86 protein-coding genes are annotated in these 115343 nt (G+C 68.7%); 57 read left to right on the forward strand and 29 right to left on the reverse strand.

Annotated features, from left to right (window positions below; all coding sequences use genetic code 11):
* From AC1DMQ_RS21335 to AC1DMQ_RS21345, 3 genes are all read right to left on the reverse strand, one after another.
* A partial coding sequence (locus AC1DMQ_RS21335; RefSeq protein ID WP_477035543.1) for a dihydroxy-acid dehydratase domain-containing protein occupies positions 1-539 on the reverse strand: 539 nt, incomplete at its 3' end.
* A 76-nt stretch (positions 540-615) separates the two neighbouring features.
* The gene (locus tag AC1DMQ_RS21340; protein ID WP_477035632.1) at positions 616-2514 is read right to left on the reverse strand and encodes an NPCBM/NEW2 domain-containing protein; all 1899 of its coding nucleotides are present in this window, start codon (positions 2512-2514) and stop codon (positions 616-618) included.
* A 32-nt stretch (positions 2515-2546) separates the two neighbouring features.
* Entirely contained in the window at positions 2547-3653 is a 1107-nt protein-coding gene (locus tag AC1DMQ_RS21345) for an alpha/beta hydrolase (protein WP_477035544.1), read from the reverse strand.
* Between the two features lie 260 nt (positions 3654-3913).
* Here AC1DMQ_RS21345 and AC1DMQ_RS21350 point away from each other — a divergent pair, with 260 nt between their 5' ends.
* Positions 3914-5989 carry an alpha-L-arabinofuranosidase C-terminal domain-containing protein gene (locus AC1DMQ_RS21350; protein ID WP_477035545.1) on the forward strand — a complete coding sequence of 692 codons (2076 nt, stop codon included), beginning with the start codon at positions 3914-3916 and terminating at the stop codon, positions 5987-5989.
* A gap of 34 nt (positions 5990-6023) precedes the next feature.
* On the opposite strand, the gene AC1DMQ_RS21355 is transcribed toward AC1DMQ_RS21350, so the two are convergent.
* Positions 6024-7052 (reverse strand): cupin-like domain-containing protein, encoded by a 1029-nt coding sequence (locus tag AC1DMQ_RS21355; RefSeq protein WP_477035546.1) that lies wholly within the window; start codon positions 7050-7052, stop codon positions 6024-6026.
* Positions 7049-7735: a SapC family protein gene (locus tag AC1DMQ_RS21360; RefSeq protein ID WP_477035547.1), complete on the reverse strand. Its 687-nt coding sequence runs from the start codon at positions 7733-7735 to the stop codon at positions 7049-7051. The genes AC1DMQ_RS21355 and AC1DMQ_RS21360 overlap by 4 nt, the downstream gene beginning before the upstream one ends.
* A gap of 453 nt (positions 7736-8188) precedes the next feature.
* Here AC1DMQ_RS21360 and AC1DMQ_RS21365 point away from each other — a divergent pair, with 453 nt between their 5' ends.
* The 7 genes from AC1DMQ_RS21365 to AC1DMQ_RS21395 all read left to right on the forward strand — a co-directional run bounded on the left by AC1DMQ_RS21365 (position 8189) and on the right by AC1DMQ_RS21395 (position 19127).
* Positions 8189-11014, forward strand: a complete 2826-nt coding sequence (locus AC1DMQ_RS21365; protein WP_477035548.1) for a TonB-dependent receptor — start codon at positions 8189-8191, stop codon at positions 11012-11014.
* Positions 11015-11076: 62 nt separating this feature from the next.
* The gene (locus AC1DMQ_RS21370) at positions 11077-12621 is read left to right on the forward strand and encodes a tryptophan halogenase family protein (RefSeq protein WP_477035549.1); all 1545 of its coding nucleotides are present in this window, start codon (positions 11077-11079) and stop codon (positions 12619-12621) included.
* Positions 12618-13007, forward strand: a complete 390-nt coding sequence (locus AC1DMQ_RS21375; RefSeq protein ID WP_477035550.1) for a hypothetical protein — start codon at positions 12618-12620, stop codon at positions 13005-13007. Before AC1DMQ_RS21370 ends, AC1DMQ_RS21375 begins: the two co-directional genes overlap by 4 nt.
* Positions 13008-13052: 45 nt before the next feature.
* Positions 13053-15758 (forward strand): glycoside hydrolase family 3 C-terminal domain-containing protein, encoded by a 2706-nt coding sequence (locus AC1DMQ_RS21380; RefSeq protein ID WP_477035551.1) that lies wholly within the window; start codon positions 13053-13055, stop codon positions 15756-15758.
* A 20-nt stretch (positions 15759-15778) separates the two neighbouring features.
* Positions 15779-17713, forward strand: coding sequence for a sialate O-acetylesterase (locus AC1DMQ_RS21385; RefSeq protein ID WP_477035552.1), 1935 nt, complete (start codon positions 15779-15781; stop codon positions 17711-17713).
* Positions 17714-17784: 71 nt separating this feature from the next.
* On the forward strand, positions 17785-18720 hold the full coding sequence (locus tag AC1DMQ_RS21390; protein WP_477035553.1) for an alpha/beta hydrolase: 936 nt from the start codon (positions 17785-17787) through the stop codon (positions 18718-18720).
* 146 nt (positions 18721-18866) lie between these two features.
* Entirely contained in the window at positions 18867-19127 is a 261-nt protein-coding gene (locus tag AC1DMQ_RS21395) for a helix-turn-helix domain-containing protein (protein WP_477035554.1), read from the forward strand.
* 157 nt (positions 19128-19284) lie between these two features.
* Here the strand turns inward: AC1DMQ_RS21395 and AC1DMQ_RS21400 are convergent, their stop codons facing one another.
* Positions 19285-20835, reverse strand: coding sequence for an arylsulfatase (locus AC1DMQ_RS21400; RefSeq protein ID WP_477035555.1), 1551 nt, complete (start codon positions 20833-20835; stop codon positions 19285-19287).
* A gap of 259 nt (positions 20836-21094) precedes the next feature.
* On the opposite strand from AC1DMQ_RS21400, the gene AC1DMQ_RS21405 reads away from it, so the two are divergent.
* From AC1DMQ_RS21405 to AC1DMQ_RS21420, 4 genes are all read left to right on the forward strand, one after another.
* Positions 21095-21577, forward strand: coding sequence for an RNA polymerase sigma factor (locus AC1DMQ_RS21405; protein WP_477035556.1), 483 nt, complete (start codon positions 21095-21097; stop codon positions 21575-21577).
* Positions 21574-22497, forward strand: a complete 924-nt coding sequence (locus AC1DMQ_RS21410) for a FecR family protein (RefSeq protein WP_477035557.1) — start codon at positions 21574-21576, stop codon at positions 22495-22497. The genes AC1DMQ_RS21405 and AC1DMQ_RS21410 overlap by 4 nt, the downstream gene beginning before the upstream one ends.
* 91 nt (positions 22498-22588) lie before the next feature.
* Positions 22589-25480 (forward strand): TonB-dependent receptor, encoded by a 2892-nt coding sequence (locus tag AC1DMQ_RS21415; protein ID WP_477035558.1) that lies wholly within the window; start codon positions 22589-22591, stop codon positions 25478-25480.
* Between the two features lie 86 nt (positions 25481-25566).
* On the forward strand, positions 25567-26730 hold the full coding sequence (locus tag AC1DMQ_RS21420; RefSeq protein WP_477035559.1) for a CehA/McbA family metallohydrolase: 1164 nt from the start codon (positions 25567-25569) through the stop codon (positions 26728-26730).
* A gap of 17 nt (positions 26731-26747) precedes the next feature.
* On the opposite strand, the gene AC1DMQ_RS21425 is transcribed toward AC1DMQ_RS21420, so the two are convergent.
* On the reverse strand, positions 26748-27071 hold the full coding sequence (locus tag AC1DMQ_RS21425) for an antitoxin YezG family protein (RefSeq protein ID WP_477035560.1): 324 nt from the start codon (positions 27069-27071) through the stop codon (positions 26748-26750).
* Positions 27072-27103: 32 nt separating this feature from the next.
* On the reverse strand, positions 27104-28243 hold the full coding sequence (locus tag AC1DMQ_RS21430; protein WP_477035561.1) for a DNA/RNA non-specific endonuclease: 1140 nt from the start codon (positions 28241-28243) through the stop codon (positions 27104-27106).
* Positions 28244-28399: 156 nt separating this feature from the next.
* Here AC1DMQ_RS21430 and AC1DMQ_RS21435 point away from each other — a divergent pair, with 156 nt between their 5' ends.
* The 3 genes from AC1DMQ_RS21435 to AC1DMQ_RS21445 all read left to right on the forward strand — a co-directional run bounded on the left by AC1DMQ_RS21435 (position 28400) and on the right by AC1DMQ_RS21445 (position 31441).
* Entirely contained in the window at positions 28400-30133 is a 1734-nt protein-coding gene (locus AC1DMQ_RS21435; RefSeq protein WP_477035562.1) for a LysM peptidoglycan-binding domain-containing protein, read from the forward strand.
* A 196-nt stretch (positions 30134-30329) separates the two neighbouring features.
* Positions 30330-30929 carry a hypothetical protein gene (locus AC1DMQ_RS21440; RefSeq protein WP_477035563.1) on the forward strand — a complete coding sequence of 200 codons (600 nt, stop codon included), beginning with the start codon at positions 30330-30332 and terminating at the stop codon, positions 30927-30929.
* Entirely contained in the window at positions 30926-31441 is a 516-nt protein-coding gene (locus AC1DMQ_RS21445) for a hypothetical protein (RefSeq protein ID WP_477035564.1), read from the forward strand. The genes AC1DMQ_RS21440 and AC1DMQ_RS21445 overlap by 4 nt, the downstream gene beginning before the upstream one ends.
* Positions 31442-31468: 27 nt before the next feature.
* Here AC1DMQ_RS21445 and AC1DMQ_RS21450 read toward each other — a convergent pair whose 3' ends face one another.
* From AC1DMQ_RS21450 to sctU, 6 genes are all read right to left on the reverse strand, one after another.
* Entirely contained in the window at positions 31469-32224 is a 756-nt protein-coding gene (locus tag AC1DMQ_RS21450) for a DUF6683 family protein (RefSeq protein ID WP_477035565.1), read from the reverse strand.
* Positions 32221-32685 carry a hypothetical protein gene (locus AC1DMQ_RS21455; RefSeq protein ID WP_477035566.1) on the reverse strand — a complete coding sequence of 155 codons (465 nt, stop codon included), beginning with the start codon at positions 32683-32685 and terminating at the stop codon, positions 32221-32223. Before AC1DMQ_RS21455 ends, AC1DMQ_RS21450 begins: the two co-directional genes overlap by 4 nt.
* A 21-nt stretch (positions 32686-32706) precedes the next feature.
* Positions 32707-33483: a DUF6683 family protein gene (locus tag AC1DMQ_RS21460; RefSeq protein ID WP_477035567.1), complete on the reverse strand. Its 777-nt coding sequence runs from the start codon at positions 33481-33483 to the stop codon at positions 32707-32709.
* Between the two features lie 91 nt (positions 33484-33574).
* Positions 33575-34258: a hypothetical protein gene (locus tag AC1DMQ_RS21465; RefSeq protein ID WP_477035568.1), complete on the reverse strand. Its 684-nt coding sequence runs from the start codon at positions 34256-34258 to the stop codon at positions 33575-33577.
* A gap of 91 nt (positions 34259-34349) precedes the next feature.
* Positions 34350-34730 (reverse strand): flagellar biosynthetic protein FliO, encoded by a 381-nt coding sequence (fliO, locus tag AC1DMQ_RS21470; protein ID WP_477035569.1) that lies wholly within the window; start codon positions 34728-34730, stop codon positions 34350-34352.
* Entirely contained in the window at positions 34727-35899 is a 1173-nt protein-coding gene (gene sctU, locus AC1DMQ_RS21475) for a type III secretion system export apparatus subunit SctU (protein WP_477035570.1), read from the reverse strand. The genes fliO and sctU overlap by 4 nt, the downstream gene beginning before the upstream one ends.
* 501 nt (positions 35900-36400) lie before the next feature.
* Between sctU and AC1DMQ_RS21480 the strand changes: the two genes are divergently transcribed.
* The 12 genes from AC1DMQ_RS21480 to AC1DMQ_RS21535 are packed head-to-tail and all read left to right on the forward strand — an operon-like array spanning position 36401 to position 47090.
* A complete protein-coding gene (locus AC1DMQ_RS21480) occupies positions 36401-36862 on the forward strand; it encodes a lytic transglycosylase domain-containing protein (protein WP_477035571.1) in 462 nt (153 codons plus the stop codon).
* Positions 36863-36884: 22 nt separating this feature from the next.
* Positions 36885-38894, forward strand: a complete 2010-nt coding sequence (locus tag AC1DMQ_RS21485; protein ID WP_477035572.1) for an FHIPEP family type III secretion protein — start codon at positions 36885-36887, stop codon at positions 38892-38894.
* A 13-nt stretch (positions 38895-38907) separates the two neighbouring features.
* Positions 38908-40815: a type III secretion system outer membrane ring subunit SctC gene (gene sctC / locus AC1DMQ_RS21490; RefSeq protein ID WP_477035573.1), complete on the forward strand. Its 1908-nt coding sequence runs from the start codon at positions 38908-38910 to the stop codon at positions 40813-40815.
* 5 nt (positions 40816-40820) lie between these two features.
* Positions 40821-41963: a SctD/MshK family protein gene (locus AC1DMQ_RS21495; RefSeq protein ID WP_477035574.1), complete on the forward strand. Its 1143-nt coding sequence runs from the start codon at positions 40821-40823 to the stop codon at positions 41961-41963.
* A 30-nt stretch (positions 41964-41993) separates the two neighbouring features.
* The gene (locus tag AC1DMQ_RS21500; protein WP_035071105.1) at positions 41994-42299 is read left to right on the forward strand and encodes a hypothetical protein; all 306 of its coding nucleotides are present in this window, start codon (positions 41994-41996) and stop codon (positions 42297-42299) included.
* 25 nt (positions 42300-42324) lie between these two features.
* Positions 42325-42720: a hypothetical protein gene (locus AC1DMQ_RS21505; RefSeq protein WP_477035575.1), complete on the forward strand. Its 396-nt coding sequence runs from the start codon at positions 42325-42327 to the stop codon at positions 42718-42720.
* Between the two features lie 10 nt (positions 42721-42730).
* Positions 42731-43471 carry a type III secretion system inner membrane ring lipoprotein SctJ gene (gene sctJ / locus AC1DMQ_RS21510; protein WP_477035576.1) on the forward strand — a complete coding sequence of 247 codons (741 nt, stop codon included), beginning with the start codon at positions 42731-42733 and terminating at the stop codon, positions 43469-43471.
* The gene (locus AC1DMQ_RS21515; protein ID WP_477035577.1) at positions 43468-44037 is read left to right on the forward strand and encodes a hypothetical protein; all 570 of its coding nucleotides are present in this window, start codon (positions 43468-43470) and stop codon (positions 44035-44037) included. Before sctJ ends, AC1DMQ_RS21515 begins: the two co-directional genes overlap by 4 nt.
* Positions 44034-44630, forward strand: a complete 597-nt coding sequence (locus AC1DMQ_RS21520) for a FliH/SctL family protein (RefSeq protein WP_477035578.1) — start codon at positions 44034-44036, stop codon at positions 44628-44630. The genes AC1DMQ_RS21515 and AC1DMQ_RS21520 overlap by 4 nt, the downstream gene beginning before the upstream one ends.
* A complete protein-coding gene (locus tag AC1DMQ_RS21525) occupies positions 44627-45937 on the forward strand; it encodes a FliI/YscN family ATPase (protein ID WP_477035579.1) in 1311 nt (436 codons plus the stop codon). Before AC1DMQ_RS21520 ends, AC1DMQ_RS21525 begins: the two co-directional genes overlap by 4 nt.
* On the forward strand, positions 45934-46431 hold the full coding sequence (locus AC1DMQ_RS21530) for a hypothetical protein (protein WP_477035580.1): 498 nt from the start codon (positions 45934-45936) through the stop codon (positions 46429-46431). Before AC1DMQ_RS21525 ends, AC1DMQ_RS21530 begins: the two co-directional genes overlap by 4 nt.
* The gene (locus AC1DMQ_RS21535) at positions 46428-47090 is read left to right on the forward strand and encodes a hypothetical protein (protein WP_477035581.1); all 663 of its coding nucleotides are present in this window, start codon (positions 46428-46430) and stop codon (positions 47088-47090) included. The genes AC1DMQ_RS21530 and AC1DMQ_RS21535 overlap by 4 nt, the downstream gene beginning before the upstream one ends.
* A 14-nt stretch (positions 47091-47104) precedes the next feature.
* Here the strand turns inward: AC1DMQ_RS21535 and AC1DMQ_RS21540 are convergent, their stop codons facing one another.
* Both AC1DMQ_RS21540 and AC1DMQ_RS21545 read right to left on the reverse strand, forming a co-directional pair.
* Positions 47105-47767 (reverse strand): hypothetical protein, encoded by a 663-nt coding sequence (locus AC1DMQ_RS21540; RefSeq protein ID WP_477035582.1) that lies wholly within the window; start codon positions 47765-47767, stop codon positions 47105-47107.
* A gap of 18 nt (positions 47768-47785) precedes the next feature.
* The gene (locus AC1DMQ_RS21545; RefSeq protein WP_477035583.1) at positions 47786-48016 is read right to left on the reverse strand and encodes a hypothetical protein; all 231 of its coding nucleotides are present in this window, start codon (positions 48014-48016) and stop codon (positions 47786-47788) included.
* An 83-nt stretch (positions 48017-48099) separates the two neighbouring features.
* Here AC1DMQ_RS21545 and AC1DMQ_RS21550 point away from each other — a divergent pair, with 83 nt between their 5' ends.
* The 7 genes from AC1DMQ_RS21550 (at position 48100) to AC1DMQ_RS21580 (ending at position 53530) form a co-directional block, all read left to right on the forward strand.
* Positions 48100-49194 (forward strand): sensor histidine kinase, encoded by a 1095-nt coding sequence (locus tag AC1DMQ_RS21550; RefSeq protein WP_477035584.1) that lies wholly within the window; start codon positions 48100-48102, stop codon positions 49192-49194.
* Positions 49191-49844 carry a response regulator transcription factor gene (locus AC1DMQ_RS21555; protein WP_477035585.1) on the forward strand — a complete coding sequence of 218 codons (654 nt, stop codon included), beginning with the start codon at positions 49191-49193 and terminating at the stop codon, positions 49842-49844. The genes AC1DMQ_RS21550 and AC1DMQ_RS21555 overlap by 4 nt, the downstream gene beginning before the upstream one ends.
* Positions 49841-50836 carry a FliM/FliN family flagellar motor switch protein gene (locus AC1DMQ_RS21560; protein WP_477035586.1) on the forward strand — a complete coding sequence of 332 codons (996 nt, stop codon included), beginning with the start codon at positions 49841-49843 and terminating at the stop codon, positions 50834-50836. The genes AC1DMQ_RS21555 and AC1DMQ_RS21560 overlap by 4 nt, the downstream gene beginning before the upstream one ends.
* A gap of 6 nt (positions 50837-50842) precedes the next feature.
* Positions 50843-51505: a type III secretion system export apparatus subunit SctR gene (sctR, locus tag AC1DMQ_RS21565; protein WP_477035587.1), complete on the forward strand. Its 663-nt coding sequence runs from the start codon at positions 50843-50845 to the stop codon at positions 51503-51505.
* A 10-nt stretch (positions 51506-51515) separates the two neighbouring features.
* Positions 51516-51788, forward strand: a complete 273-nt coding sequence (gene sctS, locus AC1DMQ_RS21570) for a type III secretion system export apparatus subunit SctS (protein WP_477035588.1) — start codon at positions 51516-51518, stop codon at positions 51786-51788.
* Positions 51788-52597, forward strand: coding sequence for a type III secretion system export apparatus subunit SctT (gene sctT, locus AC1DMQ_RS21575; RefSeq protein ID WP_477035589.1), 810 nt, complete (start codon positions 51788-51790; stop codon positions 52595-52597). The genes sctS and sctT overlap by 1 nt, the downstream gene beginning before the upstream one ends.
* Positions 52598-52714: 117 nt before the next feature.
* Positions 52715-53530 carry a DUF1521 domain-containing protein gene (locus AC1DMQ_RS21580; RefSeq protein ID WP_477035590.1) on the forward strand — a complete coding sequence of 272 codons (816 nt, stop codon included), beginning with the start codon at positions 52715-52717 and terminating at the stop codon, positions 53528-53530.
* A gap of 72 nt (positions 53531-53602) precedes the next feature.
* Here the strand turns inward: AC1DMQ_RS21580 and AC1DMQ_RS21585 are convergent, their stop codons facing one another.
* Together AC1DMQ_RS21585 and AC1DMQ_RS21590 are read right to left on the reverse strand one after the other, a co-directional pair.
* Positions 53603-54082 carry a hypothetical protein gene (locus AC1DMQ_RS21585; protein WP_477035591.1) on the reverse strand — a complete coding sequence of 160 codons (480 nt, stop codon included), beginning with the start codon at positions 54080-54082 and terminating at the stop codon, positions 53603-53605.
* Positions 54083-54111: 29 nt separating this feature from the next.
* On the reverse strand, positions 54112-55662 hold the full coding sequence (locus AC1DMQ_RS21590; protein WP_477035592.1) for a hypothetical protein: 1551 nt from the start codon (positions 55660-55662) through the stop codon (positions 54112-54114).
* Positions 55663-55956: 294 nt separating this feature from the next.
* Here AC1DMQ_RS21590 and AC1DMQ_RS21595 point away from each other — a divergent pair, with 294 nt between their 5' ends.
* The 5 genes from AC1DMQ_RS21595 (at position 55957) to AC1DMQ_RS21615 (ending at position 67286) form a co-directional block, all read left to right on the forward strand.
* Positions 55957-61875, forward strand: a complete 5919-nt coding sequence (locus AC1DMQ_RS21595; protein WP_477035593.1) for an autotransporter outer membrane beta-barrel domain-containing protein — start codon at positions 55957-55959, stop codon at positions 61873-61875.
* A 22-nt stretch (positions 61876-61897) separates the two neighbouring features.
* Positions 61898-63529, forward strand: a complete 1632-nt coding sequence (locus AC1DMQ_RS21600) for a DUF6065 family protein (protein WP_477035594.1) — start codon at positions 61898-61900, stop codon at positions 63527-63529.
* Positions 63530-63694: 165 nt separating this feature from the next.
* Positions 63695-64639, forward strand: coding sequence for a 5-dehydro-4-deoxyglucarate dehydratase (gene kdgD / locus AC1DMQ_RS21605; RefSeq protein WP_477035595.1), 945 nt, complete (start codon positions 63695-63697; stop codon positions 64637-64639).
* A 118-nt stretch (positions 64640-64757) separates the two neighbouring features.
* Positions 64758-65666: a LysR substrate-binding domain-containing protein gene (locus AC1DMQ_RS21610; RefSeq protein ID WP_477035596.1), complete on the forward strand. Its 909-nt coding sequence runs from the start codon at positions 64758-64760 to the stop codon at positions 65664-65666.
* 51 nt (positions 65667-65717) lie between these two features.
* On the forward strand, positions 65718-67286 hold the full coding sequence (locus AC1DMQ_RS21615; protein ID WP_477035597.1) for a carboxylesterase/lipase family protein: 1569 nt from the start codon (positions 65718-65720) through the stop codon (positions 67284-67286).
* Positions 67287-67965: 679 nt separating this feature from the next.
* Here AC1DMQ_RS21615 and AC1DMQ_RS21620 read toward each other — a convergent pair.
* Positions 67966-69819 carry a DUF8034 domain-containing protein gene (locus AC1DMQ_RS21620; RefSeq protein WP_477035598.1) on the reverse strand — a complete coding sequence of 618 codons (1854 nt, stop codon included), beginning with the start codon at positions 69817-69819 and terminating at the stop codon, positions 67966-67968.
* An 11-nt stretch (positions 69820-69830) separates the two neighbouring features.
* Complete coding sequence (locus tag AC1DMQ_RS21625) at positions 69831-71165, reverse strand: MFS transporter (protein WP_477035599.1); 1335 nt, start codon at positions 71163-71165, stop codon at positions 69831-69833.
* A gap of 395 nt (positions 71166-71560) precedes the next feature.
* On the opposite strand from AC1DMQ_RS21625, the gene AC1DMQ_RS21630 reads away from it, so the two are divergent.
* The 6 genes from AC1DMQ_RS21630 (at position 71561) to paoC (ending at position 79867) form a co-directional block, all read left to right on the forward strand.
* A complete protein-coding gene (locus tag AC1DMQ_RS21630; RefSeq protein ID WP_477035600.1) occupies positions 71561-74371 on the forward strand; it encodes a TonB-dependent receptor in 2811 nt (936 codons plus the stop codon).
* 132 nt (positions 74372-74503) lie between these two features.
* Positions 74504-75409 (forward strand): LysR family transcriptional regulator, encoded by a 906-nt coding sequence (locus AC1DMQ_RS21635; protein ID WP_477035601.1) that lies wholly within the window; start codon positions 74504-74506, stop codon positions 75407-75409.
* Between the two features lie 219 nt (positions 75410-75628).
* The gene (locus AC1DMQ_RS21640) at positions 75629-76045 is read left to right on the forward strand and encodes a (R)-mandelonitrile lyase (RefSeq protein ID WP_477035602.1); all 417 of its coding nucleotides are present in this window, start codon (positions 75629-75631) and stop codon (positions 76043-76045) included.
* 42 nt (positions 76046-76087) lie between these two features.
* Positions 76088-76720: an aldehyde dehydrogenase iron-sulfur subunit PaoA gene (gene paoA, locus AC1DMQ_RS21645; RefSeq protein WP_477035603.1), complete on the forward strand. Its 633-nt coding sequence runs from the start codon at positions 76088-76090 to the stop codon at positions 76718-76720.
* A complete protein-coding gene (locus AC1DMQ_RS21650; RefSeq protein ID WP_477035604.1) occupies positions 76717-77667 on the forward strand; it encodes an FAD binding domain-containing protein in 951 nt (316 codons plus the stop codon). The genes paoA and AC1DMQ_RS21650 overlap by 4 nt, the downstream gene beginning before the upstream one ends.
* Before the next feature lie 4 nt (positions 77668-77671).
* Positions 77672-79867: an aldehyde oxidoreductase molybdenum-binding subunit PaoC gene (paoC, locus tag AC1DMQ_RS21655; protein ID WP_477035605.1), complete on the forward strand. Its 2196-nt coding sequence runs from the start codon at positions 77672-77674 to the stop codon at positions 79865-79867.
* A gap of 114 nt (positions 79868-79981) precedes the next feature.
* On the opposite strand, the gene AC1DMQ_RS21660 is transcribed toward paoC, so the two are convergent.
* Positions 79982-81070 (reverse strand): tyrosine-protein phosphatase, encoded by a 1089-nt coding sequence (locus tag AC1DMQ_RS21660; protein ID WP_477035606.1) that lies wholly within the window; start codon positions 81068-81070, stop codon positions 79982-79984.
* A gap of 64 nt (positions 81071-81134) precedes the next feature.
* Positions 81135-83426: a TonB-dependent receptor gene (locus AC1DMQ_RS21665; RefSeq protein WP_477035607.1), complete on the reverse strand. Its 2292-nt coding sequence runs from the start codon at positions 83424-83426 to the stop codon at positions 81135-81137.
* Between the two features lie 245 nt (positions 83427-83671).
* Between AC1DMQ_RS21665 and AC1DMQ_RS21670 the strand changes: the two genes are divergently transcribed.
* The 6 genes from AC1DMQ_RS21670 (at position 83672) to AC1DMQ_RS21695 (ending at position 94366) form a co-directional block, all read left to right on the forward strand.
* Entirely contained in the window at positions 83672-84871 is a 1200-nt protein-coding gene (locus AC1DMQ_RS21670) for a TetR/AcrR family transcriptional regulator (RefSeq protein WP_477035608.1), read from the forward strand.
* 75 nt (positions 84872-84946) lie between these two features.
* Entirely contained in the window at positions 84947-86719 is a 1773-nt protein-coding gene (locus AC1DMQ_RS21675) for a Ca2+-dependent phosphoinositide-specific phospholipase C (protein WP_477035609.1), read from the forward strand.
* Positions 86720-86868: 149 nt separating this feature from the next.
* Positions 86869-89646 carry a TonB-dependent receptor gene (locus AC1DMQ_RS21680; RefSeq protein WP_477035610.1) on the forward strand — a complete coding sequence of 926 codons (2778 nt, stop codon included), beginning with the start codon at positions 86869-86871 and terminating at the stop codon, positions 89644-89646.
* Between the two features lie 82 nt (positions 89647-89728).
* Positions 89729-90244 (forward strand): RNA polymerase sigma factor, encoded by a 516-nt coding sequence (locus tag AC1DMQ_RS21685; protein WP_477035611.1) that lies wholly within the window; start codon positions 89729-89731, stop codon positions 90242-90244.
* Positions 90245-90300: 56 nt separating this feature from the next.
* Entirely contained in the window at positions 90301-91296 is a 996-nt protein-coding gene (locus AC1DMQ_RS21690) for a FecR family protein (RefSeq protein WP_477035612.1), read from the forward strand.
* 88 nt (positions 91297-91384) lie between these two features.
* Positions 91385-94366, forward strand: a complete 2982-nt coding sequence (locus AC1DMQ_RS21695) for a TonB-dependent receptor (protein WP_477035613.1) — start codon at positions 91385-91387, stop codon at positions 94364-94366.
* A gap of 12 nt (positions 94367-94378) precedes the next feature.
* On the opposite strand, the gene AC1DMQ_RS21700 is transcribed toward AC1DMQ_RS21695, so the two are convergent.
* Entirely contained in the window at positions 94379-94945 is a 567-nt protein-coding gene (locus AC1DMQ_RS21700) for a hypothetical protein (RefSeq protein ID WP_477035614.1), read from the reverse strand.
* A gap of 188 nt (positions 94946-95133) precedes the next feature.
* Between AC1DMQ_RS21700 and AC1DMQ_RS21705 the strand changes: the two genes are divergently transcribed.
* The 5 genes from AC1DMQ_RS21705 to AC1DMQ_RS21725 all read left to right on the forward strand — a co-directional run bounded on the left by AC1DMQ_RS21705 (position 95134) and on the right by AC1DMQ_RS21725 (position 103449).
* On the forward strand, positions 95134-97842 hold the full coding sequence (locus tag AC1DMQ_RS21705) for a TonB-dependent receptor (RefSeq protein WP_477035615.1): 2709 nt from the start codon (positions 95134-95136) through the stop codon (positions 97840-97842).
* 81 nt (positions 97843-97923) lie between these two features.
* The gene (locus AC1DMQ_RS21710; protein ID WP_477035616.1) at positions 97924-98817 is read left to right on the forward strand and encodes a metallophosphoesterase; all 894 of its coding nucleotides are present in this window, start codon (positions 97924-97926) and stop codon (positions 98815-98817) included.
* A 119-nt stretch (positions 98818-98936) separates the two neighbouring features.
* Positions 98937-101858, forward strand: coding sequence for a TonB-dependent receptor (locus tag AC1DMQ_RS21715; protein WP_477035617.1), 2922 nt, complete (start codon positions 98937-98939; stop codon positions 101856-101858).
* Positions 101859-101933: 75 nt separating this feature from the next.
* A complete protein-coding gene (locus AC1DMQ_RS21720; RefSeq protein WP_477035618.1) occupies positions 101934-102455 on the forward strand; it encodes an RNA polymerase sigma factor in 522 nt (173 codons plus the stop codon).
* The gene (locus AC1DMQ_RS21725) at positions 102445-103449 is read left to right on the forward strand and encodes a FecR family protein (RefSeq protein WP_477035619.1); all 1005 of its coding nucleotides are present in this window, start codon (positions 102445-102447) and stop codon (positions 103447-103449) included. Before AC1DMQ_RS21720 ends, AC1DMQ_RS21725 begins: the two co-directional genes overlap by 11 nt.
* A 179-nt stretch (positions 103450-103628) precedes the next feature.
* On the opposite strand, the gene AC1DMQ_RS21730 is transcribed toward AC1DMQ_RS21725, so the two are convergent.
* The 5 genes from AC1DMQ_RS21730 to AC1DMQ_RS21750 form a co-directional block, all read right to left on the reverse strand.
* Complete coding sequence (locus AC1DMQ_RS21730; protein ID WP_477035620.1) at positions 103629-104144, reverse strand: hypothetical protein; 516 nt, start codon at positions 104142-104144, stop codon at positions 103629-103631.
* Positions 104141-105712: a TolC family outer membrane protein gene (locus AC1DMQ_RS21735; RefSeq protein ID WP_477035621.1), complete on the reverse strand. Its 1572-nt coding sequence runs from the start codon at positions 105710-105712 to the stop codon at positions 104141-104143. Before AC1DMQ_RS21735 ends, AC1DMQ_RS21730 begins: the two co-directional genes overlap by 4 nt.
* Entirely contained in the window at positions 105709-106293 is a 585-nt protein-coding gene (locus tag AC1DMQ_RS21740; RefSeq protein WP_477035622.1) for a hypothetical protein, read from the reverse strand. The genes AC1DMQ_RS21735 and AC1DMQ_RS21740 overlap by 4 nt, the downstream gene beginning before the upstream one ends.
* A gap of 10 nt (positions 106294-106303) precedes the next feature.
* Positions 106304-106756 carry a toxin-activating lysine-acyltransferase gene (locus tag AC1DMQ_RS21745; RefSeq protein WP_477035623.1) on the reverse strand — a complete coding sequence of 151 codons (453 nt, stop codon included), beginning with the start codon at positions 106754-106756 and terminating at the stop codon, positions 106304-106306.
* A 100-nt stretch (positions 106757-106856) separates the two neighbouring features.
* Positions 106857-113462 (reverse strand): FG-GAP-like repeat-containing protein, encoded by a 6606-nt coding sequence (locus AC1DMQ_RS21750; RefSeq protein ID WP_477035624.1) that lies wholly within the window; start codon positions 113460-113462, stop codon positions 106857-106859.
* Positions 113463-113858: 396 nt separating this feature from the next.
* Here AC1DMQ_RS21750 and AC1DMQ_RS21755 point away from each other — a divergent pair, with 396 nt between their 5' ends.
* Positions 113859-113999 (forward strand): hypothetical protein, encoded by a 141-nt coding sequence (locus AC1DMQ_RS21755; RefSeq protein ID WP_477035625.1) that lies wholly within the window; start codon positions 113859-113861, stop codon positions 113997-113999.
* Between the two features lie 898 nt (positions 114000-114897).
* On the opposite strand, the gene AC1DMQ_RS21760 is transcribed toward AC1DMQ_RS21755, so the two are convergent.
* Positions 114898-115245 (reverse strand): hypothetical protein, encoded by a 348-nt coding sequence (locus AC1DMQ_RS21760; RefSeq protein ID WP_477035626.1) that lies wholly within the window; start codon positions 115243-115245, stop codon positions 114898-114900.
* Positions 115246-115343: the final 98 nt, after the last annotated feature.

Here is a 115343-nt window from a genome sequence, read left to right on the forward strand (position 1 = left end):
GCCAGCAGCTCGCGGGCCTTCCACACGATGGTGCCCGAACCGGTGCGCTGGCCCTTGTGCCAGCCGTTCAGCATCGGGCCGACCGACAGGGCGATGGCCGGGATGTTGACCGTCGCGGCGGCCATCAGGCAGGCCGGGGTGGTCTTGTCGCAGCCGATGGTCAGCACCACGCCGTCGATCGGATAGCCGTACAGGGTCTCCACCAGGCCCAGATAGGACAGGTTGCGGTCCAGGCCCGCGGTCGGGCGCTTGCCGGTCTCCTGGATCGGGTGGACCGGGAACTCCAGGGCGATGCCGCCGGCCGTGCGGATGCCTTCGCGGATGCGCTCGGCCAGCACCAGATGGTGGCGGTTGCAGGGCGACAGGTCGCTGCCGGTCTGGGCGATGCCTATGATCGGCTTGCCCGACTGCAGCTCGTCCAGCGACAGGCCGAAGTTCAGGTAGCGCTCCAGATAGAGCGCCGTCATGTCCGCGTTGTCCGGATTGTCGAACCAGGCGCGCGAACGAAGGGCGCGGGGCGGAACGGCGGCAGAGCTCATGGCGTCAAACGTCCAATTTTATTCAGGTCTTCAATCCGCACTTCATTCTCCTCGCGGCTCGATCGCCGCTTGCGCGCTATCGATGCAGCGCCGCGTCGCCCCAGGTGACGGGATCGGGATGTCGCGAGCCGCCAGGCGCGCGCGCGACCAGTTCGAGCACCTTGATCCCCGAAACCTCGACGCCGAGATCCTGCGGCGGCTGGCCGAATTTCAACGGCCGCGACTTCGCCAGAAGCTTGCCGTCGCCATAGACCAGAAAGGTCACGGGCTGCGAGCGATCCTGGGCGGAATCATCGACGCCGACACTGGCGGTGAAGCGGCGGAAGCCGGCGTTGCGCATTTCAAAGCGTGAATTGGCTAGAACGCCGAGACCCGTCTCAAACCGCCGTCCGGCGATCGCCAGTTCCTGGTCGTAGGGCGTGCGGTCGGCCTGGGCCCCGCCCCACCCGCCGTAGCGTGGCGGCTCGCCAAAGCCGCGCGTGCCGCGCCAGGGCAGGATGGCGCGGTGGACCAGAGGGTCGGCCTGCGGGGTCACGACCCCATCAACAGCCGGATTCACCGCTCCAGGCTGCTCGGAAAGAAAGACGCCGTCGGCGAGCTTGCGCGCCCCGTTGGCCTGGAACACCAGAGTCTGGCGCGGCGCCAGTTGGAACTTCTGGTCGGCGCGGAAGCGGCTCGCCGCGCCGGTCCACAGATCCGTGAGCTCGATGTCCGCCGTGGCCAGGAACTTCAGGTGGTCCGCGGTGAGTACGGCCTCGGCCGGCGCGGCCGTGCGGTTCAGGATCGCCACGGCCTTGTCGCCGCTGGCCAGCGTCTTGACGAAGATGGAGATGTCGTCGGAATCGAAGGCCAGCACGGCCTGGTTGCCCGCCGCGTCCTGGTTCAGCGCGATGATCTCGCGCGCGCCCAGCACGTCCAGCAGCGCCGGCGCGGCCGTCCTCAGGTCGTAGCCGATGATCAGGGGCGCATTGACCATCGCCCAAAGCGCGAAATGCGACCGCGCCTCGACCAGGTGCGCCGCGTCGAAGTCGCCCTTGCCCACGTACAGCATGTCCGGATCGTTCCAAGAGCCAGGATGCGCGTAGAGAGCCCGCCGAGAGACGCTGTCGAGATTGTGCAGCATGCGGCTCCAGGTCGGCGAGATGTCCTCGCTGGTGCGGGACATGGCGCCGACGTCCTTGCCCCAGGCGCGCACGTCGGCGGCGCCCCACAGGCAGATCGAATAGACGAAGTCGCCGTCGGGGTTGCTGCGGTCCAGGGCCGCGCCGACGGCCTGATACAGGGACCGGACCGCCGGAATATTCGTCCGTCCCAAGGAGTCCACGTCGACCAGCGGTTCGAGCGCGCGATACTGCCCGGCCTTGACCCGCGCGTCGGTGGCGGGCAGCCCGCGCACGCCGCAACCGTCGACCTTGATCAGGTCGAAGCCCCAATCCTCGAAATAGAGGGCGATGTCCTGGTCGACGTGGCCATAGAGGCCCACTTCCCGTTCGCGCACATCGCCTTCGGGCTGGTTGGGGAAGGTCGAGGTGAAGACCTGGCCACAGCTGTTGCGGCCGATGTCGGAATAGATGCCGGCCTTCAGGCCCATGGCGTGGAGGCGGTCGGTCAGGGGCCGAAAGCTCGTGCCGCCGTCCGGCGTCGCGGCCGACGGGAAGCGGGCCGTGCGGATCAGCATGCGGCCGTCGCCGGCGCGGCGCTTGAGCCACCAGCCGTCATCGATGTTCACATAACGATAGCCCTTGTCCGCCAGGCCGGCGTCGACCAGGACCTGGGCCGAGGCCATGACCTTTTCCTCGTCGATGTCGCTGGTGAAGGCGTTCCAGCCGTTCCATCCCATCGGCGGCGTGCGCGCGGCCGACCGCTCGTAGGCGGTCCAGCGGCCGGTCGCCGCGAGCGGATCGGCGTTCGCGGCGGCGGCGAAGCCGGCGAACACGACGGCGAGGACCGCGGCGACCGAGCGGGCGAAGATCATGGGCGTCCTGGGCAAGGGCTCGGTCCGTCGGTCTAGCGCGCCGTGAAGGCCAGGTTGGCGCCGAAGAACGGCAGCACGTGATCCTGAAACCGCCGCGCCACGTCGCTGGTGTGGTCGCCGGGATAGATCTCGAAGCTGTTGGCGACGCCGTAGCGGTCCATGGACTCGTGCAGCTTGGCCGCGTCGGCCTTCAGGCCGTCGCGGTCGCCGACGTCCATGGCGATCGCCTTGTAGCGGCGCAGTTGCCCCACATACTGGTCGAAGAAAGCCAAGGGCGCGTTGGCCGCCCATTTGGCCAACACCTCGGGCTGGACCTGGCCGTTCTCCACCGGAAGGTCCAGATAGAGCGGCGGCTTCCTGGGGTTCGGCGACCATGCCGCCGCCGTCGCCAGCTGGGCCCGCATGGCCCAGGGCAGCTTTTGGGCGTCTTCCAGGGTCTTCACCTGGGCCAGGGCGGTCGCGGCCTCGGCGTTGAACTGGCCGGGGTCGCGCGGCGAGAGGCAGCACGGGCTCATCATGTACAGCGCGCCGAACATGTCGGCATGTCGCATGCCGATACGGCTGGCCCCGTATCCGCCCATCGAATGGCCCACCAGGCCCCGGCTCTCGCGCCTGGGCAGGGTGCGGTAGTGAGCGTCGATGTAGCCGACCAGGTCCTTGGCGACGAAGGTCTCGAAATCGCCCGTCGTCTGCGAGCTGGAATACATCGATCCGTTGTGGACCGTCTTGCTGTCGGGCAGCACGACGATCATCTCGGCCGCGCCGCGCGCGAAGGCGCCTTCGATGGTCTGGGGAACGTGGATCTCGCCGATCCACTGCTCCGCCCCGATCGAATAGCCGTGCAGGGCGTAGACGACTGGATAGCGCCGGTCAGGATGGCTCTTGTAGCCTGGCGGCAGGACCACGATCACGTCGCGGTCGGCGCTTTCGCCCTCAAGATTGCCTTCGATGGCGGCGGAATGGACCTTGATCCGCTCGATCGTCACGGGCTTGGCGCCGGCGACCGGAGCCGGCGCGTTGGTCGCCACCTGGGCCCCCGCCCCCATTGGTACGGCCAGCCCGAGCGCGACGATCACAGCGAGGCGAGCATAGGACCAAAGACCGCGGGCGCGGCTGCCCCGGGTGTCACGAGCGATCATTCAATCCTCCCAGTCGCACATCTTGACATTGCAGGGCGCGACTTGTTAGCGCTACCATTTGTCCGGCTAAATATGATCGTGTCAAGGGATGCCGAGGAGGCCTGAGCCGCTCTTCGGAGACGAACTCCGCCAGAACAAACGCCGCCACCGCCAACGCTGAAGCGAAACCTATCGAATTTGCGCGGACGAGGGACAAAGCACCGCTGCCTCATCTCAAGAGGCGGAAAGATAAAATGACTGAGTAATTAGGGAGAAACGTCATGCGTTATGGATGGATGCTGGCCACCTGCCTGGGGCTGACGATGGCCGCGTCGACACGGGTCGACGCCGAGCCGGTCAAGGTGACGATCGACGGCGCGCGGCGCGCCGCCCCGGTCACCAAGTACGAGTACGGCATGTTCATCGAGCCCATCGGCGGCCTGGTGGCGCGCACGCTGTGGGCGGAAATGCTGGACGACCGCAAGTTCTACTATCCGGTCGTGCCGGCGGCCCAGGACGCGCCGCCGCCCCTGAACGCCGAGGGACGTCCCGGCGTCAGCTATCGTAAGTGGCGGCCCATCGGCGGCGGCGAAGCCGTGATCATGGATTCCAAGGCGGCCTATGTCGGCGCCCAGAGCCCTCGCGTCGCCGTCGACGGGACGATCCGCAAGGGGCTTTCGCAATCGGGCATCGGGCTGGCCAAGGGCAAGCGCTACGACGGCTATGCGCTGCTGTCGGGCGACGCGTCCGCCCAGGTCGAGGTCGCGCTGGTCTGGGGCCCTGGCCCGGACGACCGACAGACCATCGCCCTTCCCTCTCCCGGCGCCGATTGGAAGCGCGCCACGTTCAGCTTCACCCCGGCCGCGGACGCCGCCGATGCGCGCCTGGAGATCACCGGCCTGGGCTCCGGCTCGTTCCGCGTCGGCGCGATGTCCTTGATGCCTTCCGACAATGTTCGCGGCTGGCGCGCCGACAGCACGGCGATCGCCCGCTCGCTCAATTCGGGCATGTGGCGCCTGCCGGGCGGCAACTTCCTGTCCAACTGGGACTGGCACGGCGCGCTCGGTCCGCGAGACCAGCGCGCCCCGATGTTCGATCACGCATGGAGCGCGATGCAGCCCAATGACATCGGCATGGACGAATGGATGGACCTGACCAAGATCCTCGGCGTCGAGCCCTATGTCACCGTCGACGCCGGGCTCGGCGACGCCAATTCGGCGGCCGAGGAGGTCGAATACCTCAACGGGCCGGCGACCAGCCCCTGGGGCGCGCGCCGGGCGGCCAACGGCCACCCCGAGCCGTACGGCGTCAAGTTCTGGAACATCGGCAACGAGCCCTATGGCTGGTGGCAGATCGGCAAGACCTCGCTCGACTACTTCATGATCAAGCACAACGCCTTCGCCGCCGCGATGCGCGCGGTCGATCCGACGATCACCCTGATCGGGTCCGGCGCCATGCCCGACCAGTTGCATCCGCGCGACGTCAAGGAGAACGCCTCGCTCGAGAGCATCGCGCCCAAGTTCGGCACCGAACAGGACTGGACGGGCGGTCTCCTGGCCCAGGCCTGGGGCAATTTCGACGGCATTTCCGAGCACTGGTACGATCGGCCCGAGAAGCGTCCGAACGCGCCGGCCGACGCCGAGCTGATCGAATATGTCCGCGCCCCTTCCAACCATGTGCGGATGAAGGCCGAGGAATGGAAGATCTACGAGCAGCGCTTCCCGGCCATCAAGGACAAGAAGATCTTCCTGTCGATCGACGAGTACGCCTATTTCGGCGACGTGAATCTGAAGTCGGCCCTGGCCTACGCCACGGTCCTGCAGGAGATGTTGCGCCACACCGATTTCCTGACCATGGCGGCCTTCACCACCGGCGCCTCTACCATGGACATCACGCCGACCGACGCGACGCTCAACTCCACCGGCGTGGTCTTCAAGTTCTATGGCGAGCACTTCGGCGCGGGCGTCGTACCGATCGCCATCTCGGGCGCCTCCCCGCAGCCCGCGCCGCGATACCCGGTCGGTTTCGCCCACCCCCAGGTGCGGGCCGGCAGCCCGACCTATCCGCTCGACGTGATCGCGGGCCTGAGCCCCGACGGCAAGACTTTGCGGATCGGCGTCGTCAACGCCACCTTCACCGAGCAGCCTCTGAACCTCGACCTGAAGTCGCTGGCGGTTCGCGGCGCGGGTCGGCGCTGGGTCCTGACAGGGGCGTCGCTTGAGGCGGCCAACAAGGTCGGCGCGCCCGCCGGCGTGACGGTCACCGCAAGCTCGGCTTCTCGCCCCGGCTCGCGCCTGCTGGTTCCTCCAATCTCGGCGACCGTGTTCGAGTTTCCGGTCACGGCCGGCGATCGATAGCGCATCGAGGCGTCGACCTAGGCGGTCGACGCCGTCAACCGCCTCGCAGCATCCGCATCACGCCGGCGCGGATCTTTCCGTAGTTGCCGTCCGCCAGGGCCCCGAGAATCCCGTGACGCTCGGGCGGAAGATGGCTCAGCGGATGGCCGTCCGGACGGAAGACATAGTGGTCGAAGAACGCACGCCAGGCCTGGCGCTCGGCCTGCGGACGCTCGGCGATGGCGATCATCGCCAGCATCATCGTGGCGAACGGTGCGTCCGGTCCGGCTGAAAATCCATCCCACCAATAGTTGACGAGCAGGTTCCTGGGCTCCAGCGCCTCCACCTGATGCCACCACAGCTTGGGCAGATAGAGCGCGTCGCCGGGCGCGAGCTCGACCACGGCGGCGCGATCCCGCGCCTGCTCAAAACGCGGATAGCGCGGATTACCCGGCTCCGCGCCGACCGCGAGCCCCACGGGTTGACCCGCCAGGGTGTGATCTATGGGCCCGACATAGAGGTCGCCGACGGCGTCAGGCGGATAGAGCGTGAAGCGCCGCCGGCCGGCGACCACGCAAGCCAGATTGTCGAAGGTGTCGTAGTGGCAAGCCACCCGACTGGCGTTGCCGAGCCAGACCCGCGGCCGCGCGGTTCGCGGCAGGAAGGCGACCTGGTGCTCGAGGTCGAAGCCGGGCAGATAGTCCTCGGTCGGGAGCGATCCCATGTACACGGTGGCGCGGCCGGCGGCGGCGGCGGCCTGGCCGATACGCTCCAAGGTCTGGCGCAGGGTCAGCGACTCGCGATCGAAATTGAAGCCGCCTGGACCTTCGCCGTAGTGGTATCGCCCGGCGATGGCGGGCGCGCCGATGAAGGCCTGGCCGGTCAACCCGGAGTCGAAGGCCAGGAGATAGTCCGCCAGATCCCGCCAGGACCGGGCGGCCGCCCGGGTGGACGGCCAGTTCCGGCACAGGCCGCGCAGCACCACGGGCTCGCAGGCCTGGGCCACGTCGCGCGCGAAGCCCGCCGCGTCCCACTCCAGCGTGGGCTCCAGCTCGACAACCTCGACCGGTCGCCCCGGGATCATGCCGCCAGCCGCTCGTTTCTCAGGTGGGCCAGGATCGACACCTGCTTCAGCGATCCGGCGATGGCGTAGATCAGTTGCAGGTAACCCTGGCGGAAGAGATCGAGCACGGCCGAGTCTTCCAGGTCGGCCAGCGCATCGAGACTGACCGTGTAGAGACCGGCCAGACTCAGGGATCGGCCATCGTCGAACGACAGGTCGACGTCGATCGGCTCCACAAGCCGCTGAGCGACGATTGTCTGAATGAAGGCGTCGGTCGCCGGGACGCCCGCGCTGAGTTGGCCCAGCACGTTCTGGATCCGCCGCAGCGCCTGGCTCGGCTGGCCGTCGGCCTCGAAGAGCGCGGTTCCACGCTCGACGGCGAAACGGGGGTGGCCGGGATCGATCGCGACCGCGCCCCCGGACGCGAGGAAAAACCCCTGACGCTCAAGGTCCAACGGCGTGAAGGCGCGCCGGCCGGGCGCGGCACGCCGCAGCAGATTCTCGCCCGGCTCGAAACCGAACATCGCGCCGGCGTAGAATTGCCCCGTCTCCGGATTCTTGGTCAGGAAGATCGGGCAAGTGGCCGCGGCGGCCACGAACTCGGCGGCTACGATCTGGACGAAATGCGGTTCCTCGATCGGGAAATCCGCCTGCCGCAAGCCGGCGTGATGCTGAGCGTTCAGCAATTCCAAATCCATGACCATCGCTTTTCCTCCTCTTGGTCGCTCGGCGGATCGGGCCCGCAAACGCCTTTGCACGATCGATAGCGGCGTTCAGGACCGGCGTCCAACTCGGCGACAATTACACCGACAAATACCCTTGATACCGGTACCTGTTAGCGCTACCTTCCTGGCAACAAGAAAATAAACTACGCAGGGAGGTTGTGATGCGATCGGACCGCAAGGACGACGGATAGAGCCCCTTTATACGCAAATACAAGACGTTACGGCCTGAAAAATCCTTCCGGCCGAGCGATTGCGCACGCGTTCATTTCATTGAACCGGAGGGGAAACATGAAAAAGGTCGAGTTTACTAATCAGAGTAATGCGTCTTCACGTCAGCGCGCTTCCAAGGCGGCCTTGGTCGGCGCTTCCAGTCTTCTGACGCTGGCTCTGTGCGGCGTGGCCAACGCCGCCGAGCGAACCGCGGAAGAACCCATGGCCACGGCCGCGGCGGTTTCCGCGCCGGCCGCCGAACCGGCCGCCGCGCCCCAAGGCTCCGCGCCACAGGCCAACGAGCCCAACGTCCTGGACGAACTCGTGGTGACGGGCCTGCGCGGCTCGCTGCAGCGTAACCTCGACATCAAGCGCAGCTCCCCGGGCGTTGTGGACGCCATCTCGGCGGAAGACATCGGCAAGTTCCCCGATTCCAACGTCGCCGCTTCGCTGCAGCGCCTGCCGGGCGTCTCCATCCAGCGGGCCGGCGCCCGCGGCGAGCCCCAGGGGATCACCGTTCGCGGCTTCGGCGGCGACTTCAACGAAACCCTCTATGACGGCCGCCGGATCTCGACGGCCACGGGCGGCCGCTCGGTGGACTTCAGCACCGTGGGCGCGGACTTCGTCGGCGGCCTGTCGGTGCTCAAGACGCCCGACGTCACGCTCTCGAGCAGCTCGATCGGCGCGACCGTCAACGTCTCGTTCCCCAAGCCGTTCGATCATCCGGGCCGCCGCATGGCGTTCACCGCGTCCGGCTCGCTCCAGGACGACGCCAGCAAGGTCGTGCCCACCGTCGGAGCCCTGTTCAGCGACACCTTCGCCGACGACAAGTTCGGCGTGCTGATCGACGCTATGTACACGCGTCACGACACCCAGACCAATCGGGTCTATGTCAGCGGCTGGCCGGGCGGGCGCTACGCGCCATGCCAGTTGACGCCCACCTGCACCACCGCCGAACTCGCCAACAAGACGATCGTCGGCTGGTTCGAGCAGCAGTACGGCGCCACCCAGATCTACACCAAGGATGAGCGGGTCGACGGCCGCATCGCCCTGCAATGGAATCCCGTCGAAGGTGTCACCGTCACCCTGGACGACAACTATTCCCGCCAGGATATCCGCGCCGACAACTTCGGCTACGGCATCTGGTTCAACCAGGACGGCCTGAGAAACGTCAAGCTGGATGAGAACGGCACGACGGTCGATTTCACCCAGGCCGGATCTCAGACCGACTTCACGGCCGGCACCGACCGCTCGGTCCTGCAGACCAACCAGACCGGTCTGAACCTCGCATGGGACGTGTCCCAGAACCTGAAGTTCGAGGCCGACGCCAGCTACGCCAAGAGCTGGCTCAACCCCGGCGGCGAGATCACCAGCGACAACGCCGACGTCGGCTACGGCTTCGCCATCGGCCCGGCCCTGGGCATCAGGATCGACGGCGACAGCAAGAACACCCTGCCCGTGCTGCATGGCTACGGCCCCAACGGCGACGCCGCGCGCTGGGCAGACACCTCGGTGATCGGCTCGCACGTCACCGTGCGTCAGGCCCAGGAGAACACCGACGTCGTCAAGCAGGTGCGAGTGGCCGGTTCGTGGGAGCAGGAAGGCTTCCGCATCAAGGCCGGCGGCAGCTATCTGGAAGACCACTACCAGTTCCAGCAGAGCAACACCTTCGTCAACAACTACTGGCAAGCCTATCCGGGCTACGGCCCGCCGTCGGGTCCCAACGGCGGCGTCCTAGTGCCGTCGAGCCTGTTCACCGACAAGGTCAGCACTAACGGCTTCATCCCGGGCTTCTCCGGGGCCCTGCCGCCCACGCTGCTCAAGTTCGACGCCCACGCCTACCAGCAATACCTCACCAGTCTGGGCAATCCCCAGGCCCAGAATATTCCGGGCTTCAACTATAGCGGCGGAAACGTCGGGACGACCTTCACCGGCGCGTTCGACATGGCGCTCGACAACGGCAGCATCCGCGACATCACGGAAAAGACCTGGGCGCTGTTCCTGCGGGCGAATTTCGACGTCGACGTGGCCGGCATGCCGTTCCACTTCAACGCCGGCGTGCGCGAGGAGAACACCCACGTCACCTCCAACGGCTTTGGCCAAGTGCCGACCGCGATCACCGGCAGCGCCGGCGATCCGACGCTGCTGACCGTCACCCTGAGCTCGCCTCAGGCCGTGACGACCAAGAGCAACTACTCCTACCTGCTGCCCAGCATCGACCTGAAGCTGGAGCTGACCGAGAGCATCCACCTGCGCCTGGACGCCTCACGGACCCTGACCCGGCCTGGTCTGAACATGCTCACGCCCGTTCTCAGCGTGGGCACGGGCCAGCGGGTCGGCGCCCTGACGGCCAGCGGCGGCAGCCCTTCGCTGAAGCCTTACCTGGCCGACAACTTCGATGCGGCGGTCGAGTGGTACTATCGACCGAACTCGTACGCCTCGGTCAATTTCTTCATCAAGGACGTCAGCAACTTCATCGTCGGCGGCACCCAGCGACAGACGATCAACGGCGTCATCGATCCGACGACGGGCCAGCCGGCGATCTTCAGCGTCACCCAGCAGGTGAACGGCCCCGAAGCGACCGTTCGCGGCGTGGAACTGGCCTGGCAGCACGTGTTCGGCGACAGCGGCTTCGGCTTCAACGCCAACGCCACCCTGGTGGACACCAACAAGCCCTACGATCGCACCGACATCTCCCAGAGCGGCTTCGCGATCACCGGCCTGGCTGACTCCGCCAACCTCGTGGCCTTCTATGACAAGAACGGTCTGGAGGCTCGGGTCGCGGTCAACTACCGCAAGGAATATCTGCGCCAGTTCGGTCAGAACCAGAACACCGGCGCCTTCGGTTCGGAACCGACCTTCGAAAATCCGAACCTGCAGATCGACTTCAGCACCAGCTATGCACTGACCAAGCAGATCAACCTGTTCTTCGAGGCCCTGAATCTCACCAACGAGACGCAGAGCACGCACGGACGGTTCGACAACCAACTGCTGGACGTGTTCGCCTACGGCCGGCGCTACACCGCCGGCGCTCGCTTCCGCTTCTAGGTCCCCCCTGGCTGGGAACGTCGCCTCGGCGGCGTTCCCAGCCGCTTCTTTGTTCCGAGGCCATGGTGCGTCCCGTCAAAAACATCGTGATCGTCGGCGGCGGCACGGCCGGATGGCTCACCGCCGGCCTCATCGCCGCCAAGCACCGCGCGCGCATGGCCACCGGCTTCACCGTCACGCTCGTGGAGTCGCCGAATACGCCGATCATCGGGGTCGGCGAAGGCACCTGGCCGACCTTGCGCACCAGCCTGGCCAAGATCGGCGTATCCGAGACCGACTTCTTCCGCGAATGCGACGCGGCGTTCAAGCAAGGCGCCAAGTTCGCCCGTTGGACCACCGGCGCGGCCGACGACGCCTATTATCATCCGCTGATGCTGCCCCAGGGGTTCTCGCAGGTGAATCTGGCGTCGCATTGGCTGGCCGGCGGCGGCGCGCAGAGCTTCTGCGACGCGGTCAGCCCGCAAGGTCGCCTCTGCGACGACGGCCTGGCTCCAAAGACCATCACCGCCGCGCCGTACCAGGGCGCGGCCAACTACGCCTATCACCTCGACGCGGGCAAGTTCGCGCCGTTCCTGCAGCGTCACTGCTGCGACAAGCTCGGCGTGCGCCACGTCCTGGCAGACGTGCGGAGCGTCGCCATGACCGAGGACGGCGACATCCGCGGGGTCGTCACCGAACAGTGCGGCGAGATCCAAGGCGACCTCTTCGTGGACTGCACGGGCTTTCGCGCCCTGCTGCTGGGCGACGCGCTGGGCGTGCCGTTCCGCGACTGCGGCGACGTCCTGTTCTGCGACACGGCGCTGGCCATCCAGGTGCCGTACGAGAGCGAAACCAGCCCGATCGCCAGCCACACCATTTCCACCGCCCAGTCCGCCGGTTGGATCTGGGACATCGGCCTGCCCACCCGTCGGGGAACCGGACACGTCTATTCCAGCCGCCACATCAGCGACGAGGACGCCGAGCGGGAACTGCGGGCCTATATCGGTCCGGCGGGTCGCGACCTTTCCGCCCGGAAGATCCCGATCCGATCGGGTCATCGCGAGACCTTCTGGAAACGCAACTGCGTGGCCGTGGGCCTGGCCGCCGGCTTCCTGGAGCCGCTGGAAGCCTCGGCGATCGTGCTGATCGAACTGTCGGCCAAGATGATCTCCGAACAGATGCCGGCCTGCCGCGAGGTGATGGACGTCGTCGCCGCCCGCTTCAACGCCACGACCCACTATCGCTGGGGTCGGATCATCGATTTCCTCAAACTGCACTATGTCCTCAGCAAGAGGACCGACAGCGCGTTCTGGCGCGACAACCGTGCGCCCGAGACCATTCCCCAGCGCCTGGCCGACCTGCTGCGGCTCTGGCGCCATCAGCCGCCCTGGCTGCACGATGAGTTCGACCGGGTCGAGGAAGTCTTCCCGACCGCCAGCTACCAGTACGTGCTCTACGGCATGGACTTTCGGACGGAGATCGAACCCGAGGCCCTGGCCGACGAGCGCGTGATGGCCGAACGGGCGATGCGCGAGAACGCCGTCCAGACCGACCGGCTGCTGGCGAGCCTGCCGCGCCATCGCGACCTGATCCGCAAGATCGTCGAGCACGGCCTGCAGCCGGTATGACGGCGGCCAGGGTTCCCGATCCGACCGCTCGGTCCGGCGCCGAGGCGGCGAGCGCCCGAGCGCGGCCTCGGCGCCGATCCTGGGGCGCGCTAACCCTGGGTCCCTTCCTGCCCGGCGGAGGATCGGTCTCGGCCCAGTCGCTGCCGACCTTCGCCATACCCACGACCTCGTCGAGCGACCGCCCCAATTCCGAGCAGGCCTTCGCCTCGGTCGAAATCCACGAGCGCCCTGCCCCCGCGCGCGGCAACTGGCGCAACGCCGGCAAGGCCAACGGAAGCTGGTCCGACTACGCCAACAATCGCCTCGTCGACAACGTCGCGGTGGAGGGCCAGGCCTGGCCCGAGGGCGCGCGCAAGGTGATCGACCGCGCGGGGCCCAAGCGATGATCCGCGCCGCAGCGAACAAGCAAGATCAAGCCATGAGGTGGAACGATGTCTAGGTCGAAATGGCGCCGGCGCGGCCTGGCCGCGACCCTCTCCGGAGCGCTGTCGATCGGCGCTTCGCTGGCCCACGCCGCGCCGGCCGCCCCGCCCTCGCCCGCCATCTCGGCCGACCGCGCCAAGGCCGATCGTCTAGCCGCCCAACTGGTCGGTCAGATGACGCCCGACGAAAAGGTCGAGCAGCTGTTGAACACGGCCCCCGCCATCCCGCGGCTGGGCATCCCCGCCTACAACTGGTGGACGGAGTCGCTGCACGGGGCGCTGGGCGCGCTGCCGACCACCAACTTCCCCGAGCCGATCGGCCTGGCCGCGAGCTTCGATCCCGCGCTCGTCCATGAGGTCGCCGGCGCGATCGGGTCCGAGGTTCGGGGGCTGCACGTCCTGTCGCGAAACACCGGGCGCATGGGGCGCATCGGCACGGGCCTCGACACTTGGTCGCCCAACATCAACATCTTCCGCGATCCGCGCTGGGGTCGGGGCCAGGAGACCTACGGCGAAGACCCGTTCCTGACGGCGCGCCTGGGCGTTGCGTTCGTCCAGGGCGTCCAGGGACCCAATCCGGATCTCCCGCAGGTGGTGGCCACGCCCAAGCACTTCGCGGTCCATAGCGGCCCGGAATCGACCCGCCACAGCGCCAATGTCTTCGTCTCGCGCCACGATCTCGAGGACACCTACCTGCCCGCGTTCCGCGCCGCCATCACCGAGGGCCGGGCGGGATCGGTGATGTGCGCCTACAACCGCATCGACGGCCAGCCGGCCTGCGCCAGCGACCTGCTGCTCAAGGACCATCTGCGCGGAGCCTGGAATTTCGACGGCTACGTCGTTTCCGACTGCGACGCGGTCAAGGACATCAGCGACCATCACAAGTACGCCCCGGACGCGGCCGCCGCCGTCGCGGCCGCCATGCGGGCCGGCGTCGACAACGAGTGCAACGGCGCGACCCTGACCGACACCGACGGTCTGGCCGAGCGCTATCGCGAGGCCCTGCGGCGCGGCCTGATCAGCCCGGCCGAAGTCGATCTGGCGCTGACGCGACTGTTCTCGGCCCGCCTGCGCGCCGGCGATCTGCCTGGCGTCCGCACGCCCGAGACCGCCTCCACGGCGTCGACGAGCGTGATGACGCCGGCGCATGAAGCGCTGGCGCTGGCCGCGGGCGAAAAGAGCCTGGTCCTGCTGAAGAACGACGGCCTGCTGCCGCTCAAGCCGGGCTTGCGGATCGCCGTGATCGGACCGCTGGGCGACGCCACGCGGGTCCTGCGCGGCAACTATTCCTCGGCCCTGTCGGCGCCGCCGATCTCGGTGGTCGAGGGCCTGCGACGGGCTATGCCCTCGGCCCAGGTCGTCTACGCGCCGTTCGGCGCCTCGTTCACGGACGGCGACCGGGTGCCGACCACGGCGCTGCGGACGCCCGACGGCAAGTCCGGCCTCCTGGCGCGCTACTACAACACCGTCGAGCCGCCCCCCAAACGCTTCGCCCCCGGGACGTTCGGCGAGGCCGTCGCCAAGATGCGCTATGCCGAAAAGCCGGTGGTCACCCGTGTGGAGTCGGACGTGGCGGCCCGCAGCCTGGACCTGGCGCCCGTCTCGGATCACCACCGCGTGGTCTGGACGGGCTTCCTGGTCCCGCCCGAGAGCGGGACCTATCGCCTGGGCCTGACGGGCTTCAACGGCGAGCTCAAATTCGACGGCAAGCCGTTCGCCGACCTGCGCAAATCGGGTTGGGGCAGCCTGCCGACTCTCAAGACCATCCGACTGGAGAAGGGCCGGAAGTATCCGATCGAGGTCGTTTCGGAATCCCACGCCCTGTCCGGCGTCGATCTCGTCTGGAAGCGCATCTCGACCGATCCGGCCGGGGACCTGAAGGCGGCCGCCGCCCAGGCTGACGTCCTGGTCGCGGTCGTGGGCCTGACCTCCGACCTCGAGGCCGAAGAATCCCCCGTCGAAATCCCCGGCTTCAAGGGCGGCGACAAGACGACCCTCGACCTTCCCGCCGATCAGCAGGCCCTGCTTGAGCAGGCCAAGGCGCTCGGCAAGCCGCTGATCGTGGTGACGATGAACGGCAGCCCGCTGAACCTTTCCTGGGCCAAGGACAACGCCTCGGCGATCCTGGAAGCCTGGTACCCGGGCCAGGCCGGGGGCCTGGCCATCGCCAATGTGCTGTCGGGCAAGACCAACCCCGCTGGGCGCCTGCCGCTGACCTTCTATCGCTCGGTCGACGACCTGCCGCCGTTCGGCGACTACGCCATGGCCGGCCGGACCTATCGCTATTTCGAAGGAACGCCGGTGTACCCGTTCGGCTACGGGCTCAGCTACACGCGGTTCGAGTACAAGCCCCTGAAGGTCGAGCCGGCGACGGGCGGGACCGGCAAGGGCCTGCGGGTCACGACCAGCGTCCGCAACGCCGGGGACAGGTCCGGCGACGAGGTGGCCCAGCTCTATCTCGACTTCCCCGATACGCCCGGCGCCCCGCGCCTGGCCTTGCGCGGTTTCCAGCGGATCACGCTGAAACCCGGCGAGACCCGGGCGATCACGTTCGCCCTGTCGCCGCGCGACCTCAGCTCGGTGGATCTCGACGGCGATCGTCGAGTGGCGGCGGGGACCTATCGGGTCAGCGTGGGCTCCGGCCAGCCCGGCGGCGATGCGCCCAGTCAATCGGCCGCCTTCGTCGTCGACGAAGCGGTCGGCCTGCCGAAGTAGAAATCGTGATGAGATCGCCCATGAGAGTTTCGACTCTGGCGCTGGGCGCCGTCCTGACGCTGGCCCTGGCCCAGGCGGCGTCGGCGGCACCCAGGCTTGAAGGCGTGATCGGCGACCACGCGGTGCTCCAAAGGGATCGGCCGCTCGTCGTCGCCGGAACCGCGCGGGCCGGCGAGGCGGTGCTCGTCAACATGGCGGGGCGGACCGCGCGCGGCCAGGCCGACCGCGACGGGCGCTTCAGCCTGACCTTGCCGCCCCGGCCCGCCGGCGGCCCGTATCAGATGCTGGTCACCGCCCCCAGCGGCCAGGTGATCGTCGACGACCTGATGATGGGCGACGTCTTCCTGTGCTCGGGCCAGAGCAACATGGAGCTCGCGACGGCCCAGGCGCAGAACAGCTTCCAGATCGCCGGCGCGGCCGACCAGGGCCTACGGCTGCTCACCGTGGCCAAACGCGTCGCCACCGCGCCGCAAAGCCGCTTCGACCAGCCGCCGGCCTGGACGCCGGCGACGCCCGAGACGATCGCCGGGTTCTCCGCCGTCTGCTTCTACATGGGCCAGGACTTGCGCAAGACCGCCAAGGCGCCGATCGGCCTGATCCACGCCAGTTGGGGCGGGTCGCGGATCTCCCCCTGGATGGCGCCCGAAGGCCTGCGCGCGGCGGGCATGGAGGCCGAGGCCAAGACGCTCGAGCTCTACACCCGCGACACCGCCGCCGCCGAGGTCTCTGCGGCGGAAACCTGGGGAAAGTGGTGGCGCGATCAGTCGGGCGATGCGCCCGGCCGGGAGCCCTGGCGGACAGACGGAGCCCTGGATTGGCGACCTGCGCCCGGCATAGGTCCCTTCAATCGGTGGGGCGTCCCCGACCTGGCGAGCTATGTCGGCATGCTCTGGTTCAAGAAGGATATCGAGCTGACCGTCGAGCAGGCGCGGCAGGGCGCCGTGCTTTCACTCGGCGCGATCGACGACGCCGACCGCACCTGGGTGAACGGGGTCCCCGTGGGCGGCGGCAGCATCGCCAGCGCGCCGCGTCGCTACCGGCTTTCACCCGGTGTTCTGGTCGAAGGGCGCAACGCCGTCACCATCAATGTCGACAATGTCTATGCCGAAGGCGGCATGATCGGCCCTGCCAGCCAGATGCGCCTACGCTTCGACGACGGGTCCGAGATCGCGATCGACACCGGATGGCGCTACGCCGTCGCCGGCCGGCCCAAGTCCAATGCGCCCAGGTCGCCGTGGGACGACATCAACGGCGCCGGCACGCTCTACAACGCCATGATCGCGCCGCTCGGCTCGGTCGGCCTGAAGGGCGTGGCCTGGTACCAGGGCGAGTCCGACACCGACCTGCCCGGCTACGACCGACGGCTCCGCGCGATGCTGAGCGACTGGCGTCGCCAGTTCGCGACGCCGGACCTCCCCTTCGCCGTCATCCAGCTTTCGGCCTATGGCGCCACCGCCTCGCGTCCGACCGAGAGCGGCTGGGCGAGGCTGCGCGACATCCAGCGTCGGACGACCGAGGCCGACGGCCATGCGGCGGCCGTCGTGACGATCGACCTCGGCGATCCCCTCGACATCCACCCCGGCGAAAAGCAGGAGGTCGGCCGGCGGACGGCGCGAGCCATGCGCGCCCTGGCCTATGGCGAAGGCATCGCTCCGTCGGGTCCCGGCGTCTCGTCGGTCGTGCGCAATCCGGACGGCGGCATCACCCTGGCGTTCAAGGGCGCCACCGGAGGCCTCGTCACCCACAGCGCGAACGTCGCCATCGGCTTCGAGCTGTGCGCGGAAACCGGCCCCTGTCGCTTCGCCGCCGCGACGGCTTCGGGCGACACGGTGGTTCTGGCCGGCGACGGCAAGCCCGTGACGCGCGTGCGGTACGCCTGGGCCGACGCACCGGCGGTGAACCTTTTCGACCAGGCCGGCCTGCCCGTTTCGCCCTTCGAGATCGCCCTGCCTTAGACCGCGCCGATCGCGGAGCCAAAACAACAATCAAAGGGAGACCTACCATGAGAAATACGAGCCCAACGGCAATGCTCCGACCGAGGTGGACGCACCTGATCGCGGTCGGCATGGCGGTCGCCTGCGTCCTAGGGGCGCCGGCCTACGCGCAAAACGACAAGATGCAGCCTGTGCCCATCCCGGCGCAGCCGAACGCCATCACGCTGGATACGGGCGCCCTGCCGGGCGCCACGGCGCCGGAGTCCTGGCACAGCCAGTATGGCAGTCTGTTCGCCCGCAACGTCACCGTCGCGACCCTGACCCCGTTCCTCCCGGACCCGGCCAAGGCGACGGGCGCCGCGGTGATCGTCGCCCCCGGCGGCGGCTTCCGCACGCTTTCGATGGAGAACGAGGGCTACGACGTCGCCCGCGCGCTCGCCGACAAGGGCGTCGCCGCCTTCGTTCTCAAATACCGCCTGAACCAGACCCCGGCTGACATGCCCGGTTTCGAACGCTCGATGAACGAGATGTTCTCGGCGACCGCCGCCCGTCCGCCCCGGCCGGACCCGCAGGCGGCCATCGCCGGCCTGGCGCCCCAGATCGCCGACTCCCGAGCGGCCTTCGCCCTGGTGCGCAAGCGCGCGGCGGAATGGCGCATCGATCCCGATCGTGTCGGCATGGTCGGCTTTTCGGCCGGCGCCATGCTGACCCTGGCCACGACCCTGGCCGGCGATGACGCCAAGCCCGCCTTTATCGGCCTCATCTACGGCCCGCTCGCGCCGGTGACGGTCCCGGCGGACGCGCCGCCGATGTTTGTCGCCCTGGCCGCCGACGACCCGTTCTTCGCCAACAGCGGCTTTGGCCTGATCGACAGCTGGAAGTCGGCCAAGCGACCGGTCGAATTCCACCTCTACGAACAGGGCGGGCATGGCTTTGGCATGTATCCGAAGGAAACCACCAGCACCGGCTGGTTCGACGCCTATGCGCGCTGGCTGGGCATGCATGGCCTGCTGAAGCCCAAGCGCTAAGCGTCGGAATACAAAGCGACCTTGCCCGACGGGCTTGGGCAAGGCGCGGCGGTCGGCCCAGGTCGACCGTCGCCGCGAAGACGGCCAGAGAACCTCACCAGCACAGCCGGATATCGATCAAGTACGGATTGAACAGGCAGACGGCCATGACGACAGAGAACCGGCGCGGCGCCGCCAATCGTCCAACCCTCGGGTCCGCCGAACTCACGCCGGCCCAGTTGAGAGTCTTCATGCTCGCCAGCTCTGGCCGGCTGAACAAACAGATCGCCTTCGACCTGGGCATCGCCGAAGCGACCGTGAAGGCGCACATGACCGCCGTCATGCGTAAACTCAACGTGCACACCCGAACTCAGGCCGCCATGGCCGCCCAAGCCATGAACCTTGAAGGCGGCGTCGAAGCCGACTGACGTTTCGGAGGGGGCCCCGGCCTGTCGCCCGAACGCGACCGGGGCCGCCGCCGCCGCCGCCGCCGCCAGTCGTCGGTTACGCGCGGTTGGGCGCCTAGCCAAACCTGCCGACAGAGCGCCGCCGGGCGAACCGGCGGCGCTCTATTGGATACCGCCGCTACCCTGCGTTCGGATTGGCCAGCTTGGCCATCGCCGTCTCCAGCGCCTTGTGCATCGACAGGGTGTCGGCGGCCTGGCGTGGCGGATACTTCTTCAGGCTTTCCAGGTGCTCGGCGATGAACGGCGCGCCGGCGTTGGGGGCCCACAGCTTCGAGGCGAAGAACTTGCGGCCGATATAGCCCCACTCCTCGCTCTCGGGGTCCATCTTCTCCATCGGGTCCATACGCATGTGGAACAGATAGGGGATGCTGGGATACGCCTTCTCGGTGAACCAGCTGCCGTTCTTCTTGATCCCGATGTGCATCTTCCAATTGTTGACGCGGACCGCCATCAGGTCGGTTTCGTCGTAGTAGTAATGCGCGACGCGGGCCGACTTCTCGGTCTTGCCGGTCCACATTTCGATCTGGTTGAAGCCGTCGAGGTGGCACTTGTAGGTGACGCCGTTCATTTGGTAGCCGGTGAGGAGCTTTTCCTTGACCCCCGTCGCGCCGGCGGCCTCGGCCAGGGTCAGGTACACGTCCTCGTGGTTCTGTAGGCCGTTGCAGGACGAGCCGGCGGGGATCTTGCCCGGCCACTTGATCAGGCAAGGCACGCGCACGCCGCCTTCCCAGGTGGTGCCCTTCTCGCCGCGGAACGGGGCGTAGCCGCCGTCGGGCCACAGCATCAGTTCGTTGCCGTTGTCGGTCGAGTACATGACGATGGTGTCGTCCTCGACGCCCAGCGCCTTCAGCTTGGCCAGCAGCGCGCCGACGTGCTCGTCGTGCTCCAGCATCTTGGCGCGGACCACGTCCTCCTCGGCTCGGCCCTCGTCGACCGCCTGCTGCACGTACTTCTTTTGCGGATGCGAGAAGATGTGGATGGCGGTGGTGTTGAACCAGCAGAACCAGGGCTTGTCGTCCTTGCCCACGCGGTCCATCCAGTCGAGCGTCTTGTCGAGCACCTCCTTGTCGAAGGTCTCCATCCGCTTGCGGGTCAGCAGGCCTGTGTTCTCGATCTTCTGCTTGCCGCGCAGGCCGAAGATGCCGTCGTCGGTCGGATCGTCCACGTCGGTGGCCCAGGCGTGCAGCACGCCGCGCGGGCCGAACTTCTTCAGGTATTCTGGGTTCTTCTGGCCCGGATAGTCCAGTTCCTCCGGCTCCTCCTCGGCGTTGAGATGGTAGAGGTTGCCGAACCACTCGTCGAAGCCGTGGGAGGTGGGCAGGAACTCGTTGCGGTCGCCCAGGTGGTTCTTGCCGAACTGGGCGGTGGCGTAACCCTGGCTCTTGAGCACCTCGGCCAGGGTCGGGTCTTCCTTCTGGATTCCACGCGTCGACCCCGGAATGCCGATGGTGGTCATGCCCGTGCGCACCGGCATCTGGCCGGTGATGAAGGCGGCGCGACCGGCCGTGCAACTGGGCTGGCCGTAGTGGTCGGTGAACAGGCAGCCGTCCTTGGCGATGCTGTCGATGTTGGGCGTTCGCCCCATCATGCCGTGGGTGTAGGCGCCGACATTCCACATGCCGATGTCGTCACCCCAGATGACCAGGATGTTGGGTTTTCCGTTGGGCATTTGCCGCACTCCACGCTTGATCGCTGCGGGCGCCAAACTCGCCCCGGAGCGTTCCGCGACCAATCGGGCCGAATCCTCATCGGCAGATGGGGTTTGGGGTAATTCCTCGCCCTTGATCGCCGGATGGCGTCTTAGGGTCACGAGCGACGGAGATTGGCTGAACGACGCCACCCGCCGTCTTGGTCTAGCCGCAGCGTCACGAAACCGTGTCCTTTCACCGTTAGCCGGGCCGTCCCTGACACTGCTTCGGACGTGTTCGATGAGCTTGGCTCACCTCCGCTCGCGCTGGGGCTATCTGCGCGCGCAAGTTTCCCGGACCACCCGACGCGACGACGCCGAGGATCTGCTGCACGACGCCTGGGTGCGGATGACCGAGCGGGCGGCGGCGGTCGACAACGCCGAGGCCTTCCTGGTCCGCAGCGCCTCGAACGGCGGCTGGGACGCCTATCGCCGGGAACGGCGCGAACCGCCCTCCTCGCTCTTGACCGAGACCCAGATCGCCGGCGTGCGCGACGACGCCCCGCTGCAGGACGAGGCCCTGATCGCCCGCCACCGGCTGGAGCGGCTGCTGGCGGGCGTCGATCAGCTGAGCCCGCGCACCCGCGAGGTGTTCTTGATGCACCGGCTCGACGGCCGTAAACATCGCGAAATCGCCGCGCAGCTCGGCATCACCCAGAGCGCCGTCGAGAAGCACGTGGCCAAGGCCGTCGAAATTCTGACCGATTGGATGGAAAATTGGTGACGGGGCCTTCCACCGACGATCGCTCCACGCCTGTCCGCGAGGCTGCGGCCTGGGTGGCGCGGCTGCACGCCGAGGATCGCTCGGCGGCCGACGAGGCCGGCTTCCGCCAATGGATCGCCGCCGATCAGGCCAACGCCCAGGCGTTCGACCGCGCGTCAGCGGTGTGGAATTCGGTCGGCGGCATCGCCGATCGCGTCAAGCGGACCCCGGCCAAGTCGACAAGCCGGCGCGCGGTGCTGGCCAGCCTGACCGCGGCGGTGGCGGCCGGCGGCGCGGGCGCGTGGAGCTACGCCCATGCCGGCGTCTACGAGACCGTCGTCGGCGAACAGCGCCGGGTGACCTTGCCCGACGGTTCGCACCTGCTGCTGGACACCGCCACGGCCCTGCGCGTGCGGATGCGCGACGACCGCCGGGAGATCCGGGTGCGGACCGGCCGCGCGTGCCTGGAGGTCGCCGCCGATCCCCGCCCCTTCGTGATCGTCACCGACACTCGCCAGGTCCTGGCGCGCAACGGCCAGATCGACGTGCGCTGCGACCAGGGTGACACGGCGATCGTCGTCTCGGCGGGCAAGGCCGAAGTCAGCGGCGGCCCCGCGCCCCGCGCGCTCAGCGTCGGCGAACGGCTGCGGGTCGGACACGACGGCGGCGCGGACGCGGTCGACCACCCCAATCTGGACGATCTGCTGGCGTGGCAGAGCGGCCGCGCCGTGTTCCGCGACCAGACCCTGGCCTCGGCCGCCGAGGAGATGAACCGCTACACCGAGCGCAAGCTGGTGGTGGCCGATCCGAACGCGGCCGCGCTGCGGTTGAGCGGCGTCTATCGGGTCGGCGACACGGCCGCCTTCGCCAATGCGGTGGCCATGCTGCTGCCGGTGCGCGTGGTCCAGACCCCCGACGCGATTCTGATCGATCCCGTCTAAAAAGTTTCACATCCCCGGTGCTGAGGAAAACGCCCCCGAGAACGTCGAGTGGGCGCTCCGACTTTTGGAGCTGCGCCATTCGGGGAAAATCATGAGCGTTCTACAACGGCGGATGCGCCGTTCGTTCGTCGCGGGCGTCGCGCTCGCGGCTCTGTGGGCCGGAATGGCCGCGGCGCAGTCACGTTCGGTGCACGTCCAACTGCCGGCCCTGCCGATGGATCGCGCGCTGGAGCAACTGGCCAAGCAGAGCGGCACGGACATCCTGTTCACCCAGGACGCGGTCAAGGGCCTGCGCGCTCCCAGCCTCAGCGGAGACTTCGACGCCGAGACCGCGGTGCGCCGTCTGGTCCAAGGCACGCCGCTCATCGTCACCCAGGACGGCGCCGGCGCGCTGATCGTGCGCCGCCGCCGCCCTAACGAGGCGCCGGAGTCGGTTTCGGCGCTGACCGACGAGCCCTTGGTCATGGAAGACGTCGTCGTCACCGGGATCGCCAACAGCCTGGCCCAGGCGCTGGACGAGAAGCGCCGGGCGACCAACGTCATCGACGTGGTCAGGGCCGAGGACATCGGCAAGTTCCCCGCCCAGAACATCGCCGAGGCGCTGCAGCGCGTGCCAGGCGTGTCGATCGTCCGCGACCGTGGCGAAGGCGTCTTCGTCCGCGTCCGCGGCCTGGGTCCCTCGTTCGACATCGTGACGCTGAACGGCCGCACCGCCGCGGTGAACGAGAACGTCCGCGACGGCGGCACCACCGGCCGCCAGTTCCGCTTCGACACCTTCGCTTCCGAACTGGTCTCCGCGGTCGAGGTGATCAAGAGCCCCAAGGCGTCGCTGGACGAAGGCGGCATCGCCGGCATCATCAACATGCGCACCTTCCGGCCGCTGGACTTCAAGCAACCGACCGTGATCCTGTCGGCCACTGGCAGCTATTCGCAGTTGGCCGACAAGGGCGTTAACCCTCGCCTTTCGGGCCTGGCGGCGTGGCAGAACCAGGCTGAAACCCTGGGCGTGCTGGCCTCGGCCGTCTACGACGAGCGCTCCGTGCGGCAGGATCGCATCATCCAGGTCGGCTGGACTGAAGGGCGGATCGACGCCAATGGCGACGGCGTCCTGGATCCGGGCACGATCCTGATCCCGTCCAGCGCCCGCCCGACCCTTGAGCAGGAGCACCGCAAGCGCCTGGGCCTGACCGGCGCGCTGCAATGGAAGCCCAACGACAACTTCCAGCTCAACGTCGACGCCCTCTGGAGCCGGTTGCGCATCGACTATGACGAAATGACCTATTCGGCCGACTTCCAGAACACGACGGCCCGCGCCATCGTGCCCGGCAGCGCGGTGATCGAGGATGGCGTGCTGACCCACGCGACGGTCCAGACCAACACCCAGATCGGTCGCGAGGTCTCCAGCCTCGACTACCAGAGCCTGATCCTGGGCGGCAACGCGGCCTGGACGAACGGTCCCTGGACGGTCGCGACCGACCTGACCTACAGCCGGGCCTATTCCAACACCCCCACGCCGATCACCCGGTCGCGCCTGCTGGGTCCCGTGGGTCTGGTGACGTTCGACTACGCCAAGGCCGGCGACCGGTTGCCCAATCTCGACTTCACGGCCGATCTCAACAATCCCGGCCTGCTGCCCGGCCGCCGCATCGAATACCGCACCAACGACTCGCTCGATCACGAACAGGCGGCCAAGCTGGATGTCGAGCGCTCGCTCGGCGACACCGGGATCACCAACCTGCGCTTCGGCGCCAAGATCCAGTCGCGCGGCCGCGACTACGACCGCCGCGACCTGACGCTGCTGAACGGCATCGTCGGCGTCAAATTCCCGGCCTCGTTCTTCAACCCCTTCCCGGTGAAGGGCTTCCTGGACTCGGTGGACGGGACCATCCCGCGCGCTTGGCTCCAGCCGCGTCCGGACATGTTCCTCGGCGCCTCGACCGACCTCCAGCAGCAGTTGGCCGCCCCCCTGAGCCGAGGCGACCTGCGCAATTCCTACGAGATCAAGGAACGCATCGCCGCCGGCTACGGCATGGCCGACTTCGAGTTCCCGATCGGAGGCGTGACCCTGCGCGGCGATGTCGGCCTGCGCTATGCGCAGACCCGGCAGACCTCGGACGGCTATCTGGACAACGGCACGTTCGCGCGGCCGGTCAGCTTCGTGCGCAGCTACGGCAACTGGCTGCCGTCGTTCAACCTGGCGGCTGAGGTCTCGAACGACTTCCAGATGCACTTCGCGGCGTCCAAGGTCATCACCCGGCCGGCCCTGGCCGACATCGCCCCGCGCCTCAGCACCGCCACCAGCACCCAGCTGACCGCGGCGGGCGGCAATCCGGACCTCAGGCCGTTCGAGGCCTGGCAGTACGACGCGACCGCCGAATGGTACTTCGCGCCGTCCAGCGCCCTGATCGGCGGGGTGTTCTACAAGGACATCACCACCTTCGTCTTCGCCCAGACCAAGCCGTTCGTGATCGACGGCGTGACGTACCTGCTGACCGCGCCGCAGAACGGCGGCGGGGCCTATGTCTACGGCGCGGAAATCGCCTACCAGCAGACCTTCAAGTTCCTGCCGGCCCCGTTCGACGGCCTGGGCTTCCTGGCTAACTACACCCACACCGAAAGCCAGGGGACCTATTCGACCTCGACCGGCATCGTGACCAAGGACGACCTGGTCGACGTGGCCAAGGACAGCTTCAGCGCCACGGCTTTCTACGAGAAGGGCCCGGCGGCGGTGCGCCTGACCTATTCGTGGCGCGGCGACGTGTTGCGCGACGTCGGCGGCGCCGGCCTGGCGGCCAACAACGACAGCCCGTTCGGCTCGCTGGACTACGACATCTCCTACGACGTCACGCCGCGGATCTCGGTGTCGTTCCAGGGCATCAACCTGACCGACGCGGTGCAGTGGAACTACGTCCGCAACAAGCGCTTCGCCGGCTACACCGACTACGGCCGGACGTTCCTGGTGGGCGTGCGCGCCCGCTTCTGAGGCCTTGAAAGACCGGGCGGCGCGAGGTCGCCGCCCGGTTCCTCTTCCCAAGACATCGGCTCCCTTCCGTCGAAGAAAGCAGAGACATGCGCGTACGCTCGCTCCTGGCCGTCCTGATGCTGTCGGCCTCCCCCGCCCTCGCCGCCCCCAAGGCGCCGGTGATCCCGCCCGTCGCCAGCCTGCAGGACGGGGTGTGGCTGAAGGGCGACCTTCACCTGCACTCACGGCACAGCAAGGAATCCAGCAACAACCCCGTCAAGAAGATCATCGGCTTCGCCGAGAAGGTCGGGTTCGACTTCATCGCCATCACCGACCACGACAACCATGTGGACGGCGATGTCGCGCACAACACCTGGGTCGACCCGGAGTTCAAGTCGGACTCCGTCCTGCTGCTCTACGGCGCCGAATGGACGACCCATCGCGGCCACGGCAACGTCTTCTCCGCTCGCCCCTACGACCACCAGCGCCTGTACGACGTGCGTGACGACCGCGACGCGAGGATCCTGGCGGTCAAGAGGGCCCTGGGCATCCACCTCTCGGCCAACCACCCGATCGGCAAGGACAATTTCGGCTTCTCCTACGACATCGTCGACTCGATCGAGGTGTGGAACTCGGCGATGTGGCCCAAGAACGCCAACGCCGTCATGATCTGGGACGACATGCTGAAGTCGGGCCGCAAGCTGACCGGACGCGGCGGCAGCGACGCCCACCACGGCGTGCCGGACACGCCCGACAAGGCCGTTCCCAACAGCGTCCAGGCCACCGCCAATTACGTCGGCACGCCGACCACCTGGGTCTTCGCCAAGGCGCGTACGCCCCAGGCGGTGGTCGACGCCCTGACCAACGGCCGCGTGGCGGTCAGCGCCAATCCCTACGCGCCGCGCGTCGAGTTCTACGCCGACCTGGACGCCGACGGGAAGATGGACATGATGATGGGCGACAACGTCCGGCCCAGTGGCCGTCCGGTCCATTTCCGCGTCCAGCTGACCGGCAAGGCCATTCCGGCCGACGGCGCCTATACCGTCACGGTGATCAAGAACGGCGACAAGTTCGAAACCTACCCCGCGCATGGACCGACGCCGACGGTCGAGTTCGACGACACGCCGTCCACGACGGGCCGCACCTACTATCGCGTCCAGGTCGAAGGCGCGCCGACGGCCTATCCCGAGGTCCCGGGCTCGATGGCCCTGAGTGGCAACATGGTCGGATTGTCAAACCCGATCTATTTCAACTTCGATCCCGACTTCTGACCTCGAACGCCTCGGCCTCAGGCCGGGGCGTAATCGTATTTGAGGTCGAAGGCGCCGTCGGCCTTCACGGCGAACACCGCCTTGGACCAAGGCTCGTGGGCGCTGGAGGCGGTCAGGCGGTGCAGGTTGCGCACCGCTTTCGAGACCGAATAGTCCAGCTTGCGGACGTCCAGATCGGCCGTCTCGCCGGAGGCGGCCCGCGTGTAGTCGCCGGTCAGGCCGACCGAGCCGTCGATCACGTCGATCCGCAGGCGGATTTCCGACCAGGGCTCGGCGACGCTGTCGGCCAGGGCCTGGCCGACGTGGCGATAGATGCCTTCGGGGGTGTCAAGATCGGCCATGACGCTTCCGTCCGTGCTGCGCATTGCGGATTCTAGTCGTTGAAGAAGGTGCGGGTCGAGGGCTTGCCGTCAATCACGTATTCCACCCTGAACGCTTCAGGGCGCTTGGAGTCGCCGTCGAACACCGCCTTGATCTCGACGTCGACGGGCTTGCCTTCCTTCAGCGCGGCCGACCATTCGTTCTCCATCACCTTCCAGCCGCTCTTGTTCAGCGTGCCGTCCATGGCGTGGTAGTTGATCTGCTCGCCGGGGCCGTTGAAGATCGCCGCGATCAGGTGGCCGCCCTCGTCTCCGGCCTGGCCGTCCTTGATCCCGCCCGCCTGCCCCGCCTTGCCCTGCTGGTAGCCGTTGCGGTCGGCGTGCTTGAGATCCAGCGTGCCGGTCACCTGCTCCACCCGGCCCTTGGCGTCGGTGTAGTAGGTGTAGCGGCCGCTGACCACGTACTCGGTGTTGGGCTGCAGCGGCCCGTTCAGCTGGGCGTTCCAGCCGCCCTTGGCGCCCTGCTCCAGCTCGACGCGCGGCCGCACCGACAGCGCCTCGTCCAGCTTGCGGCTGGCCCCCTCCAGGGTCTCGCGGGCGCTGGTCGGCAGCTTGTCCAGCGGTAGGGCGTCGATGGCCCCCTTCAGCTTTTCCAGCGCCGGACGGGCGGCTTGGGCGAAGGCGCTGTCGACCTTGGCCAGGTCCGCGGCCTTGGCGGCCGTCTCGGCCCAATGCCCCAACTTGCCCAGCTTGGCCGCGTCGCCGATGTACGGGATCATGCTGACCGCCGACAGGCCCGCGCCCAGGAAGTCGCCGCGGAACAGCGAGATGATCCCATTGGCGCCGTCCGAGATCGGGGTCGGGTCGATCAGGCCGGCCACGTCCAGCGCCATCTGACCCAGGTCCAGGATCAGTTCGGTGCGCTGGGCGGAGGTCGCGGCCTCGGTGTCGTCGGCCAGCCGCTTCTGGTCGGCGGGCGACAGGCCCGCGTTGATCTCGTCGCGTAAAGCCTGGGCCTTTGCGGGGTCGGACTTGGCCACCTCCGCCAACTGTTCGGCCAGCGCGCTGGTGTTGAGCTGGCCGCCGGTGCGGCTGCTGGCCAGGAGCCCGGAAGCCTGGGCCGATACCCCGACCTGCGCGGACGCGAACCGCGTGGAGGCTTCGGCCGAAGCCGCGACATTGAGACCAGCCATGGCGTGGCTCCATTTCGCCGATGTTCGCGGTCGACGATGATCTCGCGGGGGAACGGCAGCTAGCTGGGAGCTTCCCTAGCTAGGGTCTTCCCTAGTTATGCGGGGCGATCGCGGAGCGTAGCGTCCAGGGCAGTTGTCCGTGCGAGGAGCGTCCCGATGAGCAGCGTGTCCCTGAACACCCAGACTTCCGTCAGCAGCGGCGGGCCGTCCGGGCCCTCGCCCGACGAACATCTGGTCAAGCCGGGCGAGACGCTGTCGGGCATCGCGGCCGAACGCGGCGTGTCGCTGGACGCGCTGCTCCGCGCCAACCCCCAGATCGTCAATCCCAACCTGATCCGGCAGGGACAGACGATCGCCCTGCCGCCGGGCGCCGGCGAAGCGCGATCCTACCGGGTGGCCGACGGCGACAACCTGTCGAAAATCGGCGAGAAGTTCGGTGTCTCCTGGCAGGCGATCGCCCAGGCCAACCACCTGGCCAATCCGAACCTGATCCATGTGGGCCAGGAACTGCTCGTCCCGGGCGCCGGCGCGACGCCGTCCCCCTCGACGCCCCTACCTTCCACCTCGGTCCAGACCCAGACCACCGGCCAGGCCACCGGCGCCCTGCCGTCGACGGCGGGCCTCAGCGCTGGCCAGAAGTACGAGCTCTACGCGGGCTATGTGAACGCCTACGGCAGCGCCGAGGCCAAGGCCGACCTGGCCGCGGGGCGGCAGGTGATCCTGGGTCTTCGCGACGACACCGCCGTCAACGCCAATGGTGGCAAGGGCGCCTATGACGACCGGATCGTGGTGCTGCAAGCCAATGGCGCGGGCGGGACCGTGAAGGAGTTCTCGGCCAACACCGAACCGTCCAGCCAGTACGACGGCCGCTACGGTTCGGACTTCAACGGCGACGGGCGGTTGGAACTGGGCCGCATGGCCGAGGGCACGATCAGCTTCCAGAAGAGCCGCAGCGGCAATCTGGGCGACGTGCTGCGGCCGACCGGCCCCCTGGGCGTCGAGCGCGACACCAACCACGACGGCCGCATCGACGCCAACGATCCTCGGGGCAAGGGCCAGAGCACCGACAACTCATTCCTGTTCCACGCCGGCGGCAACACCAACACCGGCTCGGCCGGCTGCCAGACGCTGAAACCCGGCGACTTCCAGGCGTTCTGGAACGGCCTGGGCGACCAGAAGACCTTCAACTACGTGCTGGTCGACGTCGATCGTCACGGTCCGCCCGGCGGAACCACCCAGCCGACGCCCGGCGGCGGCGACACCGCTCTGGGCGCCCTGTCCGAGCGGTACGAGACCGGAGGACGGGGGCCCGGCACGGTGTCCTCGGGCAGCGGCGATCCGGGCGGCGTGTCGTACGGCACCTACCAGCTGGCCGGAAACCTGGGACGCCCGCAGCAGTTCCTGGCCAACGAGGGTCGCGCCTGGGCGGCCGAGTTCGGCGGCGCCAGCCCGGGTTCGGCCAGCTTCACCGCGGCCTGGAAGGCGATCGCGGCGCGCGAACCGGAAAGGTTCGAGGCCGCCCAGCACGCCTACATCCAGCGCACCCACTACGACGTGCAGGTCGCGCATGTGCAGTCGGCCGCCGGCCTGGACCTCTCGACGCGTTCGAACGCCCTGAAGGACGTCGCCTGGTCGACCTCGGTGCAGCACGGCCCGGAGACCAACGCCATCGTCAAGGCGATGGCCAGGGTCGAGGCGCAAGGGGTCAAGCCGTCCGACGGCCAGGCCTATGACCGCGCCCTGATCAACGCGATCTACGACGAACGCGGCAAGCGTGACGCCAGCGGGGCCCTGGCCTATTTCACCAGCGCCTCGGCCCAGGTGCAGGCTTCGGTCGCCGCCCGGTTCGCCGACGAGCGGCGCGACGCCCTGGCCATGCTCGACCGATGAGCGCCGCATGAGAACCCTCGGGCCCGCCTCGCGTTCTGGCGTGATGCCCCCTCGCCTGTTTTCCCTGTTCGTCCTTGCGCTGGTCTCGGCTGGTTGCGAGCGCCCGGCGGCGGCCGTCGATCCCCCCCCGTCTGATGCCGCCGCCGGATCCGCTCCCGAACAGACGACCGCCGCGTCGCCCGCCGGCGCCTATGCGATGCAAGGCGACCGGCGCGCGACCCTGACCTTGGCGCCCGTCGGCGCGGGTTGGCGCGTCAGCCTCAAGGGCGGCTCGAACCCGGCCGACGGGGCCGCCGCCGCGGCCGATTGCGAGATCGAGGCCGAGGGCCCGCTGAACGGCCAGACGATCGACGCCAAGGTCGTGCCGTTCGAGGCGACCGACCTGTCGGTCAGCGCCCAGGACCTGGCCGCTCGTCCCGCCGGCGTGAAGGTCGATATCGCCCCTCAAGGCGCGATCGTCAGCACCGACTTCCAGGGCTGCGGCGTCGGCGCCGTCCTGTCGGGCCGTTACGTCCGGGCCGCGTTCAAGGGAGCCGTCGCCATGCAGCCGGGAGCCACGGTCGCCGATCTCCGCGCCGCCTATCCGGACGCCCGCCTGGAGATCGTCGAGGGCTATCCCTGGGCGCGCTTCGCCGTGCGGCAAGGAGGGCGTTCGACGGCGATCCTCACTTTCGACGGCGAGAACGAGGAGCTGGCGGACGGCCGCAACAGCATCCAGGCCATCGGCGCCGTGGTCGGCTGGGACGCGCTCAAGCCTGGCCTTCGGGTCACCAAGGTGGAGGCGGCGCCCTCATGATCCGTCCAATCGAACGTACAGCGGGCGCCGAATTCTCGACCTCCACCCCCTCGACCACGGCCGCGCGGGCCGGGGTGGCGCGGCTGGCGTTGGAGGCGATGGCCACCATCACCGGCGCGGCCCTGGTCGATCCCCTGCACGGCGGCGATCGCGCGGGCGCCCTGGCCCAGACCTGGGCCGAGCACGGCCAGAGCAGCATGGCCCAAGTGGGCGGCGACCTGCGCACCCTGGCGGCCCAGAGCGGTCAGACCGTCGCCGGCCGGCTGTCGGCCACCTCGCCGGTCGACGCGGGCCGGATCGAACGAGTGCTGACCGACTTCGCCCGCGAACTGCGCGCCCAGGCGACGAGCAAGCCGCACATGACCCCGGCAGCCCTGGTCGAGCCGCTGATGCGCGCCATCGCCGCCGGCCTGCAGCGCGAACCCGCCCCCGGCGCTGCCCGCGCCGACGCGGTGGAGCAGTTCGTCCGGATCATCGACGGCGCGACCCAGGACCTCCGCGGCGCGACCTAGGCCTGGGGCCCCGACGCGCCATGCGCCTCAGCGCGCGAAGCCGGCCTGGGTCAACTTCAATTGCCGCGGATCGACGTGCAGCGCGTTGCGGAAACGCGCGACCGCGGCCTCGGACAACCGATTGCTCAAACCCTTTTCCCCCTTGGTCGTGGCGTCCGAAAACGCCGAACCCTGGGCCACGAAGTTGAGCATGAACACCTCGGCCGTCTCCTGTTTGCCGGCGTCATCGAGACGCGCGAAGGCCGGATCGGCGCCGAGGATTCGGAAGATTTGCCCCCGCACGGCCTGCACCTGGCCGCGGTTCGCGAACGATACGTTGTTGGCGATCTGCCAATTCTGAACCCAATAGGCGGTCATGGCGTCCGCCACGTCTCCGCGACGCAGACCATCGACGGACACGTGCTTTTCCCAGAGGCCCAACAAGTCCTTCTCCTGGACGGTCTGGCGCAGGCGGTCGGCGTTGGCCGGGTCGGCCTTGGCCACGAAATCGGCAAACTGCCCTCGCACGCGGGTCGAGACGACGGGCGAGGCGCGATAGCGGGTGTCTACGGTCTGCCGCGAACCTGACGCCACCGTGCCGCCGCCGGCTGGCCGATCGCCGTTTCCGCCGCCCTGGACCGTCGAGCCCAGCACGTTGTTCAACTGGCCGACCGCCATCGCCGACGCCCCGAAGTCCATGTACTGGCCTGCGACGCCCGAGAAATCCTGGGCCGGGGCCTGGCCGCCCGCCGCGCCGCTCAGCATCGCCGCGACGATCAGCGCGAGTCTGGCGGGAAACCTCATGAATCCAGATCGGCGATCGCGCGGACGCTTGTCGCGGCGGCCAGGGCGGCCGCGGGGCGGTCGAGCTTGGCGAAGGGCGAGAGGGCCGCGTCCAGCTCAGCCTGGCCGCGCAGGTCCGACAGCCAGCGGGCCTGCACGTCGCCCTGCATCGCCTCGGCGCTCTGCTCGGAAGGCGTTTCGACCAGCGGATCGGCCGCGACGTCGGCGACATCGACAGCCGCGCCCAGCACGCCGTCGACCAGCCCGCCCAAGCCGGCTTCCCCGAGCGCGCCTTCAAGCGCGCCGCGCTCGGCCGGCGGCAGGGACGCCATGGCCCGGGCGAGGTCTCCACGCGGCGCCAGCCGAAGAAGCTCGTTGTCGAGGCGGCCGGAGTTGCGGAACGTCTCCACCGCCAGCGTCGCGTCATCGACGCGAGAGGGTGTCGGATCGGCCGCCTCGGCGACACGGGTGTCTATGCGCATCTTCTCCTCCTTGGCGGAACCTCAGCGTCGCCGCACGAACCCGTTCTCGGTCAGCGTGATCTGGCGCAGGTCGATGCCCATCTCGTTACGGAAGCGCGCCACGGCCGAGTCGCCCAGGCGACGCGCGGTCGAGTCGTCGTGTCGCTGCAGGGCGTCGGTGTAGGCCGCGTGCTGGACCAGGAAGTTCAGCATCAGCACCTCGGCGAATTCCTGGCGCTGGGCCTCGTTAAGCCGCGCGTAACCCGGATTGCTGGCGATGATCGGCCGGACCTGTTCGCGCACGGCGAGGGTCTGGAGGCGGGTGTTGTCGCCGCGATTGGCGATCATCCAGTTGAGCACCCAATAGCCGGCCAGGGCGTCGGCGGTGTCGCCGGGGCGAAGGCCGTCGCTGTTGACCAGCCGCGCCCAGTTCTGGACCGGATCGGTGCGCTCCATGGCGGCGGCGATCTTCTGGCCGCCCTCGGCGCCCGCCTGCTTGGCCATGTAGTCGGAAAATTGTTTGCGGACCCGGGCGCTGACCTGTGGCGAGGCGCGATAGCGGGTCGTTACGGAGGCCGTTCCAGGCGTGGCCGCGAAACGATTGGGCTGGGCGGCCCCCGCTTGCGGGGCGGAGAGCCCTCCAGCGCGTGGAGAGTCGAGCAGGCCCAGATTGCGGTTGCGGAGATTGTCCATCAGCATCCGATTGGTTTCGGACTGCATGAGACCCGCGAAGGGCGCCGGAAAGTCCTGCGCGAGCACGGGCGATGTCAGAGCTAGACCCGTCGCGAGCGCCAGGGCGACCTTGAACTTCAAACGCATGCGGGTCTCCTCGTACGTTGGTCGTAGGCCTTGAACGCACTGGGGCGGCGGAGTTTCCTCCGCCGCCCTGGCGCTCGAGGCGCGGTAGGTTCTAGGACTTACGGGCCAGGGTGGAGGCCGATTCGCCCAGGGACTTGATCGCGTTGTTCAGGGCGGTGGAGATCATGTTGACCTCCTGGCCCAGAGCCGAGAGCTCGGCGGTCAGCTTGGCGGTCTGAGACTTGCCGCCGCTGCCGGCCTTGTCGATCTCGCCGGCCTTGGCGACCATCTTGTCCATCTTGGAGTCGACGACCGTGCCCAGCGCGATGGCGAGCTTGACCAGGAAGCTTTCGCCGCTCGCCGCCGCCAGGGCGCTCTTGCCGCGCGGCTTGCCGTCGGCGTCCGTGCCGCCTTGCAGCTGGTCCAGGGTCTGGTCGCGGAGGAACGCGGCGCCGTCGAAGGCCTGGCGCTCGATCTCGCCGGTTTCGAACTGGTTCAGACCCGCGGCCGTACCCAGGCCTTGGGTGGCTTCGCTGATGTTCTGGACCGCGCCGCCCGGATCGCCGGCGGCGGTGTGGAAGGCGGCCTGGGCCAGGTCGATCGCGCCCTGCGGCAGACCCAGCTTCTGACCGATCTGCTGCAGCACCTGGTCGCCGATGGCGGTCATGACGGTCTTCAGAGCCGTGGTGACCATCAGCGAGGCGCCGCCGGTCATGACGCCCAGCGCGCCTTGCAGAGCGATGTTGGCGATGCTGCCGAAGAGGTTACCGCCGCCGCCAATTCCCAAGAAAGACATGTCGACACTCCTTTGATCCGGTTTGCTCGGAGGGCGGAAGGAGCGTCGCTCCGTCGCCCGGCAGGGTCAGAGAACCATCTTGTTACAGCGCTCAGAAGTTGGGGCGTTCCCTAGCTAGGGTTTTCCCTATCAATCGTCGTACGGCCATGGACGGCTGAGCGGCGCGGCTCCTGGCCCGCTCCGCGGCGACGGCTTCGGCCGCCAGTTCCTCGGCGGTGCGGGCCCGGCGATCCAGGACGGTGATCTGCCCGGCGGTGACGCCCAGCAGGAACACCTCGTCGCGATAGGCCACCAGGGTCAGACGCTCGCGTTGGCCCACCGGCAAGGCGCGCAGGTAGCGGATCTGGTCGTCGCTGGGCGCGCCGGTCTGGAAGCGCTTGAGAAGCTTGAGCGAGAAGAACGCCAGGCCCAGCACGATGGCCAGGGCGAAGGCGACGGTCAGCAGTTCGAGCAGCGCGCTGGCGACGTTCACGAGGGCTCCTGGTCAGGACGATAACCGCCTTCGGGCGGCGGCGGGAACGTCGGGCCCGAGACGACCCCTTCTGAGGCTGAACGGTCGTCGCCGGGCGAAGGTTCAGCCGACGGCTCCTCGCGCAGCCTTCGCGCCCAGAGGATCACCTCGGCCACGGCCGCGAACAGGTCCTGCGGGATGATGTCGTCGACGGCGACCTTGTCGCGCAGCGCCCGGGCCAACTCGACATTGCGGATGATCGGCACGCCGCCGGCCTCGGCCGCCTCGCGCATGGCCTGGGCGATCAACCCCTCCCCCTTGCCCAGCAGCACCGGCACGGCGTGCTCGGCCGGGTCATAGGCCAGGGCGCAGGCGATGTGGGTGGGGTTGACCACCAGCACCGAGGCGTCCCGCGCCGCCTGCACCGCGTTCTGCTGCGCCCATTCCTGGTGCAACTGGCGGCGATGGGCCTTCACGTGGGGGTCGCCCTCGGAGTCCTTCATCTCCTGCCGGATATCGCGCCGGCTCATCCGCATCTTCTTGGTGAACGAGAACTTCTGGTAGGCGAAGTCCAGCATCGACACGAACAGGAACACCCCCACCGTGCCGGCCAGCAGTTGGAAGGTGATCCCGCCATAGGCCGCCAGGGCGCCGTCGGCTTCGCCGGTCGGCACGGCCATCAGCTTGTCGAAGGCCGCCACGGCCACGATCCAGGTCAGCACCACCAACAGCAGGGTCTTGGCCAGCGACTTGACCACCTCGAACAGGTTGTCGGTGTTGAACATCCGCTTGAGCCCCTCGCCGGGGTTCATGTGCGACATCTTCGGGCTCATCTTCTCGAGCGTGAAGACGGGTCCGACCTGGGCGAATTCGACCAGCATCCCGAAGATCGCGATCGGCAGCAGCAGCATCGCGGTGATCGACACGAACGCCTTCCCCGCCGCCGCGCCGGCGATCGGCCAGGCCTCGGCGAACGGCCGATCCATGACGGCGAAGATTTCGTCGAATAGCCCGCCGAGCCGGTCGAACGCGAAGCCGGTCACCATCAGCCCCAGCAGCAGCCAGCCCCCCAGAACCGCCGTCGAAGTGACGTCCTTGCTCTTGGGGACGTCGCCCTTTTTGCGGGCGTCGGAGAGGCGCTTGGGTGTCGGCTTTTCGGTTTTGTCACCACCATCGTTCTTCTCAGCCATAGCGTGCGTCCGCGAAGAACGTGGGTCCTTGACCGTTGATCGGCCTACGAAAATAGCGAGTTGGTATCTAATTGGGGCGGAAAGATGACAAGCTCAACCATAGAATAGCGAAAGCTTAAGCTTGGATTATCCCGCCATAATATCAGTATACTGTACCTAAAAATTGTCACGATTGCGCAGTTGACAGGCTAGATAGACGAAAGTTAACCTTTCAATCGTTGGGAACATAGACGGGGCGCTACATAAAGGGACTAATGTATGCGCAAGTTCTGCGTAGCGCCTCCTATCGCCTGTTTAATATTACTAGCAGCATGCCCAGCACTTGCTTATGAATGCGAGACTGACGACGGGTTGAAATTCAGTTCGACCCAAGCGCTCAACGAGAAGTTTTCCTTGGCGCTCGCCGATTGCAAGATTGAAACTCAACCAACGGCGGCATCCGAGCAGCTCAGGCTCTATGATGCGCCCGTCACGGCGACCGCCGTGATCTCTGCGGGACGAATGACGGCGACTCCGATCGTGGTCGCGTCTCGGGGTTTGACCGGAACCGCGCTCTACGCCAGCCAGACCGCCGCGGTCGCCCGCGACTACGACATCGATCCTGATTTCCTGCGCGCCGTCATGCACGTGGAATCCCGGGGCAACGCCGCCGCCGTCTCGCCCAAGGGCGCCCGCGGCCTGATGCAGATCATGCCCGCCACCGCCAAGCGCTTCGGCGTCCGCGAGCCGCTGGTCGAGCTCAGCGACCCGATGATCAACATCCGCACCGGCGCGGCCTATTTGAAGAACCTGCAGCACCGCTTCGGCAACAACCTGGAACTGGTGCTGGCCGCCTACAACGCCGGCGAAGGCGCGGTGATCAAGTACGGCCTGAAGACCCCGCCCTATGCCGAGACCCAGGGCTACGTGACCAGCGTCATGGGGCAGTACCGCACCTTCGTTTCGGCGCGCGGCGCCCAGTAGCGGGAACGGAGGGACGGAGACGATGAGCGTCGAATCCTATCTCAAGCGCCTTCAGCGCCGTCCCAATCAAGGCCTGGTCGCGCGGTTCAGCGACCTGTTCCTGGTGGCCGGGGTGGTGGCCATCGTCGGCCTGATGATCCTGCCCCTGCCCGCCCTGGCGCTGGACACCCTGGTGGCGGTCAACATCTGCTTCGGCGTGATGCTGCTGCTGGTGGCGATCTACATCTCGACCATCGTCGAGTTCTCGGTCTTTCCCAGCCTGCTGCTAATCACCACCCTCTACCGGTTGGCCCTGTCGATCGCCACGACCCGGATGATCCTGATCGAGGGTCACGCCGGGCACATCATCGACACCTTCGGCACCCTGGTGGCCGGAGGCAATCTGGTGGTCGGGCTGGTGGTGTTCCTGATCATCACCGTCGTGCAGTTCATCGTCATCGCCAAGGGCGCCGAGCGCGTCGCCGAAGTGGCTGCCCGCTTCAGCCTGGACGCCATGCCGGGCAAGCAGCTGTCGATCGACAGCGACCTGCGCTCGGGCATGATCGACAAGGACGAGGCCAAGCGCCGCCGGCGCGTGCTGGAGATGGAGAGCAAGCTCCACGGCAGCCTCGACGGCGCGATGAAGTTCGTCAAAGGCGACGCCATCGCCAGCATCATCATCGTGGTGATCAACCTGCTGGGCGGCCTGGCCATCGGCATGATCCAGCAGGGCCTGGAGTTCGGCGCGGCGATCCACAAGTACTCGATCCTGACCATCGGCGACGGCATGGTCACCCAGATCCCAGCCCTGCTGGGGGCCATGGCCGCCGGCCTGATCGTCACCCGCACCACCGACGAGGACAGCGAGAGCCACCTGGGCGACGCGGTGCGTCGGCAGTTCTCCGCGCAGCCGCGGGTGTTCCTGGTGGCGGGCGGCATCTGCTGGCTGCTGGCCCTGGTGCCCGGCTTCCCGGCCCCGGTGTTCCTGCTGCTGGGCGGCGTGGCCCTGGTCACCGGCGCCCTGCTGGACGTCGACCTGCGGTCCAAGCTGACCAAGCGGTTCCTCCCGGGACGCGTGCTGGCCGACGAGACCAAGGCCCCTCCCGTGGCCGCCCAGACCCGCACCCTCGACGCCCAGCCGATCGTGCCGCTGCTGCTGGAGCTGGACGGCGATGGCGTCCGCCGCCACGAGGGCGCGGTCCTGGCCCGCGCGCTGGAGGAAGTGCTCGAGGGCTTCGAGGTCCGGCTGGGCGTCGCCCTGCCCCGCGCCTCATTCCACTACGGCGAGGCGGCCGGCCCGGCCCGCTGGCGACTGCTGGCCTTCGAGGCCCCGATCGGCGCGGGCGAACTGGCCGACCCGGCGGACCTGGCCGCCCTGCAGGAGGCCGTGCGCCAGGCCCTGCGCCGCAACACCGGCCTCTTCGTCGGCATTCAGGAAGCCAGCACCCTGCTGAACCGCGCCGGGGCCGACTATCCCGAGGTGGTCAAGGAAGCCGCCCGGGCCTTGCCCCTGGCCCGCATCGCCGAGGTCATGCGCCGTCTGGCCGAGGAGGAGGTCCCGCTGCGGAATCTGCGCGACATCCTGGAATCCCTGGCCGACGCCGGCCAGCGCGAGAAGGACCCCTTCGCCCTGACCGAATTCGCGCGCGTCGCCCTGCGCCGCCAGATCAGCCACCGCTACGCCCCCAATGAGGATCTCAAGGCCATCGTGCTGGAGCCGCCGCTGGAGCAGCACTTGCGCGAAGCCATCCGCACCGGCGGCGGGGCCCAGCAGCTGGCGCTGGATCCGGAGATGTCGCGCCGGGTCACCGACGCCATCCTGGCCAAGGTGGACGACACCGGCGCGCCGGTCCTGCTGGCCGCGATCGACCTGCGCCGGCATGTGCGCAAGCTGATCGAGCCCGCCCGCTTCGACCTGGGCGTGCTGTCGTTCCACGAACTGCTGCCCAGCCTGAAGCTCGACATCGTCGGCCGCGTCGCCTTCCCGCGCGACCCGCTGACCGTCGTGCCGAACGATCCCGAACCACCCCAAAGCGCGCCCGCGGCGGCCTGACCCTGGAGACGGAATGCACCTACGACCGGACCATGTCACCGCACCCCGTCGCTCTTGGAAAAAGACCTTCCTCGCGGCCGGCCTCGGCGCCGCCCTGCTGATCCCGCCTCCCGTCGCCGTCGCCGGCGACGTCCCCCTGGGCTCGCGCACTGTGGACCTGACGGCGCGCGAGCAGCCGATCAGCCAGTTCCTGCAGAACTTCTACAGCCAGATCGGCGTGCCGGTGGTGATCTCGTCCTCGGTGGCCGGCACGATCAACGGCGTTTTCCGCGGCCCGGCCGCCAAGATCGACGCCGACGTCTCCAAGGCCTTCGACCTGGTCACCTACTACGACGGCGGCGCGGCCTATGTTTACACCGCCTCGCAGCTGTCGAGCCGCAGCTTCCCGATCTCGGCCTCGGCCTCGCGGCGCGTCGACCGCGCGGCCCGGCAACTGGGCCTGATGGACAACCGCAACACCCTGCGCGCCACCGGCGACATGCTGCTGGCCTCGGGCGCGCCGCGCTTCCTGCAGCAGGTCGACGAACTGGCGCGCGGCGGAGCCCAGGCCGAGGCCGCCTCGCCCACCCTGCAGTACCGGGTGTTCTACCTGCGCTACGGCTGGGCCGACGACGTGAACCTGACCGTCGGCTCCAAGCAAGTGACCATTCCCGGCGTCGCCTCGATCGTGCGCTCGCTGGTCAATTCCGATCCCAACGAGCGCGCCGGCTCCAGCGCCCGCAGCGAAAGCCTGATCCCGGCCGCCGTCCAGGGTCTGCGCGGTCAGGGCCTGGCGACGCTGGGCACGCCCAACCCCTCCGGGCCCGGCTACGCCAACGACCAGGGCACGCTGGGCCTGCCGCTGGCCAGCGAGCAGACCGGCGTCTACTCGCCGCAGAACCCGATCCGCATCCAGGCGGACTCACGCCTCAACGCCGTCATCGTCCGCGACGTGGCCGAGCGGATGTCGGCCTACGAGGAGCTGGTCCGCGCCCTCGACGTCGAGCCGCAGTTGCTGGAGATCGAGGCGGCGATCATCGACATCGACACCACCAAGGCCCGCGACCTTGGGATCAACTGGCGGTTCGACGACGGCAACGGCGGCGTCCAGTTCGGCCGCGGCCCCAATGCGCCGCCCGGCCTGGAAGACAGCAACCTGGTCCGCGGCAACACCTCGCCCAAGTCGGTCGCCGGCCTGGTGGCCTCGACGATCATCGGCGACGGCGACTATTTCTCGGCCCGGCTCAACGCCCTGGAGACCGAGGGCGTGGCCCGCGTGGTCTCGCGACCGCAGATCGTCACCCTGTCGAACGTCGAGGCGGTGTTCGAGAACACCCGCGACTTCTACGTCCGCCTGGCCGGCGAGCGCGACGTCGACCTGTTCAACGTCAGCAGCGGCACCACCTTGCGCGTCACCCCCCACGTCACGCGCGACAACAACCAGACCCGCATCCGCATGCTGGTCAGCATCGAGGACGGCGCGCTGACCAACGCCACCGTCGACAACATCCCCGTGGTCCGCCGCTCGGCGCTCAACACCCAGGCCATGATCGTCGAGGGACAAAGCCTGCTGCTGGGCGGCATGACCGTGCAATCCGACACCACCGGCACCACCCGGGTCCCCGTGCTGGGCAGCATTCCGGGCCTGGGCGCCCTGTTCAAGGTTCAGTCGCGCAGCAGCGGCCGGATCGAGCGGATGTTCCTGATCACCCCGCGCCTCGCCCCGATCGGCTCGGCGCGCTCCACCACCCAGGCGGGCCTACGCTATGATGCGCCGGCCTCGGGCTTCGAGAACGCGCCCCTGCCCTCGGCCCCGCCCCTGCCCGTCGAGCGCAAGAAGCCGCCCCGCGCCGCCAGAAGCCGCGCGGCTCCGCAGCCCGCCCCCACTCCGCCGGCGGCTCCGCCGAGCGGCACGATGCAACCCATCCCCAACCCCGGTTAGGCGCCATGTTCGACACAGCCCTCGAAACGTCTTCGGAAACCCTGGTCCTCAAGGTTCTGGCCGGCCGTGTGCGGGGCGCGTCAGCCTCCCTTGGCGACGGCGAGCCGGTGAACCTCGGCCACGGCTTCGACGCCGACATCGTGCTGCGCGACCCCAGCGCCAAGGGAATCCGCGTGCGGCTGACGGCGCGGGAGGACGCCGCCGACATCGAAATCCTGGAAGGCGGCGCCGAGATGCTCGGCCACGTGCTGACCGCCCCTTCCCGCGCCGTGCTGCCGTTCTATCTGCCGCTGCTGATCGGCGACAACGCGGTGGCCATCGGCATCGAGGGCAGCCCACGCTGGGCCGAGGCCGAGCGGCTGCTGACCACGGCCCCGCCCGCCGCCGGCCACGACTTGGCCGAGGTCGATCACGACTACGGAGAGACCGTGGCGCGCCGCCTGTTCGACCGCGCCATGACCTTCGTGCGCGGCACGCCGCACCTCGTGCCCGGCCTGGTGTTCGGCGCCGCCCTGGCCTGCGTGACCTACGCCGCCGCCAACGCCCCTATCTGGGGCGGACACCACGCCAACGCCAGCCAGGTTCACGCCCTGCTGCGCGAGCAGGGCTACGGCGCCCTGGCGGTCAAGACCGGCGAAGGCGACAAGCTGGTGATCGCCGGCGTGCTGAACCGCGAGTCCGACAAGGACCGCCTGCGCCAGATCGTCGACACCCGTGACGTCCCCGCCCGCATCGAGGTCCAGACCAGCGAGTCCCTGGCTCAGAATGTCGAGGACGTCTTCATGGCCAACGGCCTGGCCGCCACCGCCCGGCCCAACGGCCTGGCGCGGGTGCAGGTGCAGGTCACCGGCCCGGCCGACCAGGTCGCCAAGGTGCAGAAGGTGGCGCTGACCGACGTCCGGGGCCTGCGCGCCCTGGACATCAGCCGCGCCGACGGCGGCGGCGACCGTTTCGGCAAGGTCTTCGACGAAGGCCCGGCCAAGCGGGTCGTGTCCGTGGTCGGCGGCGACGCCGGCTACGTCGCGACCGCCGACGGGTCCCGCTACTTCGCCGGATCCATGCTGCCGACCGGCGACCGGATCGTCGCTGTCGAGAGCCAAGCGGTGACCGTCGAGAAGGGCGGCGCCCAAACCAAGCTGATGTTCTGAAACCCCAACCAACCGAGAAGGAGCAAGACGATGGCCGACGAAATCCAGGGATTTGGCAACCTCTCCCTAGCCTCCACCCTCCAGGGCACGAACAACAAGAACCGTCCCGGCACATGGTTCGAAGCCATGGCCCACGCCTGGGGCCAGACCCTCGACGCCCAGGCGGTAAAGATCACCGAACTGGCCGACCAGATCGGCCCGGGCGGCGAGGACAAGCCCTCGGTCATGGCCATGCTCACCGCCGAAAGCCTGCGCATGAACTTCATGGCCAATTCGGAATCCACCTCGGTCGACAGCGTCGGCCGGGCCCTCGAAACCATGGCCCGCAAGAACTAGCGGTCCTCAAGTCGAAAGAGACGTCATGTCCTTCGATCCCGTATCGGCGGCGGCCATGGTCGCCCCGCAGGAAGCCCAGGTCACCCAGGTCGGCTACGGCGCCACCATGACCGACGCGGTCCAGTTCCAGAACGCGCTGCACACGGCCGGCGCCCAGCCCCCTTCCGGACTTGGCGGTCCGGAAGCCCTGGCTCCGGCCATGAAGGGCATCTTCAACCAGTTGGAGTTCGTCAACGGCCAGGCCTCGAACCTGGCGGCCCACGCCAAGGCCGCCGAGGCCAAGGGCGCGGCGATCACGCCCGGCGAGATGATCGGCCTGACTGTCCAGTGCCACGAGTTCATGTTCAACTGCCAGCTGACCTCGAACATCGCCAACCGCACGTCCGACGGCCTGCAGCAGCTGTTCAGGCAACAGGCTTAGGGAGGCGGCCATGCGCAGGAGCCTCCTGGCCGCCCTGGCCGCCACCTCGCTGCTCCTCTCGGCCTGCGCCGAGAAGGAGCTCTACGGCGACCTTTCCGAGCGCGAGGCCAACGAGATGGTCGCCGTGCTCCAGAACTCGGGCGTCTCGGCCGCGAAGAGCAGCAAGGACGGCAAGGTCTGGACCCTCAAGACGCGGCCCGAGCAGTTCTCGTCCGCCGTGGCCGTGCTGCACGACCAAGGCTATCCCCGCGACAAGTTCGAGAGCCTCGGCGACGTCTTCAAGAAGGAGGGCTTCGTCTCCTCGCCGATGGAGCAGCGGGCGCGACTGATGTACGGCCTCAGCCAGGAGCTGAGCCAGACCATCTCGTCGATCGACGGCGTGGTCCAGGCCCGGGTGCACATCGCCGTGCCCGAGGCCGATCCCCTGGCCGAGACCCAGAAGCCGTCCTCGGCCTCGGTGTTCATCCGCCACAACCCCGACGTCGACCTTTCGGGCCAGGTCGGCTCGATCAAGGCGCTGGTCACCAACTCGATCGAGGGCCTGCCCTACGACAAGGTGACGGTGGTGATGTTCCMGGCCAAGCCGGTGATGACCACGGTCCAGCCCTCGGCGGTGAAGTCCCTGACCGTGCCGGCCATCGCCGTGGTGTTGGCCCTGGGCGGCGTCGGCGCCTACCTGCTGACCCGGCGGACCAAGAAGAAGGCCCGGCCCCGGCTGCGCGCCGTCGAGACCGAGAGGCCGGCGGCATGAGCGGCGCGGACGCCCGAGCCCGGATCGTCGCCCAGGCGCGCGTGCTCGACGGGCCGTCGGCGCTCGGCGGTCGCGCGCGCCGGCTGTCGCGTCGGCTGGCCGAACGGGCGGGACGCGGTCCGACTCCGGCGGTCGACTTCGCCGACGTCGCCGCCTTGCCCGACTGGGCGTCCTGGCCGATCGAGCGCCGCGACCTGTTCGTCCACCTGGCCGGAGCTATGGCCTGCGCACCGGCCCTGCACCGCACGATCGACGGCAGGGTGCTGGCCCGCCTCGCCCGCCGGCTGGGCGAAGCGACCCTCGACGCCGTGCTGGCCACGCCGCCCGGCCTAATCCCGCCCTCGCCTTGCGACACCGCCCTGGCCAGCGACGAGAGCCTGCGCGACCTGGGCGCGGCGGTGCTGTTGTCCGACCTGGCCGACCGCCCGGCCCTTTCGGCCCGCCTGGCCCGTCTGCTGGACGCCCAGCCCTGGCCGCTGTCGATCGCCGTCGGCCAAGCCGCCCAACACGCCGCGCGGGGCAGCCTGATGGCCATCGAGGCCGGCCTGATGGAGACCGCCGCATGAGCTATCTGCTGCTCGCCGCCGCGCCATCCTCCGTCCTGCTGACCGACGACCCGATCCTGCGCCGCGAGGAGGTGGCCCACCTGTCCCAGGCCGTCGAGATCGTCGCCGGCCTGGAGGCCCATCGCCGGGCCGCTCGCGACGCCGCCACCGCTGAGGGCTACGCCCAGGGCCACGCCGAAGGCGCCGCCAAGGCCGCCCGCGAAACCGCCGAGACTCTGGCCGGCGTCCACAACGCCCTGCAGGCCGAGCGCGCCCGCCTGCGCGCCTCTTCCGCGACCCTAGCGCTGGACATCGTCCGCCGCATCGCCGCCGGCCTCGCCCCCGACGAGGTGTTGGCCGCCCTGGCCGAGCAGGCCGCCCGCGACCTGCTGCCCGAGGAGCCGATCGGCGTCCGCGTGGCGCCCGACGCCGTCGGCGCCGTCAGCCGCCGCCTGTGGCCCATCGGGGCGCGGATCGAGGTCCACGCCGACCCCGACCTGCCGGCCGGCGACTGCGTGCTCGACACGCCCTCGGGCCGCACCCACGCCAGTCTGGAAGTTCAGCTGAAGGCGCTGGAAACCGTGTTCGCCGCCCGTGACGAGGCCGCCGCATGAGTACGCCGGACCTCCTGCGCGACGCCCTCCGCCACGCCCGCACCGTCGAGCGGCGTGGTCGCGTGGTCCAGGCGTTCGGCACCACGATCCGCGCCACCGGCCTTGACGCCCGTATCGGCCAGGAGTGCGAGATCATCGACCGCGCCACCGGCGGCCAGGTGAAGGCCCAGGTGGTCGGCTTCCAGGACGGCGCGGCCATCCTGACGCCCCTGACCCGGCTGGAAGGCCTATCGATCGACGCCGAGGTGCTGGCCGGGCCGCGCCGCAGCGAGATCGGCGTCGGCGACGGCCTGCTGGGCCGGGTGCTGGACGCTCATGGCGAGCCGCTGGACGGCCTGGGCCCGATCACCGGCCCGGTGCGCCCGCAGGCCGTCTATGGCGAAGCCCCAAACCCCTTGGCGCGCTCACCGATCGACAGCGTGTTCGCCACCGGCGTGCGCAGCGTCGACACCCTGCTGACCACCGGCGAAGGCCAGCGGGTCGGGGTGTTCGCCATGGCCGGCGGCGGCAAGTCGACCCTGCTGGGCATGTTCGCCCGCCACGCCCAGGCCGACGTCAACGTGATCGCCCTGATCGGCGAACGGGGCCGCGAGGTGCGCGAGTTCCTCGACGACTGCCTGGGTCCCGAGGGGTTGGCCCGCTCGGTGGTGATCGTCTCGACCTCGGACCGGCCGGCCATGGAGCGGGTCCGCGCCGCCCACGTCGCCACCGCCATCGCCGAGGGCTTCCGGGCCCGGGGCCTGAAGGTGATGCTGCAAATGGACAGCGTCACCCGCTTCGCCCGCGCCCTGCGCGAAATCGGCCTGTCGGTGGGAGAGCCGGCCGTGCGCCGGGGCTTCCCGCCCTCGGTGTTCGCCGAGCTGCCGCGGCTGTTCGAACGGGCCGGCGCGGCCGAGGGCGGCGCGATCACCGCCTTCTACACCGTGCTGATCGAGGACGAGGACGGCGGCGACCCCGTCGGCGAGGAGGTCCGCTCGATCCTGGACGGCCATATCTATCTGTCGCGCAAGCTGGGCCAGGCCGGGCACTATCCGGCGATCGACGTCGCCGCCAGCCTCAGCCGGGTGTTCCCGCGCGTAGCCTCGGCCGAGCATCAGGCCCAGGCGTCCAAGGTCCGCGGTTGGATGGCCAAGTACGCCGACATCGAGTTCCTGCTGCAGATCGGCGAGTACAAGGCCGGCGGCGACCCGCTGGCCGACGTCGCCATCGCCAAGCGGCCGGCCATCGAGGCCCTGCTGCGCCAAGGTCCGCACGACCGCGTCGCCGTGGCCGACGCCCTGGCGACCCTGGCGGAGACCGCCGCATGAACCCGCGCCGCCAGCTGGACATCCTGACCCCGGTGGTCCGCCTGCGCGAGCGCCGGGTGGAGGTCGCCCGCCTGGAGGCCGTCGCGGCCCGCGACGCCCTGGCCGCCGCCGAACACGCCCTGGCCGTCCGCGAGGCGGCGATTGCGGCGCATGACACAGCCCTGGCTCGCCTGGACACCTGGTTCGCCGAGGGCTTGTCCGGCTCGGCCGCCATGGTCGAGACCGCCCTGGCCCGCCGCGAGATGGTCGCGGACGCCAAGGCCGGCGACGTCGCTCAGCGCGACCAGGAGCATATCGCGGTCCAGCTGGCGCGCGAGGATCTGGACGCCGCCCTGCGCGCGCTGGTCCGCGCCCAGGGACGGTTCGAGGCGATGAGCGGCCAACGTGACCGCGCCCGCTCGGCCCTGCTGGCCGAACGCGATGAACGACAGCAGCAGGAAATCGAGGAGCTGAGCGGCGTCCGATTCCTGCACGCCCGGAGAGCCGTGACATGACCCATACCCGCGACGTCTCGACCACCGAGCGCTCGACCCCGCCCCAGCGGTTCGCGGCCAGCGAGCCCGCCACGCCCTGGCGCGGGGCCGAGTTCAACGCCGCCCTGCAGCGCGCCGCCGAGCGTCGCGAGCCCACCGCTCGCCAGCCGTCCCGCGCCGAGCACAAGGACGAGGATCGCAGCGAAGACGGCGCCGACCTGTCCGCCCTGTTCGGTCCCGCCCACGACTTCAAGAGCGCCGGCGAGGTCGCCACCACCGACAAGGCGCCGGTCGAGGGCGTCGGGACGCCGGGCGCGACGTCCCACGGCGCGGCCGAGCCCGTCGTGATCCAGATGCCGGCCGGGGCCACGGGCGCGGAGATCGAGGCCTTCGCCGCCGCCATGGAGAAGGCCTGGCTGGCCGCCGGCGGCAATACGTCCAAGGGCGTGGCCATGGGTCTGTCGGATCGCGGTTCGCCCCTGACCGGCCTGGGTCTGGCGCGGGGCGCGGACGGCTCGCTGTCGCTGACCCTGGCGGCCCATCCCAACGCCACGCCCGAGGTGACCAAGGCGCTGGAAACCCTGCGCAAGCGACTGGAGGTGCGGGGCCTGACCCTGGCCGACATGCTGGTCGAGGCGGACGACGGCGACTTCGAGCGCCTGATCCCGAAGGTGCGGTGATGAGCCGGACGCGGTCAGCGGAGCGGGAGACCCCAGCGCGCGGCGCCCCGGTCGGCCTCGGCCGCGCGGGCCACGGCGCGGGCCACCTCGGCCGGTGTGTCCCCGGCCGCCCAGCGCTCGGCCAGGGTCTCGATCAGCCGGCGGGTCTGAGCGTTGTGCAGCCCTTCGGTCGGATCCCCGGCGTCGGCCCTCAGCTTGTCAACATACAAGGCCGCCGCGCGGGGCGAGGCCGAGATCAGGTCGATCAGATAGGTCGCGGCGGTCTCGAAGGCCTCGCCGCTCAGGGCCTCGTCACTGACGTCGCGCACCAGCCAGACGCACAGAAATTCCAGCGGTCCGACGTTGCGGCTATTGGTGCGCAGCGGACCGTCCAGGCCGCCCAGCCCCGCGAAGCCGCCCGCGCCCCAGGCCGGCAGCCGCGTCGAGGGCAGGCGCGCGGTCATCAGGGCCTGGGCCAGGGCGTCGGCGACCAGCGCCTTGACCGCCTGGTCGCCGAAATGGTCGACGGCGGCCAGCAGCTTGGCGAAGCCGGGATACAGCGCCTCGCCCAGGTCCAGGCAGACGCGCTCAAGCACGTCGACCCGGCCGTCGAGAGTGGATTGAGCCTGCAGTCCCTCGACCAGGGCCTGGGCGGCGCCGAACCAGTCCGGTTCGGCCTTGAGGATGCGTTCGGCCATGACGCCGGAAGGCTAGCCTCAGCCGAAGCCGTTGTCGCGGGTGTCGGTGAGGTGATCGCTGACCGCGCGGGCCGTGCTGTCCAGATCGCGATGGCTGGAGGAGAGGCTCAAGGCCCCGTCCTGCCGCGAGAAGGCCGAGAAGTCGCCGAACGCCTGGCCCTGACGACCGGCGGCGGACGGCGAGGCGCTGTCCAGGCCCCGGGCCCAGACGCCGGAGACGGCGTTGGCGTCGATGCGGATCGTGGACATGGCGGACTCCTTCACGCTCTGGATACGACTGACAACGCCCGGGCGCTATTCGGGTTTTCCCTAGCGAGACCAAACGTCGCGCCATGGATCGCTTTAGGGCCCCGGCCATGAGGGCCCTGCGCCTGCACGCGCCGGACCTGGATCCGGCCGAGGCCGCCTTCGCCGCCCTGGACCTGGCGGTCGGGGCGTTCGAGAGCGCGCCGCCACGCCTGGTCTGGCGCACCGACGCCTTCGCCCGACTGATGCCCGACCTCGCGCCGGGAGACCTGGCGCCGCCCGCCCTGGACGCCGCGCTCGGAGCGGCAAAGCGCGGCGAAACCGCGCCGCTCGCGCTGGACGGTGGCGAGGCCGTGCTGGAGGCTCGGCCGGGGCGAAGCGCCGACGGCCGGCTGTATCTGAAGCTCTCCGACGCCGCCGAGCGCCAGGAGGCCGAGGCCCGCCGTTTGGCCGACCGCGAGCGCTTGTTGCTGACCTCGCGGGTGATGTCGGTGGGCGAGATGGCGACCATGATCGCCCACGAGCTGAACCAGCCGATCGGCTCGATCGCCAACATCGTGCGCGGCCTCAAGGCCCGACTGTCGCGCGACGCCCTGACCGTGACCGACGGCGTCGAAGCCCTGGACAAGGCCGCCGACCAGGCGCTGTACGCCTCGGGCGTCATCCAGCGCATGCGGTCGTTCGTCGAGCAGCGCCAGCCCCAGGTCGAGCCGCTGGACCTGCCCCGCCTGGCTCGCGCCACCCTGGACCTGCTGGACTGGGAGATCGCCCGCGACCGGGTTTCGGCCCAAGCCCTGTTCGACGACGACCTGCCGCCGGTGCTGGGCGACGCGGTGATGATCCAGCAGGTGCTGGTCAACCTGGCCCGCAACGGCCTGGACGCCATGCGCGGCGAACCCCAGCCCCGCCGCTTGACCATCGCCGGTCGCCGCATGGGGGGCTCAACGCGGATGGTCGAGCTGACGGTGGCCGACACCGGCCCCGGCGTTTCGGACGAGGCTGCCGGCCGGATGTTCTCGCCGTTCTTCTCGACCAAGCCGGGCGGCGTGGGCGTGGGCCTGGGGATCTGTCGTTCGATCATCGAACTGCATCGCGGACGCCTTTGGCACACCCGCGAGCAAGGGGGGGGAAGCCTGTTCCACATCGCGCTGCCGACGGCGCGCCAGGAGGATGAACCATGACCCCCGCTCAAGACGCCGCGTCGCGTTCGGAGCCGCCCCGCAGCCTCGGCGCGGTCTGCCTGGTCGACGACCACGGCGAGTTCCGCCAGTCGGCCGCCTGGTGGCTGGAGAGCCTGGGCTACGCGGTGACGACCTATGACGACCCGCAGGCCTTCCTCGACGCCGGCGATCCGCCGACCGACGCCTGCCTGCTGTTCGACGTGCGGATGCCGACCATGTCGGGCCTGGAGCTGCTGGACGCGGTCAAGGCGCGCGGCTGCGAGCGGCCGGTGATCTTCATGACCGGCCACGCCGACGTGCCGCTGGCGGTGGAGGCGATGAAGAAGGGCGCGATCACCTTCCTGGAGAAGCCGTTCCAGGAGGCGGCGCTGGAGGAAGCCCTCGGCCTGGCCTTCGCCCGCCTGCATCCGGCCACGACGCCCGGCCAGGACCTCTACGCCCGCCGGGTCGCCAGCCTGACCGAGCGGGAGCGCGAGGTGATGGCCCTGGTGGTCGCCGGCAAGGTCAACAAGATCATCGCCTACGAGCTGGGCATCAGTCCCAAGACCGTCGAGCTGCACCGCTCGCGGATCATGACCAAGATGGAGGCCGCCAGCCTGACCGAGCTGGTCCGGATGGCCATCACCGGCACGACGGACGGCGACGCATGACCGACGTGCTCGACGCCGAACCCCTGGTGCGGGGCCTGGAGACCTTCGACGCCGCCGAGGTCGCGGCCCGCAACCGCGCCCTGGCCGTGCTCTCCGCCCTCCCCTTTTCCGGCCTGAAGATCGCCGCCAGCCTGACGCTGCCGCCGACCGGTCCCTGGATCTTGTTCGGCGCCGAGACCGACGCGCCGCGCCTGGCGATCGTCGACCTGGACGGCGCACCGTTCGTTCCCGAGGACGACGCCGCCCTGCTCGTGGCGCTGGACCGCCTGGAGCCGGTGCTGGCGGCGATCGAGACGACCACCGGCCTTGGCCTCGAACCGAGCGACATCTCCCGCCAGTCACCAGACACCGGCGTCGCCATCGCCTTGGACCTGACGCGCGACGCCGAGGCGGCGTCGACCCGTATCGTCTTCCATGTCGCCCTCACCGCGCCCGCCGCCTGGCCGTTGCCGGCGATCGACCTGTCTGCCGACGGCGCCCACCAGGCCGTGCCGATCCCCGGACGGCTGGTGCTGGACGCCGCCGTGGTGGCCGCCGCCCGGGTCGCCGCCCTGCGGATCGGCGACATCGTGCTCACGGCCTGGGGTCCCCGCCAGCCGGGCGACGCCCGCCTGATCCTGCCCGATCGCCGCCTGACCGGCCGGTTCGATCCCGCCGACCGCCGCTTCACCGTCATCACCCTCGAGGAGAGCGCCATGCCCGCGCCGCCCATGGACGCCGCCGTGCAACCGGCCGAGACCGCCGCCCCCGACACGTCTCCCATCGCGCCCGCCGACCTGCCCGTCGCCCTGAAAGTGATGCTGGGCGAGGCCAGCCTTCCGCTGTCGGAACTGACCGGCCTGCGCCCCGGCTCGACCGTCGTGCTGGGTGGGTCGGCGCGCGACACCGCCGCCGTCCTGCTGGCCGGGGACCACCCCATCGCCACGGGACGACTGGTGGCCGTGGGCGAGGCCTACGGCGTGCTGATCGAACAACTGGCGAAGGGAGCCTGACCCCGGATGGACCTGTCGTCGTTCACCCCCGGCTCGGCCCTCATCACCGTCATCCTGCTGGCCCTGGCGCCGTTCGTGGCGGTGATGGTCACCTCGTTCACGAAGATCGTCGTCACCCTCAGCCTGCTGCGCAACGCGCTGGGCCTGCAGCAGGTGCCGCCCAACATCGTGCTCAACGGCCTGGCCCTGATCCTGACCCTGTACGTGATGTACCCGGTCGGCCAGCAGATGGCCGCGGCCAACCAGGGCGTGAAGCCGGTCGCCGCGGTCAGCAGCGACACCCAGGCGCTGTTCACCTATGCCGACAAGGCCAAGGAGCCCCTGCGCGCCTTCCTGATGAAGCATTCGACGCCCCGCGAGCGCGCCTTCTTCCTGAAGACCGCCCAACGCATCAACGGCCCGGAAAAGGCCCGCACGATGACCCAGCGCGACTTCATCGTGGTGGTGCCGGCCTTCACCGTCTCGGAGCTGGCGGCCGCCTTCCAGATCGGCTTCCTGATCTTCCTGCCGTTCCTGATCATCGACCTGGTGGTGTCCAACATCCTGCTGGCGATGGGGATGATGATGCTGTCGCCGACGACGGTGTCCCTGCCCTTCAAGCTGCTGCTGTTCGTGCTGATCGACGGCTGGGTGAAGCTCGCCCACGGCCTGGTCCTGTCCTACACGTGAGGTCCCTCCCATGATGAACTCCCAGGCCATCGAGCTGGTGAACCAGGCGCTGTGGATGGTGCTGATGCTGTCGGCGCCGCCGATCATCGCCGCCTCGGTGGTCGGCGTGGCGGTGGCCATCGTCCAGTCGGCCACCCAGCTGCAGGAGCAGACCCTGCAGTACGCCGCCAAGTTCTTCGCCATCGTTCTGACGATCTTCCTGACCGCCAGCCTGCTGGGCGGCACGCTCTACCGGTTCGGCGACCGGGTGTTCACCGAGTTCCCGGCCATGGTCCGCCGCTGATGCCGGAAACGGCGCCGGACTGGCTGAGCGCGATCTTCGCCAACACCATGGTGCTGGCGGTCGGCGCGACACGGATCGCCGCGGCCTTCATGCTGCTGCCCCTGCTGTCGCCCGAGACCGTGCCGCCGTTGGTGCGCAACTCGATCTTCCTGGCCTTCGGGCTGATCGTCGTCACCCTGCAGCCGCACATCGCCCAGAGCGACCTGCCGACGGTCCAATGGATCCTGATCTTCGGCAAGGAGGCGCTGATCGGCGTGGTGATCGGCTTCTTCTTCGGGACCATGTTGTGGGCGTTCGAGGCAGCGGGCCAGATCATCGACGCCAAGGTCGGAGCGACCATGGCCCAGATCGTCGATCCGCTGAGCGGCCACCAGACCTCGCTGAACGGCGAGTTCCTGGCCCGGCTGGCCAACTTCGTTTTCATGTTCTCGGGCGGGTTGCTGCTGCTGGTCGGCACGATCCTCGACAGCTACGCGATCTGGCCGATCGGCAGCCTGACGCCGGTGCTGTCCTTGCGCAGCCTGTCGCTGTTCGAGGGCGAGTTCTCGCGGCTGATGGTGCTGGCGGTGATGCTGGCCACGCCCGCCCTGGCCATCCTCTATCTGGTCGACGGCGGCCTTGGACTGATCAACCGCTATGCGCCGCAACTGAACGTCTTCGCGTTGGGCCTGGCCATCAAGTCGTGGATCGCCACGGCCGTGATCCTGGCGATGCTGACGGGCCTGGTCCAGCTGCTGCTGAACGAGATCGGCGCGCGACCCTCGACCATTCTGCAGGTGCTGAAGGCGATGTCGGGAAAGCCGCTCTAGCCCACGCTAGGGAATACCCTGATGGGGTACGCCCCAGCTAGCGGGACCGTCGCGCAAGGCGCCAACTGTCCATCGAGGTCGCAGGACGCGGCCAGCTCGATGGACAGGGGTTGAAGGATGACCAACATCAACACGGCCTGGACGACCGCCGTGAACACCGGCTTGCTGACGGGGATCGGGGCCTCGATGGGCCAGGGCCTGCAAGCGTTCGGCGCCATGCAGTTCACGCTGGGCCTGATGACAGGCGGGTTCTTCCAGGCGGCGCCAAGCCAGCCGAAGTTCACCGCCGCCATGCCCGAAAGCGGCAAGGCCGAGATCGACCTGGGCGACGGCAACACGCTGTCGATCAACGAGGCCAGCTCCGAGATCGTCGTCCGCGACGCCGACGGCAACGCCACGCGCATCTGGGGCGACCCCCATGTGAACTACAACGGCAAGCACGTCGGCGACTTCTGGGGCACGACCACCTTCGTGCTCGAGAACGGGACGAAAATCACGATCAACACCGAGAAGTCGACCTGGAACGACATGACCTACGCCGAGCAGGTCGTCGTGACGCGCGGCGACCAGGCCCTGGTCGTCGACGGCGTCAGCGAACTGACCAAGGGCGACCTGAAGGTCTCGCTGGGCGGCAACGGCTATGCGCTGGACGCGGCCCATGACGACGGCCTGGTGATCAACGAGAACGACGCGGCCGGCAGCGGCTGGGACAGCTCGATCACCGGCGCCGCCGTCGGCCAGGCCGATTTCAACCTGACCAAGCCGGGAAACGAAGGCCTTCGCGAGGCGCTGGAGACCTTCAACGCCTCGCTCGGCCTGATGCTGACCGGGTGGCTGATGGGCAGTCTGGTCAAGGCCGACGCGGACATCTCGACGAGCGTCGCCGCCAAGCGCTTCGCCGCGCTGCCGCAGTTGGATGCGACGCGCTTCTGAACCCTCGCGCCGCGCGTTCGACGATCCCGGATCCGCCCCATCGGATCCGGGATTTTCGCGTCTGAACTCCGTCTAGTCGGCGTTGGTGCGCACCACGACCGGCAAGCCCGCCGGCGGCGCGCCCAGGGCGGGACCCGGCTCGACCCCGGCGACCATGAACCGGTGCTCGCCGGACTTGTAGCCGAACGACCAGTACCGGCCGGCCAAGGCGGACCTAGCGGGCGGGGCCAGGGCGGGGTCGGCCACCCAGCCGCTTTCGGCGGCGGCCTTCCGGTAGTAGGTCGCGATCGCCTCGCGCCCCAGGTCGGCGGGCGCGCGATAGACCTTGGTGCTGACATTGGGGGCGCGCCAGATCTCCGGCTCGGCGGCCAGGCCCGTCTCCAGCACGCGGTCATAGTCGCCGGCCGAGGCCTGGCTGAGCGGCAGCGTGCGGGCGTCGACGAACCCCGGCGGCGGCGCGGGGGTGCGAACCGCCGGCGCCTGGCCGCAAGCGGCCAGGCCCAGGGTCGTCATCGCCAGCAACGGCGCGAGCAAGGCGGTCGATCGGGTCATCGGCTCTCGACGGCGACGAACCGCCGGCGTCAGGGCTTGGCCTGCCGCACGACGGTGTCCAGGGCGGTGTTGTAGGCGCTCTTGGAATTGCTGCCCACCGCCTCCTCGCCGGTCTTGGGATCGGTGGGCACGGCGGCCAGGTCCAGCGCCTTGCCGGCGGCCGAGGGATCGTCCTGGATCGCCTTGAGCGCCGCGTTCGTGCCGATGGTCACCCATTCCTTGGCCACGGCGGCGGCCGTGCCCACGCCCTTGCCGCCGATCCCCGACTTGTCGACCAGGGTCAGGCCGCTCTTCAGCACGGCGGTCAGCAGCTCCGCCTGCTCCTTGCGATCGGTGGTGATCGAGGCGGCGGCGGCCTGCACGCCGCCGACATAGTGGCCCAGGGCCGCGGCGTTCTCGTAGCGGTCGACCTTGGTCCCGTCGGGCAGGGTCACCTGGGCGGTGGCCTCGAACCGGTTGATCGGGTTCTCGTTCTTGGCGCCGCCCACCTGCAGCTGCTGCATCATGTCGGCCAGGGGCTCGGTCTGCTTGTCGTTCAGCATCTGCTTGGCGTAGGTGGCGAAGGCGGTGCCGTCGCGGGTCTCGGCGTTGAACGACAGCTCGCGCATCACGCCCGACACGTCGCTCTTGAGCACCGTCGTCAGACCCTCGGCCATGGTCCGGGTCGCCGCGTCGCGGTCCATGACGCTGACGCCAAGCAGCAGGTTCTGCTGCGGGACGCTCTTGAGCACCGCCGAGCCCTCGGCGAACAGCCGCGCCTTGAAGTCGGCGTCGGTCGATTGGGCCCCGGCCTCGAGGATCGCCTTGTAGGTCGAGGTGTCCAGCGTGGTGCTGTTGCTGTGCGCCCCGCCGCCCATCGTGACGGTCGTGGTGTCCATCTCCTCGCGATGGATCGAGGCCGCCAGAACCCCGTTCAGTTGCTCGGGGCAGAGCGCCTTGAGCGCCTGCTCGGCGACGGCCGGATTGCCCTTCAGGCTGGCCAGCACCTGGCCCACTGCCGCGGCCTCTGCGTCGCCGTGGCTGGTGACCCGGATCGAGCCGCCCAGGGTGAACGGGCTGGTGGTGTCGGCGGCATGGTCGAGAGTCGAGCCCGCCTGGGCCTTGACGTAGTCCAGCTTGGCGTCCGCCGTGGCGTGGGTGGCGATGGCCTTGCCCAGGGCCTCGACGTCGGCCTTGCCGTGATAGTCGCCGCCGGCCTTGGCGAAGGCGTCGGACAGCGACTTCAGCTCGGCCCCGCCCAGGTCCTTGGCCATCTCGGCGAAGAAGTCGCGCTTCTCGTCCGCCGACAGGCCGCCCAGGTCGAACGTCTTGCCGTCGTTGATCTCGGAGGCCAGCTTGTCCAGCATGCCGTCCTTGGCCAGCTCGCTGATCGCCACGCGGGCGTTGGTCGCGTCCAGTCCAGTCAGGGCGCCGACGGCGTTCTTCACGTCGCCGTTGGTGATCGGGTTGAAGAAGCCGCTTTCCATCGACTTGTGGACGGCGTCGACGGCGTCCTTCGCGGGCTGCGTCGAAGGCGGGGCCGCCGGCGGCGCCGGAGGGGGCGACTGGCGGATCGTGGTCGAGCCGGCGGCGTCGAGCATGGTGAAACTCCCGGGCGGGCCGCCGACCTCGGCGGCGCCCGCAATTTCCTCGCTGACCGCGGAACGCGCCAGTTAGGGAAATCCCTAGCGCGTCCATTTTGGAGGCGCATCGCCGGCGCGGCCTCCACCTGACGTAGACGCACATCTACAGGTTTAGCGTGCACGGTTCTGGGCAATCGGCCCGATTGAGGCCTGGGCGCTTCGGATCAAGAAAGGACAGCGGGAAACGGGAGACGCCCAATGTCCCCATCGGCTGAGCCCGAGCTAGGTCCACGCCGGCGAGGTCGCCTCGAAATGATGGCGGCGCGAGCTCGCGGTCTGGATCGCCTGTTCGCGACCAGCTCGATCCTGGCCCTCGCCATGGCGACGACGACACCCGCCCACGCACGGCAGGACCTCGGCGCCCCCGCCCCGATCATCACCTCGGCGACCGGGGCCTACGGCCTGTCGGCGCCTGACGCCGCGTCCGTCGTCACCTCGTCGGCCGATTCCATCTACACCGGGGTGAAGACCAACGCCTCCGGCGTGCCCGTCCAGGCCAACGGGAGCCCCGCGACCAATCCCAGCCAGTATGTGAGCTCCGGCGCCACCGACGCCCATGGCGTCTACGCCCTGAGCGGCGGCCAGGTCTGGCTGAACGTCAATCCGAGCACCGGAGCGACCACCGGAACCGGCCTAGTCACGACCCTCGGGGCCACCAGCGACGGCCTGCGGGCCGACGGCGCCGGTTCGAAGATCACCGCCGCCGGCGAGACGGTGAAGATCAGCGGAGAAAGTTCGCTCGGCGTCTCCGCCCTCAACGGCGGCGCGATCATTCTGGCCAACGCGTCGGTGACCAGTTCGGGAAGGGACGCCAGCGGCCTGGCCGCCAGCGGCGCAGGTTCGACGATCTCGGCGACCCAGGTCACGGTCCTGGGCACGAACTTCGGTTCCTATGGCGTCGCGGCGATCGACGGCGGCGCGATCACCTTGGTCGGCGGATCGGTCAACTCGGTCAGCAGCGCTCTACGCGTCGCCTCGAACGGCGCGATCACCACCACCAATGTCAGCCTGACGGCGACCGGCGGCAACGCGATCGGCGTGCTCGCCGATCACGGCGTGATCAATCTGCGAGGCGACAGCGTCCAGGCCACCGTCGGCTCGGCGGACCACGGTCTGCACGCCAGCGGCGGCGGCGCGATCCACGCCGTCAACGCCCGCATCACGGCGGGGGGCGACGGCCTTCGGGTCGTCGGCGGATCCAGCGCCTCGTTCGAGGGCGGCGTCATCGTCAGCACCGGCGCCGGCGTCCGAGCCGATGCCTCGACGGCTCAGGTCACCAACTCCAGCATCACCACGCTGGGCGCGAACGCCTCGGGCGCCGAGGCCCTGAACGGCGGGCGGGTGGACCTCGATCCGACCACCATCATCACCTCCGGAACCGGAGCGTACGGGCTCTACGCCAGCGACGCCGCCTCGGTGGTCACCTCGTCGGGGGACTCGATCTATACGGGCGTCAAGGTCGGAACCAATCCGGCCCAGCCGACGACCTTCGGCAAGCCCGTCACGGCGTCGGGCGCCCTGGCGACCAGTCCCGCCCAGTACGTGACCTCCGGAGCCACGGGCGCGCACGGCGCCTTCGCGCTCTCCGGCGGCAAGATCTGGCTCAATGTCGACGACATCACGGGGCCGACGGGCGACAGCGGCCTGATCCGCCTGTTGGGGACCCAGAGCGACGGTGTCCGCGGCGAAGGCCAAGGCTCCCTGGTCACCGCCGCCAACGAGACGATCCAGGTCGACGGCGCTCAGTCCAACGGCCTTCATGCGCTGGCTCAAGGCGTGATCGACGGCGGCGCGCTGGCGATCAATCTCAACGCCGCGACGACGACGGGCGTCCTGGCCGAGTCGGCGGGCGTGGTGACTCTGACCGGCGGCACGATCCGCACGGCCTCGACCACCACGGCGCTGACCAACGGCCAGGCGGGGCTGATCGCCATCGGGGCCGGCAGCCGCGTCACGTTCGACAGCGGGACATTGACGCTGGGACCGACCACCGGAACCCTTTCCTTCAGCAATCTGCTGGCGGTACGCGCCGAAGGCGGCGGCGGGATTTCGCTGACCGACAGCGCCGTCAGTGTCCGGGGCGGGCTTTCGGGAACCTCGAACAACGGCCTGCTCGCGGTCGGGCCAGGGAGCGAAATCACGGTCCTGCGGGGATCGCTGAGCACGCAGACGCGCAATTCCACCGCCGCGCGGGCCGAGGGCGGCGCGTCGATCACCTTCGACGGGACGACGATCAGCACCGTCCAGACGGCCGCGGGGCTGCGGGGCTTGGTCGCGACCGGCGCCGGCAGCCGGATCGTCGCGACGGGCGGCTCGCTCACCCTGGGCCTGGGGACCACGACCGGCTCGGACATGGTGGCGGTCGAGGCGCGTGACGGCGGGACGGCGTCGTTGACGGACGTCGTCGTCACGGTCGCCGGCGGCGTGAACGGAACTCTCAATTACGGACTGTCGGCCGACGGCGCCGGCAGCCGCATCGATGTCGTCGGCGGCGAGATCAGCACCGCCTCGCGCGGCGCCTTCGGCGTGAGGGCCACGGACAATGGCGTTGTCGCGCTTTCGGGCGGAACGCGGATCACGACAACCGGTGTGCAGGTTTCGGGGGGCACGATCGGCAGCCATGCGCTGATCGCCAGCGGGACAGGCAGCCAGATCACCGGCACCGGCATCTTAGCCAGCGCGTCGGGGACCTACGGGAGCGCCGCCCGCGCCGAGCTCGGCGGCAGGATCGACCTAGTCGGAACGAGTCTCTCCACCACGGGGGCCGGGGCCACGGCCGACCCCTCGGCGCCGGCCCGTGTCGTCAGCGGCGGCCAACTGACGATGAGCGGGGCCGGCAGCAGCATCACCGCGAGCGGCCAGTTCGGCCACGGTCTGTCAGTCCAGGACGCCGGCTCCCTGGCCGACATCCGCGACACGGTGTTTTCGGTGACCGGCAACCGCGCGTTCGCCGTGAACGTGATCCTCGGCGGCGAGGCGCGGTTTCGCGACAGCACGATCGTGGGGCCCGCGGCGGTCAACGTCGAGGGCGCGGGCTCGCTCGCCACCCTCACGGACACCAGTGTCCGCGGGACGGCGGGACCGGGTTACGGCGTCCGGTCCGCGGCGGGAGCGGACGTCACCGTCACAGGCGGCTCGATCACCACGGAGCTGCGGGACTCGCCGGGCCTGACCGCCGGAAACGCCACGATCACCGCGACCAATGTCGCCATCGTCACCCTGGGCACCGACAACGCCATAGGCGCGCTGGCCGACCTGGGCTCGACGATCACCTTGCAGGGCGGTTCGGTCGAGACGCATGGGGATTCGGTCCGCCTGTCGTCGTATCCTCACGGACTGACGGCGCGTAACCCCGGCGGTCTGCTGATCGCCAACGCCACCAGTGTGGACACCTATGGCATAGCCGGGATGGGCGCGGTCTCCGACGACGGCGGTTCGCTACGGCTGACCGACAACGTCATCCATACGCGGGGCCTCTCTTCGCTGGGGCTCTACGCCACGGTCGAACAGCCCGGGCCGCAGTTCGCCGCCGACGTCACAGGCTCTGGCCTGACCGTGACCACCGAAGGCGACTACGCCTACGGGGCCCAGGCCCAGCAGCATTTCCTCGAAGCGCCCGCGACCGTGAACCTCAAGACCACCGCGATCACCACCTCGGGGTCGCACGCGGTGGGGCTGCGCGCCCTGTCGGCCGGGACGGTGGTGGCCGAACGCACGACGGTCACGACCTCCGGAGACCTGGCGCATGGCGTCCTGGCCCGTAGTGCGCCGAGCTCGGTAACCCTGCGCGACCGAAGCCGGATCACGACCAGCGGCGCCAACGCGCACGGCCTGGTGGCCGAGAACGGCGGACGGGTGGACTCGTTCGGCTCGACCGTCTCCGTGACCGGGACCGGGGCCTCGGCCCTGTTCGTGCTGGGCGAGACCGAGCCGTCGACGGCGAACCTGAGCGACGGCGTGCTGGTGAACGTCTCGGGCCCCACGATCGCCGTCGCCGGGGCGGGCTCGATCAGCCTGACCGACATGGCCGTCAGCGGCGGCGGCGAATGGCTGCGCGTCGCCACGATCGACGACTTCGCGCCGATCACCGGCGCCGAACCGCCGATCACCGGGCCGGTCGACACGCCCGAAGACACCACGCCCATCGACCCCTTGCCCGATGAACCGCCACCCGACGAGCCGCTCGCGCTCTCGGCCCTCGCCGCCGCGCCGGCCGCCGTCGCGGGCGCGGCGACGATCGTGGTTCGCAATTCCGTGCTCGACGGATCGGCCTACACCGCGCCGGGCAGCGTCTCGAACGTGACGCTCGCCGCCGACACCACCTGGAACATGAGCGGCTCCTCGAACCTGACCAACCTCGTCAACGACGCCAGTTCGGTGCTGTTCGGCGCGCCGACGGGCGACGTGACCCAGTTGGCGGACTACCTGACCCTGACGATCGTCAACTACACCGGCGTCGCCGGGCTGATCGGGCTCAACACCTATCTGGGCGTCGACGGTTCGCCGTCCGACAGGGTGGTTGTCGACAGCGGGGCCGGCACGGGGACATCGCTCCTGCGGATCACCCGGTCGGGCGGGCTGGGCGCGGTGACGGAGGCCGACGGCATCCTGCTGGTCGACGCCAGGAGCGGTGCGACCACGGCGGCGGACCTGTTCACCCTGACCGGGCCGGTGGTGGCCGGGCCCTACGAGTATCGCCTGCACCGCGGAGGTTTCGAGGGGGGCGCGCCGGACTCTTGGTTCCTGCGCTCGACCGTCAACTGCACGAGGGTCGCCAATCCGCCGCCGTCCTGCCGCGCCCCGACACCCACGCCAACTCCGACGCCGACGCCGACGCCGACGCCGACGCCAACTCCAACTCCAACTCCAACTCCAACTCCAACTCCAACTCCGACGCCGACGCCGACACCCACGCCAACTCCAACTCCAACTCCAACTCCAACACCGACGCCGACGCCGACGCCGACGCCGACTCCAACACCCGCGCCAACACCCACGCCAACTCCAACGCCAACTCCAACGCCAACACCCACGCCGACGCCGACGCCGACGCCGACGCCGACACCCACGCCAACGCCAACTCCGACGCCGACGCCGACGCCAACTCCGACACCGACACCGACACCGACACCAACCCCGACGCCGACTCCGACCCCGACGCCAGTGCATCCGGTCGAAATCCGGTCGGAGGTCTCGCTCTACGCCGCCCTGCCGGCGCTGGCGCAGCTCTATGGCCGGGCGGCGATCGACACCCTGCATGAGCGGGTCGGCGAGGAGGAGCAGTTGCGCGGCCGCCAGCAGCCGGACGACGACGAGACTCTGAACGGCGCCTGGGGGCGGATCATGGCCATCGGCGGCCGCCGCGACGGCGACAGCCAGGGGATCTACGGCGATCGCGGGCCGCGCATGGACTATCAGCTCTACGCCTTCCAGGTCGGCGCCGACCTCTACCGGCGCGAGGACGAGGACGGCGTGCGCGACCATGCCGGCGTCTACGGCGCGATGGGCCAGGCCAAGGGCAAGGTGCGCAACTGGGACGGCCGGGTCGCCGGCCACGACCGGGTCGACGCCTGGTCGCTGGGCGCCTACTGGACACGCTTCTGGGAAAAGGGCGCCTATCTGGACGGGGTGGTCCAGTTCAGTTGGTTCGACGCCAAGGCCCAGTCGGTGCGGCTGCCCGAACTGAAGGGCACGGCCAAGGCCCTGGCGCTGTCGCTGGAAGGCGGCAAGCCGTTCCACCAGAAGCACGACTGGATCGTCGAGCCGCAGGGGCAGCTGATCTACCAGCACTTCCACGGCGGCAAGGGACGCGACGAAGGCGGGCCCCTGCGGTTCGACCAGACCGACAGCCTGGTCGGCCGCCTGGGCGTCCGCGTCGCCCGGACCTGGAGCCGGAAGACCGACAGCGGCGAGACCCGGCTGACCACCGGCTGGGGCCGGCTGAACCTGTGGCACGAGTTCCTCGACCAGCCCAGGACCACCTTCCAGACCGAGGAAGGCGACGTCTCGTTCCTGGCCGACACCGGCAAGAACTGGCTGGAGCTCAACGGCGGCCTCACCCGTCAGATGTCGGAACGCTCGGTGATCTACCTAAACGCCGCCTATCAGTGGGATCTCGATGGCCAAGGACACGCCTATTCCGGCAAGCTGGGGGTCCGGTTCAACTGGTGACCGGTCGGGCGGAGGTCGCGGCATGGAGCTGACCTGCTACGTCTATCCGGGATGGACGCCGAGGATCCGCTCGGCCTCGTCGCGGCGGCCGTGGATGGACGACACGCCGGATTCGTTCGCCTATCGCTGCCTGCCGCTCAACATCGCCAACGCCCACGGCTGGGAGGTCCTCAGCCCTTGCGGCTTCGAGGCCGAGTGGAACGGCGGTTCCGCAGTGAACGACGTGGTGGTGCGACCCGACGCAGGAACCCAGCCCGGCAAGGCGCCGGTCGCGCTGTTCGGCCAGGGCGTGCTGACCTTCCATGTCGACGGCCTGCTGCGCACGTCCGAGGGTTTCAACCTGTGGGTCGGCGGCTCGCCCAACGCCATGAAGGATGGGATCGCGCCCCTGAGCGGCCTGATCGAAACCGACTGGTCGCCCTTCACCTTCACGATGAACTGGCGGTTCACCCGCGCCGGCCATCGGGTGCGGTTCGAGGAGAACGAGCCCTTCTGCTTCTTCTTCCCGGTGGAGCGAGGCCTGGTCCAGGCCGTCGCGCCGCGCATCGCCCCCATCGACGAAGCGCCCGATCTGAAGACCCGGTTCGAGACCTGGAGCAGATCGCGCGACGCCTTCCACGCCAGCGTCGCCGCCCATCCGCCGTCCGCGCCCGCCGACCACTGGCAGAAGTTCTATTATCGCGGCGTCGACGCCGACGGGACGCCCGGCGCGCCGGATCACTGTCCGAAGCTGCGGCTGTCGGAGTTCGCCGGCGCGGAGGCGTTCCACGACGCCAAGCCTGGGTCAGCGTCCGAGGAGCCCGATCCGAGTCCCCCGCTGGGCAAGATGGCGTGGATCGCCCAATCGCTGGAGCGCCTGCGCGGCCTCTCGGACCGCAGGACCATTCCCCGCAAGACCGGGATCAGCGCCGACGAATTCCTGGAAGCCCACTACGCGGCCAACCGGCCCGTGGTCCTGGCCGGCGAGATGGCCGGCTGGCCCGCCCTGGAGCGTTGGACGCCGGACTACCTGCGGCGCGCGGTCGGATCGGTCCAGGTCGAAGTCCAGACCCGGCGCGCCGCCGACCCCGACTTCGAACGCCGCATGGAGGCCCATATGGAACGCCTGCCGTTCGACGCCTTCATCGACCTGATCTCACGGCCGGAAGCCGGAAACGACGTCTATCTGACCGCCTACAATTCGGCGGGGAACACCGCCGCCCTGGCCTGTCTCGGACAGGACCTAGGCTTCATCGACAAGCTGCTGGTCCGCGACAGCGCACAGCCTCATGGCATGCCGTGGATCGGCTCCGCGGGTTCTTTCACCCCGCTGCACCACGACCTGACCAACAACCTGCTGCTGCAGATCCAGGGCCGAAAGCGCCTGCTGCTGGTCGCGCCGTCGGAGACACCACGGCTATACAATGACCATCACGTCTACAGCCGCATCCGCGACCTGGCCGAGCCGGGGCTGGTAGAGCGCTTCCCGGCCGTGGAAGGTTTAGACGTCCACCAGGTTATCCTCGGGCCGGGCGAGGCGCTGTTCATCCCGCTGGGTTGGTGGCACCAGGTCACGGCGCTGGATTTCAGCGTCACCCTGACCCACATCAACTTCCGCTGGCCCAACGATTTCCACGCCGCCCACAGGGGCGACCAGGATCGCCCAGGCGCTTGAGGCGCCCGCATCGAGGTCATCAAGCCAAAAGCCGCATCGGTCGATAGCGCCTTTGGCTTAGACCGGCCGCCGGCGCCGCCATAGGTTCCACTCAGTGAACGGTCACGCGGCCAGGACGCCGCGACGCCTCGCGGGCGACAAGGACCGACGACGAGCGAGGAATGTATGACCAGAATGACCCCGTCCGAGATGGCCAAGCAGATTGGCGGAGGACTCCTGTCATTCCCCGTCACCCATTTCGACGCCCAGCATCAGTTCGTCGAAGCCCCCTATCGCGAGCACTGCGCCTGGATGCTTCAGCATGAGCTGGCGGGCCTGTTCGCGGCCGGCGGCACGGGCGAGTTCTTCTCCCTGACGCCGCCGGAAGTGGCCAAGGTGGTCAAGGCCGCCGTCGAGGAGACGGCCGGCAAGATTCCCGTGGTGGCCGGCTGCGGCTACGGCACCGCCATCGCGGTCGACCTGGCCAAGGCGGCCCACGAGGCCGGCGCCGACGGCCTGCTGCTTCTGCCGCCCTATCTGATGAATTCCACCCAGGAAGGCCTGGCCGCCCACGTCGAGGCGGTCTGCAAGGCCACCCCGCTGGGCGTGATCGTCTACAACCGCGACAACGCCATCCTTACCGAGGACACCCTCGAGAAGCTTTGCGACCGCAATCCCAACCTGGTCGGCTTCAAGGACGGGGTCGGCGACATCGAGCTGATGATGCGGGTCTATGCCCGGATGGGCGACCGCCTGACCTATATCGGCGGCCTGCCGACGGCCGAGACCTTCGCCCTGCCCTATCTGCAGATGGGCGTGACCACCTATTCCTCGGCCATCTTCAACTTCATGCCGGAGTGGGCGCTGGACTTCTACAAGTCAGTCCGCGCCCAGGACCAGGTCGCCGTCATGGCCGGCCTGCGCGACTTCGTCCTGCCCTATATCGCCCTGCGCAACCGTGGACGCGGCTATGCGGTGTCGATCGTCAAGGCCGGCATGAGCGTCATCGGCCGCGACGCCGGCCCAGTGCGCACGCCGCTGACCGACCTGACCGATGCCGAACGCGCCGAACTGAAGGTCCTGATCGACCGCGCCCAGGGCGGAGACCAACGGTTCGCGGCCCGAGGCTAGCGGGATCCCGATGAGCGAAGTGGCGGTCAGCCGGGTCAGACCCCTGGGAACGGCTACCGCCCCCGCCGGCAATCGCCTAGCCTCGTCGATCCATGGGATCACGAGCGGGCGGTTTCCGATGTTCGAACTCAGTCAGTTGCGCTGCTTCGTGGCCACCGCCGAGGAGCTCCATTTCGGCCGCGCCGCCCAGCGGCTGAACATGACCCAGCCGCCGCTCAGTCGGCAGGTCCAGTTGCTGGAGCGCATCCTGGGCGTCACCCTGCTGGACCGCACCAGCCGGTCGGTGCGCCTGACGCCGGCGGGACGCGCCTTCCTGCTGGAGGCCCGCCGCATCCTGCGCCTGGCCGAGAGCGCCGCCCTGGCCACGCGGCGCATCGCGGTGGGCGACGCCGGCGAGGTCGCCATCGGCTTCACCGCCGCCTCGGGCTACAATTTCCTGCCGCGCCTGGTGATCCTGTCCCGCGCCCGCCTGCCCAACGCCGACCTGACCCTGCGCGAGATGGTCACCCGCGAGCAGGTCGAGGCCCTGCTGACCGGCCGCATCGACGTCGGCCTGGTCCGCCCGCCGATGGAGCGCGCCGAGTTCGCCACCGCCCGCGTGCTGACCGAGCCCCTGGTCGCCGCCCTTCCCACCGGCGACGCCCGCCTGGCCAAGGCCTTCCTGACCCTGGCCGACTTCGACGACGCCCCGCTGATCATGTATTCGGCCGAGGGCGCGGGCTATTTCCACAACATGCTGACCACCCTGTTCGACGCCAACGGCGTGACCCCGAACTACGTCCAGCACGTCACCCAGATCCATTCGATGCTGGCCCTGGTCCATGCCGGGCTCGGCGCGGCCCTGGTGCCGGAAGCGGCGATGAGCCTGCACTTCGACGACGTGCAGTTCCGCCCCGTGGCCACCACGCCCGACCGGCCCGTCGAGCTCTACATGGCCTGGCGCAAGGACAACGACAGCCCGATCCTGCAGTCGTTCATCGACCTCTGCATGGCCGAGGCCTCGCCCGCCGAGGTCATCGCCGACTAACCGCCCACTCCTCGGAGCGGGTCAAGAAAAACGCCTGGGGAGTAAGCATCCATGACCACCCATCGCCGCGCCGTCCTGGCCGGAGCCGCCGCCGCGAGCCTGGCCGCGATCACCCCCGCCGGAGCCGCCGCCAAGGGTCCGATCGCCACCACCCGCCACGGCAAGGTGCGCGGCGCCGAGGTCGAGGGCATCAAGGTCTTCAAGGGCGTGCGCTACGGGGCCGACACCGCGCCGCGCCGCTTCATGCCCGCCCTGCCGCCCCAGCCCTGGACCGGCGTCGCCGACGCCTTGGCCTACGGCCCGGCCAGTCCGCAGAGCAAAATCCAGGAGTCGACCAGCGAAGACTGCCTGTTCCTCAACGTCTGGACCCCGGCGCTGGATGGCAAGAAGCGGCCGGTGATGGTCTATGTCCACGGCGGGGCGCACGCCAACGGCTCGGGCTCGGATCCGCTCTATGATGGAGTAAGACTGGCCAGGCGCGGCGACGTGGTGGTGGTCACGGTCAATCACCGGCTCAACGTGTTCGGCTACTGCTATTTGGCCGACCTGGGCGGGCCGGACATGGCCGACAGCGGCAATGTCGGCAACATGGACCTGGTCATGGCCCTGGAATGGGTGCGCGACAACATCGCCGCGTTCGGGGGCGATCCGGGTAATGTCACCGCCTTCGGGCAGTCGGGCGGCGGCGGCAAGGTCGTCACCCTGATGGCCATGCCTTCGGCGCGCGGCCTGATGCACAAGGTGGCCACCATGAGCGGCCAGCACGTCACCGCCATGGGCCCGATCCACGCGACGATCCGCGCCAAGGCGTTCATGGCGAAGCTGGGTCTCAAGTCCGACCAGGTCGAGGTGCTGCGCAAGATGCCAACCGAGCACTTGGTGGCGGCCCTCAAGATGCCCGACCCGCTGGAGCGCAAGGGCTCGATCATCTTCTGGTCGGTGATGGACGGCGGCGTCCTGCCGCGCCATCCGTTCTATCCGGACGCGCCCCGAGAGAGCGCCCACATCCCGATGATCATCGGCAACACCCACGACGAGACCCGCGCCTTCCTCGGCGGCGATCCCCGCAACTTCACGATCACCTGGGAGGAGCTGCCCGAGCGCCTGGCGCCCGAACTGGTGCTGGACGTCGAACCGCGCGTCGTCATCGCCCGCTATCGCCAGCTCTATCCGAACTACACCCCGTCCGAGGTGTTCTTCGCCGCCACGACGGCCGGGCGCTCATGGCCGGGTCACCTGATCCAGGCCGAGCAGCGGGCCAGGATCGGCGCCCCGGCCTGGATGTACCAGCTGGACTTCGGCTCGCCGATCGACGGCGGCAAGCTGCGGGCCTACCACAGCTTCGACATCGCCCTGGTGTTCGACAATCTCGACAAGCCGGGTTCGAAGACCGGCACGGGCCCCGCCGCCCGCAAGGTCGCCAACCAGATGAGCGAGGCCTTCCTGGCCTTCGCCCGGACCGGCGATCCCAACTGCGCGGCGATCCCGGCCTGGGGGAAGTACGAGCTGCCGAAGCGGGCGACGATGGTGTTCGACGAGACCTCCAGGATGGTCGACGATCCGCGCAAGGAAGAGCGCGAGCTGTTCTCGGTGGCGCCGTTCCTGAAGGAAGGGACGTAGGACCAGTCCCTCCCCCTGTGGGGGAGGCGATCGCGCAGCGATCGGTGGGGGGAGTTTTAGGATCGTCGATCGTTGATCCGGCCATCTGCCGATCACTCCCCCCTCCGTCGGCTTCGCCGACACCTCCCCCACAGGGGGAGGACCTTGGCGGCACGACTTCGCCGCCTCACGCAGGAAACCCGCTGAGCGTGATGGGGAGGGTGCGAAGCGCCCGGGCCTCGCCCGGATGATTTGCAGTTGTGAGCACCGTTTCGACGAAGTTCAGGCGCTTCGCGCGGCCGTTATCCGGAAGCCTTCGGATCGCGGATTTTTAACCCGCTCCGATGGAGGCCCCCGACGGGCAGGACGTTGGCGCGTCCTGGACCGCATGGGCGATTTCAGCCCATGCCTGTTGCGCTTGCCGATCCTCCGCCGCCTGGGTTTCGTCCTGTGTTGCAAGGAACCTGCCCAGGACCGTCGCGAAGGCCGCCATTCAAGGCCACCGACGAACGCCTCCCGCTCGACCACCCCCGAAAGCCGCATCGGTCGCCGTACGTGCGCCCTCCCCATGCCTTCAGGTGGGATCAGGATACGGGCGGTCCGGAAGTGTGAGGACCAAAACGGGTCGAGAAAGTTCAGGGCGTTGAAATCGCGGGACTTTGCGTCCTGAACGCCGAGCATAGACGCCTGTTGGAGGAGCCTAGGCCCGGTCCCACGGAAAGCTCAACGTCGGCGCGTTGACGTGCCGCTTCATCTTCAGCGCCAGCCGCGCTCCCGCCCCGGGCGCCAGCCGCACGGTGAAGGTCGAGGCGTCGACCGCCACGGGCGCGCCGCCGTCGGTCGCCACGCTCAGCACCTGGTGCTCGCCATAGCCGCCGCCCTGCACGGTCACGGTGCGGGCCGCGACCTGGTTGGTGTTGACCAGGCTCACGGTCGCCCCGTCGTCGCTCAAGGTCTCGACCAAGGCGGCGACGTCCTCGGGCACGCCGGCCCGCCGACGCTCGGGATCGAAATAGCGCAGCCGGGCATAGAGCAGCGCCCCGCCCTGGGCCGGCGAGGTCGGCGACCACGGCGGCCGGGCTATGTGGATGCCGCCCTGCATCAGGTGGATCAGCGCCGTGGCGCTGGCCGGGTTGATGTCCAACGCCGCGTCGGCCAGGCGGGTCTTCGGCGTCGAGCGGTCGTCGCGCTGGGCCTGGGCCTTGGCCCGCACCTGCTCGAGGTCCTTGCGCAGGATCTTGACCGGGAAGCTCGGGTCCTTGCCGTCCAGCCAGGTCAGCCAGGGATGATCGGCGGCCCGCGCGCGGTCCGAGGCCTTCATCGACAGGTACCAGATCTCCAACCCGTTGGTCCGGTACTCGCCCGGCGCGTAGCCGTACCAGCCCTTGTCGCCGTACATGCGGGGGGTCTGGACCTTGCCGTCGACGGTCTTCTTCTGGGCGTTGATGACGTCGGCCTGCTTGCGCCAGACCTCCAGGTACTTGTCGTCGCCGGTCAGCAGATAGGCGTTCATGAAGCCGACGATGGAGCGCGGCACGCGGTTGCGGTCCTCGCGCTTGCCGGTCTGGGGCACGACCGGGCTGAAGCCCCAGCCATAGACCCCGCCCCACCACTTGCCGCCGGTCGCGCCGCCGATCCTGCCGTCCAGGCCGATGTTGCTGGGCAGCACCCCGCCGTTGGCCTTGGCCCGCTCGGCCCAGGCGTCGACATAGCCCAGCAGCCAGTCGCGATACTTCGGTTCGTGGTCCAGCATGTAGGCGTTCAGCACCAGGCTGGTGACCTGCAGGTTCAGCGGCCCGTCGCCGATGACGTCGGTATATTCGTCGTAGTGGTGCAGGGTCTCTTCGTAGTTCCGCTCGCCGTGCTCCATGAAGAAGTCGCCGACGTTGAACGGGTCGCCAGCCCAGTCCAGGGGCGTGGCCTTGCGCAGCATCGGGCCGCGGCTGCCGGTGATCATGCTGCGGATGATCTTGTGCTTGGGATCGTAGTTCGGCGCCCCCGGATCCTCGTTCATGTAGAAGCCGGAGAACCGCTTGACCCGGTCGCGGTAGCGGGCGTCGCGCGGGTCCGACAGCCCCAGCAGGTTGAACACCGACAGCCCCTCGGAGAGGTGCTGCCAGTCGGTCATGACCGGGAACTCCTTGTAGTACATGCCCTCGCGGGCGAACGGCACGTCCTTGGTCCGCGCCAGGGTGTACTGGCGGACATTGCCTTCGTAGGCCTTCTTCGACAGCTCCAGCAGCCGGTCGCTGGCGCCCAGGGCGTGCAGGTGCGGCCAGTCGTTGACGTTCTCGATGGCGTCGTCGGGACCGTCGTTGGCGCCCCAGCGCTCGACCGCCAGCAGGAAGCCGCGGTCGTCGAAATAACGGGCGAAGAAGGCCTCGCAGGCCTCGGCGTTGGCCTTCAGCAGCTCGCGTTCCAGCAGCGCCCATTCGGGCGGCGCCATCGGGGTGTTGATCTCGAGCGCGGGCGTCGGGGCGGCCAGGACCGGCGAGGCGACGGTCGCCAGCAGCAGGGCCGAGGCGGTGTGGAGAAAGCGGCGGCGGGTCGTCATCGATCGCTCCCTCAGGCCGCCGGCTTCAGCACGAGGCGCTGGATCTTGCCGACGATCAGGAAGTAGGCGGCGATGCAGATCACGCAGTGGACGCCGACGAAGATCAAGGCGCCGTCGAACGAGCCGGTGCCCTTGACGATGTAGCCGATGACGATCGGGGTCACGATGCCGGCCACGTTGCCGAAGGTGTTGAAGATGCCGCCCGTCACCCCGGCCATCTCCTTGGGCGAGGTGTCGGCCACCACGGCCCAGCCCAGCGAGGCCACGCCCTTGCCGAAGAACGCCAGGGCCATGATCACGATGACCAGCCATTCCTGTTCGACGTAGTTGCAGGCGATGATGCAGGTGGCCAGCACCATGCCCAGCAGCAGCGGGGTCTTGCGGGCGATGTCCAGCGAGCCGGTCTTCTTCAGCAGCGCGTCCGAGATCATGCCGCCCAGGATGCCGCCGGCGAAACCGCACAGGGCCGGCAGGGCGGCGGTGAAGCCCGCCTGCATGATCGACAGCCCGCGCTCCTTGACCAGATAGATCGGGAACCAGGTGACGAAGAAGTAGGTCAGCACGTTGATGCAGTACTGGCCCAGATAGACGCCCAGCAGCATGCGGCTGCCCAGCACCTGCTTGACGTTGCCCCAGGTGAAGGCCGCGCCGTTGGCGGCGTTCTTGTCTTCCATCCGCACCAGGCCGCCGCCGGCCTCGATATAGTCGAACTCGGCCTTGTTGATCGCCGGATGCTCCACCGGGCTATGGATCATCCTGACGAAGAAGAAGGCGGCCACGATGCCCACGCCGCCCATCACGACGAACACCGAACGCCAGCCGAAGCTGTGGGCCAGCCAGCCCATCAGCGGGGCGAAGGCCACCAGCGAGAAGTACTGGGCCGAGTTGAAGATCGCCGAGGCGGTGCCGCGCTCGGGCCCCGGGAACCAGGCCGCGACGATGCGGGCGTTAGCGGGAAAGGACGGGGATTCGGCCAGGCCGACCATGAAGCGCATCGCGAACAGGGCGACGGCGGCGGCCAGGCCCGTGAAGATCCCCGCGAAGCCTTGCAGCAGCGTGAAGCCCGACCACAGGACCAGGGCGGCGGTGTAGATCTTCTTGGAGCCGAACCGGTCCAGCAGCGCCCCGCCCGGGATCTGGCCCAGCACATAGGCCCAGGCGAAGGCCGACAGGATGTAGCCCATGGCCACCGGGTCCAGCCCCAGTTCCTTGGACGCCGACTGGCCGGCGATCGAGAAGGTGGCGCGGTCGGCGTAGTTGATCGTGGTGATGACGAACAGCAGGAAGATGATCAGCCAGCGGACGCGAGTCCTCTTGGCGGCGCCGTCGGCGGTCTGCGCGGTCATCGCGTCCCCTTCCCTGTCTTCTTGTTTTGATCGCGGACCCGATCCGATCGAATCCCGCGTCGCCCAATCGAGGGCCTTGAGGCAGAAGCTAAAGACCGTGGAGGGGCCGGTCTAAGTCAAATCGGCAATCGACCGATCCACCGGCAACATCGATGCGGGCCAAACCGCGTCCTCTAGGGACGAGCGAACCGTCGGTGACGTCGCGGTTTTCGCCGAAAACAGCCCGAAATAGAGCGAGACCGACGTTCATCGGTGCAGATCCTGCATCGGTCCATGCCCGATTAGGATTGGCCCCCGCGCCGGAGCCGCTCCTATCCTTTTCCCACAGCCAGAGGCCGGTTCGTCCAGTCTCCACAAGAATACGACCCGCGAACCGCGGGCATGGGAGGGAAATCATGGCGCGTCGAGATTCACAGGGCCTGCGGACCATTCTGGTTGGAGGCGCGTCGGGCCTGACGGTCGCCATCGCCATGGCGGGCGCTGCCCACGCCCAGACCGCCGCCCCTCCCGCCCAAGCGTCTTCCGAGTCCTCCGAGGTCGAGGAAGTGGTCGTCACCGGCTTCCGGGCCAGCCTGGCCAGCGCCATCAACGTCAAGCGCAACGCCTCCGGCGTCGTCGACGCCATCAAGGCCGAGGACATCGCCCAGTTCCCCGACCTGAACCTGGCGGAGTCGCTGCAGCGCATCCCCGGCGTGTCGATCTCGCGCATCAACGGCGAAGGCCGGCAGATTTCGGTCCGCGGCCTGGGCTCGGAATACACCCGCGTCCGCATCAACGGCATGGAAGCCATCACCACCACCGGCGGCACGGCCAACAGCGGCGGCACCAACCGCGGCCGCGGCTTCGACTTCAACATCTTCGCCTCGGACCTGTTCAACAGCATCGCCGTGCGCAAGACCGCCTCGGCCGACGTCGAGGAAGGCTCGCTGGGCGCGACGGTCGACCTGGACACCGCCAGCCCGTTCGACAATCCCAAGCCCCAGCTCGTGCTCTCGGCCCAGGCCAGCTACAACGACCTGGCCAAGGACGTGGGGCCGCGACTGTCGGCCCTGGCCAGCCGCACCTGGCGCGACGGCACGTTCGGCGCGCTGGTCTCGGTCGCCTACGAAAAGCGCCACCTGCTCGAGGAAGGCGCCAACATCACCCGCTGGACCTACGGCGGCAGCAACGGCGGCTTCAGCCCGCTGTCCACCCTGCCCGGCTACACCCTGGCCCAGATCAACGACAGCAACACCGCCACCGCCCTCTACCACCCGCGCATCCCGGCCTATGTCAGCTACGACATCGAGTCCGAGCGGTTCGGCGCCAGCGGTTCGCTGCAATGGAAGCCGACCGACCAGACCAACGTCTCGTTCGACGCGCTCTATTCCTACCTGGCGGGCACACGAAAGGAAGCCCAGCTGCAGGCGCTGGGCCTGTCGCGCGGCGGCACGGGCAAGCCGCAGACCATCATCCGCGACGGCGTGGTCGACGCGAACCACAACCTGGTCTACGCCAAGCTCGACAACGTCGATCTGCGCACCCAGTCGGCCTATGACGAGCTGAACACCGAGTTCAAGCAGTTCACCCTGTCGGCCGATCACCGGTTCACCGACAAGTTCAAGGTCGGCGCCCTGCTGGGCTACGCGGACTCGACCTTCACCCAGCCGGTGTCGACGATCATCACCTTCGACCGGGCCAACAGCCAGGGCTACTCGTACGACTTCCGCGGCGACCGCCTGCCCACCATCCTGCTGGGCTTCGACGCCACCGATCCGGCCAACTGGAGCGCCATCAACGGCACCTCGGAAGTGCGCCTGCGGCCGCAGTTCGTCGAGAACCAGTTCACCACCGGCAAGATCTTCGGCGAATATGAGTTCAACGAGAACCTGACCCTCAAGGCCGGCGTCGACTTCCGCAAGTTCGAGTACGACAGCTACGGCCAGTACCGGACCAGCGAAACCGTCTCCCAGACCCTGACCCCGGCCCAGCTGGCCGCCGTCTCCAAGGTCTATTCGGGCTTCGGCAGGAACATGGGCCTGCCGGCAGGCAACGCCACCGCCTGGCTGGTGCCCGACATCGACGCCTACGCCCGGACCTACGGCATCTACGGCAACACGGGCATCTACGCCCTGACCAACACCAACAACAGCTCCGCGCGCGGCCAGTACGGCACGGTCGAGGAGAAGGACGCCGGCGCCTACATCCAGGCCGAGTTCCGGTTCGACGCCTTCGGCCTGCCCTTCCGCGGCGACGCCGGCGTGCGCGAGGTCAACACCCAGCAGGAGTCAGGCGGCTACGCCGTGGTCAACAACGTGGTGCAGCTGGTCAACGTCCAGCGCGACTACAACATGACCCTGCCGTCGTTCAACCTGGCGGCCGACCTCACCGACACCGTCGTGGCCCGGATCAGCGCGGCCAAGACCATCTCGCGCCCCGGCATCGGCTCGCTGTCGCCCGGCGGGGACGTCAGCGTCCAGGGCGCCAACCGGACCTTCTCGTCCGGCAACCCGGACCTGGACCCGACCCAGTCCAAGAACCTCGACCTGTCGCTGGAATGGTACCCGTCGCAGGGCGCCATGCTGGCCGCGGGCGTGTTCTTCAAGCGGATCGACACGTTCGTCGCCACCCTGCGCACCCAGGTGCCCTACAACACCCTGGGCCTGCCGGACTCACTGATCGCCGGCACCGGCGCCACCTCGACCGACATCTTCGACGTCACCCAGCCGGTCAACTCGAACGGCGGCGACCTGAAAGGCTTCGAGATCAACTGGCAGCAGCCGCTGACCTTCCTGCCCGGCGCCTGGAGCCACTTCGGCTACATCCTGAACTACACCTTCGTGGACTCGAACATCGAGTACCTGACCTCGACCACGCCCGGCGCGCCGACGGTCAACGCCACCCTGGTGGGCCTGTCCAAGCACGCCGCCAACGCCACGCTCTACTACGAGACCGACAGGTGGAGCATCCGCGGCTCGGCCTCGTATCGCGACGGCTACCTGACCCAGGTGCCGGGCAACGACGGCAACGCCTATCACGGCACCAACGAGACCCTGAACATCGACGCCCAGGCCAGCTTCAACATCCGCCCGAACCTCAAGCTGAGCATCGAGGGGGTGAACCTGACCGACGAGTTCAACGACCAGTTCGTCGGCGACAGCAACCGCCTGAACGTCCACACCCACAGCGGCAGGACCTACTTCGTCGGCCTCCGCTACAGCTACTAGGGCGCGGCTCTTCCCCCCACCCAGCGCCCTGGTTGCGGCGCCGGCTTTGTCCAGCCGGCGCCGCTCTAGTTTCCACGCTCACCCAGCAAATCCCCGCTATGATCCTTCCGGACCCATGTTCGGAGATCATGAATGCGGCGCGAGGAACTGGGCGACCTGACGGCGTTCCTGGCCGTGGCGGAGGAGCGGAGCTTCACCCGCGCCGCGGCCAAGCTGGGCACCTCGCAGTCGGCGCTGAGCCATACGATCCGGCGTCTGGAAGCGCGGCTGGGCCTGCGCCTGCTGACTCGGACCACCCGCAGCGTCGCGCCGACCGAGGCCGGCGAGCGCCTGCTGGAGACCCTGCGCCCCGCGCTCGACGAGATCGACGGCAAGCTGGCGACGCTGACCGAGCTTCGCGACAAGCCCGCCGGCAACATCCGCATCACGGCCAGCGGCCATGCGGTCGAAACCGTCCTCTGGCCCGTCCTGACACGGATGCTGACCGACTATCCCGACATCACGGTGGAGCTGACCATCGACACCAGCCTCGTCGACATCGTCGCAGAGCGCTACGACGCGGGCGTGCGGCTGGGCGAACAGCTGGCCAAGGACATGATCGCCGTGCCCATCGGCCCGCCCCTGCGCATGATCGTGATCGGCTCGCCGTCCTACCTGGACAGCCACCCCACGCCCAGGACGCCTCAGGACCTGACCGAGCACCGCTGCATCAATCTGCGCATGCAGACCTCGGGCGGCCTCTATGCCTGGGAGTTCGAGAAGGACGGCCGGGAGGTCAAGGTGCGGGTCGACGGCCAGTTGGTGTTCAACGCCTCCCGCATGTGCGTGAAGGCGGCGATCGACGGTCTGGGCCTGGCCTTCGTGATGGAGGATCTCGCCCTGCCCTACCTGGCCGACGGCCGTCTGCGGACCGTGCTCGAGGACTGGTGCGAGCCCTTCGCCGGCTACCACCTCTATTATCCCAGCCGCCGGCAGCCGACGCCGGCCTTCGCGGTCTTCGTCGAAGCCTTGAGACATGGCGCCCGGTCCAGGTCCTGAGCCCGCGCATTCATGAACCTGGAGTATAGGTCCATGCCACTTTAGCCCACTAATCGCTGGACGAGCGGCGAGCTAGGCTGACGGTGGCCACGGCCGACCTGAACGGCGGAACCGTGGCGGCTCAGCGAGCAAGGACCGTCCATGAGATCGATCTGCGCCGCCCTCCTCGTCCTGTGCTTGGCGCCTCAGGTCCAGGCCCAACCGACCGGGAGAACGGCGATGGAAATCCAGCGCAACGGCGAAAAGCCTTCGGTGAAGGGGCCGGCCCAGAATTTCACCGGAACGGTTCGTATCGATACGCCGTTTCAGGCCAAGGCCCCGGCTCGGGCAGGCGGCGCCTTCGTCACGTTCGAGGCAGGCGCGCGGAGCAACTGGCACACCCACCCGCTGGGCCAGACTCTGATCGTCACCTCGGGCCTGGGTTGGACCCAGTGCGAAGGCGGCCCCATCGTCGAGATCCGTCCGGGCGACGTGATCTGGTGTCCGCCGGGCCACAAGCATTGGCACGGAGCGACCGCGACCACCGCCATGACCCATATCGCCATCGCCGAAAGCCTGGACGGGCGGGCCGTCGACTGGCTCGAGCCGGTGACCGACGCCCAATACCTGGCCGGCGTCGGCAAGGCCCAGAACTGACCGACGTCCTCGAATGTCCCAGCCACGACAAGGGAGCACACCATGCAAAGTCTCGAAGACCTGGCGCTCTCGCGACGCGGCCTGATGAAGGTCGGCGCGGCCTCGGTGGCGGCGACCGCCGCACGGCCGGCGACCGCGGCGGAAGCGGCCGCCGACCAGCCGGTGCTGGCCAAGGTGTCGTTCGAGGTCAACGGCAAGACCCAGTCGCTTGAACTGGACACCCGCACGACCCTGCTGGACGCCCTGCGCGAGCACCTGAAGCTGACCGGCACCAAGAAAGGCTGCGACCACGGCCAATGCGGCGCCTGCACGGTGATCGTCGACGGTCGCCGGATCAATTCGTGCCTCAGCCTGGCGGTCATGCACGAAGGCGACAAGGTGACCACGATCGAGGGCCTGGGCGCGCCGGAAAAGCTGCATCCGATGCAGGCCGCCTTCGTCAAGCATGACGGCTATCAGTGCGGCTACTGCACGCCGGGCCAGATCTGCTCGGCGGTGGCCGTGCTCGCCGAGATCAAGGCCGGGATCCCCAGCCACGTCACCGACGACCTCACGGCCAGACCGACCGTGACGCAGGCCGAACTGCGCGAGCGGATGAGCGGCAACATCTGTCGCTGCGGGGCCTATTCCAACATCGTCGAAGCCATCACCGAAGTCTCGGGGAGAACGGCATGAAAGCCTTCAGCTACGAGCGCGCCCGCACGCCCAAGGAGGCGGCCGCCATCGCCGCCCGCACGCCCGGCGCCAAGTTCATCGCCGGCGGCACCAACCTGCTCGACCTGATGAAGCTGCAAATCGAGACGCCCCGGCACCTGATCGACGTCAACGGCCTGAAGCTGGACAAGATCGAGCCCGCGCCGGACGGGGGCCTGCGGATCGGGGCCTTGGTGCGCAACACCGACCTGGCGGCCGACAAGCGCGTGCGCCGCGACTACGGCGTGCTGTCGCGGGCCTTGCTGGCCGGCGCCTCGGGCCAGCTTCGCAACAAGGCGACCACGGCCGGCAACCTGTTGCAGCGCACGCGTTGTCCTTATTTCTACGACACCAACCAGCCGTGCAACAAACGCACCCCCGGCGTGGGCTGCGCCGCGATCGGCGGCTTCACCCGCGGCCATGCGGTGCTGGGGACCAGCGAGGCCTGCATCGCCACCCACCCCAGCGACATGGCCGTCGCCATGCGGGCGCTGGACGCGGCCGTCGAGACGGTCCGCCCCGACGGAACGACGCGCGCCATCCCCATCGCAGACTTCCACCGCCTGCCGGGCGCGACGCCGCATCTGGAAACCGCCCTGGCGCCGGGCGAACTGATCACGGCGGTGACCCTGCCCAAGCCGATCGGGGGAACGCACAGCTATCAGAAGGTCCGCGACCGGGCGTCCTACGCCTTCGCCCTGGTGTCGATCGCGGCCGTCGTCCAGCGGGACGGCTCGGGTCGCCTGGCCCTGGGCGGCGTCGCCCACAAGCCGTGGCGGGTCGAGGCCGCGGAGGCGCAGATGACGCGCGGCGCCAAGGCCGTGACCGACCAACTGCTGGCCGGGGCCAGGACCACCTCCGAAAACGCCTTCAAGCTGACGTTGGTCGAGCGCGCGCTCGGCGCGACGTTGACGCAAGCCAGGGTCTGATCCGATGAAATTCGACACGCCCGCGACGACCAATCCGATCGACCGGCTCAAGGTGATCGGCAAGGCCACCGACCGCATCGACGGTCCGCTTAAGACCACGGGCCGCGCCCCTTACGCCTACGAGAAGCACGACGCCGTCGCCGACGTGGCCTACGGCTTCGTGGTGGGCTCGGCGATCGCCAAGGGCCGGATCACGGCGATGGACCTGAGCAAGGCCAAGGCCGCGCCCGGGGTCATCACCATCGTCACCGCCGCCACGGCCGGCAAGCTGGGCAAGGGCGAGTTCAACGACGCGACATTGTTGGGCGGTCCCGAGATCGAGCATTATCACCAGGCCGTCGCCCTGGTGGTGGCCGAGACCTTCGAGCAGGCGCGCGACGCCGCCCAACTGGTGAAGATCGACTACGCCCGCGCCAAGGGCAGCTTCGACCTGGCCGGCGCCAAGGACAGCGCGGTCAAGCCGACCGACGGCCGTCCCGACAGCGCCGTGGGTGACTTCGCCGGCGCCTTCGCGGCCGCGCCCGTGACCCTGGATCAGACTTACAGCACGCCCGACCACGCCCATGCGATGATGGAGCCGCACGCCTCCATCGCCGTCTGGAAGGGCGAGAAGCTGACGCTCTGGACGGCCAACCAGATGATCGACTGGAGCGTGACCGACGTCGCCAAGACCCTGGGCGTCCCCAAGGCCAATGTACGCCTGGTCTCGCCCTTCATCGGCGGCGGCTTCGGCGGCAAGCTCTTCGTGCGCGCCGACGCCATCCTGGCCGCCCTGGGCGCGCGGGAGGCCGGACGGCCGGTCAAGGTGGCGCTGACCCGGCCGCTGATGTTCAACAACACCCCTCACCGCCCGGCGACCATCCAGCGCGTCCGCCTGGGAGCCACCCCGGACGGCAAGATCACCGCCATCGGCCACGAGACCTGGTCGGGCAACATACCGGGCGGCAAGACCGAGGACGCCATCCAGCAGACGCGCCTGCTCTATGCCGGCGCCAACCGAATGACGGCCACGCGCCTGGCGGTGCTGGACCTGGCCGAGGGCAACGCCATGCGCGCGCCCGGCGAGGCCCCCGGCCTGATGGTCCTGGAGATCGCCATGGACGAGATGGCCGAGAAGCTGAACCTGGATCCGGTCCAGTTCCGCATCCTCAACGACACCCAGGTCGATCCGGAAAAGCCCGAACGGCCCTTCTCCCAGCGCCAGTTGATCGAATGCCTGCGCACCGGCGCGGACCGCTTCGGCTGGGCCAAGCGCGGTCGACCGGGCCAGAGCCGGGACGGCCGCTGGCTGGTCGGCATGGGCGTCGCGGCGGGCTTCCGCAACAATCTGAACATGAAGTCGGCCGCCCGTGTACGGCTCGCCAAGGACGGCATGGTGACGGTCGAGACCGACATGACCGACATCGGCACCGGCACCTATACGATCATCGCCCAGACCGCCGCCGAGATGATGGGCGTGCCCCTGCACCAGGTGACGGTCAAGCTGGGCGACTCGCTGTTTCCGGTCTCGGCGGGCTCGGGCGGCCAGTGGGGCGCCAACAGCTCGACCGCCGGTGTGTACGCCGCCTGCATCAAGCTGCGCGAGGCGGTGGCGGCCAAGCTCGGCCTCGACCCGGCGACGGCCGAATTCACCGATGGCCAGGTGCGGGCCGGCGGGCGCAGCCTGCCGCTGACCCAGGCCGCCGCCGACGCGGAGCTGGTGGCCGAGGACGCCATGGAATACGGCGACCTGGACAAGAAGCAGCAGCAGTCGACCTTCGCGGCCCACTTCGTCGAGGTCGGCGTCGACAGCGTCACCGGCGAGATCCGCATCCGACGCATGCTGGCCGTCTGCGCCGCCGGCCGGATCCTCAATCCGAAGTCGGCCCGCAACCAGGTGATCGGCGGCATGACCATGGGCGCCGGCGCGGCCCTGATGGAGGAAATGGTCGTCGACAAGCGCATCGGCTACTTCGTCAATCACGATCTGGCCGGCTACGAGGTGCCGGTCCATGCCGACATTCCGCACCAGGAGGTGATCTTCCTGGACGAGACCGATCCGACCACCTCGCCGATGAAGGCCAAGGGCGTGGGCGAACTGGGCATCTGCGGCGTCGCGGCGGCGATCGCCAACGCGGTCTACAACGCCACGGGCGCGCGGGTGCGGCAATACCCGATCACCCTGGACAAGCACCTGGATCGGCTGCCCACACTGGTCTGATCGGCACGAGGTCGCGTGGACTCCCAGAAGCCCGCCACGAGCCATTTGTGACACCAGGAACGATCGCGCGAGGCGGCCTCCGGTTTTGCCCGAAGACCGCCTCGCTGTTCAGTTTCAGACCAGATAGGCCTTCCGCATGGCCGCGATCTTCTTGTCGGTCATTCCGAACTTGGCCTTGGTCAGGGCGACGGGGCCGCCGTACTTGGCGTCGACGGCGGCCAGGGCCGAGCGCATCACGCCGGGGTCCGAACCCATCATCACGTCCAGGACCTCGGGCGGCATGCGGGCGAAGGCCTGCAGCTGCTCGGCGGTCATCCCGCCCATCCTGGCGCCGGAAGCCGACGCCATCTGCGCCTTGTACATCGACGGCGGCGTGTAGACCTGGGTCAGGGCGTAGTCGGCCACGATGGTTTCGCGCGGCACGCCCAGCACCGACAGCACCAGGGCCGTCCCCATGCCCGTACGGTCCTTGCCGGCGCTGCAGTTGAAGGCCAGCGGCGCCTTGCCGGCGGCGAGCCGCGCGAAGAGTTCCGTGTAGTGCGGCGTCAGGATGTCCAGGAAGCCGACATAGGCCTGGGCGAAACCCTGGATCGCCTGCTCACGGGTCTGCATCTTGGCCAGGCCGCCCAGCGACATGTCCATGTTGTAGTCGATGGCGATCACCTCGACGCCGTCCACCTTGAGGAACGGTGTCGGCTCGGCGTTGCGCTCCTGCGGGCTGCGCAGGTCGCAGATCACCGAGACGCCCAGCTGGGACAGATAGGTCATGTCGGCGAGGGTCAGGCCGGCCATCACGCCCGAGCGATAGATCTTGCCCCAGCGCACCTGCCGGCCGTCGGTCGTGCGGTAGCCGCCGATGTCGCGGAAGTTACGGCCGCCTTCCAGCGGCAGGAGCCGCTCGGCCACGCGGGTCTGCTGGCCGCCCTTGGTCTCGATCAGGAAATAGGGGCGCGGCGAGACGGCCGCCGGCAGGTCGGCGCCGCCCGCGACGGCCGTCTTCACCCGGCTCATGGCTTGGCGCGGCGCGTCGGGATTGCCCGATTGGTAGATCGAGACGGGCTCCTTGACGTCCCAGTCCAGGCGGACGCTCTGGGGCGAAAGGCGGCTGGCCTTGCCCTCCAGCGGGGTGGCGGCGAAGGCGGCCGGGGCGGCGGCCAGGGCTCCATTGGCGACGGCCGCCAGGAGGAAGGTACGACGATCCATGAGGTCGCTCCAAAATGACGGCCGGGCGAGGCCAAGCCCCGCCCGGCTCTGGCTTCTATGCAGGCTAGAACTTGACGTTGAGCTCGACGCCGTAGGTGCGCGGCTCGTTGTAGATGCCGTAGGTTCCCAGGGCCGCGTTGGTGTTGCGGTAGAACACGTGGCTCTCGTCGAGCAGGTTGCGCGACCACAGCGACAACTGCAGGGCCGGGCTGCCCTCGGCCAACTGGATGTCGGTCAGGGCCAGGCGGCCGTTGACGATGAAGGAGTCGTCGCTGAGCGTCGGGTCCGTGGTGCTGGTGTACTGGCCGTCGGCGTAGTTGCCGTCCAGGTGGGCCAGCAGGGTCGCGCCGAAGGCCGGATGCTCGTAGTCGGCAGCCACGCTGTAGGCGTTCTTGGGCGTGAACAGCGGATAGATCGTCGACTGGGTGTTGGTGAACGGGTTGAAGGCCTTGGACAACGTCGCCTTGGTGTAGGCGTAGCTGCCCGACAGGGTCAGCCCCTCGACCAGGACCAGCGCGAAATCGGCCTCGAAGCCTTTGGTCTTGCCGGTGGCGGCGTTGGTGGTTTCCAGCGTGCCGCGGTTGTTGTTGAGGATCAGGACGTTGAAATCGACCTGGGCGTCCTTGATGTCGCCGGTATAGGCCGCGACGTTGAAGCGGGCCCGACGATCCCAGAACTCGCTCTTGGCGCCGACCTCGAACATCGACACCTTTTCCGGGTCGAAGGCGCGATAGGTCAGCGAGCGCGAATTGGCGCCGCCGGCCTTGTAGCCCGTGCTCCAGCGGCCATAAACGTTGACGTCCGGCGTGACCTCGTAGGCCAGGGTGACCAGCGGGTCGAAGTGGCTCCAGGACTCGTCGAGCGGGATGATCCCGACGACCGTCTGCTTGTTGGCGTCGACATAGCTGGGCAGAGCGCCGTTGACGATGTCCAGCGAACCCGTCCGCTCGTCCTTGGTCAAGCGGCCGCCGACCGTGACATGGGCCTTGTCGTCCAGGATCGGCGGGTTCCACACCGCCTGGCCGAACACGCCGTAGCTGGTGGTCTGGGCTTGGCTGACACGGTCGAAGGGATAGGTGTTCAGGTCCAGCGACAGGGTCGTGTAGCCCGTGCCCGTGGCGTTCCACTGCAGGGAGTTGGGCGTCTGGGCGTTGTCGTCGACGTTCTCGCGGTAATAGAAGGCGCCGGCCACGTATTCGAGGCGCGAGGTGCTGCCAATCGCCTGGAATTCCTGGCTGAACTGGTCCTGGTGGACCTGGGCCAGGCTGTAGCGGGCGAAGGGCGCGTTGGGCGCGAAGACCGACAGCGCCGCGGCGCCGTTGTCGTACTGGCCCTGCTTGAGGTCGCGGTACGAGCTGATCGACTTCAGCTCCAGATTATCCGACAGCTTCCAGCTGAGGTTCAGGCGATGGCCCCAGGTGAACCCTTCGCTGAGCCGCAGCGGCACGCCGACATTGGCGCGCTCGGCGCGGTCGGGCTGGGTCGGCGCCAGCGGCGCCAGGGCCAGGCTGCCCTTCTTCAGCAGCTGGACGTAGTACGGCGTCGAGGCGTCGTAGGAGTCATCGAAGGCGTAGTCGGCGCTGAAGTTGTCGGTCGGACGCCACATCGCCTCGATCTGGAAGCCGCGCTTCTCGTCGGAATTGAAGTCCGGCTGGCCCGAGGTGGTCGGATTGGTCACCGTGCCGTCGCGCTTGCTCAGCAGCGCGTCGATCTTGACGCTGACCTCGTGGAAGCTGGGCAGGTCGATATGGGTTTCGGCCTTGTAGCCGTCGTAGTTGCCGTAGCCGAGCGTGGTGTTCATGCCGAACACGCCCGACGGGGCCTTGGTGACGATGCTGACGGCGCCGCCCTCGGTGTTGCGGCCGAACAGCGTGCCTTGCGGGCCCTTCAACACCTCGATGCGCTCGACATCGTACAGGGCCGAGCCCAGGCCCTGGGCGCGGCCCAGATAGACGCCGTTGATATAGACGCCGACCGCCTGGTCGCGGGCCGGCTGGTTGGCGTCGCCCGAGGCGCCGATGCCGCGCATGCCGATCGTCAGGGCCGACTTGCGGGCGAAGAATGGGGCCACGCGCAGCGAGGGAATGGCGCCGTCGCCCAGGTCGGCGATCGACTGGACGTGACGGGCCTTCAGCGCCTGGCTGTCCATCGCCGAGATGGCGATCGGGGTGTCCTGCAGGTTGGTCTTGCGCTTCTGCGCGGTGACCACGACCTCGTCCAGGCTGGTCGCGGCCTCGGGCGCCACGCCTTCGTTCACGGGCGCGTCGGCCGCATGGGCCTGGCCGCCCAGCACCAGCATCGCCGTGCTCGCCAGCAGACCGGCGCGCAGCGCCGCCTTGTGAAATTGCCGTCCCATGTCACACCCCGAATTCTGTTTCCGACCAGGCGTTGAAGCCGAGGGCGTGCCTAGGCTCGGCATGTGACTTTGGAACGAATGTTATGTAGCAGCTTTATGAAGGTCGTTGATCGACAAGGCCGCACTTGCGCCCGCCTCGCGGCCTGCGAGAATAAGGGATGGTTGCTCGCTCTTCCCTCTCGGCCCTGACGCCCGATACCGCGAAACGTCCGCTCCCGGCCGATGAGGACAGCCGTCGCGACCGGATGATCCAGGCCGCCGCCCAACTGGTGTCCCAGCAGGGAATCGCCGCCGCGTCCGCCAGGTCGGTCGCCGCCGCTATCGGAGCGGCCCCCAGCGCCGTCAATTACAACTTCGGCGGTATGGAACAGTTGTTATCATTGGCGTTCGAGCATGGCGCCGCTCAGACAGCGACCTGGCTGCAAGCCCGCGCCCATGAGATCCAAGCCTTGCCGGCCACGCCGGACGGCGCCGCCCAGGCCCTGGTCCACGTGCTGACCGAATGGACCACCGACGCGCGGTCGCTGGCCTTGCTGTACCAGGAGAGCCTGGCCGCCGGCGCGGGAACGGGGGCCGCCGCCGGTTGGACCCGGCTGTGGCGGGACTTCTGGTCGGCCGCGGCGGCGACCCTCGACCTGGATCCCACCGAAGGGCGGCTGCTGCACGTGTTCTTCGAGTCCGAGGCGCTCTACCACCTTTCGACCTGGTCGCCGGCGCTCGAAAGATCGGTGCTGGCGGAGACCTGCGATCATTTCGCCGCGACCTGGCTCGGCGCGCCGCCACGCGCGGAACGCGGCGCGCTGGTCCTGGCCGAACGGTCGGCCGGCGCCCGCGCGCACGGCTCGGTGGCGCCCGCCGCCCTGCGGATCGCCGAGGCCGCCGCCGAGKTCGTGGAGGATCGGGGACTCAGCGGCCTGACCCATCGCGCCGTGGCCGCGCGGGCCGGCGTGACCACCGGATCGGTCACCCACCATTTCCGCTCCATCGAGGACCTCGTCGCCGGGGCCATTCGCGGCCAGGTCCAGGTCCTGACCCAGGAAACCATCGCCCAAGGCGGCTTCGTCACGCCGCAGGAGGACGACAACCTGACCGTGGAGCGCCTGTTCGAAGCGATGCGGTTCCATTCCATCGCCGAAAGGCCGGCCAGTCCGGTCCTGCGCCGGCGTCGCCTGTTCCTGGCCGCGATCCGGCGACCGGACCTGGCGGGGGCCGGCGCCGTGATCCGCTACTCGCATGGCGGCACGGTCCGTGACTCCCTGGACCGGCTGTTCGTCCTCGCGCCGAGCGACCTGGTGCTCAATTCGGGCGTGCTGTCGCGGCTGCTCTCGGCGATCTGGTTCGCCTGCGCGGCGGACGACGCGCCGCTGCGCTCGCGCGAGGCGCTGATGGACCGGATCGAAGCGCGCTTCCTCGGCGGCCTGACTTCCGTCGCGCGCGCCACCTGACGACGCCGTCGGCGAGGCTCTGAAGAAGTTGTCACAACTCTTCTCTAGCCCTCCGGGATTCCACGGAGGAATCCCATGCTCGGCCTGCCGCTTTCCGTCCTGCTCGCCTTCGCGCCCGCCGGCGCCGCCCAACCGCTGAAGATGAACGACATCGCCGCCGTCGGCACGCACAACAGCTACAAGCTGGCCGTGCCCGTCGACGAGATGGCGGCCATGGTCGCGGCCGCCGGCCAGGCGCCCCTGGGTCTCGACTACGGCCATCGCCCTCTGAACGAGGCGCTGGACCTGGGCGCGCGGCAGCTGGAGATCGACGTGGTGCGCGATCCGCAAGGCGGCCGCTTCGCCAGGCCGATGACCGCGCTGGGCGGCGGGATCGTCCCCTCGCCCGCCTTCGCCAAGGCCATGGCCCAGCCGGGCTACAAGGTCATGCACATGCCCGACGTCGACTTCCGCTCGTCGTGCCTGACCTTCGTCCAGTGCCTGACGGTCGTGCGGACCTGGTCCAAGGCTCACCCCGAGCACGCGCCGATCCTGATCCTGATCAACGCCAAGGAGGGTCCGGCCAGCCTGCCCGGCGGCGCGTCGGCCCTGCCCTATGACGAGAAGGCGTTCGACGCGCTCGACGCCGAGGTCCGCTCGGTGTTCTCCGAGGCCGAACTGATCACCCCCGACCAGGTGCGGGGCGGCAAGCCCACCCTGCGCGAGGCGGTGCTGGCCGGTGGCTGGCCGACCCTGGACCAGGCGCGCGGCAAGGTGTTCATCGCGTTGGACGAGAGCCCCGAGAAGGTGGCGATGTATCGCGGCGCCCGCAAATCGCTGGAAGGCCGGGCCATGTTCGTCAACACCGACGAGACCTCGCCGGCCGCCGCCTATCTGACCCTCAACGATCCCGTAGGCCAGCACGAGCGCATCGCCGCCGCCGTCCGCGCCGGCTTCATCGTGCGCACCCGGGCCGACGCCGACACCTGGCAAGCACGGCGGAACGACGTCTCGCAACGCACCGCCGCCCTGACCAGCGGGGCGCAATACGTCTCGACCGACTACATGGCGGCCGATCCGCGCTTCGCCGGCGGCTACACGGTGCGGCTGACCGGCGGCGCGGTGGCGGTCTGCAATCCGGTGCGGGCCGCCGAGCGCTGCCCCAGCGGTCCGCTGGAGGCCCTGCTCGGCGCGCCGGCCGAGGGCTATCTGGCCCCCGCCGCGCGGCCCGACCTGACCAGGATCCTGGCCGCCCCGCCCGCCGTCGGCTCGCCCCGCGCCGTGGCCGACGCCGCCATCTTCGACCAGAGCCGGTCGCTGAAGGACAGTCCGCGCTGGAAGCTGGCCACCTCGGATGTCGACGGCTCGGTGTTCGACCACTTCGCCGACGCCCTGGGCGTGCGCCTCACCCCGGCCCAGGCCCCGATCCTGGCCGCCCTGCTCGACCGGGCCGGCGAGGATCGCTCCGTGGTCGGCGTGGCCAAGACGCACTGGTCGACCCGCCGCCCCTATCTCGACAAGAAGGACGCGCCGATCTGCGAGGCCAAGTCCGATCACCTGGCCGGCAATCCGGACTATCCGTCCGGCCACTCCGCCCACGGCATGCACGTGGCGATGATCCTGGCCGAACTGGCGCCCAGCCGCGCCGACGCCCTCTACGCCCGCGGCCGGGAATACGCCGAGAGCCGCTGGATCTGCGGCTCGCACAGCGTCAGCGCCGCCGAGGCCGGCATCCAGTCGGGCGCGGTGATCTATGCCGCCGAGCACGTCTCGCCCTTCTTCCAGCAGGACATGGAGGCCGCCCGCGCCGAGGTCGACGCAGCCCTCGCCCCAGTCCCCGCCAAGGCCCCGGCGGCGGTCCGGCCGTGAAGGTTTCGTGAAATCCGCACGGCGCCGCTGAGGGGGCGAGCGGGGCCGTCGTTGATCGGTTCGGAGGGGCGCGCGCGCCGGGTTCAGGCCCGACGCGCGACGACCGTCGGAACCCTGACGATCCGCGGAGATCAACGAAGATGCATCGAATGAACGCCCAGAGCCGGCGGACCGCCCTGCTGCTGTCCACCGTCGCCGTGGCCGCCCTGGCGGCCGGCGTCGCCCAGGCCCAAACCACGCCCGCTGACGCCACCCAGGTCGAAGAGATCGTCGTCACGGGCTCGTTCACCAACAGCCTGAAGGACGCCCTGCTGCTGAAGCGCAACGCCGACGGCGTCAGCGACGCGGTCTCGGCCTCGGACATCGGCAACTTCCCGGCCGTCAACGTCGCCGAAGCGCTTCAGCGCGTGCCCGGCGTGTCGATCTCGCGCGAAGCCGGCGAAGGCCAGTTCGTCAGCGTCCGCGGCCTGGGCCCCAACTTCCAGGCGGTGACCCTGAACGGCTCGCCGATCGCCTATAACGAAAACATCCGCAACTCCGACCAGAGCGGCCGCCAGTTCCAGTTCCGCGTCATCCCCGCCGACCTGATCTCGGCGATCGTCGTGGCCAAGACCCCGACCCCGGACATGATCGACGGCGGCATCGGCTCGAACATCGACATCCGCCTGGCCAGCGCCCTGAACACCGACCCGTTCGTCTCGGCCCGCGTCTTCAGCCACTATGAGAACCGCACCGAGGAGCCCACCCCGAACGCCTCGCTGTCGGGCGCCTGGCGCAACGCCGAAGGCACCTTCGGCGTGGTCGGCGGCATTTCGTACCAGACCCGCGACGTGCAGTTCGATCGCGTCCAGAGCTTCGGCTACACCAAGCGCGTGATCGACGGCCAGACCGTCAACGTGGCCAACGACCTCACCCTGACGCTCGAGCACGAGGAGCGTCGCCGCCTCAGCGCCATGGGCGGCCTGCAGTGGAAGCCGAACGACAACCTGTCGGTCACGCTCGACACGCTGTACTCGAACTTCAAGAACAAGATCGACGAGAACCGGATCGGCTTCGAGTGGGGCGGCCGCGCCGACTTCGCCGCCCGCCTGGTCCCCGGCAGCGCCGTGATCAAGAACGGCGTCCTGTACGGCGGCACGATCAACGGCGGCCGCATCAGCCGCAACGCCGAGTTCTCCGAGCAGAACCACGAGAACATCTTCGTCAAGCTGGCGGCCGACTACGCGGTGGGCGGCTGGACGTTCAAGCCGTCGATCAGCCACTCCGAAGCCATCAGCGGCCTGGACACCCCGCTGCAGCGCCTGGAGAGCCGCACGGCCGACAACGCCCCGGGCCTGACCTACAGCTTCGCCTACGGCGACGATCCGGTCGGCGATCTGTCGGTGGAAAAGGTCAACACCAACCTGAACCTGCTGAGCCCGACCTCGACCGCCTTCTCCAGCTACCGCATCCGGCCGACCAATTCGAAGGACAAGGACACCACGGGCCTGTTCGACCTGGCGCGCACGCTGGACTTCGGCAACGACGCCTTCCGCCTCGGCGAACTGCGGGTCGGCGGCCAGTACACCGACCGCAGCCGCGACTACCAGCGCCGCGACCGCGTGATGACGATCCGTCCGGGCGTGGTCATCGACGCGAACTTCATGGACTACCGCCTGAACTCGAACGTCTTCGACAAGACGATCGAAAACGGCATCGGCCCGTGGCTGAGCTTCAACCGCGCCCGCTTCATGGACGCCTATGTCGTGCCCAACGGCGAATACAACGGCACGGCCCCGCAGTCCGACGACCTGGTCGCCACCGGCGCCGACATGCAGCAGTCCTACTATGTCGGCGAGGAAGTGCGGGCCCTGTACGGCCGCGCCGACTTCGAAAGCCTGCTGGGCGGCAAGTCGATCTCGGGCAATTTCGGCGTCCGCTGGGTGTCGACCGACACCACCGTCAAGGGCACCCTGCTGACCGCAACGACCGGCGCCGGCGGCGCGGTGACCACGGTGATCACGCCCAAGACCTTCGAGGGCTCGTACGACAAGTTCCTGCCCAGCCTGAACGTCAAGGTCGAGCTGAACGACGGCCTGCTGCTGCGCCTGGCCGCCTCGCGCAGCCTGACGCGTCCGTCGCTGGCCGACCTGCGCACGGCCACCGTGCCCAACAGCTCGCTGATCTCGGACGTCTACGAGCGCGGTCAGCTGGCCCTCGACCAGGCCTCGGCCAGCGCCAAGGTCGGCGTCGGCGGCAATCCGGAGCTGATGCCCTACACCTCGACCAATTTCGACGCCTCGCTGGAATGGTACTTCAGCAAGTTCGGCGGGATCTCGGTCGCGGCGTTCCACAAGGACATCAGCGACTTCATCGGCGCCATCGCCCGTCCCGAGACGGTGGTGTTCTCCACCCGCACCGGCCAGACCCTGACCTCGGACCTGCTGATCACCCGGCCGCAGAACATCGGCGACGCCAAGATCTCGGGCGTCGAGTTCGGCGCGTCCTACAAGCTGGACTTCGGTCTGGGCCTGGCCGCCTCGGCCACGTTCACCGACAGCGAGGGCGAGATCCAGACCGCCGCCGGCACGACCAAGGCCAAGCTGCAGGGTGTCTCCGACACCAGCTACTCGATCAGCCCCTTCTTCGAGAAGGGCCCGTTCGAAATCCACTTCAGCTACACCTTCCGCTCGGAATTCGCGGCCAACGGCAACATCAGCCCCGGGTCGAACGCGGTGACCGATCCGAACGCCGCCATCATGGCCGACGGCTTCGGCACCTGGGACGTCGGCGCCTCCTGGAAGCTCAACAAGCAATTCCAGGTCTTCATGGAAGGCACCAACATCACCGACCAGCGCCAGGGCGTGTACCAGGGCAACGAGAACCAGCTGTTCCAGATCCACGAATACGGCCCCAGCTACAACTTCGGACTGCGAGCGAGCTTCTGATCCGTTCGATCGACATAATCACGGCCCGCGCCCCCTCCTTCACCGGAGGGGGCGTTTCCGCGCGCCTGGGCGGGCCGTGCTGATGACCCCGCATTCCACCGACGTCACCAAGCTGCGGGCCGAACTGGTGGGGTACCTGCAGCGGCGCGGCCAGCCTCTGGACGACGCCGAGGACCTGGTCCAGGAGGCCTTCGCCCGCTTCCATAGGGCGGGCCACCGGGCCGGCGACATCGACGCCCGCCCCCTGCTGTTCGTCATTTCCAAGAACCTGCTCAAGGACCAGTGGAAGGCGACCAACCGCGAACGCGCACGGATCGCCTGGCTGGACGCCGACGCCGTGACGGCCGCCTGGGAGACCGCGCCCAGCGACGCCCCCGCCGCCGACCGCCATTCGATCGCCCGCCAGGACCTGGCCGGCGTCGCCGAGGCGATCCGGGCCCTGCCGCCCCGCTGCCGCGACGCTTTCCTGCTGCACCGTTTCGAGGACCTGAGCTATCGACAGATCGCCGAACGCCTGGGTGTTTCGGTCAGCATGGTCGAAAAACATCTCGCCGAGGCGCTCCGACGGCTGAAAGCCGCGCGGGAGGACCTGAGGTAATGCGTGCCCCGATCGTTGAGAAAACAAGTCCCTTCCCGGAAGGCCGCCCCTTCGACATGCTCGACCGTCTTGTCCGCCTCTTCGAACGTCAGCCGCGAACGGCGGAGGACTGGGTCGTGCGCCTGGGCCGGCCCGACGTCTCGCCCCGCGATCTGGACGCGTTCGAGACCTGGCTGGACGCCGATCCGCGCCGCCTGGAGGACTACAGCACCCTGAAGGCCGCGGCCCGCGAAAGCCAGGCCCTGCGCGCCGAGTTCGTCGGCGACCTGAACATGATCCCGCGCGCCGCCAAGGCCCGCCGCCGTCCGCGCGCCGCCTGGCTGGTCCCGACCGTCGGCGGCTTGGCCGCCGCCGCCCTGGTGATCGCCGTCTGGCCGGCCGGGGATCCGATGGCCGGTGCGACGACCTACCAGACCGCCGTCGGCGAAATCCGCGAGATCGTGCTGGCCGACGGCTCGCACGTGACCCTGGACACCGCCACCACCCTGCGCGCGCACCTGGACGGCCCGGTGCGCCGGATCGCGCTGGACAAGGGAACCGCCTATTTCGCCGTCGCCCACGACAAGGCCCATCCGTTCCAGGTGGCCCTGGCCGATCGTCAGGTGATCGTCACCGGCACCCACTTCACCACCGGCCTGCGCGGCGACCAGGCGCGGGTGGCGGTGCTGGAAGGCAGCGTGGCCGTCAGCCGCGCTCGCCCCGACCAGGCCGACGCCCTGCGCGACGCCGCGCGCCTGAAGCCGGGCGACCAGGTCTCGTACCGGGCCGGCGCGCCGCTGGTGCGCGAGGCCCGCGTCGATCCGGCCCAGGCCGCCGCCTGGCGCGAGCATCGACTGATCTTCCAGGACGCCGCCCTGGCCGACGTCGTCGCCGAGCTGTCGCGCTACACCCAGACCCGGATCCGGATCGCCGATCCGGCCCTGGGCCGTCGCCGCGTCACCGCCATCTTCCCGCTGGACGGCGCCGACTCCGTGATCGCCCGCGCCGACCGCCTGCTGCCGATCGGCGTGACCCGCACCGGTCCCGGCGAGGTGACGATCGAGGCGCGCTGACGGCTCCATCGCGGCCCGGCATCGCAAGTCTGTCATCAAGCCGCGATACCAAGCCCCCAGGTGCGCAGGGGGCTCCGTTCGTCGTCACATGCCGTCTCGTCGCGCGCTCGCCGTCATCGCAGCCGCCGGCGTTCCGCTGGTCGTCGCCGCGTCGCCCGCCGGCGCCGCCCCCGCCTTCCACATCCCCGCCCAGGACGCCCGCACCGGCCTGATGGCGCTGTGTCTGAAAGGCGGCTGCGCCTTCGCCTTCGTGGTCGAGCCGGGCCGCGCCTATCGCACCAACCCGGTCGACGGCGTCATGCCCTGGCAGACGGCCGTGCAACGGATGCTGGCCGGGACCGGGCTGCGCCACGAGATCATCGACCAGCGCTCGGTCCGGGTCTGGGCCGAGGCCCTTCCCGCACCTTCCGCGCCGCGTCCCGCGCCCGCCGATCCGGACCCCACCCAGGTCGAGGCCGTGACCGTGACGGCCAGCTTCTCCGACGGCATCGAGGCCTCGCTGATCGCCAAGCGGCGGGCCAACGCGATCATCGATTCCGTCTGGGCCGGCCGGATGGGCGAACTGCCGGCCGCCAACCTGGCCGAGGCCCTGCAGCGCGTGCCCGGCGTGGCCATCGAGCGCGAGGTCGGCGAAGGCCAGTTCGTCAGCGTCCGGGGCCTGGGGCCCCTCTTCCAGTCGGTGACCCTGAACGGCGCGCCGGTGGCCTTCAACGAGAACATCCGCAACTCCACCCAGAGCGGCCGGCAGTTCCGCTTCCGGGCCCTGTCGGCCGACCTGCTGGCGGGGGCGGTGCTGGCCAAGTCGCCGACCGCCGACCTGATCGACGGCGGCATCGGCTCCAATATCGACATCCGCACGGTGCGCGGCCTGGACGGCCCGGCGTATCTGTCGGCGCGGCTTGACGGCCATATCGAGGAACGCTCGGGCGTGGTCTCGCCGGACCTGGCGCTGTCGGGCCGCTGGCGGCGGAACGACGGAGCATTAGGCGTGGTCGGCGGCGTCTCCACCGAGACCCGCGAGGTGCGCTACGACCGCTTCCAGATCCAGCGCTGGCGCGACATCCAGATCGGCGGCCGCGCGATGCTGACGCCCAACGACCTGCGCACCACGGTCGAGCGCGAGAAACGCCGCCGCGCCACGGCCTTCGCGGGCCTGGAGTGGCGGCCGGCGGCGGACACCACGGTCGAGCTGAACGCCCTGGCCTCGCGCTTCGACAACACCATCCGCGAGGACCGGATCGTCTACGAGGTGGGCGACCGGGCCGCGACCGCCGCCCTGGATCCGTCCAGCCTGGTGGTCACCGACGGGGTGATGACCGCCGCGCGGCTGACGGCCGGCCAGCTCAGCAACAACACCGAGATCTCGGACCAGGCCCATGACAGCCTCTCGCTGAACCTGTCGGCCCAGACCCGGATGGGCGCCTGGAGCCTGTCGCCCCGGATCAGCTGGTCGCGCGCCCGCTCAGGCCTGGACACGCCGCTGCAGCGGATCGCGGCGGAGTCACCCGAGGGCGTCGCCTATCGTTTCGACCTGGGCCCGGACCTGGTGGAGGATCGCCACGTGCCCGTCCTGGACACCAGCTTCGACCTGACCGATCCACGCGCCCTGACCTATTCGCGCTATGGCGTGCGGGCGACCAATGTCGAGGATCACGACCGGACCGCCCTGCTGGCCGGCCAGCGGCCGGTCGACGTCGATCTCGGACCCTTGCGCTTCGAGCGCCTCGACCTCGGCGCCCAGTTCAGCGACCGGGGCCGCGACTATCAGCGGCGCGACCGTGAGGCAGTCCTGCGGCCCGGCGCGGTGGTCACGCCCGACTTCTTCGACGTCCGCACGCCGGGCGACGTTTTCGGCGGGTTGATCGCCGCGCGCACAGGCCCCTGGACGGCCGTGGACTTCCCCGCCTTCCGCGCCGCCTTCGTCCTGCCCGGCGAGGCCGACACGGTGATCGTCCAGGCCGAGGACCTGCGTCCGACCGGCGCGGACCTGCAGAACTCCTACGAGGTCGGCGAACAGATCTCGGCCGTCTATGGCCGCCTGGACTTCGCCACCGCCGTCGCCGGGCGGGCGGCCTCGGGCAATCTGGGCCTGCGGGTCAGCCGCACCCGAACGCGGGTCGAGGGCTCGCTGCTGGGCGTCTCCCCGGCGGGCGTGCTGGAGGTGCATCCGGTCGAGCACGGCGGGGCCTATCTGGTCGCCCTGCCCAGCGCAAACCTCGCCATCGAGCTTGACCCATCCTGGCGCCTGCGCCTGGCCGCCTCGCGCAGCATCACCCGCCCATCGCTGGCCGATCTCCGCTCGGCCACGATCCCGGCCAGCAGCCTGGTCTCCACCCTCTACGAGCGCGGCCAGGCCGAGGTCGACCATCCCTCGCCCGACACCCTGTTCAGCGGCGTCGGCGGCAATCCCGATCTGAAGCCCTACATCTCGACCAATCTCGACGCCTCGCTGGAGCGCGAGTTCGCCGATTTCGGCGGCTTCAGCCTGGCGGTGTTCCACAAGACCATCGACGACTACATCACCCAGACCTCCAGCCCCGAGCGCCTGGCCTTCGCCACCCGCGCCGGCCCGCCGGTGTCGGCCACGGTGATGATGGCCCGGCCGCGCAACACCGGCCGCGCCGAGGTGTCGGGCGTGGAGATCGCCTTCAGCCGACGCTTCCCGGGCGGGCTGGGCGTGTGGACCAGCGCCACCCTGATCGACGCCGAGACCCGCAACCGCGCCACCGGCGAGCGTACGCGCCTGAACGGCGTCTCCCACCTCTCCTACTCGGTCAGTCCGTTCGTCGAGCGCGGCCGGCTGCACGCCCACCTCTCCTGGACCTGGCGCTCGTCGTTCGGCTCGGAGGCCGACATGCAGGGCGGCGGGGTGTCCAGCTTCGTGGTCGCCGACGCGGGTTATCTGGATGTCGCGGGCTCGTACGACCTGGGCCGGTCGATGGCGGTCTTTGTCGAGGCCAGCAACCTGACCGACACCACCGAAGCGGCCTTCGAGGGACGACCGGGACGCCCCCTGCAGATCGGCCGCGCCGGCCGCGCCTTCGGCCTGGGCTTCAGGGTGCGGATGTAGCCGCGACGAGCCTCACGCTTGCAAGGTAGGCGGCCGGATCTCGTCCTTGTCGTGGTGCATCCGAACACCCTCCGCGAGCCGCCGTTTGAGGCGCTCCTGGTCGTTCTTGAAGTTCGTCAGGAAGGTGATGTAGGTCGGATGCGTCCCCAGCCGCGTGGCGACCTCGATCTGCCGGTCGATCGCTTCGACCTCGCGGGCGACCCGCTCGTCCTCGCCGTTGGCGAACGTCCTGTTCCGCCAGTACTGAATGATGTGGAAACAGTCGTGGAACAGCGTGTGCGCGCGAACCGCGCGGTCGGTGTTCGCCAGGAACTCATTGGCTTCCCAATAGAAGATCCGGTCGTCCTCGTCACAGCAGGGGCGATCCATGCTGTAGCCGTTGACCTTGATCACCCCCTCGAAGAAGACGATCTTTTCCAAGGCGTTGAACGTGGCCCGCTGCTCGTTCGTCCAGGCCGTGGCGTTGATGAGACGCGCGACCTCCGTCAGGCCGCCGAGAAGTCCATTCCGATCCATGACGAAGGGCGGCGCCTCTCCGACCAGGAATTCGACGGACACGGCCTTGTCCAGGATGGTCACGGTTTCCGGCATGAGATCGTCCTGCGCGTTGCACGCCTCAGTAGCAACGGATCACCGGGCGCGTCAGCCGCACGCGGCTGTCAAAAACACTTCACATAAAACCCGGTCCCCGAACGCGCGGCCCGAAACTCTCCCCTCCCGACGGCGCCTCGGGATGGTCCCCGAAGGCGATCGATCGGGGATAGACCATGCGCACTCTCGCGAAATCCAAATGGATGACCACCACCATGCTGGCGACGGGCCTGCTGGCCGTCGCCGCCGGCCAGGCCCTGGCCGCTGACGCCGCGCCGGCCCAGCCCGGCGTCGACGAAGTCGAGACGATCGTCGTCACCGGCTTCCGCGGCAGCCTGGCCCACGCCCGCGACCTGAAGCGCGACGCGGTCGGCGCCACCGACGTCATCGTCTCCGAGGACATCGCCGCCTTCCCCGACCTCAACCTGGCAGAATCGCTGCAGCGCGTGCCCGGCGTGACCATCTCGCGCGACTCCGGCGAAGGTCGCCAGATCACCCTGCGCGGCCTCGGCCCCGACTTCACCCGCACCCAGCTGAACGGCATGGAAGTGCTGGGCAACACCGCCTCGGGCATGGACAACCGCGGCGGCGTCAGCCGGACCCGCAGCTTCGACTACAGCCTGTTCGCCTCGGAACTGTTCAACCGCGTCACCGTGCAGAAGTCGCTGGCGGCCGAACAGGACGAAGGCGGCATCGGCGGCACCGTCCTGCTGGATACGGCCAAGCCGTTCGATTACCAGGGCTTCAAGGCCGTGCTGTCGGCCAAGGCCCAACAGAACAGCAACGCCGACGACCATGTCACGCCGCGCGTGGTCGGCCTGATCTCCAACCGCTGGGGCGACTTCGGGGCCCTGGCCTCGGTGGCCTACGGCGTCAACGACTCCAACGAGTTCGGCTATCGCAGCTTCAACTGGGGCAAGATCCGCGCCAACCCCGCCAACATCGGCGCGGGCGTCAGCGCCGCCGACGCGGCCAAGCTGACGGCCGCCACCCCGACCATCTTCGCCCCGCAGGCCGACACCTATTCCACCTGGTACGACCGCCGCAAACGCCTGGGCGCCACCCTGTCGCTGCAGTACGAGCCCGGCGACAAGTTGAAACTCGGCTTCGACGCCCTGTACAGCCAGCTGGAGAACAGCCGCCAGAACTTCTCCCTGGCCACCTCGGGCATCAACAGCCTGACCGGCAACATCACCGGCACCCAGGTGATGCAGACCGCCGTGATCCAGGGCGACAGCCTGGTGGCCTCCAGCTACACCGGCGTCGACCTGCGCAGCGAGTTCAACCGCGAGGAAGACAAGACCAAGTTCTACCAAACCGCCCTGAACGGCTCGTATCAGGCGACCGACAAGCTGCTGCTCAAGGGCCTGGTCGGCTATTCGAAGTCGACCTACAGCCTGCCGGTCTTCGACAAGGTGTTCCTGGAATCCAAGAACCACGCCTTCAGCTTCGACGACCGTCCCGAAATGCCGGTCAACACCTATGACGCCGGCCTCACCGACCCCAGCAAGTGGGACCTGATGCGGATGGACACCCAGGAGAACCGCATCTCCTCGGAATACACCAACGCCCAGTTCGACGCCGTCTTCGCCGCCAACGAGACCTCCACCTTCAAGGGCGGGGTCGAGTACAAGAAGTTCGTCAACAGCGGCGCTCAGTGGGGCGACAAGCAGTTCCGGAACGTCCCGGCCAACATCGACATCCCCGACAACCTCAAGCTGACGGTGCCGTTCAAGACGCTGGGCGGCTACGTCGTCGGCGATGTCGACCAAGTCTACGCCCTGATCGGCCAGGTTCGCGACCTGCAGGCCGCCGGCGCCAAGTACGCCACCCCCGGCACCAACTTCACGGTGACCGAGGAAACCCAGGCCGCCTACCTGCAGTACGACCTGAACACCACGATCCTGGGCAAGGGCGTGCGGGCCAACGCCGGCCTGCGCTACTACTCCACCGACCTGACCTCGGAAGGCATGCTGAACACCGGAACCAGCCTCCAGCCGGTGTCGATCAAGCACAAGTACGACGGCGTGCTGCCGGCCCTGAACGTCGCCGTGGACATCAACGACGGCATGGTGGCCCGCTTCAGCGCCAACCGCGACATCAGCCGCCCGGCCCTGGGCGACCTCGCCGCCGCCGGCTCGCTGACCACCGCTCCCTTCGGCGGCACGATCAGCACCGGCAACCCGAACCTGACGCCGTTCACCTCGGACTCGATGGAGGGCTCGCTGGAGTTCTACGACGGCCGCGTCGGGTTCTTCTCGGTCGGCGTCTTCTATAAGAAGCTGAAGTCGTTCATCACCACCCAGACGACCATCATGCCCTATTCGCAGACGGGCTTCCCGCTGTCGTTCCTGCTGCCCGGCCAGGACGGTTCGATCCTCTACAACGTGGGCCGTCCGGTGAACGGGCCGGGCGCCGACATCCAGGGCCTGGAGATGGCGTTCCAGCGTGACTTCGACTTCCTGCCGGCCCCGTTCGACCACCTGGGCGTCGTGGCCAACGGCACCTATGCCGACGGCTCCTCGCCGGTCCTGATCAGCGGGACCTGGGTCACCCTGCCCTTGATCAACCTGTCGAAGTACAGCGCCAACGCCACGATCTACTACGAGACCGACACCTGGGGCATGCGCCTCTCCAGCGCCTACCGCGACAAGTACCTGACCGGCGCTGGCGGCAACGGCAACATCGGCGACGGCGTCAAGGCGACCAACAACATCGACTTCGCCGCCCACTACAACGTCATGCCGAGGCTGAAGCTGACGCTGGAGGGCATCAACCTCTCCAACCAGCACTCGATCCAGTACACCGACGTGACGGCCCAGCGCACGACCGTGAACACCAGCAGCGGTCGGACCATCCTGATCGGCGCGACCTACGAGTTCTAGGTCCGTCGACGGAGGACCCGTCCGGCGCGTCGCCCCCTGCGCGCCGGACGGGATTTTCGCATCCAGACATCGGAGGCCGCCTTGGCCCGATCCCTTCTCGACCGGCGCGCCTTCCTGGCCTCGGCCTTGGCTCTGTCGACGTCCCCCGCCCTCGCCGCTTCCAGGCTTCTGCGGGTCGGCGCCATCGCCGACTGTCAGTATACGGATCAGGACGACAACGGCGCGCGGATGTACCGCCGCTCGCCGGGCAAGCTGCGGGCCGCCGTCGACCACTTCAACAGCCTGGACCTGGACCACGTGGTCCACCTGGGCGACTTCATCGACAAGGGCTGGGCCAGTTTCGACGCCCAGCAGCCGACGCTCGACGCCCTGCGCCATCCCTGGCGGTTCGTGCTGGGCAATCACGACTTCTCGGTCGACGACGACAAGAAGGCCCTGGTCGCCGCCCGCCTGGGCATGCCGGCCCGCTACTACAGTTTCGAGACCCGGGGCTGGGTGTTCCTGGCCCTCGACGGCAACGACCTCAGCGAATACGGCTGGCCGGCCGGCAGCCCCGAACTGGCGCTGAGCCAGCGTCTGCACCGCGAACGCTTTCCCGGCGCGCCCGACTGGGACGGCGGGATCGGCGAGACCCAGCTGAAATGGATCGACCAGACCCTGGCCGACGCCGAGCGCCGAAGCCTGAAGGCCGCGCTCTACTGCCACTTCCCGATCTTCCCGGAGAACCCTCACAACCTGTGGAACGCCGCCGAGGTGACCGACCTGGTCGTTCGCCATCGCGCCGCCAAGGTCTGGATCAACGGCCACAACCACGACGGCAACTACGGCGAGACCGCCGGGCTGCACTGCGTGAACCTGAAGGGCATGCTGGACACCGAGGAGACCGCCTATGCGGTGCTCGATTTCCACGCCGATCACCTCCAGCTGACCGGATTTGGCCGACAACCCAACCTGCGGCTGAAGCTGCGTCGCTAGAGGCGAAGCTTCAAATAACTGACATGCGATCCGGCTAGGAGACGCACCGGGCGTAACGTGATGATCGACTACGAAACATGGGGTGGCGAAAGGCGGTTTTGCTCACCCGGCCGTCGCTCTTGGCGCTGATCGCCGTCCCGCTTCTCACCGCCGCCGCGCACGCCGAGACCCGCCCCGCGCCCCGACGGTTCGACATCCGCCAGGGCGACCTGGCCAACGCCCTGCGAACCTTCTCCCAGCAGGCCGACGCGCCGGTGATGACCTTCGTCGACATCCGCGGCAAGCGCGGTCGCCGGGTCCTGGGCCTGCTGCCGCCGGAGAACGCCCTGGCCCTGCTGATCAGCGGCGAAGGCCTGCGGATGAAGTCGGTGGCCGGCGGCTACGTGCTGGGCGAGGCCGGCCCGTGGGAGGTCCACCCCGCGCCGGCCCCCGAGGCGCCCGTCGACGCCGGTCCGGTCGAGGTCGAGCAGGTCGTCGTCACCGGCTTTCGCGGCAGCCTGGTCCAGGCCCGCGACCTCAAGCGCCAGGCCCTGGGCGCGCAGGACGTCATCGTCGCCGAGGACATCGCCGCCTTTCCCGACCTGAACCTGGCGGAGTCCCTGCAGCGCATCCCGGGCGTGACCATCTCGCGCGACGCCGGCGAGGGCCGCCAGATCGCCCTGCGGGGCCTGGGACCCGACTTCACGCGCACCCAGCTGAACGGCATGGAGGTCTCGGCCTCGACGGCCTCGGGGTTCGACAATCGCGGCTCGGTCAGCCGCACGCGGGCCTTCGACTACAGCATCTTCGCCTCGGAGCTGTTCAACCGGGTGACCGTGCGCAAGGCCTATGCGGTCGACGAGGACGAAGGCGGCGTGGCCGGCACGGTGGAGCTGCACACCGCCAAGCCGTTCGACTACACGGGCTTCAAGGCCGCCCTGTCGGCCAAGGCCCTGGCCAACAGCGTCACCGACGGGGTGACGCCGCGCCTGGCGGGCCTGATTTCCGACCGCTGGGGCGATGTCGGCCTGCTGGTCTCGGCCGCCTACAGCGAGAGCGACGTCAACGAGTACGGCTATCGCAATTGGGGCTGGACGCCGGTCAACGTCGCGGCCGCCAATATCGGCCCCGGCGTCTCGGCGGCCGACCGCGACCGGTTGGCCAACGCCAAGGGCGCCGATCGCGTGCAGGCGCCTCAGGCCCAGACCTATTCCACCTGGTTCGATCATCGCGAGCGCCTGGGGATCACGCTGGCCCTGCAGTACCGCCCCAGCGCCGACACCAGCCTGGACGTCGACCTGCTCTACGGCCGGCTGAGCAACGACCGCGACGAGTTCTCCCTGGCCTCGGCCGGCAAGAACGGCCTGACCGGCGACGTGGTCGGGACCCAGCGGCTGAACAGCGTGGTCATTCGCGGCGGCGACATGGTCCAGGCCGCCTTCGACGGCGTCGACCTGCGCAGCGAGCACAAGCACTCGATCGACACCACGGTCTTCACCCAGGCCGCCGTCAACGGCCGCACGCGGCTGACCGACGCCCTGGAGGTCAGCGGCATGATCGGCCATTCGCGCTCGGACTTCGAAGGGCCGGTGTTCGACAAGGTCTTCCTGCAGGCCAGCAACAAGGCCTTTTCCTTCGACCTGCGCGGCCCGGGCCGAAACGGGGTCAACACCTACGGCTTCGACCCGACCGATCCGAACGCCTGGAGCCTGATGCGGGCCGACACCCGCGAGGACGAGATCATCAACGCCTTCACGACCGGCAAGCTGGACCTGCTCTATACGGCGGGACCGCGATCCACCTTGAAGGCCGGCGTCCAGTACAAGCTGTTCCGCAATGACGGCTATCAGCGCCGCAACCGGGTCGACTACGACGGAACGCCCATCCTGCCGGCCTCCATGAAGTTCGTCTCGGACCAGCGCTCGCTGATCCAGTACGTGGTCGGCGACGTCGACGCGGTCTACGTCCTGCTGGGCCAGAAGCGCGATCTGTCCGAGGCCGACGATCAGCCCGGCTCCGACTATTCGCTGACCGAGAAGACCGCCGCCGCCTATGTCCAGTACCAGTTCGACGGCGAGGTGGCCGGGCGGCGCCTGCGGGCCGACGCGGGCCTGCGCTACTACAACACGCGCCTGACCTCGGCCGGCATGGCCAGCAACGGCGTGACCCTGGCGCCGGCCCTGATCACCCACCGCTACGACGGCGTGTTGCCGGCCGCGAACCTGGCCTGGGACCTGGACGAGAACCTCGTCCTGCGCATAGGCGCCAATCGCGACATCAGCCGGCCCAACCTCTCGGACCTGCGGGCCGCGGCCAGCGTCGACGCCGCGCCGTTCGGCGGCACGATCACGGCCGGCAATCCCGACCTGCGGCCGTTCATGGCCAATTCGGTCGAGGCGTCGCTGGAGCTCTACCAAGGCCGCGTCGGCGCCCTGGCGATCAGCGTGTTCCACAAGACCATGGACTCGTTCATCACCTCCGAGGGCGAGACCGTGCCCTATGGCTCGACGGGCTATCCGCTGCAGTTCCTCAATCCGGGCCAGACCGGTTCGATCATGTACAACGTCGTCCGCCCGGTGAACGGCGATGGGGCCTCGATCCGGGGCGTCGAACTGGCCCTGCAGCGCGATTTCGACTTCCTGCCCGCCCCCTTCGACAAGTTCGGCTTCGTGGGCAACGTGACCTACGCCCACGGACGCTCGAGCGTGATCATCGACGGCAAGTCGATCCCGCTGGACCTGTTCCAACTGTCGCCCTGGACCTGGAACGCCACGCTCTACTACGAGAGCGCCCGGTGGGGCGCGCGGGTCTCCAGCGCCTATCGCGACACCTACCTCGACGGGGCCGGCGGCAACGGCAACGTCGGTACGGGCTTCCACGCCATGAACAACATCGACGCCGCCGCCCACTTCAACGCCGGGCGCGGCCTCAAGGTGGTGGTCGAGGGCCTGAACCTCACCGACCAGGCGATCGACCAGTTCACCGACATCGCCGCCGACCGCCTGCTGGCCCGCACCCGCAACGGCCGCACGGTCACCTTGGGCGTTTCCTATGAATTTTGACGCGCGCCTGTCCCCGATCGCCCTCCCCGCGCCTCTACGATCCTACGAGGCGGCGCACGGCCCGGTGGAAACGCGATGATCGACCCCCTGGCGGAGTTGAGACCCCATGAACGCAAGCTCCTTGGCTACATCGCCCGCCGCCACGGCGACCCGTCGCGGGCGGAGGACATCCTCCAGCAGACCCTGCTGATGGTGATCGAGCAGAGCCGCAAGCAGGACATCGTCCAGCCGTTGGCCTACGCCTATCGCGTGGCCGACTCCCTGATCTACGCCCAGGCCCGGCGCGACCGCCGCGAGGAAGGCCTGGGCGAGGCCGACTACGGCTGCGACCTGCCCCTGGCCGACGAGGTGCTGGAGCACAAGCAGCGGGTGGCGGTGTTCGAGGCCGCCCTGCGCCGTCTGTCGCCGATCCGCCGCGAGGTGTTCGTCCGCCGGCACGTGGACGGACAGTCGCGACAGAAGATCGCCGACGATCTCGATCTGAACCTGGAAACCGTGAAGAAGCATTTGGTCCGCGCCATGGCCGAACTGGCCGGGGTGATGGACGCAGCAAACGGCGACGCCGCCGACTGGAAGGGGGCGTCTCGTGAGCGCTAACGACAACGACCCGAGCGTGATGGAAGAGGCCGCCGACTGGATCGACCGGCTGGACGAGCTGTCCGACGCCGAGCGCCAGGCGCTGGCCGCCTGGCTGAACACCTCGCCCGACCACGCGGCGGCCTTCGCCGCGCTTCGCCACACCCTGCGCGACACGGCCTTGCTGGAGGCGGTGGACCGCTTGCGCGCCGAGCCGGGCGAGCCGACCGTCCTCGCCCCGCGCCGTCGCGTCGCTTCGGGCGGCTGGTCGCGCCTCGGCCTGATCGCCGCCGGCCTGGTGGTCCTGGTGGGCGGCGGCTTGCTGACCGCGCGCCTGACCGCCGAGCGCGTCGCGCCGCCGATCGAGCTGGCCACCGCCGTGGGCGAGCGGGCCGACCACGTGCTCAGCGACGCCTCGACCGTCCGCCTCAACGCCGACAGCCACGCCAGCGTCGCCTACAGCCGCGCCGCCCGCGACATCTATCTGCGCCGGGGCGACGCGGTGTTCGAGGTCGCCAAGAATCCCCGCCGTCCGTTCAACGTGATGGCCGGCGACGCCAAGGTGACGGCGGTCGGCACGGTGTTCGAGGTCGACAAGGTCGACGACGCCGTCGAGGTCCGGGTGTTCGAAGGCGTCGTCCGGGTGTCGCAAGGCTCGGCCCCGCCCCGCGTGCTGCGCCAGGGCGAATGGCTGCTGCTGGCGGCCGACCACACGTCCAGCCGTGGCCGCCTTGGGGCCGACAGCTACGACGCCTGGCGCGACGACTGGCTCGAAGCCGAGAGCATGCCGCTGAAATACGTGGTGGCCCGGCTCAACCGCTACAGCCCCCAGGCCCTGACCTTGCGCGACGCCCGGGTCGGCGAGCTCCGGGTCACCGGCCGGTTCAAGCTGGACCGGCCCGCCGAAGCCCTGGCGATGATCACGGCCCTCCTCGACCTCAAGGTCGAAAAGGCCGGCCCCCGCACCTACCTCGGCTCGCCGCCCTCACCGGCTCGATCCGAACGGCGGACCTAGCCGGCCCAGACGTGTCCAGCCAGTTGATGCGTCTCGCGGTCTGGGTCGGCGGCCGTAAGGCGTGCGAAGCGTGGCGCGAAGCTCAAGCCTCGCCGATCTCGCCCGCGCGCAACGAGCCGCGAGCGTCGCCGCCCCCGTTGAACCAGGCCATGCCTGAAAACAGGGCGGTTCGCGGCGGATCAGTTTCCGGATTTCGCCTTTGCCCACAGGACCCTGAACCGCGCGAGCGTTTCGGGCCCCGCGCAGGCGTCGACCCCGGCCTGGCTGTCGTCGCCGCGCGCCAGGACGGCGGCGCACTGGTCGATCCGCATGGCCTGGACGGCGCCCAGTTCGTAGCGCGGGGTATAGATGGTCGCCACGCGGCCCGGCTTGCCGTGCAGGCCGGCGATGTAGGTGGTGATCGGCGTCGAGCCTCGGGCGGCCAGCGCCCGGCGGCGCAAGCGCTCCGCCTGATCCGGATCACGGGCCGCGCCGCGAACGCCGTAGGCGTGAAGCACCGACAGGGCGTACTGGGCGCCGGCCCGCCCCGCGTCGGCCTGGCTCCGCAGGTCTTCGACGGGCTCGGTCAGGGCGGTCTCCAGCACGCCGAGGTCGGCGGGCGCGGTCTCCCGCACTGTGACGCAAGCCCCCAGACCGACGCAGAGGCCCATCAGCGCCACCCCGCGAACGGCCGTGAGCAGAGCGCGCCTCGTCATCTCTCGTAGCCTACGGTTCCGGGTATGGGCGTCGATCGGCTGTGTTCGCCGAGGGGGCGGTCGGCTTCCGGCTCCGCTCGCCCCTCGACCAGGGTCGGCGGTCGCGACGGCGTGGCGGGTTGTTCCAGGCGCATGGGCGCGGCTTTCGCTTCGAAGCTGCGGTCCATGGCCGCGATCAAACCTTCCCAGGGCACGGCGCCGTCCGATTTCACGGCCCGCAGGTGGGACGAGGGATCATAGAGCGGCGCGCCCCGGGCCAGGGCGCGGACCTCCAGGCGGCCGATCTGCCGCAGCAGGGCCGCCTCGGCGACATAGGCATCGCGACGCGACCCCAGCAGGGCCAGTTGCGCCTCGCGCAGGTTCTGCTCGGCGACCAGGACGTCGAGCGTCGAGCGCTGGCCGACCCGAAACTCCTCGCTCATGCCGTCGAAGGCCGTCTGGGCCGCGGCGATCTGAGCCAGCTGGACCTTGATGTTGGCGTGGGCGGCGGCGGCTTGGTTCCAGGCCGAGAGCACGTTCTGGATCACCTGGCGCCGGGCGGCCTCGATGCGCAGCCGGTCGGCCCCGTTGCGGTTCAGCGCCTCGTGATAGCTGGCCTGATAAGCCCCGCCCGCATAGAGCGGCTTGGTGATGGAGATCGACGCCGTCCAGGCGACATCCTGGTCCTGCGCGTAGAAGGGCGCGAGCTCGCCCGTCGTGCCGTAGCTGGTGCGCGCCGAAACCGCGACGCGGCCGGCTCCCTTGGCCAGGTCGGCCTGACGACGGCTTTGCTGCTCGGCGAGCATGGCCTGCGTCAGATCGGGATTGTCGGCCTGCGCCAAGTCGAAGACGGCTTCGAGATCGCCGGGCGGCAGAGGTAGTGGAGGCTCGGGTTCGAGTTCGCCGGGGTCCTCGCCGACCAGGGCGGCGTAGTTGGCCCGGCTGGCCTGGAACTGGACCTGGGCCAGGGCGATCTGGGCTCGGACCGCCTCCAGCTGCGCCTGGGCCTGGGCGACGTCGGTGCGGGTCACCTCCCCGGCCACCTGCCGCGCCCGGGTGATGTCCAGCTGACGCTCCAGGGCCGCGAGATTGGCGCGGCGAACCGCCAGGCTCTGCAGGTCGCGGCGCACGTCGGCATAGGCGGCGATGACCTGCAGCAGCAGGTCGCCCTCGGCGCCGCGCAGGGCCTCGCGGCCGGCGCGGATGCGCAAGGCCGCCAGGTCGACGGCGCCGCTCGCCTGCCCGCCGCTGTAGAGCGGCTGCTCGATCACGACCCGGGCCTGGCCCTGATTGCTTTCCAGGCGGCGGCCGGCCAGCGGGTCGGCGACCAGCCGCAGGGCCTGGGTGGCGTCGCCCGCCCGGTTGTCGGCGTAGTCGCCGGTGATCTGCAGTTCGGCGGAGGGCCTCAGACCGGCGTGGGCGCGGACATAGGCGTCGTCCAGCGCCCGCAGCTCATAGCGTTGGCTCTGCAGGGTGGGGTTCGACTGGTAGGCGCGAGCGATCGCCTCGACCAGGGTGTCGGCCCGGACAGGGCCGGCCAGGATCAGCAGGCCGGCCGCGGCCAGACCCCATCGACGTCGGCCGATCACCATGCGCGCACGAAGGACGCCGCGTCGGAACAGCCATTGACGCGCGCCGCCGCCAGGGCCTGTTCGAAGCCCTTCAGGTGGAACCGCTTGGGCGTATGGCCGCGATCGGCGCGGATCGTCACCGTCCGGGCGCCGGTCAGGATCTCTTGAGGGATCAGCACCACCCCGCCGGTCGGATTGGCCAGGCTGCCGCCCTCCAGCGACACGCGTCGGGCGATCAGGACCGGATAGTCGTCGCGCCACGGCCGGGGGGCGGCGTCGTCGACGCTGTACCAGGCCGTGGCGACGTCACGGTCGTCATCCAGGTGAAAGCCAAGGGCGCCGCTCGCATAGGAAATCCGCCCCTGCCCCAGGCCGGACGGCGAAAACAGCCGGCAGCGCGTTTGGCCGATGAACCCGTCATGCTCGATGCGCATGTCCCAGCCGGCCAGATGATAGGCCTTGGTCCGGACCTTGTAGCCGGCCCGACGGCGCATGCCTTCGGTGGGGATTTCGATGGAATGCGGCAGGGAGACATGCGGCGGGGAAAACGACGGCCAACCCAGGAGGGCCCCGGCCAGGGCGACGGAAACGAAAACCACGGACGCCCTTTCAGCCCTCGCCGGTCGGCGAAGGATAGACGCTGACCCGCCGCTGGCCGTCAGGGCCGACATTGTGGAACTTGAACGGCGCGCCGGCGAAGATGCTGGTCGACAGGTCCGCCAGGATCTCGTCGGCCGCGCCGAACGGGGCGACCAGTTCGATCAGCCACGGATTTTCGCCGCTCTTCCATTCGTCGGGACGAAGCTTGTGGGCGCCGCCCTCCAACCGCGCCTGGGTGTCGTCCGAGACGAACGCCCAGAAGGCCACCGCCGCGGGACTGTTGGGTCCGTTCCAGATCCGGAACTGCTCCAGCAGGATGGCCGGCATGGCGAACCATTCCAGATCGCCGATGAACAGCGACTTGTGAACCGGCGACTGGGTCATCAGCCAGGTGATCTCGCCCAGCACCTGCGACACCGTCTTCTGCGGCGCCGCCGCTTGTCCGTTGGCCCCGTCGGCCATGATCGTAACTCCAAGACTGGATCCGCCCGGCGCTTGGCCGGGCGGACGGAACAAAGAACGGGTCGTGGGACCCTAGTGCAAGCGTCCTAGCAGGATCGCGTCAGGACGCCATGGCCAGATTGCGGGTGGGGGACGTGGCTGTCTGGTCGGCGGCGCCGAGGACGGCCGAGGCCTGGGCCGCGTCGCGGTTCCAGATCGCCGCCGAGCCGCCGGCCTGGCCGCCGAACCCGGCCATGGCCTGGCGCAGCAGCATCTGCTGCTGCGCCGAGCCGCTCCCGCCCTGGTCCATGGCCGCCAGCAGGGCGCCCAGGGATCCGGCCCCGGCCAGGCCGCCGCCGGTCTCGCCGCGCCACCAGGCCTGGTCCTGGCCGATCGCCGAACCGACCATGGGCCCGGTGGAGACCACCCCGTCGAGCGGCTCGCTGGCCGCCACGCCGCCGAAGCCGCCAAGACCGCCGGCGCCGAAGTCCACGCCCAGTCCGTTGGCCGCCGCCGGGCCGCCGGCGGCGTTGGCCCCCGGCCCGCCRGCCRASACCCCYGCCCCGGCCTGGGCCAGGCCCTGGGCGAYCAGGTCCGCCCCGGCCTGRGCCCCGCGCGTCAGGGCGTTGTTCAGCGCCTGGCCCGAGGAGATCGCCTTCAGCCCGGCCAGGTTCTGCTGGCCCTCCATGCCGCTGGCCTGGCCCGACAGCCACGCCGCCCGCTGCRAGGCGTCCATCTTCTTCCAGCGCTTGGCGATCGCCGCGTCGACCTTGTCGTGGTCGGAGAAGTCCACCTGGGCGGCGGCCTTGACCTCGGCGTAGCTSGCCCCRAGCTTGTCCAGCAGGCCCTTCTTGGCCTTGATCCGCGAAGCCTTGGCCGCGGCCTTGGGRTCGTTGACCAACTGGCCCAGCGTCCCGTCCTCGTCGCGCGCGCCCCACTCGGCCTGGTACTCGCCGGCATAAAGGCCTTCCGAACCCAGCACCCGCCGCGCCAGGGCCACGTCGTAGCCCTCGCCCGTGCGTCCGTCGGCCCACACGAAGCTGATGGTGTTCTGCACGAAGCTGTCGGTGGTCATCTCGCGGGTGTAGCCGGTGGCGACCCCGCCCAGGTTGATGGCCTTGATCCCGGCCTCTTCCAGGGTGCGCAGCTCCTTGCTGGTCGAGCGGCCGTTCTGGTTGGCGTCGACGAACAGCAGGATCTTGCCGAAGTCCTTGTCGGCCTTGTCCAGCACCCCGTCGGCGTTGGTGTCCCAGGTGCGCAGGCCCTCCAGGTCGCTGGTCGCGCCCGGCTTGTCCTGCACGAACGAGATCTCCGACAGCGTGTTGATCGCCCCGTCGCCGTTGCGGTCGACCGCCAGGAAGCCGTCCGTGGGCCCCACCCAGCCGATCTTCGACAGCCCGCCCTGGGCGGTCTTGACCACCACGTTGGAGCTCTCCACCGCCGCCAGGTTCAGCCCGTCGCCGTCCAGGTCCAGGGCGATCGGGTAGTAGTTGCTGTAGTTCCAGTACTCCTGCACCGTCCAGGCGATGTCCAGCTTACGCAGGTCGATCGAGGTCCCGCCGGCGGTCACGTACTCCACGGTGTTCAAGAAGTCCGCCTGCTGCACGTCGTCCAGATAGGTGCGATAGAGCATCCCGCCGCCGGCGATCCTGATGCGGTCATTGACCTGACTGGCGGTCAGGGCGGCGTTGGTCGCGTCCTTGGCCCCGATATAAAGGTCGGCGCCCACCACCTGGTAGATCACGTCCTCGGCCGCCACCGTGGAGCCGAACACCAGGGTGTCCTCGCCGCCGACGTCGGTGATGGTGTCGACCCCGTCGCCCCGGTCGTAGGCGAACTGATCGTCGCCGCCGGAGGTGAAGATGGTGTCGTCGCCCAGGCCGCCGATGATGACGTTGCCCTTCTGCTCGCTCTGGCCGGCCGCGACGCCGCGGATCGTATCATTGCCGTTGAGGCCGATGATCAGATCGTAGTGCTGCCCGCTCAGGCCCGTCAGGATGTCGGCGCCGTCGGTGACGCCGCCGACCCCATAGTCGATGCTGCCGATGTCGAGTTGGCCGCCGCCGTTGAAATCGATCGTCTTGACGCGCGCGTTGGACGGATCGGCGAAGTTTCCGCCGACATAGGCCGACGCATTGCCGCCCCGCACCGTCACTTCCAGCTTGCCGCCCGAACCGCCCAGGGTTCCGACGATCAGGTCCGAGACCTTGATGCCCTCCCCGAGCGACAGGACGTTCCAGCCCCCAGCGTCCTCGGTGATCGTGTCGGCCCCATCGCCTATACTCAGCACATAGGTGTCCGCGCCGGCTCCGCCCGACAGGCTGTCATTGCCCGCCCCGCCGATGAAGGTCTGGTCGCCGGCGCCGGCCGAAAGGCTGTCGCCGAACGCCGAGCCGACGACGCCTTCGATGCCGGAATAGGTCTGGTTGGCGGCCATCCCGCTGTAGCCGTAGCCGCTGATCGTCCCGGTCGGCGTATAGCCCCCCAAGTACAGCGAGACGCCCGAGGTCGCCTCCGAATAGTCGACGAAGTCCTTGCCCTCGCCGCCGTCCAGCGTGTCGACGCCCCCAGTCGCCACCAGCCAGTCGTCGCCGGCCAGACCCTTGAGGATGTTGGATCCGCCGTCGCCCTTCAGCTGATCTGCCAGCTTGGAGCCGGTCAGGTTCTCGACGCTGAGGTGGTCGCCCTCGGCGTCGCCGCCGAACGCTTCGCCCGCCGACAGGTCGACAAAGACGCCGGCTGACGAGCCCTCGTAGCTCGCGGTGTCCAGGCCGTCTTCGCCATAGAGCTGATCGGCCCCGGCCCCGCCCTCCAGGACGTCGTTGCCGGCGCGGCCATAGAGCACGTCGTCGCCGGCCAGCCCCTTGAGCACATTGGCGCCGGCGTCGGCCGAGATGACGTCCGCCAGGGCCGTGCCCGTGACGTTCTCGATCGACTTGACGCCCACATTGATCGCGTAGCCATAGCCCAGCGGGTAGAGCACGGTGTCATAGACGCCGACGTGCACCCAGCGCACGGAAGGATCGGCCATGTAGGGGCCCTGGGCGTCCCAGTTCGCCGGGTGATAGCTGGTGTCGACGGTCACGCCGGACTTGACGCGCTCGAAGCTGAGCGTGTCGGAACCGACCCCGCCGTCGAGGAAGCCGTAGTCGTCGCCCGACTGGACGATGAAGAGGTCGTCGCCGTCCTCGCCGAACGTGGCGCTCTCGTTGCCCATGCCGTCGACCAGCGTGTCGTTGCCCGCGCCGCCATAAAGTTGATCGGCGCCGTCGCCGCCGGACAGATAGTCGTCGCCGTCGCCGCCCCTGAGGATGTCGTTGCCCGCGCCGCCCAGCAGCACGTCGTTCTGCTCGCCGCCGTCGAGCGTGTCGTTGCCCGCGCCGCCGTCGAGCCAATCCCAGCCCTTGCGGCCGTTGAGCGTGTCGGCCCCGGCTCCACCGAGGAAGACGTCGTCGCCGCCGGACACCGTGATCGGCGTCTCGATGGTGATGACGTCGTAGTCCCAGCCGTTCCACTGGTACTGATAGGTGACCTCGATCTCGGCGTGATTGTCGTCGATCGTCACCGCGGCGGCGGCCGCATGCTGATCGATCAGATCGTTGCCCGAGGTCTGCGCGCCCGGCGCGACGGCGACGTAGCCGATGTCGGCCAGGCTATTGATCGCCACAGAACGCCCGTCGCTCGCCGCCGACGGCAGGATGGAGAACAGGCCTTCGGTCTCGATGGACGAACTCAGATAGACGCCGTCCGCGCCGACCGCGATCAGGTCGGCCTTGCCGTCTCCGTCGATGTCGCCGACCAGACGCGGCTGCGCGGACTGCGAGCCCCAGCCCTGTCCTGGCACGAAGGGCGTATTCAGGCTCTGGTAGGCGTCGAACGTGCCGTCGGCCCGGCCCGCCGATACGAAGACATAGTTCAGCCCGAAGCCTACGATGTCGGCGCGGCCGTCTCCGGTGACGTCCTCCAGGAAGCGCGGATAGGTGTCGAAGTTCGACCAGCCGCCCACGGCCGTGCCGAAACTGGCGAGCCCCAGGAACACGTTCCCAAAGGTTCCGTTCGCTTGACCCAAGGCCACATAGGCCCCGGAATCGGCGAAACCCACCAGGTCGGCCCGGCCGTCGCCGTTCACATCACCCAACATGCGCGGATTGATGTTTTGGCTCGCCCATCCCGAGGCCGGGTTGAACTGTGTTGACGCCATGATGGCGTTGCCAAACGTCCCATTAGCCTGCCCAAGCGAGACAACGACCATGGTTGAGCCGGCGCCGACTATGTCGGCGCGACCGTCGCCATTCACATCGCCGACGAGACGGGGATAGGCTTCCTGAGTGCTCCATCCGCCGGCCGCGACGCCATAGCCGAGACAGGCCTTGAACGCTGTCGCGAACGTGCCGTTGGCCTGGCCCAGGCCGACATAGACGCCGTCGCTGCCGAAGCCGACCAGGTCGGCCCGGCCATCGCCGTTCACGTCCGCCGCAGTTCGCGGATTGATGTTATTGCTGGTCCAACCGGTCGAAGTCAGGCTGCTCGTGGCGCTGATCGGCGCGCCCAGGGTCCCGTCGGCCTGGCCCAGCGCGACATAGACCTGGCCGCTGCCGCCGCCGATCATGTCCTGCCGGCCGTCGCCGTTGACGTCGGCCAGGAACCTCGGATTGGCCTCCTGGTTGCCCCAGCCGCCCGAGGCGGTCGCGGCCGCGAAGTAGGGACTGATCTTGGTGACGATGGGCGCGGCCGTCACCGAGGCGCCGGCTCCCGACGCGGTCATCCTGAGGTTCTCGAACGCAACGCCTCGCCCGGCCAAGTCGAAGCTGCCGAGGAAGCCCTGCAGGCCGCCGTAGAAGTCGGAGGCGCTCCACTTGTCCAGGCCCAGTTCGCTGACCCGCTGCAGGGTGATGATCCAGGGATTGGCCAGGGCCTGGTTTTCCAGGGCGCCCAGGATCTTGTCGATCGTGGCCTTGTTCGCCGTGTAGAAGCCGCCGTCCGAATTCCACACCGCGTTGGTCTGGACATGGGCTCCGTCGGCTCCGATGGCCACGAAGTCGGCCCGGCCATCGCCGGTGATGTCGCCGACCAGGCGCGGGCGGGTCGATTGGCCGCCGCCGTTGTCGGTGGCGTCGAAAGGCGTCTCGTAACGGACCGCGTTCGCGAAGGTCCCGTTGGTCTGGCCCAGGGCGACATAGACCCCGTCGCTGGCGAAGGCGACGATGTCGGCCCGGCCATCGGCGTTGGTGTCCCGCAGGAAGCGCGGATAGAGCTCGGCGTTGGCCCAGCCAGCGTTGGCGCCGAACTCCCAGGTGGCCCTGGCGGCGGAGGCGAAGGTACCGTTGGCCTGCCCCAAGGCGATAAAGGCGCCGTCGGTATAGAAGCCGACCAGGTCGGCGCGGCCGTCGCCATTGACGTCGGCGAGGTGGCGCGGACGGGTGTTCTGCGAGGTCCAGGTCGACTGCAGGAAGTCGGGCGAGGCGAAAATCCCCGTCGCGAAGGTGCCGTCCGACTGGCCCAGCGCCACGTAAATTCCGTTCCACCCGTTGCCGACCACGTCGGCGCGGCCGTCGCCGTTGACGTCGCCCACGAAGCGCGGAGCGGCGTCCTGGCTGGCCCAGCCGCCCGCCACGCTGGCGGCGCCGAAGTTGCCGCTGGCCTTGAACACGCCGCCAAATGTGCCATTGGCCTGGCCCAGGGCCACATATGTTCCGTCGCTGGCGAAGCCGACCAAGTCGGCGCGTCCGTCGCCGTTCACGTCGCCGGCCGTGCGCGGATAAAGCTCCGCGCTGTTCCAGGTCGAGGCCGGCGTGAAGTTGGACGTGGCCGCGATCGACGAGCCGAAATGGCCGTCGGCCTGGCCCAGCATGACATAGACCTGGGCGTTGGCCACCGCGATCAGGTCCTGGCGGCCGTCGCCGTTGACGTCGGCCAGGAAGCGCGGATTGCTGTCCTGGCTGACATAGCCGGCGTCCGTGCCGACGGCGCTCTCGACCGGGCCCTTGGGAAGCGGTCCCTGGGCGCCGAACCGGTCGATGGCGGCCTTGTTGGCGTTGTAGGTCACCAGCTCGGCCGCCGTCAGGGACGCGACTCCCTGGGCCCGAACCTTGTTGACCAACGCCTGCGTTCCACCGAAGTAGAACAGCTGCTCGACCTCTGTCAGGCTGGCGTAGGCGCCGGTGATGAAGCCGTTCACCAGGTCGCGGTTGTTGACGTAGAACCGGTAGTCGCCGGCGATCTGCAGGTCGCCGGTCAGTGAGGTCAGGTCGGCGGCCGGCGAGCGGGCGATGGCCCGTTTGGCGAAGATGTCGCCGCCGACGATCTTGGTGTTGCGGATCGCCGCGAGTGTTCCGAACTCGACGGCCTGATCGGCCGAGGCGAAGTTGGTCTGGACGCCGTTGATCTTCACATAGATCTGGTTGGCGGTGTGACCGTAGGCCTGGGTGGTGCCATAGCCGTTGAGGTTGGACACGTAGGCCGTGGTGTCGGTGTAGGCCACCATGGCGATCAGGCCGTTCAGCGTGTCGCGCGCCGTGGCCGCCATCGAGGTGACTAGGTCGCGGTTGCCGTTGTTGGTGACCGTTATCGCGCCCAGTTCGTAGCGGGCGTAGGGAAGCTGCAGCACCGTCTCGGCGCTGGCGGACGGGATTTTGGGCTTCTTCTTGCCGAACAGGTTACCGATCAACGCGCCGAGCACGAAGCCGACGAAAGCGCCAATGCCGGGAACGACGAAATTGCCCAGCATCGTTAGTTGATAAAGCCCGCCCTGTAGGGCGAGCTGAACCGCGGCGAAAGATCCCACGGCAGAACCGAGGGAGGAGAGCGCGACTCCAGCCTGTGTGGTTGGGCTGACGACCATCGCGCCGAGCTTAGCGCCCAGGAACGCCCCTACGGCGTTGGCCAATGCGACGCCCGTTGTTGGACCAGAGCCTGCTCCAGCGCCCGCGCCCTTACCCAACCCTTCGGTGACGAAGCCGTCCCATATTCGGCTCGGTCCCAACGCCGAGTTGAGCAGATTGCCAATAGCCCGCGAGGTAACCGTCGCCCCCACGGTCGTAAAAAGCTCAGCGCCGAATCCCTTCAACCCAAGCGTCTCGCCTAACTCCATCGAGAGCCAAGAACTGATTGAGCCGATAGCCGCTTGACCGGCGCGAATGGCGACATCACTCCCGAAGCTCTGCAAAGCGCCATCGACCGCGCCGGGAAGCGCCAATTCGGGCGGCACTACGCCATTCGTAATCGCCAGGCTGAGCCGTTCGCCCAGCTCTCCAAGCAGCGATGAGTAGACGATGCCCTTGCCGATATCACCATTCGCAAGGAAATTGCCCAGCGCAGAGCCCGCCATATCGGCCAGATTGCTAATGTATAAGTCTCGAGGAGAGGGCGGCCTAGGTTCAACGATAATGACGTTGGGGTCGGAAGTCGTATTGGATGGGACACCATAGGCCCCCTTCTTACCCCTAACCTCTTCCATCGCTCTAATCATTGATGGGAGATCTTCCCTAACAACCGCTCCTACGTACCCTTTCTTTCTAGCATAGGCTCCAGCACCACGACCAACGACCCAGTGGACATTTTTACTGTCTACAAACTCAACAATAACGCCACTGTTGTACCAATATTTCCCAACTACAGGCCAAATAAGATCCCTGTGCTGCTTTACATTATCCAATGCCCATTGATCGTTATTTACATATTTTATAGGATTGACGCCATGGCCCATTTCTTCCGCAAGAATTCCATCAAGCCAAGTCGTTTCGAGCCCCCCATAGCGACTGTCAATTTTATTCTTTTGCAATGTAATGACGACATCGTAGGCTCCAGATGGGTCCCTGGCGACACCCCCGCCATATCCACCAGGCAATGCCACATAATTTGCAGCAGCATTGCTATCTATACCATAATAATCCCATGACTTTGTAATTTGATTATAATACCACTCTACGGTGGCGCTATAATTTACAACAATAAGTATTCTTTGACCAGATTGCTTAGCTGTGGATAGCCATCGCCCGAAACCCGAGGTAGCCCCACCTCTGTTCAAGCGCGCCAACGACGCCATCACCGCGTTCGCGTCAGCAGAATTTGCAGCAACAACCACTGGAGGAGTGTATACTCCTGAAGGCGCGATGAGCGTAACACCATTAGGTATCGTAAATGGAGGCGTGTTCGGCATAATACTACCTCAGCTCAATGCATCTTTTGAATTTAGACCGGCGATACACACTAACATTGTGCGTGTATATTTCTTCGTACACCAGCCGAGCCTCACCTACATCCGTCGTCAAAAATTCAATTCTTACAGATTTCTTTATGACATTATCCGGACACGATAGAGGCTTAATACTCCAACCGCTGCGTTCGACGCTTGTTATCGGAACTGCAACATAGCGATCCTTATTTTTACTCAGAACTTCTTTTACCGAAGATCCATCTTTGAGGACCACGCTGACCGGCAACCCAACGCCGAAACCTGCCTGCTCTTCGCGCACACCACAGGCCATGAGGCCGATGGTTACGACGACCAACAGATACCTCCCCCTCACCGCTTCCTCCCCGCCTCGCTCATCGTCTTCGCTACCGGCAATCACGGAAAGCCAATCACCCGACGTTCCCCGTCACGGGC

This window comes from Caulobacter sp. 05L422, assembly GCF_056397765.1.

What these genes read in the sequence shown, in the direction of transcription:
- AC1DMQ_RS21340 (WP_477035632.1), bottom strand. Translation starts at nt 2,514, where the DNA reads ATGATCTTCGCCCGCTCGGTCGCCGCGGTCCTCGCCGTCGTGTTCGCC.
- AC1DMQ_RS21345 (WP_477035544.1), bottom strand. Translation starts at nt 3,653, where the DNA reads ATGATCGCTCGTGACACCCGGGGCAGCCGCGCCCGCGGTCTTTGGTCC.
- AC1DMQ_RS21350 (WP_477035545.1), top strand. Translation starts at nt 3,914, where the DNA reads ATGCGTTATGGATGGATGCTGGCCACCTGCCTGGGGCTGACGATGGCC.
- AC1DMQ_RS21355 (WP_477035546.1), bottom strand. Translation starts at nt 7,052, where the DNA reads ATGATCCCGGGGCGACCGGTCGAGGTTGTCGAGCTGGAGCCCACGCTG.
- AC1DMQ_RS21360 (WP_477035547.1), bottom strand. Translation starts at nt 7,735, where the DNA reads ATGGTCATGGATTTGGAATTGCTGAACGCTCAGCATCACGCCGGCTTG.
- AC1DMQ_RS21365 (WP_477035548.1), top strand. Translation starts at nt 8,189, where the DNA reads ATGGCCACGGCCGCGGCGGTTTCCGCGCCGGCCGCCGAACCGGCCGCC.
- AC1DMQ_RS21370 (WP_477035549.1), top strand. Translation starts at nt 11,077, where the DNA reads ATGGTGCGTCCCGTCAAAAACATCGTGATCGTCGGCGGCGGCACGGCC.
- AC1DMQ_RS21375 (WP_477035550.1), top strand. Translation starts at nt 12,618, where the DNA reads ATGACGGCGGCCAGGGTTCCCGATCCGACCGCTCGGTCCGGCGCCGAG.
- AC1DMQ_RS21380 (WP_477035551.1), top strand. Translation starts at nt 13,053, where the DNA reads ATGTCTAGGTCGAAATGGCGCCGGCGCGGCCTGGCCGCGACCCTCTCC.
- AC1DMQ_RS21385 (WP_477035552.1), top strand. Translation starts at nt 15,779, where the DNA reads ATGAGAGTTTCGACTCTGGCGCTGGGCGCCGTCCTGACGCTGGCCCTG.
- AC1DMQ_RS21390 (WP_477035553.1), top strand. Translation starts at nt 17,785, where the DNA reads ATGCTCCGACCGAGGTGGACGCACCTGATCGCGGTCGGCATGGCGGTC.
- AC1DMQ_RS21395 (WP_477035554.1), top strand. Translation starts at nt 18,867, where the DNA reads ATGACGACAGAGAACCGGCGCGGCGCCGCCAATCGTCCAACCCTCGGG.
- AC1DMQ_RS21400 (WP_477035555.1), bottom strand. Translation starts at nt 20,835, where the DNA reads ATGCCCAACGGAAAACCCAACATCCTGGTCATCTGGGGTGACGACATC.
- AC1DMQ_RS21405 (WP_477035556.1), top strand. Translation starts at nt 21,095, where the DNA reads ATGAGCTTGGCTCACCTCCGCTCGCGCTGGGGCTATCTGCGCGCGCAA.
- AC1DMQ_RS21415 (WP_477035558.1), top strand. Translation starts at nt 22,589, where the DNA reads ATGAGCGTTCTACAACGGCGGATGCGCCGTTCGTTCGTCGCGGGCGTC.
- AC1DMQ_RS21420 (WP_477035559.1), top strand. Translation starts at nt 25,567, where the DNA reads ATGCGCGTACGCTCGCTCCTGGCCGTCCTGATGCTGTCGGCCTCCCCC.
- AC1DMQ_RS21425 (WP_477035560.1), bottom strand. Translation starts at nt 27,071, where the DNA reads ATGGCCGATCTTGACACCCCCGAAGGCATCTATCGCCACGTCGGCCAG.
- AC1DMQ_RS21430 (WP_477035561.1), bottom strand. Translation starts at nt 28,243, where the DNA reads ATGGCTGGTCTCAATGTCGCGGCTTCGGCCGAAGCCTCCACGCGGTTC.
- AC1DMQ_RS21435 (WP_477035562.1), top strand. Translation starts at nt 28,400, where the DNA reads ATGAGCAGCGTGTCCCTGAACACCCAGACTTCCGTCAGCAGCGGCGGG.
- AC1DMQ_RS21440 (WP_477035563.1), top strand. Translation starts at nt 30,330, where the DNA reads ATGCAAGGCGACCGGCGCGCGACCCTGACCTTGGCGCCCGTCGGCGCG.
- AC1DMQ_RS21445 (WP_477035564.1), top strand. Translation starts at nt 30,926, where the DNA reads ATGATCCGTCCAATCGAACGTACAGCGGGCGCCGAATTCTCGACCTCC.
- AC1DMQ_RS21450 (WP_477035565.1), bottom strand. Translation starts at nt 32,224, where the DNA reads ATGAGGTTTCCCGCCAGACTCGCGCTGATCGTCGCGGCGATGCTGAGC.
- AC1DMQ_RS21455 (WP_477035566.1), bottom strand. Translation starts at nt 32,685, where the DNA reads ATGCGCATAGACACCCGTGTCGCCGAGGCGGCCGATCCGACACCCTCT.
- AC1DMQ_RS21460 (WP_477035567.1), bottom strand. Translation starts at nt 33,483, where the DNA reads ATGCGTTTGAAGTTCAAGGTCGCCCTGGCGCTCGCGACGGGTCTAGCT.
- AC1DMQ_RS21465 (WP_477035568.1), bottom strand. Translation starts at nt 34,258, where the DNA reads ATGTCTTTCTTGGGAATTGGCGGCGGCGGTAACCTCTTCGGCAGCATC.
- sctU (WP_477035570.1), bottom strand. Translation starts at nt 35,899, where the DNA reads ATGGCTGAGAAGAACGATGGTGGTGACAAAACCGAAAAGCCGACACCC.
- AC1DMQ_RS21480 (WP_477035571.1), top strand. Translation starts at nt 36,401, where the DNA reads ATGACGGCGACTCCGATCGTGGTCGCGTCTCGGGGTTTGACCGGAACC.
- AC1DMQ_RS21485 (WP_477035572.1), top strand. Translation starts at nt 36,885, where the DNA reads ATGAGCGTCGAATCCTATCTCAAGCGCCTTCAGCGCCGTCCCAATCAA.
- sctC (WP_477035573.1), top strand. Translation starts at nt 38,908, where the DNA reads ATGCACCTACGACCGGACCATGTCACCGCACCCCGTCGCTCTTGGAAA.
- AC1DMQ_RS21495 (WP_477035574.1), top strand. Translation starts at nt 40,821, where the DNA reads ATGTTCGACACAGCCCTCGAAACGTCTTCGGAAACCCTGGTCCTCAAG.
- AC1DMQ_RS21500 (WP_035071105.1), top strand. Translation starts at nt 41,994, where the DNA reads ATGGCCGACGAAATCCAGGGATTTGGCAACCTCTCCCTAGCCTCCACC.
- AC1DMQ_RS21505 (WP_477035575.1), top strand. Translation starts at nt 42,325, where the DNA reads ATGTCCTTCGATCCCGTATCGGCGGCGGCCATGGTCGCCCCGCAGGAA.
- AC1DMQ_RS21515 (WP_477035577.1), top strand. Translation starts at nt 43,468, where the DNA reads ATGAGCGGCGCGGACGCCCGAGCCCGGATCGTCGCCCAGGCGCGCGTG.
- AC1DMQ_RS21520 (WP_477035578.1), top strand. Translation starts at nt 44,034, where the DNA reads ATGAGCTATCTGCTGCTCGCCGCCGCGCCATCCTCCGTCCTGCTGACC.
- AC1DMQ_RS21525 (WP_477035579.1), top strand. Translation starts at nt 44,627, where the DNA reads ATGAGTACGCCGGACCTCCTGCGCGACGCCCTCCGCCACGCCCGCACC.
- AC1DMQ_RS21530 (WP_477035580.1), top strand. Translation starts at nt 45,934, where the DNA reads ATGAACCCGCGCCGCCAGCTGGACATCCTGACCCCGGTGGTCCGCCTG.
- AC1DMQ_RS21535 (WP_477035581.1), top strand. Translation starts at nt 46,428, where the DNA reads ATGACCCATACCCGCGACGTCTCGACCACCGAGCGCTCGACCCCGCCC.
- AC1DMQ_RS21540 (WP_477035582.1), bottom strand. Translation starts at nt 47,767, where the DNA reads ATGGCCGAACGCATCCTCAAGGCCGAACCGGACTGGTTCGGCGCCGCC.
- AC1DMQ_RS21545 (WP_477035583.1), bottom strand. Translation starts at nt 48,016, where the DNA reads ATGTCCACGATCCGCATCGACGCCAACGCCGTCTCCGGCGTCTGGGCC.
- AC1DMQ_RS21550 (WP_477035584.1), top strand. Translation starts at nt 48,100, where the DNA reads ATGGATCGCTTTAGGGCCCCGGCCATGAGGGCCCTGCGCCTGCACGCG.
- AC1DMQ_RS21555 (WP_477035585.1), top strand. Translation starts at nt 49,191, where the DNA reads ATGACCCCCGCTCAAGACGCCGCGTCGCGTTCGGAGCCGCCCCGCAGC.
- AC1DMQ_RS21560 (WP_477035586.1), top strand. Translation starts at nt 49,841, where the DNA reads ATGACCGACGTGCTCGACGCCGAACCCCTGGTGCGGGGCCTGGAGACC.
- sctR (WP_477035587.1), top strand. Translation starts at nt 50,843, where the DNA reads ATGGACCTGTCGTCGTTCACCCCCGGCTCGGCCCTCATCACCGTCATC.
- sctS (WP_477035588.1), top strand. Translation starts at nt 51,516, where the DNA reads ATGATGAACTCCCAGGCCATCGAGCTGGTGAACCAGGCGCTGTGGATG.
- sctT (WP_477035589.1), top strand. Translation starts at nt 51,788, where the DNA reads ATGCCGGAAACGGCGCCGGACTGGCTGAGCGCGATCTTCGCCAACACC.
- AC1DMQ_RS21580 (WP_477035590.1), top strand. Translation starts at nt 52,715, where the DNA reads ATGACCAACATCAACACGGCCTGGACGACCGCCGTGAACACCGGCTTG.
- AC1DMQ_RS21585 (WP_477035591.1), bottom strand. Translation starts at nt 54,082, where the DNA reads ATGACCCGATCGACCGCCTTGCTCGCGCCGTTGCTGGCGATGACGACC.
- AC1DMQ_RS21590 (WP_477035592.1), bottom strand. Translation starts at nt 55,662, where the DNA reads ATGCTCGACGCCGCCGGCTCGACCACGATCCGCCAGTCGCCCCCTCCG.
- AC1DMQ_RS21595 (WP_477035593.1), top strand. Translation starts at nt 55,957, where the DNA reads ATGATGGCGGCGCGAGCTCGCGGTCTGGATCGCCTGTTCGCGACCAGC.
- AC1DMQ_RS21600 (WP_477035594.1), top strand. Translation starts at nt 61,898, where the DNA reads ATGGAGCTGACCTGCTACGTCTATCCGGGATGGACGCCGAGGATCCGC.
- kdgD (WP_477035595.1), top strand. Translation starts at nt 63,695, where the DNA reads ATGACCAGAATGACCCCGTCCGAGATGGCCAAGCAGATTGGCGGAGGA.
- AC1DMQ_RS21610 (WP_477035596.1), top strand. Translation starts at nt 64,758, where the DNA reads ATGTTCGAACTCAGTCAGTTGCGCTGCTTCGTGGCCACCGCCGAGGAG.
- AC1DMQ_RS21615 (WP_477035597.1), top strand. Translation starts at nt 65,718, where the DNA reads ATGACCACCCATCGCCGCGCCGTCCTGGCCGGAGCCGCCGCCGCGAGC.
- AC1DMQ_RS21620 (WP_477035598.1), bottom strand. Translation starts at nt 69,819, where the DNA reads ATGACGACCCGCCGCCGCTTTCTCCACACCGCCTCGGCCCTGCTGCTG.
- AC1DMQ_RS21625 (WP_477035599.1), bottom strand. Translation starts at nt 71,165, where the DNA reads ATGACCGCGCAGACCGCCGACGGCGCCGCCAAGAGGACTCGCGTCCGC.
- AC1DMQ_RS21630 (WP_477035600.1), top strand. Translation starts at nt 71,561, where the DNA reads ATGGCGCGTCGAGATTCACAGGGCCTGCGGACCATTCTGGTTGGAGGC.
- AC1DMQ_RS21635 (WP_477035601.1), top strand. Translation starts at nt 74,504, where the DNA reads ATGCGGCGCGAGGAACTGGGCGACCTGACGGCGTTCCTGGCCGTGGCG.
- AC1DMQ_RS21640 (WP_477035602.1), top strand. Translation starts at nt 75,629, where the DNA reads ATGGAAATCCAGCGCAACGGCGAAAAGCCTTCGGTGAAGGGGCCGGCC.
- paoA (WP_477035603.1), top strand. Translation starts at nt 76,088, where the DNA reads ATGCAAAGTCTCGAAGACCTGGCGCTCTCGCGACGCGGCCTGATGAAG.
- AC1DMQ_RS21650 (WP_477035604.1), top strand. Translation starts at nt 76,717, where the DNA reads ATGAAAGCCTTCAGCTACGAGCGCGCCCGCACGCCCAAGGAGGCGGCC.
- paoC (WP_477035605.1), top strand. Translation starts at nt 77,672, where the DNA reads ATGAAATTCGACACGCCCGCGACGACCAATCCGATCGACCGGCTCAAG.
- AC1DMQ_RS21660 (WP_477035606.1), bottom strand. Translation starts at nt 81,070, where the DNA reads ATGGATCGTCGTACCTTCCTCCTGGCGGCCGTCGCCAATGGAGCCCTG.
- AC1DMQ_RS21665 (WP_477035607.1), bottom strand. Translation starts at nt 83,426, where the DNA reads ATGGGACGGCAATTTCACAAGGCGGCGCTGCGCGCCGGTCTGCTGGCG.
- AC1DMQ_RS21675 (WP_477035609.1), top strand. Translation starts at nt 84,947, where the DNA reads ATGCTCGGCCTGCCGCTTTCCGTCCTGCTCGCCTTCGCGCCCGCCGGC.
- AC1DMQ_RS21680 (WP_477035610.1), top strand. Translation starts at nt 86,869, where the DNA reads ATGAACGCCCAGAGCCGGCGGACCGCCCTGCTGCTGTCCACCGTCGCC.
- AC1DMQ_RS21685 (WP_477035611.1), top strand. Translation starts at nt 89,729, where the DNA reads ATGACCCCGCATTCCACCGACGTCACCAAGCTGCGGGCCGAACTGGTG.
- AC1DMQ_RS21690 (WP_477035612.1), top strand. Translation starts at nt 90,301, where the DNA reads ATGCTCGACCGTCTTGTCCGCCTCTTCGAACGTCAGCCGCGAACGGCG.
- AC1DMQ_RS21695 (WP_477035613.1), top strand. Translation starts at nt 91,385, where the DNA reads ATGCCGTCTCGTCGCGCGCTCGCCGTCATCGCAGCCGCCGGCGTTCCG.
- AC1DMQ_RS21705 (WP_477035615.1), top strand. Translation starts at nt 95,134, where the DNA reads ATGCGCACTCTCGCGAAATCCAAATGGATGACCACCACCATGCTGGCG.
- AC1DMQ_RS21720 (WP_477035618.1), top strand. Translation starts at nt 101,934, where the DNA reads ATGATCGACCCCCTGGCGGAGTTGAGACCCCATGAACGCAAGCTCCTT.
- AC1DMQ_RS21730 (WP_477035620.1), bottom strand. Translation starts at nt 104,144, where the DNA reads ATGACGAGGCGCGCTCTGCTCACGGCCGTTCGCGGGGTGGCGCTGATG.
- AC1DMQ_RS21745 (WP_477035623.1), bottom strand. Translation starts at nt 106,756, where the DNA reads ATGGCCGACGGGGCCAACGGACAAGCGGCGGCGCCGCAGAAGACGGTG.